The following is a 115,343-nucleotide window of genomic DNA, read 5'->3' as shown; positions in this document are numbered from 1 at the left end:
CCGATGATACTCTGCTCTTCGAGCGCCTTCATTACCTCGCCTGACGAAATGTTATAGGCGCGCATGCGGTCAGGGTTGAGCCAAATACGCATGGCATAACGGCGGCTACCCAGGATCTGCGCCCGGGCAACTCCTTTGATTCGTTGTATCTCCGGGATCATCTTGACGGTGGCGTAGTTGAACAGGAATTTTTCATCCATGCTCTCATTTTTGGAGTAGAGGTTGACGTACATCAGCATACTCGGCTGCACGGGCGTGATCACCACGCCTTCACGCTGCACCAGTTCCGGCAGAAGCGGCATCACCTGGTCCACCCTGGTTTTTACCCGCACCACGGCATCGTTGGGGTCTGTGCCTGGCTCAAAAATGATGCGAAGCGTGGCCTCACCAGCACTGGTGGCATCAGTGGCGATGTAGCGCATGCCCTCCACACCATTGATGGCCTGCTCCAGCGTAATAAGCGTGGAGTTCACCAGCACATCGGCACTGGAGCCCGGATAGGCAATAAAGATGTTGACGGTGGTGGGCGCAATATCCGGGAATTGGGAGATAGGCAGCTTCTTAATGGCAAGCGTACCCACAAAAACAATCATGACCGATATTACAATTGCGAATACGGGCCTGTGTATGAATTTACTAAACATATCTTTTGCTTATTAGTATACCCGGCTACTCTGCATACAAGTCTAATTGCGTGAGCACAGTAGCAGGCGCTAAGAATTGGTATTGGATCTTTTCGTTTTCGCGTACCAAACGCAGCCCTTCCAGCAGTATCTTGTCAGATTCGGCCAATCCTTTCTGCACGACATAAATATGCGGGATTTCGGCCTCTATGGTGATTTCTCTGGACCGTATCACATTGTTCTTATCCACCACATACACATACTTCTTGTCCAGCACTTCGAAAGTAGCCTTCTGGGGGATGAGGAGTACGTTTTTAAAAGGTATCGCCATTCGGATATTGCCTGTCTCGCCGTGCCTTAACAGCCCCTTCGGGTTAGGAAAGGTCGCCCTGAAGGCGATGTTACCGGTTTCATGATTGAAGTCCGCCTGAATGGTTTCAACTTTGCCTGGGTGGCCAAAGAGTTTATTATTGGCCATCAGCAGGCTTACTTCCGCGGCATTGTCTTCTTTCGCCTTGGTCTTAAAATCCAGGTACTCCGCTTCGGGGACGTTGTAATACACCCACATCTTGCTGTTATCCGAGAGGGAAGAAAGCAGTTCCCCCTCTTCCAGAAGGCTTCCTTCTCTTACATGGAAGCGGTCGATGATACCATCGAAAGGCGCTCTGATTTCGGTAAACTGCAGATGCACCTGTGCCAGCGCCACCTCAGCCTTTGCCTTATCCCATCTGGCCTTAGCCATGGCCAGTTCGTTTGGCGATACAATGTTGCCGTCTGCCAGTTTTTTAGTGTTATCGTACTCAATCCGGGTAAAATTGGCCTCGGCCTGTGCTTTCTGCAGCTCCGCTTCGTATAGTCGGGGCATTATTTTGAACAAGAGCTGGCCTTCTTTCACAAACTGTCCCTCGTCTACATAGATCTTCTGCAGGTAGCCTCTTTCCTGAGCCCTCAGTTCTATGTGACGTATAGAGTGAACTTGGCTGACATAATCTTCCGTAATGGTCGTGTCCATTTTTATCGGACTTGTAACCAGGTGCTTCACATGGGGTTCTTTTACTTCTTCTCCTTTGGAGGATGTACAGCTGGCTTGGCACAACAAGGCGCACGATCCCATTAACATGAGAAAGCTCTTCATGATCTTCATGATGATTTTAATTAAATTGAAAAGTAATGACAGATGATAAGTTGAAAAGAAAAGTATAGATGGCATTGCGCCTGCTGCACCTCGTGCGCAACAAACACATGATTTGTTGGTGCTATACCCTTGGGTATAGCCGGCTTTCCTAGAGGGTCTTGCATAATATAGCTTTACAGAGGGCTCACTTACGAGAAGTATAAAGCTGTTGCAAAACCGCCTTTGCTTTATAAAAAATCAACGACGTATCAGGTACCTGCAAAAACACAGGCAAAAAATAATGCTAACAGCTTAACCTGCTGGAATAAGCGCCTCAGAAAAATGAATAAATTGAAGATAAAACACGCCAGGAATGGCATGAAGGGCGCCGCCTATACGCGGAATGAAAGGCAGCCTATTAAAAGAAGGGTACTATAGTCGGAATACGGAGTTCAGCAGGTATACAGCAGGAAGTCTGTCTTTGATCGCTGCTCCGTAGTGCACCAAGAAGTGCTTATTAACAAGTTCAAAGTCTAGTGTGTAAGCATAAAAAAGGCCAGTATCAGACAGCGGAAGCAAAGGAATAAGAGAGTAATCATCTTCCTCAGTTTCTTTGTTAACCTGCAGCAGCTGCACATCATAGGTAGTTTTCTTGAGGATATGCTGTTGCGGATGTTCCGGACTGAGATCTGTTGAAACGATGGAAGAGCTTAATATTGTTGCTGCAATAGCATATCCGCCTGCCAGGTTAAAGCAGGTAAGGCAAATAAGCAAGAGCAACAGAAATCGTTTCATGAATTGCTAAGTACGATCCGCAAAAGTAGGTATAAGAAAATTCCCACGCCAAACATCACGTGCGATTATTTTACTAAAGTATGTTTTTTGTGTAATTACGTCCCTATCGTACCCCTGTACTTCAAAAGACAAAATACTCACCAAATGAGAAAAACTAACTGAGTAACACTTATATTTTAAAGAACTTAAAAATTCAATTTATACTTTTTAAAGCAAGCCTATTGCACACACTGACGACCTACTATTTGAAGCACCAGGATGCAATCTTATATTTACTTTATTGATGTCACTTCTAAATCAACAATGTACAAGATAGCATTCTTGGCAAGTAAGTAGAAATAATGTCGGCGTATCCTGCTTGCGTTGCTCATGCAGAGACCAACTCCCTGTTCTTTTGGCTCTTATACTTCCTGTCAAAATACACCATGGAAAAAGCAGTAAGCAGCAGCCCGATCGCTGAGAGACCTATTACGCTGTTCGAAAAGAATGTCACCCAGTTTAACTGCACCTGAAAGATCTCCTTGCTCAGGAGTACCCCAACGCTGCCCACATAGCCGAACGAGTCAGCCAGGTAAATAAGAAAACCCACATTTCCTGTGTACTGAAAGGTAGAGATCAGCCGGTCGAAGAACACTGCGTTGAAAGGAATGTAAACCATGTACAGGCCAAGCCCGACAAGCATCATCCACCAGATCGGCTCGATAGACTTCGTGGTAAAAAGTAAGGTGGAAACACCGGCGATGGTAAATCCAATCAGGATAAAGGCATGTGCTGTTTGCAGAGCCCTGTAATTATTTTTTATGAGCACCATGCTGCCGATCAGCACCAGTATAATTAAGGTGATGGGTGTTTCGGTTTTAGAAAACAGGGCAGGCTGGTCAAAATACCCCAGTTCCTTCCACATCTCAGCACCAAAATTATCGCGGATGTCCCTGAAAATGGTCGCAAAGCAGTAAATCACCACACAGGCTACTATGCCGGCATAGAATTCTTTTACGAAGGCTTCCCGGTCTGCTTTGGTCATGGCGGAACGTTCTGTCCGGAGTCGGATGTCTTCCTGGCTGGGAGGCGGAATCTTCTCCATCAGGTAAACGAACACCACAAGTGGCAAGGCAAAGACCAGCCCGGTATAAAAGGGCATCCAGAACTCTGAAATACTGAACTGCACCATCAGCCAGGCACCAACCGACTTAACAAATCCGGAGGCGAAGATGAAACTTACCGCCAGTGTAGCTCCAATGAAGTCGGTACTTCGCCTACCCTCCACATAAGAGAAAACAACTCCCCAAAGCATTCCTAAAGGGAAACCGTTTATGAACAGGAAAACAATATTATAGGGAGCCGGCACAAGGGCAAATAGCAGCCAGCTTAGCCAGGCTATTCCTGTCAGCAGGAGAATCACCTTCCCCCTTCCTGTACGTTTAAGTTCTGCAATATACTTGATGCCGTAGAACTTGGCCAGCAGGTAACCTAATACCTGGCTGATGACCAGGAGTGTTTTATAGCTATAGCCGCCTATTGCCATTCCATCGAACGTGGCCACTGTAAAAGACTTTCGATAGCCAAAGATCATAGTATAGGCCAGAAATACCACAACAGCAGCGTAAAGCCCGACCTTAAACGGACTGCTTCTATTTTCCATTTTATTTAACAAGTCCATTTAATTTGATGATCAGAAACTTAATATTAACAATAGCCACAGGAATTTACTAATTTCCTGATAATTAACGCAAAAAACTCCTGTTACCTCAGGATGTCTATCGCCTAAGTGCTGCTCGCTTCTTTGATAGGGCACGTATAACCTCCACACCCTGCTTCAGGCTAGTTGTAAAACAGAGAAGCAGATACTTTCACACTAAGAGCTGCGCAGGATCTTCTCCATCTTGCGCCCCTTCGCCAACTCATCCACTAACTTATCCAGATACCTTACCTGTTGCGTTAGCGGGTTTGCGATTTCCTCCACACGGTAGCCACAGATCACACCGGTAATAAGGTGCGCATTGGGGTTTAATGTGGCGCTCTGAAAGAATTCTTCAAAAGTTACCTTTGCATCAATGAGTTCTTGCAGCCTTACTTCATTATAACCGGTCAGCCACGCAATTACCTGATGCAATTCTTCTTTCGTCCTGCCTTTCTTCTCAACTTTAGAAAGATAATGGGGATATACCGAGGCAAATGTCATTTTTGCCATACGTTCATCGTGCTTCTTTGCATCGTTCATAATAATGGTATCTTAGCCAATTCATTAAATTACTTCAAACTTTTAGATCGTACTTTTCTTACCACTGATTCTAAGGAGCTACGATATAATTCTTCGGTTTCTATAACCGCATCTGAAAGCCAACTGGTTTAAGCTGGCAAATGCTTAAAACCGCAGCGTAGCCACGATGGGCAGGTGGTCTGAGGCATAGCTCTCAGGTACTACTTTATGCGTCAGCACCTTTAAGGGAGAAGCCCGGCTGAAAGCGATGTAGTCGATAGTACGGTTTGGAATATCCTGCGGAAAGGTTGGCTCGCAAACAGACTGGCATGTAAGGGTAAACTCCTTCCCTAGCTCGGCCATCACAAGGCTTTCAGGCAGGTCGTTTAAGTCCCCGGCCAGGATAAAAGGCAGCTGACTGGAAGCAGCGATAGTATTGATCTTCTTTATCTGCTGCAGCCTGTTGGCCGCGCTCATCACATCAAGGTGCGTGCTCCCAAAGTAAATCACCCTTCCATCAGGTAATGTGATACTGGCTCTTGCCAACACCCGGTCTTCCGCTTCAGGATCTGCTTCTTCAGGTAAGGGTATTGCTTGGCTATCTAAAATTGGGTAACGCGACAGGATAGCCACACCATATTCCCCACCATCAAAGTCAATGGCTTTGGCAAAAAAGTAATGCATGCCCAGCATCTTGGCAAGCACCTTGGCCTGGTTCACCTTCCCGGACCGCACCGTATTCACATCTACCTCCTGCAGCGCCACTAGGTCTGGGTTTTCGCTTCGGATCACCCGCACAATGGCCTCCATGTCTATCACACCCTTTTTAGAAGGTGGATTGGCGTGCCGTATGTTATAGCTCATGATCCGAAGTTCTTGTGGCTCGGCAGTCGCAGAAGCAGTTAAATTACCTGTAGCAGACTTGCCGGCACAACCCGCCAGCATAGAGATGACGAACAACAGCAAGATACATGGTAAAGGCACCTTCTTTATATAAAGCATAGTATCAGGGCAAATAGTACAGGTATGACAAAACTTACAGCTACAACAAGATAGCGACAATTGTATATTTAGTGCAAGTCTAGAGGTAGGTTTTGGCTATGGCTGTTATCGCAACACTTCTTCATCTTCAACATGATACCGAAGACTGTGTTACAGGTGCTAGACCGCAACTTGGTGAAGATGAAGAGAACTACCTGGTGAGTTGAACGATACCAGGCAGTACGCTCTGTTTAAGGCATCGTTCAGGCACTTTTGAATAGTAACTTGAATATGACCTAATAAATAAAAAAGGCCTCTATATGGTATAGAGGCCTTTTTCTATGGGAATTGCAGAGAGCAAGGGATTCGAACCCTTGATACCCTTTTGAGGTATACACACTTTCCAGGCGTGCTCCTTCGACCACTCGGACAGCTCTCTTTTTGTAGTGCAAATATAGTCTAAAGTATAGCACATCTGCAAACCTAAAGGCGCTTTATACTTGTTGCGGATTACAAAGTAATTTCACCACGCAGGTTTTCGCAGAGCAGCATTCTTGATTCTTCGTGGCTGAGCTCCTGCCCCAGTACAAACATCAGTTTAGTGATAGCAGCCTCTGTCGTAATGTCGGCACCACCAATAACCCCCATACTTAGTAAATGGGTACTCGTTTCATACTGCCCTTGTATCACGCGGCCCTCATCGCACTGCGATACGTTCAGGATATGTACTCCGCTATCAAGTGCATTGTGAATTAACTCAAGAAACCAGGGAGCAGAGGGAGCATTTCCAGAGCCAAAAGTTTCAAGCACAACGCCTCTTAGTCCATCTGCCTGCAATATGGCTTTTACAGTAAGTGGCGTAATACCCGGAAAAAGCTTCAGAATTGCTACCTGGCTGCTTAACTGATGATGCACGCGCAGGTTCTGTTCCGGGTGCTGAAGTATATTATCTGTACTGTACTCAATGTCTATGCCTGTTTCAGCCAACGGTGGGTAGTTATCAGACTTAAAGGCATCGAAATGACTGCTTTCCACTTTTTTAGCGCGGTTGCCACGCAGCAGCAGGTCTCGGAAATAAATACATACTTCTGGCACCAGGCTTCTGCCGTTTTGCTTTGTTCCGGCTATTTGTAGTGCAGTAATCAGGTTTTCACGAGCATCCGTTCGGATGCGCCCTATAGGAACTTGGGCTCCTGTAAAAATAACCGGCTTTTGCAGGTTCTCTAGCAGGTAACTTAAAGCAGAGGCGCTGTACGCCATCGTATCTGTACCGTGCAATACTACAAAGCCGTCATACTTATCATAGTTTTCTTCGATCAGTCGGGCCAGCATCAGCCAATCGTCAATTGTTACATTAGACGAATCAATGGCTGGCTCAATGCTCATGACTGTAAGCAGGTAGTTAAACTGGCGCAGCTCTGGCACATGATCCAGTATCTGCGAAAAGTTAAACGGCACCAAATGCTGCTCTACCTTATCGTATACCATGCCTACTGTACCACCTGTATAAATAATAAGGATAGATGCTTCCGGGTGCTGCGGAGTGGCAGTATCTATATGAACTTGTACTACCTCCATGGCTACAGCTTGAACAAGTTTAAGGCATTGGCAGTTGTTTTCTCCGCCACCTCATCCAGCTCTTTGTTCATCAGTTCGGCTACACGTTTTGCCACCAGTGTTAAATATACCGGCTCGTTTCGCTTGCCACGGTGCGGCACCGGTGCCAGGTAAGGGCAATCAGTTTCGAGCACCAGTTGGTCCAACTCCACATGCGGCAGCACCTTATCCAGGCCACCATTTTTAAAAGTAGCCACGCCCCCGATACCCATTAAAAAGCCAAGTTCTTTTACCTTCTCAGCCTCCTCTACTGTACCCGAAAAGCAATGAAAAATACCTTTTAAGGAGCCGTCCTGGGCTGCGGCAATTATCTCATAGGTTTCGTTAAAAGAATCGCGGGTGTGCAACACGATGGGTAATTTATACTTTTTGGCTAGCGCTACTTGTACTTTAAGCGCCTCCTGCTGCTGTGGCAGAAAAGTTTTATCCCAGTACAGGTCGATGCCGCACTCTCCTACTGCTGCAAAAGAACGCTTGCTCAGCCAGTCTTCCACTAAATATAACTCACGCTCAAAATTCTTGTCTACAGAGGTTGGGTGCAGGCCCATCATCGGGATACATTGACTCGGAAATTGCGCTTCCGTCTCCAGCATCACATCAATGGAAGTATGGTCGATGTTGGGCATGTAGATCCTGCCTACTCCTTCTTCTGCTGCTCTTCTTACAGCTTCTGCCCTATCATCTTTAAACTGCTCTGCGTAAATGTGCGCGTGCGAATCAACTAAATTCATGTAATCTTTTATGTTTGACATTGGGCCATTGCCAATGTAGTGCTACAAAGTTTGCGGGTGCAAGTTAGGCATTAAAGTTAAGCTGTGCGAGGCAAGACACCCTTTGCGTATTTAGCGTCACCTTTGCATTCTTAGCGGTTCAGAAAATTTACCGCAAGGGCACAAAGAGAGCGCAAGGGGCGTAAAACACAAAGCCTCACCTATTTAAAAATAAGCTTCTTAATACTCCCGGCCCTTCCAAATAGTCTTTACTGGCAGGTAGTAAAACACCAGCAGAACGATAGAGGTTATCACAAGGTAAATCTCAAAGATAAAGTACTCCCACCAGGCTGCGGAACGACCAAGCCGGCGAAGGCATACGTGCAGGTATAAGCTCTGCATAAGCAATTTAACGATAAACACAGCGAACACTACCCCCGCCGAAGTATGGAAACCAAATGGCAGCAACACCGGGTAGTAAGCCGAGTGCAGTATCAGGATGATAACCATGTACACAGGTAGGTGCATAGAACCTTTCATCCAACGTTTGCGCTGGTGTATGAACTGGTTAAAGCCTATTGCCGGTGTAGAAAGTGCGAGAACTTCGCTGCTGTACACATTCCGGTAACTCCAACCTTTCTCCAATATTTTGTTAAAAATGGCGATATCTTCAGTGATCGAAAACGCTATACTTTCAAAACCTCCCACATCGTCGTAAGCTTTACGGCGCAGTAGCATGTTATTACCCATGGCGGTAACGGGCAGGTTCAGGTCCGATACCACCTGCATCAGCCCCAGCGCATACAGCCAGTCCAGGGCCTGCAGCCTTGCAAACAAGTTGTGTTCCTGCGTGGTGGTGATGCCTGTCACTACGCCCACACCCTCTTTTAAAGCACTCAGCATGCCCTTTAACCAAGTAGGCGGCACAGCAATGTCGGCATCGGTGTAAAAAAAGAAATCGCTTGTTGCCATTCTGGATAGCTGTGCCAGCACGTTCTGTTTGCCCTTTAGCTGACCAATAGTTTCGGTAATGGTAATGCAAGTATAGTTTGGCTTATCGTGTATGAAAGCCTCTATTGCTTCCAGCGTCCTGTCGGTGCTGCCGTCGTTTCCTATTAGTACTTCAATTTTATCTTTTGGATAATTGAGGGCGTTAATGGCGGTAAGGCAGCGGGTAATGGTGTGTTCCTCGTTTCGGGCAGCGATAAGTATGCTGATGTGGGGCAGTTGTTTGGGCTCGAAAGTATAGCGTTTACGGTTGATCAGCAGAAGAACCAACAGCGCCAGGAAAAGGGTAAAAAAAAGTATAAAATAGGCTACAGATACGATCATAGGGTTTTGAAGGTGTAGCCTAGCCTGGTAAAGTGCTCCAGGTACCGTGGCAGGGCATACACCATGTTTCGTTTTGCTTTCAGGCTGTCGTGGAATACGATGATACTGCCGTTTTGGGTGCTTTGGATTGATTTACGCAGGCACTTTTCCGGGGAAAGGCTGTTGTCGTAGTCGTTGGTAAGCACATCCCACATGATGATCTCATACTTACTCAGCAGCTGCTTAGCCTGGTTCTGGGTAATACGGCCATAAGGTGGCCTGTAAAGCGGCTTTGCGCTGCTCCCTGAAGTATACTTTTCCAGTTCCTGCTGGCACAGCGCCACATTCTCTAAGTATGGCTGCAACTCAGCGCGCCAACCGTTCAGATGGTTAAAAGTATGGTTTGCCAGCACATGCCCTTGCCGCAGTATCTGTGCTGCTATTTCCGGATACTTCTGCACATTATCGCCCACACAAAAGAAAGTAGCTTTGGCATTAAACTGCTGCAATTGCTCCAGCACCCAAGGCGTTGCCTCCGGTATTGGCCCATCATCAAATGTAAGGTATAAGATTTTATCCTGCACAACCTCTCGCTGCCAAGTATACTTAGGCAACAGCTTTTTAAGTAAGACAGGAGTCTTGTAAAGGCGGATCAAAACTTGATTGTTGGTCTTTAATTGTTAATTGCTAGACCTGCAAAGATAGTACACTTATGTACATTCACTTCAACAATGCAGCTATTAACAATCAGCAATTAAACTTACTTAAACCTGCACGAAAGCAACGTAATATCGTCGTTCAGGGCAGCTTCTTCGTTGTAGAGGTTTATTTCACGGAGCAGCTGCAGGTGCAGCATTTTGGAGCTCAGGAAGCGGTTGCGCTGCATAAATTCGATACAGCCCTCCACACCAAACTCTGCCTCGTCCTCGTCAAAAACTTCTGTAAGGCCGTCGGTATAGCAAAGCAGAACGGCATTACGAGGGATAGTAGTACGCGTTACATTCATAAAAGGCAACACATCAAATACTCCCAACATAGTACAGCCTTCATTTAACAAGCGGTGTGTATTGTCTTCGTATAGCAAGATTGGGGAATTATGACCGGCGTTAACGTAGCACATCTCCCTGGTTTTGCGGTTGTACAAGGCCAGGAACATGGTCACAAATTTCTCGGCAATAGCATTGCGGTAGATCAGGTTGTTCAGTTCGGCTACTACAGTATTCAGGTCTGAGGTTTGCCGAAGTATGGTTCGCAGGCCAGCTTGGAAATTAGACATCAGCAGTGACGCCGGCACGCCTTTACCCGACACATCGGCTACACAGAACACAAAGTTATCAGGATCTATTTCGATGAAATCGTAGTAATCGCCGCCAATGGAGGAATGCGGAATATAGCTGGCATAAATGGCTACGTCCTTATCGTTGGGCAGCGACTTCGGGAAAAGCATCGATTGTACTTCGCGGGCAATCTCTATCTCGCGGCGAATGGATTCCTGGGCCAAACGCTGGCGCGCCATTTTGTGATTCTCTATCGCCACCAGCATAATGTTGGAAACCGTCTGCACAAAGTTTAGCGCCTCCATATTGGTATGGTAAGGTTGCGTTTTACCGATCATCACAAAGGCCAGTACCTTTCCGTTGTGGAAGATAGGTATCACGATCTCAAAGGCACGCCACTTTTTCTCTACGCTTAGTTTAGAGGTACGCGTGATTTCTTTGATGTCTAATATGGCCTCCGGTATTTCCTGCTTTGTAAAGTCCTGCTCAGTACCAAAACATACTTTGCACTCCCATTTGTCGTCGTGCACGAACAGCACTAAGCGGCTGATTTGCAGCTGGGCAAGCAGCGTGAAACGGTAAATTTTATAGAGTGCCGGCTCTGGCAGGTTATCGTTAATGGCCTGCGTTATTTCAAGCAAAGCCGATAATTCCAGCTTCTTCAGGTTAAGTTCCTGCTGTATACTTGGTAAGGTTGCTTCAGCCATTTTAATTATCTGTAAATTAGATTAGTTGCGTTGACGGTACGTTGTTTAACAGGTGAAAGCCCGTGCCAGCAGACTAATGCTTATACTTGGTAAAATTAATAAAAAAAGAGCAGCCATTGCGCCAATCAGCCGAAAACCTTTGTCCCCTCATACCTTACCACAGTGCTGTTGGTTACAAGTTTGCACATTAAAACCATCTGCTGCAAACCTGGCTATTGCGGTAACACTGAACACCCTGAAATGTTTAGCAGCAGGAGCCAGAAAAAACTCTTCCCACCTAGTATTTCCAGCATATTTGCTATACTTCCTGAGAAATCAAACAGAGTTATGCACCACCAGACCGGCCTTTGTGGCCAGGTAAAAGTAATCGTGGCAGTGGCGCCCGAAAGATGCTTCGTCATACTCGTGCTCTGTGTCCTGGTCAGGGTACAGAATCTTTACATATCCCTTCTTAATAAGTGTCTGCAACGCAGCACATATCTCGCTATCAGTTAAGGACAAAGTTCTTTTAAGGTCAGGGTAAGAAACCACAAAGTATAGCTCGTCCAGTATATCGAATTCGTGTTCGCTCATGAGTTTCGGATTGATCGTCCTTTCCAACGGTACCTGCCAAACAGGCCGCCTATGCCGGTAAGCACCACGTAGGGTACATACACAAGTTGCAGGGGCAGCATATGCCAGATGTATCCACGTTTGTTCAGGAAACCTAGTATACGTTCTAAAAATAAGAAATCTATTACAAACTTGATAAAATATGCAGCTGCAAATACAAGCAGTGGCAAATGCCCGAAAAGCAGCAACGGGATGCTCAGGAAGAGCAAGAAATTAACTACAAAAACAGTCAAAGCCACTAGCTGCACATTTATACTCTGGTAGGCGCGCCACTTACTTGCCCACCTAACCCGCTGCGACAAAAAGGAAATTAGCGTTTTACGCACATCTGTATAAACTATAGCTTTAGTATTTTTTAGAAAGATGGCTTTACCCGGATACTGCTGATGAATCTTGTGCAGCAGGAATTCGTCGTCGCCGCTTGCTATGCCATCGTTACCGGCAAACCCTCCTACCTGCTCAAAAATAAACTTAGGATACGCCAGATTAGCGCCATTACACATATTTGGCCTGTTTAATGCAAGAGAGCCCCCTCCTATTCCTATCAAACTGGCAAACTCTACCAACTGCATCTTATCAAACATTGTGTGCGTATGCTGGAAAGAAACAGGCCCGCTGATAAAGTATGGCTGCTTTGTTTCATAAGTATAAGCATACTGTTTCAGCCATTCCGGGCCTACGCGGCAGTCACCGTCGGTTAGCACCAGCAACTCGCCTCCTGCCTGTTCCACGCCATACTTTACTGCCCCTTTCTTCATACTTATACCTGCCACCCTATCAAGCTCCAACACATTTAAACTCATTGTGGAACCTAACTTGTATTGATGTATTAGTTGAAGTGTCTCGTCGGTAGAATGATCATCAATTACCAACACCTCATATAGCTCTTTAGAATACGTTTGCGCCTCCAGGTCTTGTAGTAAGGCTACAATGTTGGCCGCCTCGTTGCGCACCGGCACAATAACTGATATAGCGGTTACAGGAGTATAGTTTTCGGGAACAGCAGTAGCAGCCATTCGTACCCAGGCCACCAGCCGGCGCAGCACCACCCAGGCATAGGCAAGCAGCGAAAGTGACAGTAGCCAGATCATGCGGGTACTCCTTTCCGGGCAAGGCGCAGGCGCAGCACAAAGTATAAACCCACCGCACTTGGCACCGCTATGTTTAGCAGCCATAAGCTAAGGCTGGCACTAAGCACATGCAGCCTCCCCTCCCCTAGCAGCCCAAACAGGTACATAGCCGATAGCTCCCGCACCCCCAGGTCAGAGAGCAGGCTAACTGAAGGCACCACCGACTTCAGAAAGAAAGTACCAGCCACGCCACTTACATACTCCAGCGGGTTTAGCCGCACGCCAAAAAGTATAAGCAAAAGTATAAACTGCATTAAAAACGCAAAGTACCTGCCCAGCGATAGCAGCAACAGCCGGGTAATCTCCGCAGAAGTATACTCCCCCATCACCGACACATACTGCACGAAGCGGCGCAACGGTTTAATGGCTGCCACCACGGCCACCATAGCTTTGGCATGGTACAGCAGCACCAGCATAGCGGTGCTAATGGCCAATAGCAGGAAAACAACGCTTAGCGACACTCCCGGATACTGTACCCAGTAAAACCGAAGTATAAAGTATAGCAGCCCCAGCGAGCCTACCAGCACCGTTGCCACCAGTTGGCAAAATCGGCCAATAAAAATTGCTCCGATGGCCTCTAACCTCTGCTTGCTTTTTAGCTCCAGCACACGGCCAGCATAATCGCCAAGGCGGTTGGGAGTGATAAAACCTAGCGTAAGCCCCACCATGACCGAACGGTAAGCCCGGGTGTAAGAGATCGGCTCAAGTTTACAGCCTAGCAGTTGCCACTTCTTTGCTTCAAAGCCCCAATTGATTGGTATTAGTATAGCCACTAGTATAAGCAAGCCGGTAAGCGAACTATTAATGGCTGTTTGCAGGATTTGCCTCCAGCTAAGAAAAGTATCGGGGGCGGTAAAAATAGTTTGGTATAGCAGAAAGAGCGTGAGCAGCAGCACCAGTATTTTACCGGTGAGCAAAAGGAACCTTCTGTTTGGATTAATGTTCAAGATATTATCTTAATTTTGTAGCCTTATGGTTTACTCTTCTGCACTTCCTCCTAATAAACTTATACTTGGCATCGACCCCGGCACGCAGGTGATGGGCTACGGCCTTATAGAAGTTACTGGTTCTAAAGTACAAGTGGTGCAGTACGGCGTAATTCACCTGAAAAGCTACAGCAACCACGCCATCAAGTTAAAGAAAATTTTTGACCGCATGATACAGCTCATCGACGAGTACCTGCCCGACGAGCTGGCCATCGAGTCGCCTTTCTTTGGAGTAAACGTGCAAAGTATGCTAAAGCTGGGGCGTGCCCAAGGGGTAGCCATTGCCGCTGCTCTCTCCCGCGACATCCCTTACGTGGAGTATGCGCCTAAAAAAGTAAAGCAATCGGTAACTGGCAACGGTAACGCCTCTAAAGAACAGGTGGCCAGCATGCTGGTGCAGATCCTGAAGATACAACCCGACCCTAAGATGTTTGATGCCACTGATGCCTTGAGTGTTGCCCTTTGCCACCATTACCAGAAAGGCAACAATGCCAAACAAGGCGGCAAATCCTGGAAAGTATTCCTAACAGACAACCCTGACAGGGTAGCTGGCCTGTAAAATTACCTAGCCATTGGCAAAAAGAAAGTCTTTGCTATAATAGCATTACACAACAACTTCATTTCTTGCAACTTCTGTAAGACAGCTTTCCTTTATAAAAACAAACTGATGTTTCAACAAGCATAAGCTTCTGAAAATATTTCGCTGTTTTGTAAAAATTCCTACCTTTCTTTCGTAAGGCTTAAGCAAGCCCTGTAAAATCTAGTCCGGCTTGTTAAAAAATAAAAGTACTTTTGTCTTTGTTCTTGTTAACACAAAAGCACGAATGGGCTCTAAATAGTATAAATGGATTTAGACGATAATAAAACGGGAAGTGTCCGTACCCGACGCAAATTCGTTACCACCCGCAGGCTCGACAAAATATTTGTAGAGCTGGCAAAGGTATACCGTTTCAATGCGCGGTTCTTCAAAGAAGTATGGTTCCCTCCTTACGAATTTAAAGAAATTATTAAGCAATGTTATGAAATTGGTGTGCGCTCGCTGCCACTTATCTCCTTAACAGGCTTTATTATTGGTATTGTATTTACAAACCAGTCGCGCCCCTCTCTTGCCGGCTTTGGTGCCACCTCTTTACTGCCTGCGCTTATTTCTGTAGCTATTATCAGGGCAATTGGGCCGCTGGTAACGGCACTTATCGCTGCAGGCAGGGTTGGTTCTGCCATTGGCGCCGAGTTGGGCTCTATGCGTGTTACCGAGCAGATTGACGCCATGGAGGTTTCGGCCACTAACCCATTTAAGTTTTTGGTGGTAAGCAGGGTGCTGGCATCCACGCTGATGATTCCGGCGTTAACCATGTACACTACACTTGTTTCGTTGCTAGGCGGTTACCTTAACGTGCACCAAAACGAGCTTACAACCCTTACCACTTTCTTTTACCAGGTGTTCGACGCCATTACCTTCCTGGATATTATTGCCTCCTCAGTAAAGTCGGTGATATTCGGTTTTACCATTGGTATGGTTGGCTGCTACAAAGGGTATCATTCGTCTAAGGGTACAGAGGGTGTGGGTAAGGCAGCTAACTCGTCGGTGGTAACGGCTATGTTCCTGATCTTTATCGAAGAACTGCTCATAATGCAGGTTGTTAACGCGATAAGAGCATTTTAATGGAGGCAAAAGAAGTAAATCCGAATATAGATAGAAACGAAAAAGTGATTTCTATCCGGGGCCTCAAAAAAGCATTCGACGATTTTGAGGTACTCAAAGGCGTGGACCTGGACCTGTTTAAAGGTGAGAACCTGGTGGTGTTAGGACGTTCAGGCACAGGCAAATCCGTATTAATAAAAATAATATCCGGACTGCTGCAAGCCGACGAGGGAACAGTAAACGTTTTAGGCCGGGAGGTGGGCAAACTTACCCCTAAGGAGCTGGACGCACTACGGCTTAAGATCGGGTTCTCTTTCCAGAACAGTGCCCTTTACGATAGTATGACGGTGCGGGAAAACCTGGAGTTTCCGTTGGTAAGGCATGCTAAAGAGATGACAGAAGCGGACCGCGACCGGATTATACGCTTTGTGCTGGAGGCAGTGGGGCTGTCGCAGGCTATTAACCAGATGCCGTCGGAGCTTTCTGGTGGTCAGCGTAAACGCATAGGCATTGCCCGTACCCTTATCCTGAAGCCGGATATTATGCTCTATGATGAGCCGACAGCCGGCCTTGACCCGATTACAAGTATAGAAATCAACAAGCTGATAAACGAAGTTCAGCGTAGGTTTAATACATCCTCCATCATCATCACCCACGACCTTACCTGTGCACGTGCCGTAGGAGACAGAGTAGTGATGCTACTAGATGGCCAGTTTCAGCGCCAGGGTACGTTTGAGGATGTGTTTGATACAAACGATGAACGCGTACAAGCTTTTTATAACTACAACTTTATAGACTAGATGAGTTCTGCAAATAATAAACGTACTGTTATAGTAGGCATTTTCACTTTTCTGGCGATCGTGATTCTGATAGCCGGCATTTTTACGCTGGCCGGTCAGCAGAAGCGCTTGATCAGCACCATAGCTGTTACTGCCATATTTGATGATGTAGCCGGTTTAAGAACTGGAAACAATGTGTGGTTTTCGGGTGTAAAGATTGGTACCATTAAATCCATTAACCTATATGGCGACTCCCAGGTAGAAGTTACCATGAGCATTGAGGAGAAAGTGCAGGAGTACATCCGGAAGAACGCCGTTGCCCGCATCAGCTCCGAAAGTTTTATCGGCAACAAAAACATTGTAATTGACGGCGGCACACAGTCAGCTGCCCCTATACAGGATGGCGACCGAATTACAGCCGTAAGCCCACTAAACACCGATGACTTGATGGAGAAACTGCAGCAGAACAACGAGAACCTGGTAGCCATCACCAGCGATTTTAAGCAGATCACATCCAGATTAGTACGCGGAGAAGGCACTATAGGCGCTATACTTACCGACTCAGTAATGGCTGACAACCTCCGTGCCATGGTAGCTAACCTGCAACAAACCTCCAGAAGAACCGTGGCCGCCTCTAACGAGTTATCAAGGTTTACTTCCAAGCTTAACAGTAAAGATGGACTAGCTAACCAAATTGCTACCGATACGGTGGTGTATAGCAGGCTCCGTTCTTCTATGGCTGAGCTGAATGAGGCAACTACTGCCGCAGCGGCCATGATGGAGACTTTAGAGAGCACAAGCAAGCAGCTAAATAACCAGAACAATGCGGTTGGGGTATTACTATCAGACCAGCAGTTTGCTCGCCAACTACAACGCACGATGCAAAACCTTGAAACCAGTTCACAGAAGTTTGACCAGAACATGGAGGCCCTGCAAAGCAATATCCTTTTTAGAGGCTTTTTCAGAAGGCAGGCAAAAGAGGAGGAGAAGTTAAAAGAGCAACAGCAGCAAGCACAACCTGATACTTTAAACCAGCAGTAAGTTCACAGTCTTACATTATTGTTGATAAGCAGCAATGGTAGGGATGCAGCATTTTTAGACTTACAATGCTATAATAACTCATATTGCAAACCTGATACTGAATTAGGTTAAACCAAGGCTAAGACGAATTATTAAAAGCTATAAAAAAGAGGCGGGGCAGATTACTTATCTGCCCCGCCTCTTTTTTATACTTAATGGGTAGCACTAAATGTGGTACTCTGCTCGAATTTTTTCGGCTACTTCTTCCATTTCTTCTTTACTGAACTCCTTCTTGTTGGCAAAGTTCATGTCTTGCATGCTGTTTAGCGGGATAAGGTGCACATGAGCGTGCGGAACCTCTAACCCTACAACAGCCACGCCTACCCTATTGCAGGGCACTGCTCTTTTCAAGGCCTTGGCCACTTCTTTAGAGAATGCCATTAGGCCAAGGTAAAGGTCATCGTTCAGGTCAAAAATATAGTCGATTTGCTCCTTCGGTATTACTAAAGTATGGCCTTTGGCTGTCGGAAAAACATCCAGAAAGGCAAGGAAACGCTCATTCTCTGCTATTTTATAAGCAGGAATCTCACCTTTCACAATTTTAGTAAATATCGAAGGTTCCATAGTTATCGGCTAATTTCTAAAATCTCAAACTCAATTTTACCGGCAGGAATTGTAATCTCGGCAACATCGCCAACTGATTTACCAAGCAAGCCCTTACCAATCGGTGACTTAACAGATAATTTGCCTGCTGCCAGGTCTGCTTCCTCCTCTGCCACTAAAGTATAGTCTACTACCATATTGTTCTTAAGGTTCTTTATTTTAACCTTAGAAAGTATAAGTGCCTTACTGGCATCCAGGTTAGACTCGTCTATCAGACGGGCATTGCCTACGATCTCCTCCATTTTGGCGATCTTGAGTTCCAGGTGGCCCTGGGCATCTTTAGCAGCGTCGTATTCTGCGTTCTCGCTAAGGTCACCTTTGTCGCGTGCCTCAGCCAGTTGGCGCGCAACCTCAGAGCGGCCTTTTGTCTTGAGCTCAGCCAGTTCGTCTTTCAGTTTCTGCAAACCTTCTGCTGTGTAATAAGAAATGTTGCTCATAGTTATGTTATCACGTTTAAAACACAAAAGCAAAAAGAACGGTTATGGCGTGCATAACCGTTCTTTTTGCCAAATATGTAAATTTATTTAATTCTTTTCCAGTGTGGCGGCAGGTATCGTTAAACCGGCTGCCAAAGTTTTTGCATAAGCACCAACTTCTGTTCTACATAAGGGCCACGAGCTACTCTCCTTGGCCTCGACTTAGGCAAATATACAAATTTTAATACACAAGAAACAATAGCTAGTATATGTATCTTTTTACGGTTTAAGTTAAACTATAGCCATAAATTATTGCAGAATTTATACTTGCTGCCGCAACAACAAGGTAGGCTGCGGATAGGCCTGCTGGCACCATTCCCACTTTTGAATTATCTCTTCAGGCACTTGATCAACACTAGCCACAGCAGCAAAGCCACGGGCAATATAAAAGCTTTGCAGGTGGGCAAATGGCAGGCAGTAAATTGTTTTGTTTTCTGTTTGCCGCAGTAAGTATAAAACCAGTTGTTTGGCTAGCCCCAGCCCTCTGTAGCCATCACTTACATACATTCCGCCTAACTCCAGGTTATCTTTATTTATAGTTACCAAACGGCCTACACCTGCACGTGCACCCTCTACTTCTGCTATCGCAATAACCTCCCGCTCATATACAGAGTGTTTAAACTGTATTTTATCGTATTGCTCGTTTACCCAAGTCAGTTCTTCTGGGGCTGCATTTCTGATGAGGATGTTCATAAGATTAGAGAAGCCAAAGTATAAACTTGTTACTACAAAGGTTGCGCTAACGTTTAGTTATACTTTCAGCAGACTTCTGATCTTCTCCACCAGCACCTCATTTATTTTTATATAAGATTCATGCGTCCAGCCTGCGATGTGTGGGGTTAGAATTACATTGCTGGCTTGAGCAAGATACTGGAAATTCTGTAGCTGCTTTTCTGTTAAAGTATTGAGTTTCTCGTTTTCCAGTACATCCAGGGCTGCACCTTTTATACTTTTAGCTTTTAGATGCTCTACTACGGCTGCCAGATCTGCCACATCGCCGCGCGAAGTGTTCAGAAACCAGATCGGCTTCTGGAAACCGGCAAAAAAGGCATCATCAGCGAAATTCAGGTTTTCGTGAATGTATGGGATATGCAGGCTTACGACATCGGCCTTCTGCTGTAGTTCCTCCAGCATTACAGCCTCAGCCGGTGCAGCAACCTTTTCTGGTGCATACCGATCGTAGGCAAGAATGCGGCAGCCAAAACTACTTAGCACTTTGGCAAAGCTTTGCCCCATGTTTCCGTAGCCGATAATGCCCACTGTTTTGCCGCTTAGCTCTTCCCCCCTGTTTTCTTCACGCAGCCATACTTTATTACGTACTTCTATATCGCCACGCACAACATTGCGCATTAGGGATATAAGCAATCCTAATGCAAACTCCCCTACTGCCTGTCGGTTTCCTTCGTTGGCCCCGATCAAGGCTATATTTCTCTCCTGCAGTGCATCTGCATCAATGTTATCAACGCCGGCACCAGCCCGGGCCACAAATTTAAGTTTATCAGCATGCTTCAGTGTATCAGCCGTGATTCGCATCTTGCTACGCACTATTAAGCCATCAAAACTTGCCAGTGCCTCACATACATCAGCAGGGGTAATTTTTGGTCTGTAATCAGCCTCCATCCCTATACTTTCCAGCATCGGAAATATACTAGGGTGAATCTCGTCGATGATAAGAATACGCATGCTTAATCAAACTTAGCTTTATGAATTGTCAGGAAACTGTTGAACGAGCATTTTTAAAGTAAACTTTCATGTTTACTCCATGGTCCATAAGCTCATTAAGAACAGTTTTTAGGGCATTTTGATGTTGCTCCGACTCAATGTAAAAGGGAAATTCATATGCTTTACCTCTCTGCCTAAATCGAACATGATTGTTCACTCCTCTCACTGTAGAAACTGTGTAAGCAGTTACCTTTTTCTCTCCGTCATAGTCTCTAACCTCTATGAGCAAGTCCTCTATCTCTCTAAAAGGATATTCTCTTCCGCAAACTAAAATACTGTCGGTTTTTATAATCAGATATCTTCCTAAATATCCATTAAGCTCTTGCCTACCACTATCGTAATAATACCTTTGAAAATTAAATAATGCTGCGGAAGCCAAAAGAAATGGGATTGAGTACCACTCATCTGTATTAAGTAGATATACTATCAAACCACATAAAAGTAATATTAGGCTGTAACCGGATAGGTCAGGCTTTCCACGCCTAGCTACATACACTCTCGTTTGAAAAAGAGCATTTGCCATTTTCTACAAACTATACAGCAAATGTGCTACACCAAAGTAGATAGTTAAGCCCAGTAAATCGTTGGCTGTGGTGATAAAAGGACCAGCGGCCACGGCGGGGTTTATTCCAAATTTATCAAGAACCATAGGAGTGATGGTGCCCATTAGTGATGCTAGCATAACTACAGAGAAAAGCGCCACCGAAACCACTATAGACAAAGTGAAGTCGTTTCTGAAGAGGTAAGTAAAGCTGAACACCAGTATCGAAATGATCAGGGCGTTGAGCAGGGCTACCAGCACCATCTTAAAAATACGCTGGGCAAAGTTCTCGAACATCACCGCATTAGATGATAATGTCTGGATGATGATGGATGAAGACTGTATACCAACGTTACCGCCTGTTGCCGTGATAAGCGGTACAAAAAGCGCCAGGGCCGGAAGTATGGCAATGTCTTTTTCGAAGAAGCCCATAAATTGTGCAGCCAGCAAACCTCCCACCATACCAATGATCAGCCAGGGCAAACGTGAACGGGAGATACGGAACACGCTATCGTCCTCTTCCACATTTTCGGAGATACCCGTCATCAACTGGCGGCTCAACTCGGCTTGTTCCTGCATTACGTCTACCACGTCGTCGATGGTGATGCGGCCCAGCAGCCTGCCCTGTATGTTTACCACGGGTATAGCCTCCAGGTCATACTTCTGCATCACGCTTACCACTTCGTTCTCATCCCTGAACGATTCGATAGAAATTACATCTTCGCTGTAAATATCTTTTACCAGCTTATCGTCTTTAGAAAGAAGTAACGCTTTCACACTCACGCGGCCTACCAGTATATCGCGGTTATCCACCACATACACAGTATAAATGCGTGATACGTCTTCAGCCTGTCTCCTGATCTCCTCAATACACTGCCTTACGCGCCAGTTCAGGTTTACTTTGATAAGCTCTTTTGCCATCAGACCACCTGCACAGTCTTCTTCGTAGTGCAGCAGGTCCAGGATGTCTTTGGCCTTCTCCTCGTTCTCAATTAAAGCGATTACCTCCTCCCGTGTCTGCACCGATTGCTCGTTCAGAATATCCACGGCATCATCCGAGTGCATCAAGTTGATGTAGCGGGCAATTTCAGCACTTGTAAAATAATCGAGGAAGTCTTCGCGGATGTCATAATCTAAGTCGCTAAGTATCTCAGCTCCCACCTCCGGCGGCAGCAGGTCCATCACATACTTCGACTCGTTGGCATCCAGTTCGTAGAGCACCGTGGTAATATCGGCCGGGTGCATGTCGCTCATTGTACTTAGGATAAAGTCATTATCCTTACGTTCAATGGCCTCCTCTACCTGCTCAATAAAATCACGTGTAATCTCTAGCTGCTGCATACTATGGCTGTATATTCTGCTCTATTAGTTGGGTCAATTGTACAAAGTCCTGCACCGAAAGCTGCTCGGCGCGTTTGTCGAAAACGGGCTGTACCGTTACTTCTGGCGGCAAGTTATAACTTCGGAGTGAGTTACGAAGCGTTTTGCGTCTTGTTCCGAAACTTAATTTAACTACCTGAAAAAACAGTTTCTCGTTACAAGCCAGCTTTTCTACCTCGTTTCGCACCAGGCTAATTACAGCAGACTTTACCTTAGGCGGCGGGTTAAACACCTTCTCTCCTACGGTAAACTTATAATCTATCTTATAAAATGCCTGCAGCAATACGCTAAGTATACCATAGGTTTTAGAACCCGGAGGCGCGGCTATGCGCTCTGCTACTTCCTTCTGTATCATACACACTACCTCCGGCACAACATCGCGCTGCTCCAGCACTTTAAAAAATATCTGGCTCGAGATGTTATAAGGGAAGTTACCGATAATGGCAAAAGGACCGGGAAAAAGCGTGCTCAGATCGGTCTTCAGAAAGTCGGCAGAGATGATGCGGTCCCCCAATGTCGTAAAATGCTCCTGCAGGTACGCAATGGATTCCCTGTCGATGTCTACCACGGTAGTTCTGTACTCCGGGTGTTTAATAAGGTACTGCGTGAGCACCCCCATGCCCGGGCCTATTTCCAATACATCCTTCACGCCGCGGTGCAGGGTAAGCTGCTCCACAATTTTTATGGCGATGTTCTGGTCTACCAGAAAGTGCTGGCCCAAGTGCTTTTTTGGTCTTACGTTACCCACGTTATACTATTTAGGAGCCTGAATCTCAAAAAGTATACTTTTTGGCTCAATCTCGTTATACCTTACATTGTAAAGCCAGCAAAGCTTTAGCAGCATTGCCTGGCTTTTCGCATTACGTATTATACTTACTATATTGCGCACTCAAAGATACGAACGACAAATGCCAACACAACTTAAATACGACACAAGCTTAGCTAAAAATACCGACCTGGCTATAATAATAGCCAAAGATGCGGTTAGCCAGGTGCAGGAATTGCAGCCGGAAGAGCAAAACTATGTGCAGCAGCAGGTAGACCAGGACGCAAAGTTCATAAACCTGAACCGCTACTCGCACCGCGTATACGTGCTGGTAACACCAGAGGCTAAAACCGAAAACCTGAAAAAAGAAGCATTGCGCCAGGCAGGCCATGCATTGTTAAAGCAACTCAAAACTGACAAGGCAGCTCAGGTAACCATACTTGATAAGACCAACTCGCAGGCAAGTTTATACTTGGCCGAGGGTCTATACTTAAGCAACTATCAGCACCTGAAGTATAAAACCAAAGACCCTAAACCGAGCACCTTGCAAACCATCACCATTGCCGACGAAAGTATAAACGCTGAGCAGGTACAGGAACTGGCCAATGTGCTGGAGGCAGTCTATAAAGTACGCGACCTGATAAACGAACCGCACAGCCACCAATCGGCACCGCAGTTTAGCGAGCAGTTGGAGGAAGTGGCAAAGGAAGGCGGCTTTGATATTGAGATACTTGATGAGCTTAGAATACAAAGCCTGAAGATGGGAGGCTTACTGGCTGTAAACCAAGGCAGCGAAGAACCGGCCACCTTTAATATATTAGAGTGGAAACCTGAGAACGCCAAAAACTCAAAGCCCTACGTGCTGGTGGGTAAAGGCGTGGTATACGATACAGGTGGCCTAAGCTTAAAGCCAACGCCGCAGTCAATGGACTACATGAAATCTGATATGGCCGGAGCTGCTGCTGTAACAGGCGTGATCTATGCCGCTGCTAAAAACAAACTGCCTTTACATATTATAGCCTTGATTCCGGCAACAGACAACCGCCCTGGCGGACAGGCAGTAGCTCCAGGCGATGTGATCACGATGCACAACGGCATGACCGTGGAAGTACTCAACACCGATGCCGAAGGCCGTCTTATACTTGCCGATGCTCTTAGCTTTGCCAAAAAGTATAACCCGGAACTAGTAATTGATATGGCTACCCTGACAGGCTCTGCCATGCGCGCCGTGGGTAAAGAGGGCCTGGTAGTAATGGGTACTGCCGGCGAAGAAGTAATGGCTGGACTTAAAGCAGCCGGTGACAATGTGCACGAACGCACCGTGGAATTTCCGTTATGGGATGAGTACAGAAAGCAGCTTGATTCTGACATTGCCGACCTGAAGAACTTAGGTGGCGCAGACGCAGGCCATATCACAGCAGGCAAGTTTTTAGAAGAATTTACAGATTACCCTTGGGTGCACTTTGATATTGCCGGTACGGCCTACCTGCACGCCGAAGACTCTTACAGAGGCAAATTAGCAACAGGCTCAGGCGTACGCTTGGTTTACAATTACCTAAGCGCCCAGGCACGATAAGTATAAAATGGATACAAAGTATAAAGTAAGATTAGGCATTAGTATTGGCGACACCAACGGCATTGGCCCTGAGGTGATCGTGAAGACCCTTAGCGACCAGCGAGTACTTAATTACTGCACGCCGGTTATTTATGCAGCGCCTGGCGTGCTTAACAGAATAAGAAAGGTGCTTAGCGCAGAGCACTTCTTTTATCAGCCGGTTAACTCTGCCGATGCGCTGGTGCCTCGCAAAATAAACCTGGTAACCTGCTGGGATGGAGAGCTGGAAGTTACACCTGGCACGCCAACACCGGAATCTGGCAAGGCGTCCCTTGATTCATTGCTAGCCGCCAGCCGCGACCTGAAAGCCGGAAAGCTGGATGGTTTGGTTACCGCACCTATTAATAAAGACAACATACAGGCAGAGGAGTTTAATTTCCCGGGCCATACCGAGTTCCTTACCTCTTACTTCGACGCACCGGAAAGCCTGATGCTTTTAGTAAGCGGAGATTTAAGAGTGGCTACAGTTACAGGGCACATGCCTGTTAAAGATGTAGCTTCTAAACTGACGCCAGAGTTGCTTATCCGTAAGATGACCATACTGCTGGAATCGCTGCGAAAGGACTTTGGCATACTGAAGCCACGTATTGCCGTGCTGGGCCTTAATCCGCATGCTGGCGAAGAAGGTTTGCTGGGTACTGAGGAAATGGAGATCATACGCCCGGCCATCATGCAAATGAAAGAGCGAGGCCACCTGGTGTTTGGTCCCTTCCCGGCAGATGGCTTTTTTGGCATGCAGCAGTACAAGCATGTAGATGCCGTATTGGCCATGTACCATGACCAGGGATTGATTCCTTTTAAAACTTTGGCCTTTGAGAGCGGGGTGAATTATACGGCGGGCTTGCCTATCGTGCGCACCTCACCAGACCATGGCACTGCCTATGATATTGCAGCTAAGCACATTGCAAATGAAACCTCTTTCCGGGAAGCGTTGTTCTTGGCCTGCGACATTATAAAAATGCGTAAGGAAGAACAAATGCCTGCTGTTTAATAGCGTCAGGTATTTTTTTTCTCAGATATATATCCTAATTTTGCGTCTTGCAATAAAAAGTCGGTTGTGAAAAAGTTAAAAGATTATGAAATCGGCATTGCCAAACTCAGCAACAAGGTGCATACCTATGAGTTTGAGATGGATGATTCTTTCTTTGACCTTTTTGGGAAGGAAATAATTTCAGGAGGAAAACTACTGGCTAACGTGGAGCTCGATAAAACAGAGTCGTTGCTTACGTTTAAAATTGACATAAAAGGGCATGTGCGCCTTACCTGCGACAGAAGCCTGGATGAATTTGATCATCCGGTAGATGTACAGGACGTTTTCAGAGTGAAGTATGGCGATGAAAACATGGAGTTGGCCGATGACCTGTGGCAGATCACAAGCGGTACACAGGCTATCAACATTGCGCAGCACCTGTATGATTACATCAGCCTGTCATTGCCTATGAAAAAGCTGCATCCGCGGTTTATAGAGGAGATAGACGAGGAGGATGAAGAAAGTGAGGAGGATATCCTGATTTATTCTTCGCGCGGCGAAAGCGACAGCGAAGATGAGGACGACGATGACGAGGACACTGATCCGCGTTGGGACGCTCTCAAAAACCTTAACTAAAAGAGTTTCAGAAGTATAAAAAGTATAAACTAGTAAGTAATTTCAACTAAAAAATGGCACATCCTAAACGTAAGATTTCGAAGACCAGAAGAGATAAGAGAAGAACTCATTATAAACTTTCTGAGAAAGCCATCGCAACTTGCCCTACTACAGATACGCCTCACCTTTTCCACCACGCTTATGTGGTTGATGGTGACCTGTTCCACAAAGGCAAGCTGGCTATCAAAAATTATACAGCTAACGCACAGTAAGCACTAACCCTGCTTTAGTTTTAGTTCTGTATAATTAACAACATCCATCATACATGAGGATCGCCTTAGACGCTATGGGCGGCGACTATGCACCAGAGGCTGTCGTTAAAGGTGCTATACTTGCCGCAGAGCAACTGGAAAAAGATGATGCTATTTTGCTGATTGGCAAAGAAGACGTTATCAAACCGCTGCTTGAGGAATACAATTACGCTGGGAACAACATAAAAATTGTTCATGCTAGCCAGGTTATCGAAATGGGCGAGCACCCTACAAAGGCGCTTTCCCAGAAAACCGACTCTAGCATAGCCGTAGGTTATGGCCTGCTTAAAATGCAGAAAGCAGATGCTTTTTGTAGTGCAGGCAATACCGGCGCTATGCTGGTAGGTGCTATGTTTAGTGTAAAAGCGGTAGAAGGTATTTTAAGGCCCTCTATTGGAGGATTAGTTCCGAAGCTTAACGGTGGCTTCGGCATCATGCTCGACGTAGGCGCTAATGCCGACTGCAAACCGGAAGTACTGGAGCAGTTTGGCGAGATTGGTTCTATTTACGCCAAGTATGTGCTGGAGATTCCAAACCCTAAAGTTGGTTTAATGAACCTGGGTGAGGAAGAAGGCAAAGGCACCGTTGTTACACAGGCAGCTCACCAGCGCCTAAAAGCAAACAGCAATATCAACTTTATCGGCAACATAGAAGGTCGCGACCTTTTTAACGATAAGGCAGATGTGATTGTATGCGACGGTTATACCGGTAATATCATTCTTAAGATGGCGGAGAATATCTACGACATCCTGAATGAAAAGAACATGCACGATCCGTTCTTCGATAAGTTTAATTACGAAGCAGTTGGCGGAAGTCCTATTCTGGGTATTAATGGTAACGCAGTAATCGGCCATGGCGTGTCTAGTCCTAAAGCTATATGCAACATGGTGCTGCAGGCCCAGAAAATGGTTTCATCTAAACTATCGGATCGGTTTCAGAAAAAATACAGCATTTAACCGGTTTCCCCTTAGGGGTAACTGATTAATATCTAATTGGCTTAATCTGCTCCAGCAATTCTTTTTACAGAATCTGGCAGGTTATGCCAATTTTTTTTTAGTAACTTGCCCCACTTACTTAATTCTAACCGAAATATCATTACCATGAGTAAAATCACTGCCGCTATAACAGGTGTAAGTGGCTATGTTCCAGAATACGTGCTCACAAACAAAGAACTTGAGACACTGGTTGAGACCAATGACGAATGGATAACATCGCGCACGGGTATCAAAGAGAGGCGTATTCTGAAAGGTGAAGGCCTTGGCACGTCGCACATTGCAGTGCCTGCGGTTAGAGAGTTGCTTAAAAAAACAAATACAAAGCCGGAAGAAGTAGACCTGCTTATATGCGCCACTACTACCCCTGACATGGTTTTTCCGGCAACAGCCAACCTGATAACAGCAGAGGTAGGAGCCGTTAATGCATTTGGTTATGACCTACAGGCAGCCTGCTCAGGTTTTCTTTATGCTTTGGTAACAGGTTCTAAATTCATAGAGTCTGGTCAGTATAAAAAAGTAGTTGTGGTGGGTGCAGATAAAATGTCATCAATCATTGACTATACAGATAGAGCTACCTGCATTATTTTTGGCGACGGAGGCGGTGCCGTAATGCTTGAGCCAAACACAGAAGGATATGGCATTATTGATTCTGTATTAAAATCAGACGGTACTGGTGCTCAGTACCTGCACATGAAAGCGGGTGGAAGCCGCAAACCAGCAACTATCGAAACGGTTCAAGCCAGGGAGCATTATGCATTCCAGGAGGGTCAGCAGGTCTTTAAGTTTGCTGTTAAAGGTATGGCCGACGTATCTGCTGAGGTTATGGAGCGTAATCAATTGTCTGGCGATGATGTTGCCTGGCTAGTACCGCACCAGGCAAACAAACGCATTATCGAGGCTACAGCAAACCGCATGGGCCTTAGCAACGAAAAAGTAATGCTCAACATCCATAAGTATGGTAACACCACCAGCGGCACCATTCCGCTTTGCCTGTGGGAGTATGAAAGTCAACTAAAGAAAGGCGATAACCTGGTACTGGCTGCCTTTGGAGGTGGTTTTACATGGGGAGCTATTTACCTGAAGTGGGCTTATGACCCCCAATAATATAATGTAATCATTTAAAAGCGGCTGATGGCCGCTTTTTTTATTGTATACCTACAAAGCCTTTTCTTTACAGGGTTTAAATTTCGAAAATACTGGCGCTGTTACCTATATTTACCTTGGCAAACAATGTTGCCTTCAGAAGAATGCTTTTGTGTAAGTAATAAAAGGTTATACAATTTATTAGAGATGAAGAAACTCTTCTATAAGCCAAATCTGTGGCTGTATTATATACTTTTTGCCAGCTTGGTGTTGTTAATTGGCGAGGTTGTAAATGACCGCTTTACAATGCACGACCTGGAAGTATACCATCGCACTGCAGAACGAATGCTACAAACCAAGCAACTTTACCGTATTGCCTCCGACGGGCATTATGTATACAAATACTCCCCTACTGCTGCGCTGTACTTTGTTCCTTTTGCCTTACTACCCTTTGGAGTTGCAAAAATTATGTTCTGGGCATTACTTACCATCCTCACTATTGTTGTGCTCAAGGTGCTATATAAGCAAACCGCCATCGAATCAGAAGTAGTAAAAGAACGAAACCAAAACATCCTTCTGCTAGCTTTCCTGGCAGTGGGTGCTCATGTACACAGAGAGTGGCACCTGGGGCAGGTTAATTTCGTGTTGCTAATGCTGTACGTTTTTGTGCTAACAGCACTCTCCAACAAGAAACAGCTTTTAGCAGGTATTCTGTTGGCAATAAGTCTGTTCTTAAAACCTTTCGGATTAATTTTCTACCCTTACCTCCTGATTAAAGGAAAATATAAAGCCGTTCTTGCCTCCTTCGCAGGTTTACTAGTAATGGGTATACTACCTATGCTGTTTTACCCTTCCTGGGACCAGTTTATGCAGCTAAACAGAAGTTGGATATCAGAACTTACCATAGAATTAAGTGCGAAGCAGGACCTGTTGGCAGATGCCAATCACACTATTTTTTCCGTACTAGCCAGATACACTCCTTTGCAATATCTTGTAAATACGGGCGTAGCATCTAAAATTTATCAATTGCTGTTACTTTTAGTTATTGGGGTTAGCTTCTTATACTTTATATGGATGGGCCGAAAAAGGCAGAGGAGCATGATGGCAGAAGGGGCCTTTCTTATAACCTTAATTCCGTTATTTGCCTTTACAAGCCAAAATGCTTTCTTATTTACACTTCCTGCAATTATAGTAGTACTGTATAATTATACTGCCCTAAATGCAACAGGCAAGGTAATGGCAGTGTCAGCTTGTATTCTAATTGGAGCAAACATCAGGGATTTGATGGGATCAAGGTTTTACAACATCTTTGAGAATGCATCTGTTTATACTTTCGGAGCAGTACTGTTGCTGGCTCTTCTTTTCATGATCAGAAGCAAATATAACAGTCAAATAACTAGCGTTAAACACGCTGAAAAAAGTATTATGCGTGCATAACATCTTGAATAAATGGAAGAAAAGCAACTTAAATTCTTACCTTTTTCGGGACAAATGCGGCAGATTAGCTAACTTTGCTTGCAATAGATAGTTTTGCGCTATACTTTTAACGTTTCAATTAAGTACAACACGATTCAGAAAATAACATGGCAACCACAGCTGATATCAAAAACGGCGTTGTGATTGAGTACAACAACGACCTTTACCAGGTAATCGACTTCCAGCACGTAAAGCCAGGCAAAGGTCCTGCGTTTGTTAGAACGAAGCTGAGAAATATCAGATCTGGTAAAGTATTGGACAATACCTTCTCAGCTGGTCACAAGATCGTTACTGCCCGTGTAGAGCAGCGCCCTCACCAGTTTATCTACAAAGATGACATGGGCTATAATTTTATGGACATGAATAACTTTGAACAGGTAACACTGAACGAGGCTATGGTGCCATTTGCAGATTTAATGAAAGAAGGCCAGGAAGTAACTATACTTTTCCATGCTGAAACGGAGACTCCGCTAACGTGCGAAATCCCTCCTTTTGTGGAACTGACTATCACTTATACTGAGCCTGGCATCAAAGGCGATACCGCCACAAACGCCTCTAAACCAGCTATCGTAGAGACAGGTGCCACTATACAGGTGCCACTTTTCATCGGGCAGGACGAAAAAATAAAAGTAGACACTCGTACTTATTCATACGCAGAAAGAGTTAAATAACACATGAAAGCTAAAGAAATCCAGGACCTTATCGACTTTATTGCCAAATCTGGCCTGAATAAAGTTAACATCGAGACAGAAGAATTCAAGATTGCTGTACAGCGTGAGCCAAACCAAAAGGTGAAGTATGTAAGCGAGCCGGCACCGGTTGCTGCTCCTGCACCACATATGGCACCTGTTCAGGCAGCTGCTCCAGCTACACCGGCACCAGCTGCCGCCCCTGCTCCAGCAGCCGCTTCTGACGATAGCAAGTACATTGCCATTAAAGCTCCAATGATTGGTACTTTCTACCGTTCTGCAAGCCCAGAAAAGCCTGCTTTTGTTAACGTAGGCGACGAGGTAAAAAAAGGACAGGTAATTTGTATTATTGAGGCTATGAAGCTGTTCAACGAGATTGAGTCTGAAGTATCAGGTAAAATCGTGAAAGTGTTGGTAGACAACTCTTCTCCAGTTGAGTATGATCAGCCACTGTTCCTGGTAGATCCAAGCTAATTTTTCAAATTTGAAAATTTGAAAATGAGAAAATTTAAAATGGAGATGGTGTGATAAACGTCTCCATTTTCATTGTCTACAGTTCTCAAGCCTACAAATCTTCAAATCCCCTAATTTGATTATATGTTTAAGAAAATACTAATTGCTAACCGTGGCGAGATTGCACTCCGCATCATCCGTACCTGCAAAGAGATGGGTGTTAAAACGGTAGCCGTATACTCTACTGCCGACAAGGAAAGCCTTCACGTGCGTTTTGCCGACGAAGCTGTATGTATCGGCCCTGCACCAAGTGCACAATCTTACCTGAACATACCAAACATTATCGCAGCTGCCGAAATCACCAATGCCGATGCCATTCATCCAGGCTATGGTTTCTTGTCTGAGAATGCTGAGTTCTCTCGCATCTGTGCTGAAAATAACATTAAATTTATTGGTGCCTCTCCAGAGATGATCAACCAAATGGGTGATAAAGCCTCTGCAAAAGATACCATGAAAAAAGCAGGTGTTCCTACTATTCCGGGATCCGAAGGTCTACTGAAAAACCTGGAAGAAGGTATAAAGCTTGCTAAAAAGATAAAGTACCCTGTAATTATCAAAGCAACTGCCGGTGGTGGTGGCCGTGGTATGCGTATTATTAAGCGTGAGGAGGATTTTGAAAAAGCATGGAATGATGCTCGCACAGAGTCTAAGGCTGCTTTCGGTAATGATGGCATTTATCTGGAGAAATTTGTGGAGGAGCCACGCCATATCGAAATCCAGTTGATAGGCGATCAGCATGGCCAGGTAGCGCACCTTTCAGAGCGTGACTGCTCTATCCAGCGCCGTCACCAGAAACTGGTAGAGGAAACTCCGTCTCCATTCATTACAGACGATCTTCGTGAGCGTATGGGCCAGGCTGCCATTGCCGGTGCCAAAGCCATCAACTACGAAGGTGTTGGTACAATTGAGTTCCTGGTAGACAAGAACCGTGACTTCTACTTCATGGAGATGAACACACGTATCCAGGTGGAGCACCCTATTACAGAAGAGGTAATTGATTACGATCTGATTAAAGAGCAAATAAAGGTAGCCGCCGGTGAGAAAATTACAGGCAAGAACTATTACCCTAAAATGCATGCAATCGAGTGTCGTATCAATGCTGAAGACCCTAAGAACGGTTTCCGTCCTAGCCCAGGCAAGATCACTACACTACATACACCAGGTGGACACGGCGTGCGTGTAGATTCTCATGTTTACTCTGGCTATACTATTCCTCCTAACTACGACTCTATGATCGCAAAACTGATCGTGAGTGCGCAGACACGTGAAGAAGCACTTGTGAAGATGAAGCGTGCTCTGAGTGAGTTTGTGATTGAAGGTATTAATACAACAGTTCCTTTCCACCTGAAACTAATGGATGACCCTGGTTTTAAAGAAGGTAACTTTACTACTGCGTATCTAGATAATTTCGATTTCAGCAGCATTTAATTGCTACCACTATACTTTAAAAACCTCGGCTAAACAAGCCGAGGTTTTTTTGTAGGTATATGCAACCCGCAAACAAATTCTATACTCCAACAGGTATGAACTTCTTCAGTAAACTTTCAGCCTACTGCCTGGTCCTCCTGATGCTGCAAAGCTGCACATCCATACTTTACATCAACACTACACTGCCTCCGGAAGTAGCAGTAGCCAACGAGCAATGGAAGGTAGTAGCCATTAACAGGTTTAACCCGGAGCTGTTACCTATTAACCGCGACAAAAAGATTGAGGTGTTTAAGGTTGGTGCCAGTGAAGCATTTTACAGCGCCACTGATGCTATTGTAGCAGACGAAACATTTAGCTTGGCGGCCATTGATACAACTGCACAGTATAGGCAGGCTACCCCTAACCAACGGCTAACTGCAGAGCAGGTGCAAAGTATTTATCGGCAGCACCCACACCACCTGATCCTGGCACTAGAAAATTTTGAGGCTTTTCTTGACCAGGAGACTGTACGCGAGAAAGACAGTGAAGGATCTGTTTCTAAAACTGCTCATTATACTTTGTTTACCCGCACCACTTGGGTACTTTATGACAGTACCGGAACTGTTCTGGATAGTGAAAAACTCTCCAGAAACGAGTTATATGACTCTAGGGGTGTACTAAGTGGCTTGCTTGCTATTGGTCCATCTATGGCAAACGCCGGACCTGTTGTAAATAAGCTTGCCTGGCAAACCGGGCAGGATTACTGGCAGCGCCTGCACCCCAAGCATGTTAACTACGAACGCATATACTACTCCAATAAAGAGTTTACGCCTGCCGCCTATAGTATGGCCGCCAGTGACTGGGATAAGGCTACAGCCTTGCTTGCACCCATAGCCGCAGGCAGGAAACGTAAAGATGCCGCCAGAGCAGCTTATAATTTGGCCGTTATACATGAAGCAAAAGGAGATATTGCCGAAGCTAAAAGATGGGCCAAGCAGGCAGCGGACAAGGGAAACAAGCTGGCTTTGCTATTACTCCCAGATCTAGAAAAGTATGCGGAGAGATAACCACCATTTTGAGTAAAGTATAAAAAGCGAGGCCCGGTTGTATTGTACAACCGGGCCTCGCTTTTTATACTTTATACTTAAGCTATGCTTTCTGCTCTTCTTCCTGCATTATTTGCTCCAGTTCGCTGTACCAACCTTCGCCATACTTACGAATAAGCGGCTCTTTCAGAAACTGGTATACCCGCACGCCAAGGTCTTGGCCGAAGCTGCAGGCCGCGCTACAGATGCCCCAACGGTCATAGTTCAAGGCTTCAAAATCGTCATACTTTGTAATACGGATTGGGTACAGATGACAGGAGATCGGTTTTTTCCAGCTGATTTTGCCATCGTAGTAGGCTTGCTCTATCGCACACTTAAGGGTATTATTTTCGTCATAAATAGCGTAGGCACATTCTCTGTTATCAATGGTTGGCGTAGAGTAATCACCCTCCCAATCCTCAATGTAAAGCCCTTGATCCTCAACTGCCTGTTTGCCAGCACCGGTCATATAGGGTTTTATATGCTCATAGTTCTCCTGCAGTATGGCCAGTTCATCCTTATCTAAAGGCGCACCCAAGTCGCCTTCAACGCAGCAGGCACCTTTGCACTTCTCTAGGTTACACACAAAAAACTGATCACGTATGTCGTCGCTAATGACGGTATTCTGAAGAACTATCATGAGTGGTAATTTATTAGGAAGACAAAGGTAAGCAGAAATTAGTTTACTTATCTGATGCTGGCTACGGGTTGAAGTATAGTCTTACCTCTGTTATCTATCGAGCTACAGTTACTTCTCCGCCTTATTAGCTTAAAGTTTCACCTCTGGCTTTGGTAACCTTCCAGTTCGGGAGGCTTCGTCCTCATGTCTCGCGCGTCCTCGCATTGCTCGTCATCGACACCTCTCGAAACCTTCTTTATCGAGGGTACTTCCCCCCGATTGACACTTCTTCATTACGGTTTCATCAATTGGCAAAATCTCCTCCTCGGAGGGGCCTGGGTGGGTTGACACCTTCGCGAGGACAAGTTTGAACCTGAGTCAGAAACAGCAAAGCCAAATAATTAAGCTTCCCCCTGCACCTTCTCCCAGAAATCTTCATCCAGGTCTTCAATGTAATCTACGTCCGAAAGCTCGGGCAGTACCTTGTGCGTTAGGTGCAGGCGTTCTATATCGTGAATTGTATCTGGAAAAACATGTTCGGTACTCCAGCGCTTGTTCTGGAACAGCTCGTGGTGCATTTGGTTCATGCCGAGCAGGTAATAGCCTCCATCCAATGCAGGACCTATCACAATTTCATACTTTTTAAGCTCCTCAAAAGCTTTTTGGATGATGGCTGGTGTAAGCTGGTGGCAATCGCTGCCGATGATTACAACAGAAGTATACCCCTGGGCAAAAGCACTTTTAAAGGCTGACTGCATTTTAGCTCCCAAATCACCGGAGGGTTGCACCTGCTTCTTATACTTGTCGTTTGGCCACAGGTCGTGCTCGTCTATCTCGTTGGAGTAGTGTACCATCTTATCCATAGGTAAATGCTCTGTGATTTGCTTCGTGTGCTGCAGCAAGTGCATATAAATAGCAAGTGCTTCTTCTGGACCAACAGAGGCTGCCAACCGGGTTTTAACTTTACCCAATTCTGGGTTGCGCACAAACAGCATCAGCAGGTTCTTATCACTCATATACTTTTTCTCCTTTTGCTAACCACACTCCCCATGCTGGAGAGTATGCATGCACTTTGCTTGTAATGCCTTTGGCATCATAAACGGTAAATCCTTTATTTACCCATTCAAAAATGCCACCATACAGGTTGTATACGTTTCGGTAGCCTGCATTCTTTAACTTCTCACCTATTTTTTCGCTGCGGTAGCCAACAGAGCAGTAAACAACTATAGAAGCATCTTTAGGCAGATCCTGAATTTGCTCGATGCTGAATGAATCATAATCTACAAACCGGGATCCTTTCAGATGGCTTACTTCAAACTCTATTTTGGTTCTAGTATCCAGGAGTACAACACCAGCCTTTTGTTTACTTAGCTTTTGATGCAAAGCCTCTGCAGCTATTACAGGCACAGCATCTGTATAAAGCCCTTTGAGCATTACATGGTATGCACCTTCTCGTGTTTGCGCAAAAGAGCTTACCACCAACAGGCAGGCAAGAGCAATAAGTATAGATAGTTTAGGGAACATGCAAAATTCTATTTTATAGTTTCGCCGCCGCAGCTAGAGCCGGCACCGGCAGTACAGCCGTAGCAATGCTGGTTAAGAATAATGTTACGCTCATCTAATACCTGTAAGTTAAAGTCCCGGATGTGCTGTGGTGCAGTTTGAGCAACTTTAAGGTCGAGCATCTGGTTAAAGTCGCAGTCGTAGAGGTAGCCGTCCCAGCCTATCGAAATAGTGTTGCGGCACATTACTCCGCCAGCTGCTTCCGGATTAAAATTATCTACTAGTTTCTGCATATAGCCTTCGTAGTTACCGCTCTGCACCAGGTAGTCCAGATAACGGCTGATGGGTAGGTTTGTGATACAGAACAGGCTGTTAAATTCAATGTTATAGCTGCTCTTGAGTCTGCGCTTGAACTCTGCTTCCATGGCCTTCTGGCCACTTGGCAGAAATGCTCCTGACGGGTTATAAACCAAGTCGAGAAGCAAATTGCTACCTTCCTTTCCATACCCTACCGCATTTAGCATTTGTAATGCTTTAACTGATTTTTCAAATACGCCGTCGCCGCGTTGCGCATCGGTGCGGGAGGCCATAAAGTATGGTAAAGACGAAACAACATGCACCTGGTGTTGCCTGAAAAACTCTGGCAGGTCGTTATACTTTTTGTTAGCAAGTATGATAGTAAGGTTGCAACGCACTAATACCTGCCGTCCCAACCTGGAAAGCTCCTCTACAAACCATCTAAAATCAGGATTCATTTCGGGAGCACCTCCGGTTAAGTCTATTGTGGCAATTTGAGGTGCGTGCTGCAGTGCGTCCAGGCAAAGCTGTATGGTTTCGCGGGTCATTATCTCTTTGCGATCGGGGCCGGCATCTACGTGGCAATGGCGGCAAGTTTGGTTGCACATTTTACCTACGTTTATTTGCAGGATGGTTGTGCCTGTAGGTTTAAGCGGAAACAGCCCATGCTCGCGCAGCCTGGCAGTAAAAGCAGGGAATTGCTCTCCGTGGCTACCAGCCTGCTGCAATACATTTAGCTGATAAAACGGATCAGAGAAGTTGTGGTGTTGACTTTTTAAAGACTTTGTGGTAGAACCCATTCCTTACATGCTCACTTCTTTCACTTTATTCATCATCTGCACACCGTGTACCAAGGCAGCTCCACCTTTTATCGCAGCGGCTACATGCAGGGCCTCCATCATCTGCGCCTCATCTACACCTTTCTGCAGGCAATCAGTACTGTAGGCATCAATGCAGTAAGGGCATTGCACGGCATGAGCCACTGCCAGCGCAATCAAAGATTTTTCACGCTCTGTTAAGGCGCCTTCTTTAAACACCTCACCGTAATAGTCAAAAAACTTACGGCCCAACTCAGGTTGCCACTCACTAATGTTTCCGAATTTAGATAAATCGGCGGGGTTGTAATAGGTCTTTTCCATGGTTTTAGGATTTAGATTTGAGTTAGAATGTTAATATACGACAATTGTTAAACTCTCAGATTCCTTTATGCTTAAAAGCACAAGACTCAGTTAAACTTAATTGCAAAGCTAAAACCCAAGTCTTAGAACCTATAACTCAAATCTGATAGAACTGTTTAGATAAACTAGGAACCACTTACAGATACTGATAAAAAAACCATTACAGCACAAAACTGTATATTTACATCACAAGCATACTACACAAAACTATGGCCATACAAAGTATAAATCCTGCTACCGGAGAGGTTATCAAAACATACGAAGCCGACAATCCGGAAGAAGTAAACAGAAAGATAGAAGCCGCAGAAAAAGCTTTTGAGAGCTGGCGTGAAGTTAGTTTCAAAGAGCGTGCAAAATACATGCACAGGCAAGCTGACATCTTGGAGCAGGAGGCAGAAAAGTATGGCAAGATTATCACACTGGAGATGGGTAAGCCTCTGAAAGATGCCATCGCTGAAGTTAAGAAGTGTGCTAAAGCCTGCCGCTACTATGCCGATAACGCTGCTGATTTCCTGAAAGATGAAATCATTGAAACAGATGCCTCTAAAAGTATGATCGCTTATGAACCACTGGGCGTGGTGTTGGCTGTAATGCCTTGGAATTTTCCTTTTTGGCAAGCATACCGCTTTCTGGCTCCTGCCCTGATGGCTGGTAATATTGGCTTACTTAAACATGCTTCTAACGTACCGCAATGCGCATTGGCAATCGAGGAAATAGTTCGAAACTCCGGCTTCCCAGATAATGTATTCCAGACGCTGCTGATTAGCTCTAAAGACGTAGAGGCAGTGATAAAAAATCCGGTGGTTAAGGCTGTAACTTTAACAGGCAGTGAGGGAGCTGGCGCACAGGTAGCGGAGATTGCCGGCCGCGAAATAAAGAAAACTGTGCTGGAACTGGGCGGCAGCGATGCCTTTATTGTATTGGATGACGCTGACTTAGACAAAGCAGCAGAGGTAGCTGTAAAATCAAGAATGGTGAACACTGGGCAGAGTTGTATTGCCGCCAAGCGTTTTATTGTAGTAGAAAGTATAGCCGATGCTTTTATAGAGAAGATGAAAGCAAAAATGGCTAACCTTATAACCGGTAACCCTTTAACAGACGAAACAGATTATGGCCCGCTGGCTCGCAAAGACCTAGCCGAGGACCTGGAAAAACAGGTGAAGGCATCAGTAGAAAAAGGGGCAGAAGTAGTATTGGACGGTGGCCGTAACGGTAACGATAATGCCTATTTTAATCCGATGATTCTGAAAAATGTGAAGCCCGGAATGCCAGCCTACGAAGAAGAAATGTTTGGCCCCGTGGCAGCAGTTATGGTAGCAAAAGACGAAAACGAAGCAGTTAAAATTGCAAACGACTCCCGCTTCGGACTTGGCGGCGCCGTCTGGACCCAAGACAAGGAAAGAGGGTTGCGTGTAGCCCGTAAGGTAGAAACTGGTGCTATGTTCGTTAACGCTTTAGTGGCCTCTACTCCCGAAATGCCTTTTGGTGGCGTTAAGAAATCAGGCTACGGTCGTGAATTGTCTTACTTAGGAATAAGAGAGTTTGTGAACCAGAAGAGTATCTGGGTAGCCTAAAAAATTTATAGAAGCACCATCTAAATCACTGGTCTAGCAATATCCCAGCAGCTTGTAAACAATAAAGCCTGTAATTTCGTGAATCAGTAGATGCCAGCGGCTAAAAACATCTGCGCTAGGTATAAATAGCTCATCAGGTGTAAAGCGGCGCTCACTGCTATAAAAGTCAGTAGCAAAGCCATCTGCGTTTACACCTGCTTTTTCGAAGCAGCCTGCTGCCCGGCGCATGTGAAATGCTGAAGTGACCAGCAATATGTTTTTATACTGTGTTTGCTGCATTAAATAGTCTGCTGTATTAATAGCGTTTTCGCGGGTGTTGCGGCTGTTGCTTTCCGTTAAAATGTCTTCTTCGGCTACGCCTGCCATTAACAGTATTTTCTCAATCTGCTCTGCCTCCGGTATCCCCTCCTTTAACACAAAACCACTGCCGCCTGTAATCAAAAACTTATCTATTTTATCCATCCGGTAAAGCTGCAGGGGGTGCAGAAAACGGTCAGCTCCCTTTGTCGTGTGGATGCGGTCCGGAATATTCTCCCGGAACGACGTAACACCTGTAAGTATAACGGCTATATCATACTGCCCAACATCTTTAACTGGCGTTGCCTCCACTTCCCATGCTCGCCAGGCTTCGCTTGCTATAAATGGATTTGAAAATAAAAGCAGCAGACCAAGAGCACCAAGAAGCGTAATGCGCCTCCATTTTATAGATTTAAGAAATACTGCCAGTAATAACAATACAATAACCCAAATGATGGGCATCAGCAGAAAGTGAAGGGTTTTAGAAAGTATAAAAAACATGCAGTATAGTAATGATCACACCTTTTGCAGCTACAAAATGCAGCTGATAATGCAAGAGTGCCAAATATACTTAAAAGTGTAATTACTGCCTTAGAAGAATTTCCGGATAACCCACAATAGCAACGACAGCAGTATACTTAACAGGATCATACTTGTAATAGGTGCGTAAAATCGCATGTTCTTTCGTTCTACCCGAATATCTCCAGGCAAATTACCAAACCAACTGAACTTATCTCCGGCCAGCCACACAACAAGGCCAATAACAATAATTACTGCCCCAACAATTACAAGTATTTTTCCTGCCTGCATATGCTGTATTTAGATGAACACGCTAAGGTAGTAAATGTATACTACGGTACCTCCCCTAGTTATACTTTATACTTCAAGATACGATTTCGGTCGGTTAAGAACCGCTAAAAGCTCACCTTCCACAAGTATAAATCCTTCGGAAATGCCGTCAAAAAAGGTTAAATTTGACTTCTGTTTACGTCACTATAATTCCTAATAGCTTGAAAGTTTGCATTGCTGAGAAACCAAGTGTAGCCCGTGAAATTGCCATGGTAATTGGTGCCAAGACCAAGAAAGACGGTTACTTTGAGGGCAACGGCTATCAGGTTACCTGGACATTCGGGCACTTTTGTACCCTGCGCGAGCCCGACGATTACCGCCCTGAGTGGAAACGCTGGAGCCTCTACGATTTGCCAATGCTGCCAGAGCGTTACGGCATAAAACTGATGAATGATGCAGGGGTAAAGAAACAATTTAACATAATAAAACAACTTTTAGAAAAAGCAGAGGAAGTTATAAATTGTGGTGACGCCGGACAGGAAGGTGAAGTAATTCAACGGTGGGTGTTAACGGAGGCAAAGTATAGAAAACCATTCAAACGGCTTTGGATATCATCCCTAACTGAAGATGCCATACGTCAAGGGTTCTCACAGCTAAAGCCGGGTTCAGATTTCGACTCGCTTTACCAGGCAGGCAAGAGCCGCGCCATCGGCGATTGGTTGCTGGGCCTGAACGCTACACGCCTATTTACTTTAAAGTATGCCAACGGCAGCCGCCAGACACTCTCTATTGGCAGGGTGCAAACTCCTACCCTGGCCATGATCGTGAACCGCCACCACGAAATTGCCAATTTTGTGCCGCAACCTTTTTGGGAGCTAAAAACCCTCTACCGCGAAACTATCTTCTCAAGCACCAACGGCCGCTTCCAAAAGGAAGAAGACGCCCAAAAGATAATGGAGGCAATAAAGGAGGCGGAGCTGACCATTACAGATGTTGAGACAAAAAAGGGTACTGAATCTGCGCCAAAGCTATTTGACCTTACTTCGCTGCAGATTGAGTGCAACAACAAGCACGGCATGTCTGCAGACGAGACCCTGAAAACAGTGCAGAGCCTGTACGAAAAGAAGGTAGTTTCCTACCCCCGCGTAGACACTACCTTTCTACCGGATGATATTTACCCCAAGATAGCAGGTATACTTAAGGGGCTAAACAACTATAAGAATGAAGTGGAGCCGCTGCTGCAGAGTAAGATCCGGAAAACGAAGAAAGTCTTTAACAACAACAAAGTAACCGACCACCACGCTATCATACCTACAGGAGCATCGGCAGGTAACCTGTATGGACGCGAGGCAGATGTATATGATATTATTACCCGCCGCTTTATAGCTGCTTTTTACCCGGATTGTATTGTAAGCAATACTACTATTATGGCAGAATCGGCTGGTTATACTTTTAGAGTAAAGGGTAAACAGATACTGGAACCGGGATGGCGTGTGATCTATGGTGCAGAAGATGTAAAATCATCAGATGCGGCTACCAGTAAGGATGGAAAGGATGAGGAGGAAGCAGCTGGTGTACTGCCTCATTTCGAAAAGGGTGAGCATGGCCCACATGAGCCAATGCTGGACAAGAAGATGACCAACCCGCCTAAAGAGTTTACCGAGGCTACCTTACTCCGTGCCATGGAAACAGCAGGAAAGCAGGTTGATAACGACGAGCTAAAAGAAGCGTTGAAAGAAAACGGCATCGGAAGGCCTTCTACCAGAGCCGCCATCATCGAAACGCTTTTTAAACGCCAGTACATCCGCAAAGACAAAAAGAAAATCATTCCTACCCAGATGGGCATCGACCTGATCGGCGTGATCCGTAACCAGACGCTAAAATCTGCGGAGATGACAGGGCAATGGGAACGCAAGCTGCGCCAGATAGAAGGCGGCGAGTTTAAAGCAGAGGATTTTCTTAAAGAACTGCAGGACTTTGTGATAAGCCTGGTACAGGAAGTAAAGTATGACAAAGCTACTGTAACGCTGGAGCCGGTACAGGAAGAAGCAAAACCGGCAGCTGCCAAGAAAAAAACAGCGACAAGCACTGCTAAAAAAGAGCAGGCGCCGGTAAAAGGCCTCGGCTCATGCCCAGCCTGTAAAGAAGGACATATTTTAAAAGGCTCAAAAGCCTATGGTTGCATCCGATTTAAAGAAGGTTGCCGCTTCCTGATTTCGATAGAGCAGCAGGGTAAGGAATTAACTGAGAAGCAAGTACAGGCACTGTTGGGCAAGGGAAAAACTCCTGTCATCAAAGGTTTCAAAAATGAGCAAGGCGAAAGCTATGATGCTATACTTAAGTTGGATGCGAATAAGCAGCTGGTTATGGAGAGGGCAGAGAAGGCACCAGAGGCTGATCCATTTGCGCAATGCCCTAGATGTAAGCAAGGCCAATTACTTAAAGGAAAGGCAGCTTATGGGTGCAGCAGGTTTAGAGAAGGCTGCCAGTTAATAGTACCTTTCGAGAAGGGTGGCAAACAACTAAGCGAAAAGCAGATTGGAGCACTATTGTTAAAAGGCAAGACCCCAAAGATAAAGGGCTTTATATCAGAAAAAACTGGCGAGCCGTTTGATGCCGCCCTGAGCTTTAATGAGCACTGGCAGGTAGTATATCAGTTCTAAAGTATAAATTAACATCAAAACAGAAGAGGGACACTTGGCAGTGTCCCTCTTCTGTTCCATCTATAAACTGATTTACTTTAAAGTAAAGTTAATCTCCTTTTGTTCCAGGTTAGTACGTTTGTCAGTAGCTAAAACCTGTAATTTATACTCGCCCGGAGAAATACCATTCAAAGCAACGGTAGTATCAAACGAAACCACGTTTCTTGCAGGAAACTTTTTAAACTTGACAATATTTGTTTCTGCATTTACAGCCTTAACTATAAACTCCAGATCTTTAACCTCATCTTTATCTACTACAGTCACATTCAGGCGCAGGCCTTGAGCGGCTGTTACCGATTGATTTTTAGTAGGATTATTAATGGTAAGGCTAGGCTTAGAACCATCTGGTTGCATACTTCCATCTTCAAAAAGGTCTTCACAAGCCGTAAGCAAACTAACGGCTAACACAGAAGCAAGCATTGTTTTCAACTTCATGGGTAATTGGGCTAAAAGTCGTTTCCTTTGGCGGTAGCATAAGCTGCGTATCTCAGCTAATTTCACTACCTGGCAATAAGCTACTATTGCTCGGGTAAACTTACAATAAAATTATCGATTACAAAAAACTCATGCTGTCAATCCTTCCATTTCAGCATATAAGCTAATCAAAAAAAGTACAACAAAAGTTCACTCAATTTTCCTTAAGCATAGTAAATAAACCGAACCTCCCTTAGCGCAAGTATATATCAGTCATATTAATCAGTGCGAAACACTTTTTAATCATACTACTAAAAGCCACAGCTACAGGCTCCACTTCATTTTGCATCTTCTTCTAAAATAGGCTAAGGCAGCTTTTGTTATACCTTCTTTCTGGCAGATACTCTGATACTTTGATAACTAAACAGCATTACCTCCGTAAAAAAACACGACTCACCAAGAAAATTTTCCCTTGTTGGGTCGGATTGATTTTTCACATTAAACCATAAAGTAACAACTATGAGAAGCTATGAGAACTCGGGTTACAACCCGTACAACGACAATTACAGATCTGAAAGCAGAAGAGCAGGCAGTAGCTATTCTTCAAGCGACTTAGGAAGTTCTTCACGTAACCGATCCTATGGTAATTCAGACTACAGAACTGGTGAGTTAGGATCTGGAAGAGATGTTTACTCAAACTCAGGCTATGGTAACACTTCAAACTATGGCCGCTCTGCAGGCTCATCTAACTACGGTTCGGGTTACGGATCATCTTCAGGCGGATACGGTTCTTCATCATCTTACGATAGAGATCGTTCTTCCGGACGCGATACTTGGGATCGTGCCGGTGATGAAGTAAAATCATGGTTCGGAGACGACGATGCAGAACGCAGAAGAAGAAGAGACGACATGAGAGATCGTGACAACGACCGCAGCTATGGCTCATCCAACCGTAATTATGGAAGCGGCTCTTCTAACTACGGATCCTCTGGCTCAAGCTATGGTTCTGGCTACGGCTCTGGTTCAAGATACGGATCATCTGGCTATGGCAGTTCAGGTGTAGGCTACGGAAACTCAGGATCTGGTTCAAGATATGGTTCATCCTCTAACTACGGTTCGGGTTACGGATCATCTTCAGGCGGATACGGTTCTTCATCAAACTACGGTTCATCTGGATACGGATCTTCTGGTTACGGCTCTTCATCGTCTTACGATAGAGACCGCTACAGCTCAGACTATGACAGAGATAGAGACAGAGACGATCGTGGATTCTTTGACAGAGCCGGCGACGAAATAAAATCATGGTTCGGTGATGATGAAGCCGAGCGCAGAAGAAGAAGGGACGAAATGCGCGATCGTGAGCATGACAACGATTATAACAGATATGGGAGAAGCTCCTCTTCGTACGGAAACACCTATAGCGGACCTCCCTACTCTTACGGATCATCTTCGAGAAGAGACTATGAATGGTAGAAACACCAATAGGAAGCCGGTTTCGTACGGTTACCGATGGTAATTCTAACCAAGTAAAGTGGATGTAACTCCACAGAGAAACCCCGCTGCAAAAGCAGCGGGGTTTTTTATGTATAAATTATTCTGAACCGGTCAGCTTTTTTTACATTTGTACTTTAACAAATCCCTAAAAGCTATTAAACCCGTTTATGAAGAAACTATTATTCTTAGTTGCTTTCGCATTAGTAAGCTACACTGGCTTTGGCCAGCAGCTTGGTGTGAAGGCAGGCGCCACTTACGCTACTTTTAAAGGCGAAGATGCAAAGAACTACGACTACAGATTAGGCTATACAGCAGGTGTGATGCTGCAGCAGCATATCACTGATCTGGTTGGTGTACAGGTAGAGGCACTTTATACTTCTAAAGGCGCAAAGATCGAGAGCAAAGCTGGAAACACAGAAATAAACAGCATTTACAGACTTAATTATGTAGATGTGCCGGTAATGCTGCACATCTCAGCTGGCGGTATGTTTATCGACCTTGGCCCGCAGGCTTCTTTTATTGCAAAAGCGAAACGCATTAGCGAGACAAATACCAGCAGCACTACCACAACCGTAGAAACCGACATAACAGATCATCCTTACACAGTGGATTTCAGTTATGTGGCAGGTATTGGTTTCAGGGCGGCCAACAACATTGGCATTGAATTGCGCTATAACGGCGGCTTCAAAAAAATTGATGATGAGGGCCCTCTGGTAAATGCACAGCGTCGCAATTCTTCGTTTAATTTAATGCTGAGCTACCTTTTCTGGTAAACGAAGCACATATCACAATTAAAAAAAGCCCCTGCAAGCAGGGGCTTTTTTAGTAAATAGCTCTAATAAAATGTAATCTTTATACAGTTGCGTCTTCGGTTCGTAAACTATAAATATGCTCGTACCGGTTCAGCATCTTAGTATCTACCTGCAGGTCTTTTAGCAAGCCTTCACTTAAATCGTAAACCAAGCCGTATAGTTTAGGAGGATTATCTGATGCCATGGCATTCTGTATAATAGAGGTCTTAGACAAGTTTCTAACCTGCTCTATTATATTCAGTTCCACCAAACGGCGCAGGCGCTGCTCTTCATCCTCTATTGCTCCCAGCTCGTCGTCATGCAGGCGAATTACATCTTTTATATTGCGCAGCCAATTATCGATAAGTCCATACTGGTTGTTGCCGGCAGCTGCTGCCACACCTCCACATCCATAGTGGCCACATACAATAATGTCTTTCACTTTAAGCACCTCCACTGCGTACTGCAGAACTGATAACAGGTTCATATCGGTATGCACTACCATATTGGCAATGTTGCGGTGTACGAATATTTCACCTGGCCCTGTACCAGTTACTTCGTTTACAGGAATACGACTGTCTGAGCAACCAATGTACAGGTAACGCGGGGTCTGCCCCATGGCCAGTTTCTTAAAGTAGTTACTGTCCTCAGCCAGTTTATCAGCTACCCATTTTCTGTTATTCTCAAATATCTTCTCCATTTAGCTGTGCGCCTTAAGGTATTAATTAGTTTTATTTTGAATAGATTATAAGGTGTACCTCAAATTATGTACACCATAAAACCTTAATGCATATCCATTACAGATACTTCAGGCACGTTTAGCACCTCTACTGTGATGTTTCTTTCGTGTGCCGTTTTCTTAAACGCCTGTATAGCTTCCAGCACATCATAGTCAATGTACTCAGAGTTTTCGCCATCGATAATCACATGACTGTTTTTAGGCATATGGTCCAACGTTAGTACAATGCTAGCCTTGTTCAGGAAAGATACGTGCTCACTTAGTTTAATGCGGATAACCTCTCTGTCTTGCTTCTCTTCTTTATGATAAAAGTATGGAGATTTATAATTCGCTTTTAAGATATAGAATACACCAACAGCCAGACCAATACAGATACCTATTAAAAGGTCGGTGAAAAGGATAGCCAATATTGTTACAATAAAAGGAATAAACTGCTCAGAACCAATCTTTAGCTGCGACTTGTACAGGCTTGGCTTCGTTAACTTAAAGCCTACTACCAACAGCACAGCAGCTAGTGCAGAAAGCGGGATCAGGTTAAGGAAGTTTGCAAGGAACAGCACCGATAACAACAGGAAAATACCATGTATAAAAGCCGACATTTTGGTTGCACCACCTGCGGCAATGTTTGCAGAACTGCGCACAATAACAGCCGTCATTGGCAAGCCACCTATCATACCACTTAAAATGTTACCTACACCCTGTGCCTTTAGCTCACGGTTGTTTGGCGTGCGGCGCTTATGAGGGTCAAGCTTATCAACAGCCTCTACGCTAAGCAGTGTTTCAAGGCTGGCTACAATGGCAATGGTAATAGCTACTACATACACTTGAGGGTTGGTAAGCATGCCAAAATCAGGCAAACGAAGTTCGTTGCTCAACTCGGTAATGCTGCCGATTACAGGTAGAGAAACAAGGTGCGATGCTGAAATTGCCAAACCAGGTGCCATGCTCTTGAACATCTCATTCATGGCAATAGACAATACTACTACAATTAGAGCGCCTGGTACCAACTTGAAAAACTTATAGCGCTTAAGCCAGGCTGTATCCCATACAATAAGTATAGTTAATGAAACTATGCCTATGATCAACGCACCTAGATTGATTGCCGTGAAAGCATGAAGCAACTCAGAGAAAGTAGTTCTGCCATCCGGCTGGAAGAAGGACATCTCACCAAAGAAGTCATCGTCAGCGCCCATAAAGTGCGGTATCTGCTTCAAGATAAGTATAAGACCAATTGCGGCCAGCATGCCTTTGATAACAGATGACGGAAAGTATAAACCAATAACACCTGCCTTAATAAAACCCAGGACAAGTTGCAAAACACCAGCTAGCACGACCGCCAAAAGGAAACCCTCAAAGGATTGCAGTGTTTCGATACCGTTTAATACAATAACAGTTAAGCCAGCAGCAGGACCACTAACACTTAACTGAGAGCCGCTTAGAAGGGATACCACGACACCGCCAACTATACCTGTTAAAATACCTGAGAAAAGCGGAGCTCCCGAAGCCAGGGAAATACCCAAGCAAAGAGGCAAAGCCACCAGGAAAACTACAAGACCTGCCGGAAAATCTTTACCCAGCGTGGCCATGTAGTTTGTAGAATTTTCTGATTTCATACGCTAATTTTTGTGCGAATTTTAAAGTAAAGTGCTCTTGCAGATCAGCAAGAGCACACCTTGATTAAATTAAGCACAAAGTTAGCTTGGTAAGATTAAGGGGGTATTAAAATGATATTAAAATCTGATTAAAATCAGGATTTAACAGGAATGAAATGATACGCCTGAGGTAATTTAATGGCTACTTTTGTACCTTTGTTAATAACAGAATCAACAGTGATGCTGCCTTTGTGCAGCCTTAAGATGCGATCAGCTAATGGAAGGCCTATGCCATGGCCTGTAATGTTGCGGACATTCTCTGCCCTAAAAAAGGGAACGAATACATGTTTTAAATCCTCTTTATGAATGCCGAGGCCTTGATCGGTAACTTCCAGCATTACTTCACTATCGCGCACATCTATAACCGCTAAAACAGTTTGTCCCGTAGGTGTAAACTTAACAGCATTTTCCATCACGTTTACCATCGCAATAAGCAGCAGTGGTTCACTTCCTTTTACCATCAATCGATCTTCATCATCCGGAAAATTGCCGAAATCTATACTAAGATGGGCATTTGGCAGGCGCTTTAGTACCTGATCGTAAGCCGTCCATACTAACTCATCGAACCTGAAGTAGGAGAATTTAATTTTTGAAGGATCAATGCTGGCCTGCGCTATCTGGAGGAGGCCATTAGAGAGCTCTGTAAGCAAGCGGGCATCTTCCAGGATGGATTGTAGTACACGCTCATACTCTTCGGATTCGCGTGGCTTCATAAGCGCAACTTCCAGTTCTCCGATCATGGCCGTAAGGGGAGTTCGCAGTTCGTGGGAGGCACTTGATACAAAAGTGCTCTGCATCTCAAAAGAAAGCTCCAGCCTGTCCAGCATTTTATTGAACGTTTGCGCAAGGTGTGATATTTCGTCTTTGCCATCGGCATCGCTCAGGCGAAGGTGCAGGTCGTTTGCGCTGATTTTCTCTACCTCGCTAACTACTTTTGTGATAGGCTTTAGTGCTTCTTTCGAAAAAACCCAACCAGCAATAATTACCACAACCATAGACCCCAGAAAGCCAACGATCAGGATAATTTTAAGGTGCTGCAGCTTACGCAGGCTATACGCATCCACAGAAGAGGCTAAAATATAATAGTCGCCTTTTGGGCCTTGATAGTATATGCCTACTACCTGCCTTACTCCTTTTTCATATTGTACTACCTGTTGCTGCCTGATGGTGGTCAGTATGGCTTCGTTTATACCTAACTCCCCTTCCCCATCAGCAAAGTATAAGCTACCTTTGTTGTCATACACACGAACTGCTTCGTAAGGTAACTCACGGTAATAGTTTATTTCGTTCTGTCGCCTTTGTGCAGGCCCTGTACTATTTGCCTCCAGCACATACTTTGCGGTACTTTTGGCCCGGTTGTAAATACGCTTGTAAAAATCGTCCTGCCGGTAAATAGAAGTAAAATAATAGACAACCAGCGAAAAGAACAGCAGTATCAGGGCAAAAATGCTGGTAAACTGTAATGTAAGCTTATACCTGATTTTCATGTGTTACTCCTGCTCCTTTAGCACATACCCCATACCCACCAGCGTATGTATCAATTTGTTTTCGTAGCCTTTATCTATCTTTTTACGCAAAAAGTTAATGTATACATCTATCACATTGCTACCCGTATCAAATGATGTTTCCCATACCTGCTCGGTTATATCTACCCTCGATACTACTTTGCCCTGGTTGCGCAACAGGTAATAAAGTAAAGAAAACTCACGAGCCGTAAGGTTGATAGGTTTGCCACCACGTGTTACGGTTCGCTTGGCAACATCCATCTCAAGATCAGACACAGACAGTTTTTCACCGGTACTGTTTTCAGTTCCACGGCGGGTAAGTGCCCTAATACGCGCCATCAGCTCCTTAAACTCGAATGGTTTAGTCAGATAATCATCGGCACCGGCATCCAGTCCGATAATTTTATCATCCGTGCTGCCCAATGCGGTGAGCATAAGTATGGCCACTGTTCTGTTGTGCTTTCTTATTTCACGGCAAACATCTATCCCGTTCATGTGGGGCAATATAATGTCCAGCAAAATAACGTCATACTCATTCTGAAGCGCCAGCTTAACCCCGAAAACGCCATCATAGGCCTGGTCTACCTCATAAGATTGCTCTTCGAGTCCTTTTTTGATGAAGGAAGCAACCTTTGGTTCATCTTCAATGAGCAGAATTTTCATAAAATGTTATTTAGAGCGGCAGTACATAGTTAACTTTAGGTGCAACGCCATAGTTGCTGTGGCAAATTACACAGCAGTTGGTAAAACCTGAACAATATTGAGCATCGAAAGTGTACGAAGGTATCAAAAATATGCTAGAACCGTTTTAATTATACAATGGCACATTCTCATAACAATGACCACGGACACAGTCATGGGCACCACCACCACACCAGCGACAACATAAAGGTTGCTTTTTTCCTGAACCTGGGTTTTACCCTAATAGAGCTGATAGGTGGTATTTGGATTAACAGTGTAGCCATACTTTCGGATGCCCTGCACGATTTAGGTGACTCGCTCTCGCTGGGTCTTGCCTGGTATTTCGAGAAAGTGGCTAAGAGGCAGCGCGATGCTAAGTTTACGTTTGGTTACAAGCGCTTCTCATTATTGGGTGCTGTTGTAAATTCTGTTATACTGCTGGTTGGATCTATCATCATTCTTTCGGAGGCAATTCCACGTATATGGAACCCTGAGCCAGTAAATGCCGCCGGCATGATTGGTTTTGCTATACTTGGGGTGCTTGTAAACGGTGCCGCGGTGCTCCGCTTAAAGGGCGGTGAGTCTTTAAACGAAAAGGTTGTGCGCCTGCACCTGTTAGAGGATGTGTTGGGTTGGTTGGCAGTACTGGTAGGCGGTATTATACTTTTCTTTTTTGATTGGCCTGTAATTGACCCTTTGTTATCGCTGGGCATTACAGTGTTTGTACTCTACAATGTAGTACGCAATCTGCGCCAAAGCTTAAAGATACTGCTACAAGGAACGCCCGCACATATAAATACCAATGATGTAAAAGCAAGCCTGGAAGCACTACCACAGGTAGCATCTGTACACGACCTCCACATCTGGACAATGGATGGCACCTACAACATTATGAGTTTGCATGCCGTTCTGCCAGATGGTTTTGTAACCTCCCAAAGCAGTGAGGTAAAGCAAACCATCCGGGAGCTGATGGCTGAGTTCGGTATCAGCCATGTTACCATAGAACTGGAAGCTCCTGGGGAAGTGTGTACGTTTAAAAACTGTTAGCCCTTAATTAATTTTGGTTAAGGTAAACTGCCTCGCGCACCAGCTCCGCAAAATAGTTCTCGTCTATGTCTTCTATTGATCTTATTTTGATGTGAGGATTTTGGCCGTTGCGGCTAACTAACCTACGGTGTGGGTCTGTAAGTTCTTTGCCACGGAAAAAACCAAAGTGGATACCACTGCGGGATGAGGCAAAATAGCAAACAGGGCCGTAAAAGAAATAGCAGGCGCAGTCCCAGCGCACGCACTCTTCTAAGTGCGCCACCGAATTATGGATAATGCGGCGGACTTCGTTTGCCAATAATTGTTTTTCTGGAGTCAGGTTATCGAGATACTCGTCTACTTGGTTAGTTGTTGTTTTGCTTCTCATATTAGTTTAGCTCATATCAGAACAAAGGAGCTCTTGTTCTTAAATATACGAACATAAGAATATTTTGGCAATCAGATATCCCTAAAATAAATGAAAGTATGTTCATTTATTTTAGCTACGTTAACCGTAGCACCAAGTATAATGGAATATAACCTGTTGGTTTACAATAAAGAGAGGTGTTATTTTTAGTGACCTCTTTATTGCGACTAAAATTTACCCGTTAGCATGTTCCATTACTGTCAGCAGCCGTTGTTCCAGCTCATTTATGTCTAAATACCCCCTGGAGATTTGCTCGCTGCCATGGTTGGTTAACAAAAACAGGCTCGGAAATGTATCGGCGCCAATGTCATCTACATACCCGAACTCGTCCTCCATCTGCTGCATAATCTCTTCCGACTCAAACAGTGTCAGAAACAGGTTTTCGGAAATACCAAACATACCAACTATTCGGGCAAGCACCATCGGGTTCCGGAGATCGAGGCCATCTGCATAAAAAGCTGAGTGCATAGCCCGAAGTACTTCTAAAGTTAGTACCGGACGCAACAGTCGAACGCAAAGCATAGCCCTGCAGGCAGGTTCGGTATTATATACAAACTCTTGTTCTTTAAAGAAACGGTAATCGAAAGGCAGGTAGGTACGTTCCTGCACCAGGTGCCAGCTTAAGGCTAATTGGTCTTTTTCTTCCCTTGTTAATGGTGTGGTAGTATGAGCGTTTAAATCGCCAAACAATACTTTTACTTTTATCCTGCCCTGCCACAGTGCCCTCAGGCGGCGCACCACTGCCGTAAACCCATAGCACCAGGCGCACATGGGGTTTGTTACATAGATCAGTCGCGGACTATCAGAAGCTCTTACCATAGGCTATACTTTTTGCCTATGTATTTACCTGTTTAAAGCTGGAAGGGTTTTCTTAGAGAATTGATAATTAGGAAGTATGATTTGAAAGTGACAATAACCGAGACTTGGAGTAGTCTTGTATACTTTCAAATCATACTTACAGGAGCAGATTAACCTAGCCACTTATAATGAAAGACTTCTAATTCTTTCCCCGAATCTATTTATAGATCATTTTAACCGTCATGCCTCCGTCTATGGTTATACTTTGGCCGGTAACAAAACCTGCTTTATCAGAGCAAAGAAACAACGCTGCTTCGGCTATATCTTCCGGAGTGCCCACACGGCCAACAGGGTGCTGTTCCTTATTTTCTTTGCTATGCTTTGGTTTATACCTTTGGCTTTCTTTTTGCCACTCCCCTGTTTCTATCCAACCTGGAGCTATAGCATTTACCCTGATATTGTATTCAGCCAAACTAATAGCCAGCGAATGGGTAAGTGCCTCCAGGCCACCTTTCGAGGCAGAATAGGCAAAGGTATTAGGTTCTGACATAAAGGCGCGAGTGCTGCTGATGTTTAGTATAGCAGGCTGTGCAGCCTGTTTTAAAAGCGGTAAACCATACTTGCAGCACAATACTGGCCCACGTAGGTTTACGGCCAAGATTCTGTCAAACTCCGACATTAGCATCTTTTGCAGATCACCCATAAACGGATCGGCTATACCAGCATTGTTGATCAGTGCATGCAACTGGCCATACTTCTCCCCTACCTGCTCCATTAATGCGGCCACTTCATGCTCCTGGCTAACATCACAAAGTATAAACGTTGCTTTTAATTTCTCCTGCTGCAGCCTTTGTACTGCCTCCATGCCGGCCTCTTCGTCGGCATCGGTAAGTATAACATTGGCACCCTCCCGGGCAAATACCTGAGCCATACCTAACCCGATACCTTGTGCACCTCCTGTAATCACTACTGTTTTATCTTTATAATATAGGTCTGCCATACTTTAAAGGTTTTTAAAAGTGGTAAGTATAACTGTTGGCCAACAAAAGGGTTACAGACTTTTGTAACATAAAAAAATATCAAATATTTTAATCCGCTATACTTGACATTACGTAAAGCCTTATTAACTTTGAAACTCAAAGTACTTTAACATGAATCAACAGCAAGACCAGTTAGCTACCCTGCACGAGATCCGTAACATTATGGATCGTTCTTCACGGTTTATTTCGCTTAGCGGGCTTTCTGGCATTGCAGCGGGAGTGTCTGCTCTTATAGGTGCGGCAGTTGTTAAGTGGCATTTAGTTAAAAATGGCATAGACTATAGTAAAACCATAGGCAGCAGCCTTACAAATGATGACCTGTTGTTTCTGGTTTCGGTAGCGGTGTTTGTATTTATACTTGCTCTTTGCTCGGCAACTTACTTTACGGCACGAAACGCCAAGAAGAAAAACCATCGTGTATGGGATAGTAAAACCGAGCGCATGTTAATTAACCTGTTTATTCCATTGGCAGCAGGAGGAGTTTTTTGTGCGATTTTGATGTACCACGAAGTGCTGTACCTGGTAGCTCCTGCCATGCTTATTTTTTATGGTTGTGCTTTATTAAATGCCAGTAAGTATACCCTCAGCGACATCCGGTACTTAGGCCTGATTGAGATTATACTGGGTTTAGTAGCCAGCTTTTTTGTAGGGTATGGGTTGTTAGCCTGGACGGTGGGTTTTGGAGTACTGCACGTTGTGTATGGCACTCTGATGTATTTTAAATACGAACGCTAGCAGGCACGTGAAAGATTATCTCGAAAATATAAATAAGGCCTTTGAGAGCAGGGCACGCTTAGGCATTATGTCTGTGCTGATGGTGGAAGACAAAGTTGATTTTAACACCCTGAAAGAAACTTTGCAACTTACAGATGGTAACCTGGCCAGCCACCTGCGTGCACTGGAAGAAGCAGAATACCTGCGCGTAGAAAAACAGTTTGTAGGCCGAAAGCCCAACACAACATATCATGCTACCGAGGCAGGCCGCGAAGCTTTTAATAACCATTTGGATGCACTGGAACAGCTTATTTTAAACAACAGAAAAGACGGTTAATATTTTTTTAAACTTATACTTTGAGATTCAAAGTACTTTAAAGCAAAAGCAAACATTATAGCATAGTAATTCCATGACTGAACAAAACCAACTCCAAAAGCCGGCACCACTTGGCCAAAATGCCTTATTGGGAGCTAGCCTGGTCTTCGCACTGGTTGCTATCTGCTTGTTATTTGGCGGAGGACCAACCTCTGATGCCTCAACGTTTTGGTGGTTGCTGCCGCTTTTACTTGTTACACTGGCCGGTGCGCTGGGTGGTACATTCTATTATTTGCTGGCAAGGCTTACATACAAGGGCGGCTGGAGCACAGCCTTCCCTAATATTCTGAGTGCACTTGTTTATATTTTACTCTTGGCCATAAGTTTTGCACTAGGCATGAGCGGGCCAAACTAACAGATGCAAAATCAGGCAAATGTTTACGGATCATCAAATCACATCTAATAAGCTTATAAAATATCTGTGTCATGACTCAAAGAAATCAATATCAAAATCAACCTATTCATACAGCATCAGTGGGTAAACGAATGCTGCAGGGCGCAGGTATAGGCCTGGTTCTTATTTCGTTTTTTCTCTTCGGAGCCGGAGAACCTGACCCGGAATGGCCAAAGTTTTGGATGATAAAACCGCTGCTTGTAGTTCCGGCTGCAGGTGCCTTGGGTGGTCTATTCTATTTTAATATGGACCACCTGCGTTGCGAGGGCGGCTGGAGACGGACAATTGCTAATCTCTTAAGCCTGTTTGTACTCTTTGTTGTGTTGTGGCTGGGTACTGTACTAGGACTAAACGGCACCATGTGGGATTAATCTGATCATCATATAAATTCTGACTACTCACTTTCTAAAACCATAACATCATGACTATCAAAAAGAACATTGAAGGAGAAGTAGCCCCAAACGACGGAGCTATTGCTTTAACTATCATTAGCTGGCTGTTCGGAGCAGTTGCTTTTGCGATTGGTATAGTAAACACATTCTGGGGAAATGACCCGGGGTTCGGCGTGTTTATACTTCTCCTCTCATTTGTTTACTTCCTGCCGGTTAACGCCATTCTCCAAAAAACTGTTGGCTTCTCAATCTCTAAAATGTGGTTAATAAAGATCCTGCTGGGCATCTTTATTATCTGGGCAGCCATGGGCGTAGGTGAATTATTCGATAAGATCGAGCTTATGATGAACAGCTTTTAAGCATCTATAAATTAAATAAACCAACACATCAACTTTAAAAACTCAATAGTATGATTACGCAAAACAAAAGACTTACCGGCATTGTGCTCACAGTAGCATTTATACTTTCTATTCCGATGGTAGCAATGCAGTTTACAAATGAAGTGAACTGGAACCTTGACGACTTTATCATTATGGGTATCCTGCTGCTCAGCACTGGGTTACTTTGTGAGCTTGTAATGCGAAAAGTAACGAACTGGAATTACCGTATCGGGATTATTGCAGTTATACTTTTTGCTCTCTTCCTGATATGGGCTGAACTGGCAGTTGGAATATTTGGAACGCCTTTCGCCGGCAGTTAAACTTTTAAAAGTATGAAAGACAATCTTCTAGCGCTGCAAATAGGCAGCTGGCTTTTTGGTATAGTTGTTTTGGTGGTGGGTGTACTGAATATCGTTTTAGTACACCCGGTACCTGGAACAGTGTACCTTCTTCTTTCACTGGTTTACTTTCCGCCGGCAAATACCTACTTCAGGCAAAAGCTTGGTTTCTCCATTCCACTTCTTGTAAAGATCATCCTCGGTATAATACTAATTATGTTTACCCTCGGAGTAAGCGACCTTGGCGATATGATTGATAAACTATGAAACGTAGATGAGGGCATCATAACCTCATACAAACAAATCACTTAACCAATAGATAATTATCGCTATACTTTTAAAATGTACGGTAGGCAGCTATGAAAGACCAAATACTAAACCACCTAAACAACCCCAGCCAACTTGAAAAGCTGTATCGCAGCAACAGGGCTACTTTCAAAAGGGAGTTTAGCACGATTTATCCGGATCTTAAGGGGAATATGCTCGCTGATTTCTGGAACGAAAGGTTGAATTACGAAAACGATGAAATTAACTGGGGCACCGGCAGAGAGTTATTATTTGTGATTATTGCCGGCCTTGTAGCAGGGTTTATTGCCAAAATACCGGCCATGTTTCAAGTACAGGAAGAGTTTTTTTACCCCAGAAATATAAGCTTTATTTTTCTGCCCCTCCTGGCGGCCTACTTTGCATGGAAGAACAACCTGCAACCAAAACTTATTGCGGCAATCTGCGGTGTGATTTTGGTTTCGCTTGTATACATTAACCTCCTGCCAGTATCCAATACAAGCGATACCCTTATATTAGCCTGTATCCATTTGCCTTTGCTGATATGGGCAACGTTAGGCTCTGCGTTTGTGGGCAATAACCTGTATGACTACAGCAAACGGCTCGACTTTTTAAGGTATAACGGTGACTTAATCGTGATGACAACTCTTATTTTAATTGCCGGCGGCATTATGACTGGTCTTACTATCGGACTTTTCGCGCTTATTGGGTTTCAAATTGAAGAGTTATACTTTGAGTACGTTGGCATCTTCGGGTTGGCAGCAGCGCCTATAGTTGGCACCTACTTAACCCAAACAAATCCCCAGCTGGTGAGCAAAGTGTCGCCGGTTATTGCTAAAATATTCAGTCCGTTGGTTTTGGGTATGCTTGTTATATACCTTTCTGCCATTTTATACTCTGGCAAAGACCCTTACAACGACCGTGAGTTCCTCATTATTTTTAACTTACTCCTGATTGGGGTCATGGCTATTATCTTCTTTTCGGTGGCAGAGAGCTCCAGGAACAACAACAGTACATCTTCTAACTGGATTCTGCTGCTGCTATCCATTGTAACCATTCTAGTAAACGGTATCGCTCTTTCGGCCATCTTGTTCCGAATTGCAGAATGGGGCATAACACCAAACAGGCTGGCCGTGCTAGGTGGCAACCTGCTTATTTTGGCAAATTTACTGTTGGTTGCGGTTAACCTGTTCAGAGTAGTGCAAAGAAAAGTTGGTACAGAGCGTGTAGGAAGATCAATTGCCGTATACTTACCTGTCTATCTTGGTTGGATTATTATTGTGGTATTCCTGTTTCCGCTGCTGTTTGGGTTTAAGTAAATCAATAAAAGTATAAAGGGCGCTACCGAAGCAGCGCCCTTTATGTTTTTGCCAACGTTAGCTTATTTTTTCTGCAGCTGGCGCGTAAGTTTATCCTCTACATTGTCTAGCAGCTGGTACCAGTTATCGCCTTCGTCCTGGGCAAAAACATCGTTGCCCGGCACGCCTACGCGCATACGCACGCTCTTCGTGTTTGTAGATTGGTTTGCCTCCTCTTTAAAGTATACATCCACGGAGTCTATCTTTTTTGCGTGGCGTTTTAGCTTCGATATTTTTTTGCGGATGTTATCTTGTATAGCATCCGAAATCTCGATATCCACAGCTTGCACATCTAACTTTATACCTTCAAAATTCTCTGTATAGTTCATATGTTTTCATTTTAATATTAGACTAAGCAGGACTCTCTCCTACTTTAGTGTTAGGGTAATAACGTAAGGCTCTCCGATTTGTTAAACAACAAAACTGCCCTTAGCCTATAATTTTAGTACAGTAAAGTGGTACTGCAGGAGATAATATACTCTCTGCAGCATAAAAAGAACTGTCGTAACAAACCCCAATCTGCTTACTTATCGTTTAAAACAAAAACGTTAACCTATAAAGTTGAAGGCCTATGAACACCCTACCCATCAACTGGCTGACCGAAGGATTGATAGATTTCGAGTATAAAAAGTATATGCTGTTGGCTTACTTACAGGCAGCCAAAGCTGAGTTTGGGAAGCACCGACTTTATCCCGTATTTTCAGATCTGATCATGCACTACCGTAACCTGTTACAGGTAAAAGAACACAAAAAGCTAGTATACGAATCGTTTCCGCAACGCATTAGCCGCGCCGATTTTGAGAAGCTGGAACTTGTGTATGAGAAAATTGTGGATGATGACGAGACGATGCAGCAGATAGAGGAAATCGTACAGTATGCGGCTCCACTTTTTGGCGAAGCCGTAGAGTCTGGCAAAGAATTATACGATTTTGTGGAGCGCCACCTCGAGATAAGCCCGGTAGGCATCACTCCCATTTACCATAACGAAGGCTACTTTTTCCTGGAAGCTTTTCCGGGCAAAGAAACCCAGGTATACCTCTACCGCATAACAGTTTTTGAAAACACCTACGAAAAATACAGGGGCATAAATACACAACACCTGCAAACGGTGAGGCGTGGCCTGGCACTAACACACGAAAGTCTGAAAGTACAGTTGCTGCGCGAGCGCCAGGAGCTGCCAAACCCTGCTACTTTTGCGGTCATATCTAAAGTACCAGTACCGCTTGAGAATTCGCTTCTGCCCATTGCCAAGCGTTCGCTGGTAAAGTATGTGGCCAAACTAGCGGCTTAGCCCACCAGTTCTAAAGTATAGCTTATATCGGAGGTCTTGTAAATGACCATGGCCACCGAGCAGTACTTCTCCAGCGATAGTTTGATGGCTTTGTGTACTTTCTCCTCGTCTAAAGGGCCGCCTAGTTTAAAGTGGATGTTAATATTACGAAACTCCGTGTACTCGTCTACTTTTTCTCTGTCTGCGGTTACTTTCATGTCGATTGAGCCGATCTGCTGGCGCTGCTTCTTTAGTATCTGGATCAGGTCGATAGCGCTGCAGCCGCCAAGGCCCATCAGCAGCATTTCCATAGGGCGGGCACCTTGGTTGTGTCCGCCAATTTCAGGGTTACCATCCATGTGCACGGCAACACCAGCTGTACCGGTAGCCGCAAAATGAAAATCCTGATCTAAGCGTGTTAAGTTAACTTCCATCTGTTGTCTTTTTTGCGAAAGTATAAAGTATAAGCGTAGGCTCAAAATGCCATCTGTTTATTCATTGTTGGTTAATATGCTCACCCTTCTATCAATTAGCTATTAAAAACCAACAACAGGTACCCTCTCCCAACCGACCAAAGCCCCTAATCTACCTACCAACTGCTTATCGGTTATTAAAGCCTATTTATATAGAATTGCTATGTATTGGTATATTCTGTTTTAGCAGCTCAAAAATGCAAGTTTACTTTGTATCAGGAGGCAGTAAAAAACTGCTAAAAATCACTTAACAAGCCTATACAAACAATATACAAAAGCTTTTCCAGTAAGACTATGAAGAAAAATGTACTACTACTATTGCTCGGCCTAAGCACAGTTCCTGCCTTTGCTCAGGCACCAGCTGGCCAGCAGGCACGCCCGGCACAGCAGCAAACCGCAGCTATGCCAGGTGCAACAGCACCAAAAGGCAACGCCAAAATTAGCGGCGTTATCCTGGATGCCGACACCAAACAACCAATCGAGTTTGCTACAGTGGCATTGATCAGTGTGGCTACAGGCAAGCCAATAGACGGTACTATGGCCGACGATAAAGGCCGATTTACCATTACCAAGGTAGCAGCCGGAAAGTATAAACTGAACGTGTCGTTTTTGGGTTATCAGCTACAAACTATGGAGAATGTAACTGTAGCCTCTGATAACGCCGATGTGAACGTGGGTTCAGTGTCGTTGGCATCTGATACTAAGAAACTGAGCGAAGTGGTGATTACCGGTGAAAAGCCACTGGTGGAGGAGAAAATAGATCGCACCGTTTACAACGCTGATAAAGACATTACCAATGCAGGCGGCAACGCAGCCGATGTGCTACAGAAGGTACCGTCGCTATCACTGGATACGGATGGTAACGTGCAGCTGCGCGGTAGCTCTAATGTGCGCGTGCTGATCAACAACAAGCCTTCTGCCATCATGGCCGGTAACATTGCCGATGCCCTTAAGCAGATTCCTGCCGACCAAATCAAATCTGTGGAGGTGATTACAAGCCCATCTGCCAAGTATGACGCAGAAGGTACAGCTGGTATTATTAACATTATTACCAAGCGCGACGGTGGCCTGCAAGGTGTAACTGGCTCGGTGGCGCTGGCAGCAGGCACACGTGGCAGCAACGGTAACGCTAGCCTGAATGTGCGCCGCGGCAAATTGGGCATTAACGGAAACTTTGGTGGCAACATGTTCTATAACCACGGCGACATGACCAACACCATTATCATCCCATCCACCCAAAGCAACTCTTTCCAGTCTGGTAAAACAGATATTAATGGTAGGTTTATGAACGGCCAACTGGGTTTTGAATATGATATAACACCAAAGAACAGCCTAACTGGTGGCATACGTATGAACGGTGGTAAGTTTAACATGCAGAACGACCAGGAAAGTACTGACAGAAAGAACGGAGAGATTACAAACAACTTCTTTAACGACATCCGTAACCGCAACCAGCGCCAGGGAATCGATTATAACCTGGACTTTACGCACTACTTTAAAAAGCCGCAGCAGGAGTTAGCCATACTTTCGCAGCTTAGCACCACTGATACCGAAACACGCAACTTCCAGGACAGGTTTACCTCTGGCGAAGCGCCTTTTTACCTGCAGCGCAACGTAAACGACGGTGGCAATGATGAATTAACGTTTCAAGTAGATTATACCCATCCGTTTAGCAACAAAACTATGCTGGAGATCGGTGCCAAGACCATTTTCAGGGATGTGACCAGCGATGGTTTGTATGATGTAACCGATAGAGGCGATGAACGTGAAAGAACAGAGTCTTTCCTTTACGAGCAGGATGTAAAAGCTGCTTACCTGACATACGGGTTCACGCTGAAGAAACTGCTTAATATCAAACTAGGTGGCCGCTTTGAGCAAACCGACATAGACGGCAATTTTAAATCTGGTAGCGAAACCAAATTTATCAAAGATGATTACGAACACTTTATACCTAGTGTAGCATTGTCTTATACCTTAAAGCAAAAGCATACTTTTAAGGCAAACTTTACACAGCGTATCCAGCGTCCGTCGTTGTTTTACCTGAACCCTTTCCGTCAGGAACAAACATCCAACACGCAAATTAAAGGCTCCATCGACCTGGATCCGGAACTGACTAATTTGTACGAGGCAGGCTATAGCACCTACTTTAAAACAACTTCGGTTAATGCCAGCCTGTACATGCGCGAAACAGACAATGCCATTGAAACAGTAGTAGAGGTTGATCCGGAGACAAACATTACCACCCTCTCTTTCAGAAACATTGCTCAGAATAAAACTTATGGCATGAGTTTGTTCGGCAACACGAAGCCTACAAATAACTGGACCATCGGCGGTAGCTCCAACATCTATTTTGTAGACCTGAAGAGCCAGTATACTAGCAACAGTGGCTGGATGTATAACATCAATGCAAACAGCTCATACAGCTTTGGCAAAGGCATTAGTGCTCAGTTTAACGGTGGCTTTAATTCACGCCGTGTGCAGCTGCTGGGTAAATTTAACTCCTTCTCTTTCCATAGCCTGGCCTTTAAGAAAGAGCTCTTCGATAAGAAAGGTGGCATTACGCTTAGCCTGGACAACCCGTTCAGAAGAAGCTTGAGAATGGCAAACGATGTGGAAGTAAATGAGCCAACTGCCATCAACCCGGTACCTTACGAGCAGCGCATTCGCATTAACAATTATAACCGTGGTGTTCGTGTTAGCTTTAACTACAGCTTCGGCAAAATGGACCAGCAGAAACCACCGCGCCGTAAAAAATCTATCCGTAACGACGATGCCAAACAAGGCGACGGAAACGGTGTAGGTTAATAAATTAACTACTACCTATCTACTATCTAAAAAAGCGCCTCTCCGGTTTAGGAGAGGCGCTTTAATTTTTATCGTTATACTTTGCTGAGTGCTATACCCACTTCTTAAGCACAGAAACCAGATCTTTGCTGGTGAATGGCTTGCAAAGGTGATCATTCATACCTGCTTTCAGGCTTTTAGCGATATCATCTTTATAGGCGTTGGCTGAGAAAGCGATAATAGGGCTGATAACATTTGACCTCCGGAGCTTGGTAGCTGCTTCCAATCCGTCCATTACCGGCATCTGAATATCCATAAAAATTAGGTCGTAGGTGTTGAGCATAGCCATTTTAACGGCTTCTTCGCCATTCTGGGCAACTGCTACCTGGGCACCGAAGTTTTCGAGTACGTCCTGCATCAGCAACACATTAATGGCGTTATCATCCACTACCAAAATACTAGTACCGTCATCCAGTTTGTAGGATAATTCTGCTTCATCTGCTTCGGGTTGTACGGCATTGTTTGCTGCCACATACTTTAGCTTTACGCTAAACCAAAACGAAGCACCATTCTGCTGTCCGGCTGGCGGACTCGTTACGCCCATATCTCCCTGCATTAAATTAACCAGCTTTTTACTTATAGCTAACCCTAAGCCAAAGCCGCCATACTTACGCGTAGTAGAAAGATCTGATTGCGTAAACGAATCAAAGATAACAGCCTGCTTATCTGCCGGAATACCGATACCGGTATCAGTAACTGTAAAGCGAAGTATAACAGTACTCTCTGCTTCAGAGATTTCGTTTAGCTGGCAATGCACACTTATACTTCCTGCCTCCGTAAATTTAACAGAGTTACTTATCAGGTTTATAAGCACCTGACTGATACGTGTAGGGTCGCCGATTACAACTTGAGGCACTTCATCAGCTATGGTATAGGAGAAGGAAATGCTTCTGTCTTCAGCCAGGTATTTGTACGGCTCCAGGTGCGAGGCTACAGTCTGTCTGATATCAAACGGTATAGCTTCTATGGCTATTCGGTCTTGTTCTATGCGATGGAAATCAAGTATATCATTCAGTAGCTTAGACAGATTAGAGCCCGATGTTTTAATTAGGTTTACATACTGCGCCTGTGTTGGGTTAAGCTGCGTGTCCTGCAACAGGTAAGAAAAACCAAGTATGCCATTTAACGGCGTGCGTATCTCATGGCTCATGCTGGACAGGAAATGGCTTTTAGCCTCGTTAGCAGCTTCAGCTCTCTGTTTTGCCTCCTGCAACTCTTTCTCCTTTAGCTTTTGCTCTGTAATATCCTTGGCTATAATCAGAATTCCGTCTTTTTCCTTTTTGTTGTTCGTCAGGTAAGACAGCGAGCAGGATGTAGAGATTGACTGGCCTTGGTTTGTGTGCAGCAACAGTTCCAGGTTAAGGCACTTACCTTCTTGCTCCAGCTTAACCAATCCTGTGTTAAGGTCATAGTTATCCTCTAGCTTAAATACATCAGTCAGGTGCTTTCCAACCAGATCAGACTCTTTGTAGCCAGTGGCCTCCTCAAAAGCCTCATTTACATTCCGGATAGTGCAGTCGGTGTTAAGTACAAGCAGCATATCTACCACACCCTGGTAGATGCTTTGCATAAAATCTCTTGATACTGTTGAGTTCTTAAGCTCCTGCCCCAGCATACTAACACCGGCAATAACTGCATCCATCTCATCGCCGGTTTCCGAAACCTCTAACTGATAGTCAAAGTTACCGTTGGCTACTTCGGCAATCAAGGTTATGATTTCTTCTATTCTCTCTTTAAGAACTTTCACTTGTATAAATTATATTCTGATTTGTTTGGCCAAAGCCTTATTCCTTCTCTACTGCAAAAGTAGCACCGATCATTTCCATTGCAAAGTTGTCTTTTGCCTGATAATATCCAACTTTGGGATATGGTGTCGCGCCAACTTTTTTCTTCTCTAGAGTGGCGGATATTCCAAAGTTCACTTTTTTGCAGTTTAAGGCATTTGCTCGCTTAATTACCTGGTAAAGGGTTTGCCTGTAAATATTATACTCCAGCAGGTATTCATAGTTCATTCCTACCAGCATAAAACTGTATACATTGTCAAAATTTTTGTGGCAAAAACCCACCGACACAGGCTTTCTGTTTATAGAGTACTCCTCTTTAATATACAGCACTACAAATTCCCATGAATCGTTTTCGTTTAGCGCATAAAAAAGCTTATCCGGGAACAGAAAGTTATTAATAGCAAAATTGTTGCCTTTTACATTTTTAAACAATGTTATTGCTTGTTGCAACTCATCGTCGGAGAGGCGGCTCTTCACCTGTACATCAAAATAATGCTCATATCGCTTTATCTTTTGCACAAAGTTTTCACGGCCTTTCTTTGTGAGCGTTTTTCTAAATTCTTCTTCCGTTTTCCAGTTAAGGTTTTCTACGACACAAGACTCCGGCAAATCCAACCTTACAAAATCCTGCTCTACCATAAACTCGTCCATTTTGGGGTCGTTGGCATCCAGGTCTCTTAACAAAATACTGCTTGCGTTCTCCTTATCCTGGTCTTTGTATAGTTCCGCCATCAGCGCTTTAAGTGCATTTTTCCAGTATGGGCTCTCTCTGTCAAGGTATAGGTGGTTGCCCTCGGTAAAAAGACTCCCCATTAAAATACCTGTTGATGTAAGGTAATAAGGGTTTGCCAGCCTTTCTCGTTCAATTGCTTTCGAGATAGATGCCTGCGAGAACATATCTTCTTTTAAAAGCGCTACTACCGCAAACGTTAACAGTATAATCCTACCTTCCGCATCTTCTACAGCATAATACCTAAAGCCCCAGTTATTCTCCTTTTCTGTGTTGTCGCTAAAAGACTCTTCCAGAAGTTTCAAACCATCCCAATCGAACATGCCCCGCTTACCCAGGTACTTGTTCCAGATTTGAGGATTTATTGCTTGTATGGTAGTATAACGTTTAACTGCCAGGCTATTGCCTACAACAGGTACTGAAGCAGCTTGAGCTAAGGTTAGTGCCGGCATTTTAAATGCTTTCCGGATGTTATCCTTCGTTTGGTTGGTTGCTACCAGCGCCTCTTTAAAGTGTACTCTCAGCTTGCTCACCAGCTCTTCGATATCCTCAAAAGAGTTACTTAAAGAAATAGTTATTCTAACTCCTATGTTTTTGGCCGGAACTGCCGGAAATGTAGCCAGGTTTACATAAATACCATCATTGAGCAGGGCCTGCACTAGGTGATTTCCCATATCCATGGTACCGGTGCCGATATAGAAAATCGGGCTTTCGCATTCGTGCACCAGCGGCAGTTCTGTTTCTTTCAGCAACTTATTAAAATATGCTATTTTCTTCTGTAACTCTTCCTGGTAACCATAGATCTCGTTGCTCAGGTGTATTTTGGCAGAGGCAATAGCTGCACCCAAAGTCGCAGGCTCTATCTGCACCGAAAAGGTAAGCGGCCCTCCAAAATTATTCACTTTGTTATACCATTCCTCGGTCGGGAACAGCGACAAACCACCACAGGCACCGAAGGCTTTACCCAGGTTTGCCGTCAGGATCATTTTATGGTACAGCCCTTCCGGCATTTGGCTCATGGCATAGCCAGAGCCGTTTTTTCCGGCCCAGCTCATACCGTGCGCATCGTCTACATACAAGTATAGTTGCTCATACTTTTCAGCCAACGCTATCATATCCTTAATTGGGGCAAAGTCGCCATACATGGAGTATACACTGTCAGCCATGTACCAGATGCGCTCATACTTACTACGTTGCTTTTTAATGCGATCTTCGAGCATCTCCAGGTTGTTATGGCGTATCATTTCAACGGTAACACCCTGGCTTAGCAGCTTCTTAACAGCCTCCTGCACACTGGCATGTACCTGGTGATCCAATATTACCAGATCAGACTGGCGAATTATACTTGGTATGGTAGTCAGGTGGGCAAGCGTGCAATTTTTCGATATTACTGCCGGCACATTGTACATCTGCTTAATCAGGCTTTCCAGCTCACTATAGAGCGGGTTGGAAATATACGTGCGCGACATCGGAAATTGAGTACCAAAACGCTCTATTGCTTCAATGGCACCGCGTTTTACTTCCGGGTGGTGCTCCAGGGCAAGATAGCCGCAGGTACCAAAATGCAATACTTTTGTTCCGTTTAATGTTAAATGCTGTCCGCTAAGTGTTTGGTCTTCTGCGTGCAGATGGATGATTCCCTTCTTTTTAGAAACTGAGAGGACCGAATCCACCGTATCTAAAATATTATTGTGCCTTATTTTTGCCACGTATTTTAATTATAATTGCATTAGTAATGTGCTTAACAAGCGATCTATAAAATCTATTCAAATTGAATGGCAAATTCTGAAAAAAATACAAGAACTAAGTTAACAGAGTATTTAGAGCTGTTCATGGAGGATGGAATTTTATACTGTATCTACAAAGACGTAGAATTAGTTGATCTTGCTATCGCTAAGAAATGCGTACAGGATCGCTTAAATTTTATCGGCCAGGAAACTTACCCTAGCTTTTTTGATATCACCAGAATAAAACAATCTACTAAGGATGCCCGCGATTATCTTGCCAATGAGGGAAACGATCTTGTGTCCGCTAGTGCAATTTTGGTAGGTTCGCCTATGCTTAAAATGTCTGCCAATTTTTTTATCATGGTTAATAAGCCACAGAACCCTACCCGCTTGTTTACCGATAGGAAAAGTGCCTTGGAGTGGTTGGAAAAGTATAAAAAGTAAATTGCACATTCTCTTCTCCCCTGATAAAATAATCCTTTATTACCTGTAAATAAATACTGCTTGGCTCCCTACAGAACCGATCCTGTTAAGCCATTTGCTTATTACAACCTATACTCTTACCATTCTCTGATAAAGCCATACTTATTAATGCTGCAAGCTTTGGCAGGTTAACGGCCTACATTCTGAGTGAAATTCTCCTTTTTGTTTGCTTAGGTAAGCGTGCTAAAAAATTGTTATTCTGTAGCCGAAGAAGCCTGCTACTGCAATAGTATACTTCTCGATCCACCAGCTTAGCATATCTTTGATTATCACTTATCACATATTTATAGCAAACCACCACCCTTAAAACCTGAGCTATGAAAAAGAAGAAAACTAATAAAACAAGTATGCCGCCTCTTGCAGCTTACCTGCTTACTTTTCTGGCACTTACTGCCTGTAGCGAGCAACGCGGCGTAGTGGTTAAAGAAGCAAAAGGGCAACAGGTGCAGCAGGAAACCGGTGATATGGGCAAACAACCTTGGATGCTGGATATAGAAGAAGCCACTATAGCCAATCCACATTACCGCAATACCCAATGGACAGGAGAGCACCTGCAACTGGTGCTTATGTCGCTTAAGCCTAACGAAGAAATTGACCTGGAAGTACACAGAAACATAGACCAGTTCATCAGGATAGAACAAGGCGAGGCCCTGGTACGCATGGGCAAATCAGAAAAAGAGCTGAGTTTTGAGAGAACAGTATCCGACGACTGGGTTATACTTATACCGGCAGGTTATTACCACCACATCCGGAACACAGGCAACACAGAGCTAAAACTATACTCTATTTATACGCCTGCTGAGCATCCAGCCGGTACAGTACACAGAACCTATGAAAAAGCCCGCCAGCACCTCGATGAACATAACTAGCCCGACTTTTTAAAACAGCACATAACTCTAAAAACAAAGTATAAATCTGGAGCCTAAGTCAATGGTTTGCATGACTAAATATCTCAGATTTCATGAGACTTTTATACTTACTAATTGAAGTAGCATAGTGGCAACAGCCAATAATTTAATCTTAGCTTTATACTTCACAATCTAAGCAACTATTCATTATACCTCCTGTTTTATGACAAGGATCATTTGGATTAATAACCCTAGTGCATACCTTTGCTTTTGAAATGAGGCGAATAATTGCAGTCATATTGTTACTTCTGATAACCCTGCAGGTATCCTACAAGGGGATCGTGTTCTCGTCTTATTTTGCCAATAAGGCTTACATTGCGGCGGTGCTTTGCGAGAACAAAGACAAGCCTCAGCTTAACTGCGAAGGTAAGTGTTACCTTAAAAAACAACTTAATAAAACCGAAGCGCCTGAAACTGATACCTCCGGCCTTACACTTAAGCTGCATATTAGTCCTTTTACGGCACCCGCTCCTGCCTCTGATAATGCGCTTGCGGCTATTACAGCAGTTGCGGCACACGCTGTATTTCAGGAGAGCTCTTACCGTTACTCCTTCCATCCTGCCTGCTTCCACCCGCCACAGGTATAACACTTTTTTATATTAGCATACCAAAACAAGCTGCTACAAACGTGCAGCCTGATTTCCTATATGCTTCAGGCTTTAGTTACTGTGCATTTACAGGCACAGAAGGCTATCCGCATGAGTATAAAATCCTGCGTTAAAAGTTTATACCTAATTATTAGCCCTTACTTTAAAGGCTTAAAAAAAAGAGTACCCATGAAAAAGAATATATGGCTCACACTATGGGCCCTTTCCTTAATAACATTATTTACAACTGGCTGCAATTCCGATGACGAAACGCCAACCCCAACCATTGCTTACCAGAAAATAGCTGAAGGCACTGCCGACGGAACCGACATAAAAGTAGAAGTGTACAGCACTGAAGAATTAACAACAGGCTATAACCCAATTTACATCGCCCTTTTCGACGCCACCGGCAAGCGCATAGAGCAAGCAACTGTTAGTTTTAAGCCACTTATGGACATGGGCACAATGAAGCATGCCTCACCAATCGAAAACCCGACTTCTAACCAAGCCCAAGACGGTTATTTTCCGGGTGCGGTAGTGTTCACGATGCCCTCCGGTGATATGGGCTCTTGGATACTAGATGTGCAAGTGCAAGCAAATGGAAAAACCGGTACCTTAACCGCTCCTGTTACTATTAAAGAGCCAGCAACCAGCCGTTTAAAGTCACTGGTTTCTGCAACAGACGGTACACGCTATTATATAGCCCTATTGCAGCCACAAAAGCCCAAAATAGGCATAAACGACATGGAGGTAGCTATGTATAAGAGAAACTCGATGATGGATTTCCCTGCTGTAACAAACCTGACAATAGCACTGGAGCCCGAAATGCCAACTATGGGCCATGGCTCGCCTAATAACGTGAACCCTACGCACAGCGGCAATGGCCACTACAAAGGCAAGGTAAACTTTACCATGACGGGCCTTTGGTACCTGAACCTGACACTCAACGACGCTACCGGAGAAGCTGGTAAACTCTACTTCGAAGTCAACTTCTAATTTAATGTTGTTGGCGCTCAACTGTACCTGAGTGCCAGCAGCTTTCTCAAAATTATAAAAGGTGAAGGAAATGAAAACACCTCTCCTACTCGGTGCCATTGCGCTGTCAGTACTGCCTGCCTATGCCCAACAAAATTCCATATCTCCTGACTCTGTGCGGACCATTATGTTGCAGGAGGTTGCCATAAAAACTAAGGCCCATAGTCACCAGAAACACTTGCAGGAGTTTTACTATGCCAACAAGGCTGCAACTACCGAAGAGTTGATGTCACGGATGCCGGAAGTATCGTTTATTAGGCGCGGCAGCTATGGCATGGAGCCCACTATACGGGCTTTTAGTGCAGGTCAGGTAAGTGTTACTTTGGATGGAATGAGGATACAAGGTGCCTGTACTGATAAAATGGATCCGGCCACTATCTACATCGAGCCACTAAACCTACAAAGTATAGAAGTACACACGGCAGGCGGCAGTGCGATGCAGGGAGCAGCCATTGGAGGCAGCCTTAACATGAAACTGGCCGAGGCCGACCTTTCTGACGAGCGCAGGCTATCTGGATCGGTAAGCAGTGGCTTTCAATCGGCGGCCAATGCCATGCTGGGTAGTTTGCGGCTGAACTACGCTACTCCAACCTGGGGACTTCGGGCCTCTGGCACTTACCGCAAAAGCCAGAACTATCGCAACGGCAACGGCGAAAAGGTGCTGTATTCGCAATACGAGAAAGCCAACTATGCCCTCAATGGTAAATTGCTATTGCAGCCAGATCTTGTTCTGAAAGCCGACCTGATCTTTGACGATGGCTGGAACATTGGCTTTCCGGCACTGCCAATGGATGTGGGCCTAGCCAAGGCAAGAATAGGAGCCATAAGCCTGGTGCGGGAGAATAATAAGAAACGCTGGAGACGCCTGGAAACGCGCCTATACGCTAACCAAGTTGCCCACTACATGGACGATAGCGCCCGCCCCGACTTACCCATTCGAATGGATATGCCTGGGCTGAGCCAAACAGCAGGCATGTTTGCAGAAGGCACTACCTCAACCAGATCCAATCAACAACTAACGCTACGTGCAGATGCTTCAGCCAGCTACTTAAGCGCCTCCATGACCATGTACCAAGACGGGCAATCGCCGATGTATATGCTTACCTGGCCCGACAACCGCCAGTTGCAGTCGGGAATAGCAGCGCAATATAACTTGCAGGCCGGAGAAAAAACCCAGCTCCAACTGAATAGTCGTGTAAATGTGTCTGATTATGCCGTAACAACCCGTGAGGGACGTGATCAGTTGTCTGTGTTTGGCTACACCGGCACGCAGCGCCAGTTCGTTATTCCGTCGGTATCGCTGCAGGCCAGCCATACGGTTTATAAAAAACTGAAAGCCTTAGTATCTGCCGGTTTTAACGGACGGACACCTACTGCCAGCGAACTTTACGGTTTTTACCTCTTTAGTCAGTTCGATGGCTTTGATTACCTAGGCAATACAAATCTAAAACCCGAGCAAAGTATACAAAGCGAGTTTACACTTTCGTGGCAGGAGCCGCGTGTGCGGGTTCAGGCCACAGCCTATACTTCGCGGGTGCAGAACTACATTGTAGGTACATTCGATCCAAGCCTAAGCGCTATGACGGCAGGTGCCCATGGCGTAAAAGTATACGAGAACACGCCGTATGCTTTACTTGCCGGTGCAGAAGCAAGCGTCGTATACAACATTACTGGCTATACCCAGTTGGTAAGCATACTAAAGTATAACTACGGCCGCAACACAAACGGCGAACCATTGCCCATGATGCCGCCGCTGCGCAACGTAACCTCCCTTAGGAAGTACTTTGGCGATAACTTATGGGTACAGGGCGAAACTGAAATCACAGCAGCACAGAACCGAAACAGTGAGCGTTTCAGAGAACAACCTACCGAAGGCTTTATGCTCTGGCACCTGCGCGCCGGTTATCAACAGGAAACAGAGAAGAAAGTATGGCAGCTGAATACGGGTATCGAAAATATCTTTGACGTACTGTACCGGGAGCATCTCGATTGGGGCCAAATAGCACGCCCCGGCAGAAATATGTTTTTACAGGTAAGTATGGGGTTTTAGGATATGGCAAGTTAGGCTGGTATGTGAGAGGTGAAGTATAATAGGCTGGATTAATGTCACCTCAACTTTAACCACACTATTGCGGTAATACCCTTTAACACTGAAGGAAATAGTTTACCAACCCTCAGCATCTTAGTCTAAACAAATTGGTTGCTAAGCTATTTCCTAAAGTACAAATGATAGCACATCCTCCTATACTATGAAAAATATAAAAACACTGGCCATACTAAACACCCTGTTTTTCCTGCTGCACCTGGTACCTTCGCAGCTCACGCAGCTGGAGGTTTTTAATAACCAGACTATTGGCGATGTGTCAGCTAAGTACCCGGCACTTTTCACCCCTGCAGGCATTACATTTTCTATCTGGGGGCTTATTTACCTGGGGCTTTTGGCCTTTTGCATCTTTCATTTAATTAAAGCTTTTAAGGAGCCTGTAAGCCATGAGACCAATGTAGACCTGCAGCGATTAGGATTCCTGTTCATGGCAAACAACCTGGCAACCGGCGCCTGGACCATCGCCTGGGTAAATGAGTGGCTGGTTATCTCAGCGGTACTTATCCTTATTCAGCTGGCAACGCTGCTGGCAATGCACCTGCGGCTGAACATCTTTGACACTAGCCGCTCTGCCGCGTCCCGCTGGCTTACACAAGTGCCGCTTAGTTTATACTTTGGCTGGATCATCATCGCCACTGTCGCCAACATCAGTTCTGCTTTGGTTGGTTTAGGATGGGATGGCTTTGGCTTAAGTGAGGGGCTTTGGACTACTCTTATGATTATAGCAGCAACTTTAATCGTGATGTTTGTAGTCTTCAGCAGGTCTAACCCTTTTATTGGATTGGTTGGAATTTGGGCACTTTACGGCATTATTTTAAAACACCGTGAGATTAGAGTGGAAGAAAGTCCTCAAATTATAACGACTGCATGGGTAGGCTTGGCAGTGCTGGCTTTGGTGGTGGTGCTTGTATTTATCAGGTATGGAAAAAGTGTGCGACAACATACTTAGGTTTTTGTAGCCATCACCTTAAGCATTTCAGATAACTACATAGGGCATATTTAAACTGTTTCTAGCTACATATTCATCCATAACAAAAAAGCACTTACAAGTTTTACCTCGTAAGTGCTTGATTTTCTGTGGGCCCACCTGGAATCGAACCAGGCACCTACTGATTATGAGTCAGTTGCTCTAACCGAATGAGCTATAGGCCCGTTCCCTTTAAGGAGGTGCGCTTTAGAAGTGCTTCCTTTGAATTGGGAGTGCAATTTTACATATTTGCATTCAATATATCAAATACTAAACAAACATTTTTTTCGTGGAGCTTACAAATATTAAAAATATCATCTTCGACCTGGGCGGAGTAATCATAAACATAGACTACCATAAAAGTATAAAAGAGCTGCAGAAACTGTGCAAAGACGACTGTACAGTAGAGTATAGCCAGAAACAGCAGTCGCATTTGTTTGACCTGTTTGAGACCGGCAACAGCTCGCCGGAGGAGTTCAGAAAAGATCTGCGCGAAACCTACCAGATGCGCGACGTTACCGACGAACAGATAGATGCCGCCTGGAACGCCATGCTACTGGATATACCGCAGGAGCGTATCGACCTGCTACAGGAACTGGGCAAGAAGTACCGCATTTTCCTGCTTAGCAATACCAACGCCATTCACCTGGAGGCTTTTAATAAAATAGTAGAAGATAGCTTCTCTATCCCAAGCCTAGACTCGTTGTTTGAGGAAGCGTACTACTCGCACTTGGTGGGCAAGCGCAAGCCCGATGAAGCTATTTTTAACCTGATACTCGATAGCCACAACCTGGCCAAAAAAGAAACCTTGTTTATAGACGACAGCATACAGCATATTGAAAGTGCGCGTGCCATAGGCATCAATACTCTACATCTGCAGCCTCCGCTTACCATTAATGAGTTTTTTGCGAATGAGGCAGTTTAGCAAGCGGCAGACATACGGGCTGCACCTGCTACTTTTCTGCATCACGCTGGTAACAACTACCCTTGCCGGTACCGAGTGGACCTTTGGTAAGCTGTTTTTTGTAGGCAGAGAGGGCTTTACCTGGACAGGAAGTATAACCTGGGCAGAGTTCCTGCGTGGTTTATACTTTTCGCTGCCATTCCTGGGCGTGCTGACGGTGCATGAGTTTGGCCACTACTTTACGGCAAAATATTATCGCACTAAAGTTACCCTGCCCTACTACATACCGCTTTGGTTTGGCATCACCTCTTCTATTGGTACCATGGGGGCCTTTATTCGCATCAAAAGCAGGATACTGTCGCGGCAGCAGTTTTTTGATATTGGCATTGCCGGTCCGTTGGCTGGTTTTGTAGTGGCCATACCGCTGTTGTTCTATGCTTTTACAAACCTGCCAGACCCGGAGTATATTTTCACGATACACCCTGAGTACAGACAGTTTGGGCAGGATTATGCGCAGCAGGTGTACCAGAACGGTTTTGGGAATCTGGCCCTTGGCAAGAACCTGCTGTTTGTACTTTTCGAGCAGTATGTGGCAGACCCGGCACTGGTGCCTAACCAGTACGAGATGATGCACTACCCTTTGCTGTTTGCAGGCTACCTTGCCCTGTTCTTTACAGCCCTTAACCTGCTACCGATCGGCCAGCTGGATGGCGGGCACGTGCTTTATGGGCTTATCGGGTATGAGCGTTTTAATCGCCTTTCCCCTGTCTTCTTCAGCCTGTTTATACTTTATGCCGGCCTGGGGGTAATATCGCCTTATAACGAGCCGCTGTGGTCCGAGGATTTGCTGATCATCTTTACGCCTTTTGCCTACTGGGCTTTTTTAAAGTTACTGGAAGACCGCAAATTTGCACTTGGGGCCACCTTTGGCTTGTTCCTGCTGCAGTATAGTTTATCGGGCTTGTTTCCGGCTTTTGAGGCGCATATCTGGATGTGGCCTTACTATTTGCTTTACTTGGTGTTTGTACTGCAGCCGGCTACTCCTAAGCTGACGTATAGCCTGTACCTGGCTGGTGTTATACTTGCTGCACAGGTGCTTATCGTATTATTTTACCCACAAGCCGACGGCTATAGCGGCTGGATGGTCTTCGGTTTGCTGCTGTCGAGGGTAATGGGGCTGTTCCACCCGTCCAGCATCATCGAAACATCTATCACACCTGCCCGGCGCGTGCTGGCGATTTTGGCTTTTGCTATACTTATACTTTGCTTCAGCCCCTCTCCTTTTATACTGGAGTAAGATACTCTAAAGTATAAAACACAGCCTGCCGAAAAAAAGAAAAGGGGTAGAAGCATCTGTTGTGCCTCTACCCCTTTTTTATAGATTAACTGGCTTATGCTTAGCCGTTGTATGCCGTAATTCCGCCTAACAAGTTACGCACATTGTTAAAGCCCTGCTGCTGCATAAAGGCCTTTGCCGTGGCAGATCTTGCGCCTGACTTGCAATGCACGATTACTTCCTGGTCTTTCAACTCTTCCAGGTCTTCCAGCTGCTGCGGAAGCGCTCCTAAAGGTATGTTTTTTGCTCCTGCTATGTTGGTTTCCTGGTGCTCCCAGTCTTCTCTTACGTCTATGATTACAGGTGTTTCTCCTTTGGCAAGGCGTTCTTTCAGTTCTTCAACTGTGATGTCGGATGATGCGATCATGGTTTAGTTTAAGATTATTTTTTTCGTGATAATAGCTTTTCTTGTTTGTATACGCAAAGTATAAAATCCGGGACTCAGTTTACTCAGGTCCATCGGTTTACTGCCAGCATAGGTTTGCCTGTACACTTCCTGGCCGCTAACGGTATAGATACGAAGATTTTCATACTCCCCCTCAATAAATACCTGCCCGTTGGCTGATGGGTTCGGGAATACTTTTATCCTGGCTGCCTCTAAATCTTCTTCTAAACCTAAGGCCTCTCCTACCAGTACAGGGCGCAGCATCAGGGCACCCTCAGCTTGTGTATCGGCTGCCCAGTTGGTAAAGCTGGTAAACAAAAAACGACCTGCAGCAGACTCATTCCTATCGAAGCCTACATTTACGAATAAGTTACCTGACTGCTGCCAGCCGATGTAAAAATTATCTCTTACCGGTACAGGTTTATTTAACTGTACTTCATAGAATTCGTTCAGGGTGTCGCTGTACTGTATCTGGAAGCTCTGCTGGTGCAGCACATCGCCAGGCACACCGTTGTTGTCGCTCCACACCCTGAACACCAGCGAGGTACCGGCTAGGTTTGTTCTTACCCTCGGAAAGTATATCCTGAAGGCCAGTATCTGGTCGGGCTGGTTGAGGGTAAAGCGCTGTGCTACCTGTGTGCTGCCGGTGCCGGGAAAGCTGAAGCCTGCTTCTGCTGTGCCATCGTCGTGGGAGTAGTAGTTGGCAAAAACTGTTTTACGTTGGGTAGTATCGTTGGCACGTTCTAGCGGGTTAGCCTCACTTGTTATAAGCCGGAAACCATGCTCCAGTGTAAAGCCATTTTTGTCCAGGTCCAGGTTATCTATGCGGGGCACACCGGTTATAGCATATTGCCGGGCATTAGACGGCACCAACGCCTGGTCGCGCAGAAAGGTATCGGCGGCAGTCTCGTTTATTTTTTTGATATAGCCCCGCCAGCTGATCGCGCCGGGTAGCCCGCCAAGGTTATTAAGTGTAGCAGTTACCTCCGGGGCCAACTCTTCCTGTTTGTTCTGCAAAAACTGCACGGCTGGCATGGCAGTATAATTCTTCAGCAGCCTGCTTACACTCTGGCTGATGGCAATATCGCGGGTAGTGTTCTGTCCTTTGCGGCGGTTGCGGTCCAGTTGCACGTAATCCAGGTTCCAGACATCGGCTACACCATTGCGCTGCCCCACACTCTTAAACCTGAACTGAAAAGCGTCGTGGAAGTATCTTGCTTCTTTTAACCCGACAAAAACCTGCGCAAAGTCTGTTACCTCTCCCAAACCATTCTGCCGCCATACTTCCCGCCAGTTGCCATCAGCACCTTTAAATTCTAGTGCAAAGTAAACCAAGTTCGATCTGTCGGGGATATCGCCTAAGCCACCGGATTGCCAGTAAAAACTCAGGTACACCGAATCGGCGGGAGTAAGATTGGCCAAAAGTACTGGCTGTGAGGTAAGCGAATCGGATGCTCCTGCTCCTATAGAACCCGGCGCATAAGGCAGGCCATTTATATTCAGGCCATCAAAAGAAGCCACGTTTATAGTAATCGGGTGGCGGGCATAGCGGTTGTTAATGTACACGCCCCCGTTTATCCAGCGGTTTGGGTCGGGTACAACGGCTACTGTAGCAAAATCATCAAATAAAGGAAGCGTCTGTGGTACTGCTGCCTGGCGTAAGGCTACAGGTATACTTTTGGATGCACGCTGCTCCTGTTGCAATGGCATTAGCACCACCTGCGCCCTAGTGGTTATACTACCAGCAAGTATAAAAAGTACAAAGCACAGCGCTTTTCTCATAATCCGGGTTTAGAGTCGGGTTTGTGGTATCGCGATTAAAACGTTAAAATAAGCAAAGCACCCGACATTTAGGCACTTTAGTATACTTTGTTATGAAGAGAATGTCTTTCTACTACGGGCTAAAGCTTTTGTATAACGTAAATCTGTGGTAGCGTAGTATTGAGTTCAGGCCCCTTTACTATTTTTGAAGAGGCAGGAATGGCGGGATATTATGTTACAAAAATGCCAGACGCTCGCAGGAGCTGCGTACGCTGCGAGGTCTAAAACAGAAAGCGCCTGAACAAAACTGCCCAGGCGCTCTTCTTATAGCAATAATGATCTTTATTCTATTCCTTGCAGTGGTTCAGAACCAGCCACCCACAAGTCAACCAGTTCGCCTACTCTTATCTTGGCTCCTACTTCCGAAAACGGACGCTGCTTTACAACAGTACCATCGGCTTCCTCGCTGCCTGGCACGTAGATAATGTTGCCTATCTGAAGTCCCTGCCCTACCAGCAGAACCGAAGCTTCATCTACAGGCATACCTACTACACTTGGCATCTCAAACTCAGAATTACCCAAACCGTCACCCACATGTAGGTCTATCACAGAGCCTTTCGGAATCATATCGCCTGGTTTAACTTCTTTTCCGTTCACAAATTGCTTTAGAATGGCGCCCTGTTGCAGGTCCGGCACATAGGTAAGCTTACCTTTTTTCAGGTCGTAGCTTTTAAGTATAAGCTCTGCATTCTTCACCGATCCATCAATCAGCTTTGGCATCTTAATCATCGGTGGGTTCTTCATGTTTACCGAGATGTAGATCTTGCGGTCTTCCTTTACCTTGGCACCCGGGGCAGGGTCTTGCGTCAGGATCTGGAACGGCTTCAGGTCTGCCTTGTAAGAAGAATCATTAATATAATAGCGCAGATTTTGTTCTTCTAGCAGTTGCTCTACATCTCCGAGCTGCATTCCCTCAATTCTTGGCACAGAAATGCTCTCGCCGTGGTTTGTAGTTGATGGCAGGTAAACGTAAAAGAAGCCGATAACCAGCACCACTACGATAACTGCCATAATAGCCAGATGCTTCAGAACATCTACAAATGAATTCGTTTTAAACATTTATTTAATTGTTGAATATTGGACTGTTAAATTGTTGATTCAGGTTAAGTACAAGACGCAAAGTACTGTGTCTCTACATACTTACCCCTCTAACCTTTTAACTTTCTACCTCTTTAACTCAATTATACTTCTGCTTTCATTTTAGTGCGCTCCATGCCGTACTGCAGAATGCGATCTATAAAATCGTATGGCTTGTAACCATTAATGGCTGTCTGGTGGAAGATACAAGTGGCTGGTGTCATGCCAGGAAGTGAGTTCACTTCGATGATGATCGTCTCTACCTCGTCGTTTTCCAGCACACGCACAAAAGCGTCTATCCTAGCGTAGCCTTCTATGTTCAGGATCTGGGCTACTTTTCGCAGGTCTTCTTTTACCTTGTCAGATATTTTCTGGCGACGCTCCGGGTCAGCAGCATAACGAGCAGGTGTGATATTTTGTCCTTCGCCGGCCAGAAATTTTTCTTCCAAAGATAAAACTTCACCTTCTGCCAATGCCTCCGATGCCTCGAACACCTCGTAACTTACCGTACCATCAGGGGCATACTTTGTAAGCAAACCACCGGTGATCTCCAGGAAGTGCTTAGCGCCCTCTCTGGAGATAAGTGTTTCTACCAGGAAGCCGGCTTTGTTCGGGAATTCCTCTTTAAAGCCAAGCTGTAAGGTTAATGCACAGTCAGAATCCAGTTCCTCCATCTCCCGGAAGATCAGTTTGGCAAAAGCCTCCAGTTCCTGTCGGTTCTTTATCTTTTTCACCGCAGAGCTGCAACCATCGTCGGCTGGCTTTGCAATGAACGGGTACTTAAACTCACTTTCTATACTTTGGAAGAAAGCCTCGCTGTCTTTTTGCCAATCCTCTTTAAGCGCCATAGCATGCTTGGCCACCGGCACACCGTGCTGAGCCAGTATCTCGTTGGTTTCGTATTTGTTAATCGTAATGCGCGACGAACGGATACCGGAACCATTGTAAGGGATGTACAGTTTCTCCAGCTCCATCTGCAAAGCTCCGTCTTCGCCAGGTCTGCCGTGCAGAGCAATAAATACCGCATCTACCAGATTTTTAAGCTGGCTGTAGGTAATGCGCTGCGGCTCCTCCAGGCTGCGGCCTGTATACTTTCTGGTTATACTTTCTGCTTCTTTGGCTATTTCGGCGAGAACCGGGTGTGGTTTGCCTCCCTGCTCAAAGTAGTGTACTTTCTCTTTAATGTCGTCTGCGTTATCCTTCAGCATGATGTTGATCGGGATTGTGTACAAACGGTGGGCCTCGTTGCTGCCCGTCAGGAATATCGGTAGCGGCTCATACTTTGTAGACGAAGAAAGCTTTTCGTAGATGTTACGGCCACTCTCCACCGAAATATGACGCTCCGAAGAATAACCTCCCATGATCACACCTACACGTACTTTCTCAGCACGGTGCGCCTGCTCTTCCCTGATCGCTTTGTCCAGCTTAGCAAGTAGCCTTGTCAGCTTCACGGTATCCTTGCCGGTTTTAAGGCGCTCAGCAATAGAGGTTCGGATAATATAGGTCAGGAACTGCGACGGGTTAAGGCCAATTTCAGCTGCCTGATGGAAGAAGAACGACGACGGCAACATACCTGATGTCGTGTTCGGGTCGTTCAGGAATATCTCGCCACTCTCCGTAATAAAGCCATCCAGACGCGCATACACGTTAAAGCCGAAGTCTTTAAACAGTTTGCTTGTAGCTTTGCGTATCTGCTGAATCTGCTCAGTTGGTAGGTTTATAGGGGTAATTTTACGGCTCAGTCCCGGCAGGTACTTGGAACGGTAGTCGAATACCTCGCTGCCCTTCACGATCTCGGTTGGCGGTAAAGCGATTGGCTCACCTGCCTCGTTCTGCACTACAATACAAGAGAACTCTCTGCCCTGTATAAAGGCCTCAACCAACACCTGCTGCTCGTGCTCAATGTTGGTAAGCGTAAGGCTATCGGTAGCCGTTGTGTTGAAAGTCTGGTTTATCTTGTTCAGCAGCTCTTCCGGATGATACACAATGGTGCCATCTTCCAGCATCACCGGCATCCCGATACCCTCCCGGATATCCACCAGTTGCTTCATGGTAACCAGCTGCTTCTCCTCTCCTAAGACCAGCCACTGACTCTTGTAGATGGTTTTGGTAAAGAAACTGCGCTCTACGGCTGCCTCAAATGCTGCAAAGTTATTTTCTTTGATAATCGATACCCCGATGGAAGAGCCTTGATGCGGCGCTTTTAACACCAACGGCAAGCCAAGTGCTTCAACCAAAGTATGGAATATCTGCTCGCGCTGCTCCTGCTTTGCCCAATCGGCATACTGTATGGTTCTGTAGTCCGGCGTCAGGAAGTTGTTTTGCTTTAAAAGATCTTTCTGAGCGGCTTTATCGATACCGATTGCAGAAGGAAGTATACCTGAGCCAGAATACGGGATATGGTACCACTCCAGCAGGCCCTGTATAGCGCCATCTTCGCCGTAAGGTCCGTGCAGCGCCAGGAAAGCAAATTCAAAATGCTCCTTAAACTCGTTTGGCTGCAAACGTTTACCGGCTTTGGCAATTATCTCGTCCTGCTCAGCTATACTTAACTCACCCAAAGATTCAAGGTAAATCTGCAAGCCATGCTCTGTCTCGGGCAGCGCATCTACTGGTGGGTAAAAGTCGCGGATAGTGCCTTTGTAAATAAACTGCCAGTTAAGGAGTATAAAGTTACCCAGGCTGTCTACAAACACCGGAACCGGCTCAAAAAGAGCTTTATCTAAATTATCGTATACCGTACGGCCACCTGCAAAAGAGATTTCGCGCTCACGTGATGGTCCGCCGAAAATTATTCCTACTTTCATTAATGCAAAGGTAATAAATAGAGGTGCATTATACTTACTAATTTATAAGCTGCTATTCTAGTTCAATTTTAGGTTTTATCAAAGTATAGAAGTGATTTATAGTTTGATTGTTGACCACAGATTAAGGAGATTAGATTGATTTATATGATTTCCTGTAGTTCCGGGTCCAACCACCCCTGCCCCTCCTTAGCCAAGGCGGGGAGTTCTGACATTACTTTAGCAAGAGTATAGGCTCTGGAGCTTCTGCTTTATCTTTTTTCTACCATGATTTTCCCATAATTAAAAAGAAGAAGGAAATAACTATTGTGATGGCAGTTAGTGCAGTAAGTAAAACTCCCCGCCTTGGCTAAGGAGGGGTTAGGGGTGGTTGGGTCCGAGGTTGAAGAAAAACAACCAGCAATCAACCATCTTCAAGTATAAGCATTTCACTATATTTGTTTCACCGAAGATTTATGGCAACAAAATCTGGTGGATAACGAACAACGAGTAACAAAACCTTAATCACCTCATGAAAACCGTAGACCAGTATAACTTTGCCGGCAAAAAGGCATTGGTGCGTGTCGATTTTAACGTGCCGCTTGATGAAAAATACAATATCACAGACGATACCCGTATTCGTGCGGCTGTGCCCACCATTCGTAAGATTATGAACGACGGTGGCGCTATTATCCTGATGTCGCACCTGGGCAGGCCAAAAGCTGGCCCTGAGGAAAAGTTCTCGCTGCGCCACCTGGTTGATAGGCTTGCTGATGAATTTGATACAGTTGTGCGTTTTTCTCCGGATGCTATCGGACCAGAGGCTGAGCAAATGGCCGCTGAACTAAAGCCGCGTGAGATTCTGCTACTAGAAAACCTGCGCTTCCATAAAGCTGAAGAGAAAGGCGATCCTGCCTTTGCGGAGCAACTGGCAAAACTAGGCGATGTATATGTGAATGATGCCTTTGGTACTGCTCACCGCGAGCACGCCTCTACTGCCGTTATTGCACGCTACTTCCCTAAAGATAAAGTGATGGGTTATGTAATGCAGGCTGAGCTCGACAATGCACGCCGTGTGTTGGATAAAGTGGAACGCCCTTATACAGCCATTATGGGTGGAGCCAAAATTTCTGACAAGATACAGATTATCGAACGCCTGATGGACAAAGTGGATAACCTGATAATTGGCGGCGGTATGTCTTATACTTTTGTAAAAGCCGACGGTGGCGATATTGGCTCATCGCTGCTGGAAGCAGATAAAGTTGACCTGGCGAAGCGCCTGATTGCCATGGCTCGTGAAAAAGGAGTAAACCTAATGATACCGGTCGACTCTGTGATTGCCGACGAGTTCAGCAACGATGCCAACGTAGATACATGTCTGAGCCACCACATTAAACCAATGTGGATGGGACTTGACATTGGACCTGAGGCACGTACACAGTATGCAGCGGTGATCCAGAACTCAAAAACTATACTTTGGAACGGCCCGATGGGTGTGTTCGAGATGTCTAATTTCTCAGTAGGCACAGAGGCTGTAGCTGAGGCCGTGGTAGAGGCAACACGCCGTGGCGCTTACTCCCTGATTGGTGGCGGCGACTCTGCTGCTGCGGTTAACCAGCTGGGCTACGCTGACCGTGTGTCGTATGTATCTACAGGCGGCGGTGCATTACTCGAGTACATGGAAGGTCGTACTCTACCAGGTGTAGCCGCTATTGAGCGTGACGATTACTAATAAGTTTATACTTTAAAAGTATAATTAAAAGATCCCCTGCTGCTGTAAAGTGGCGGGGGATCTTTCTTTTAAAGTACAATATTTAAGGGACAGGTTCACTTTTAAATCGAAATGTATAAGTGTTCTAAAGCCAACTTACTTACAACCAGAACATTAAGCCATAAGTACGTGTTTTTATCCGCATATATCCGGTTATAAACGTATAATACCCGAATAAATACGGTTACAAGTAGCATTTTCGACCTTAATTCTCTCCTGCGATATTTGCTTAGTGCTATTTGCACCAAGTAGGCGACCCTCTAAAACATAAGCCTCACACGAAATAGCAATTTTTAAGACTTTTAATCCCAGCAAATTAGTTTTTCTACGCCTTTTCATAAAAAGCTCGTTTATCTTTAATATATTGTATTAGCTATTTAAAAACGTGGATGGGCACATTATTCGGTAAAAAAGCGGCTGCTTACATTTATTTAAGGGACAAAACCGCCTTCGCACATAGTGCAGATAGTAGGAGTAGGTACTCCTGCTAGCCAATAGTTAGCGCTTATACAATTAGGATTTCAAAGCAATATATAAAAGAAAGAATGGGGCTTTTCTTCAGACCTTCAGCAAAAGAATTGCTTGAAGGTAGAAATAGAATAGTTCTTGAATGCGGGATTCCAATGTTGGAGAAAAAAGGCTTTAAGAAATCACCCCTCTCAACTTCATGGTTTGGTAGGGACAGCCTTCAAGGTTACACCTATGAATTATGCCGCCTAAATCCTGATTCAACATTACAAATTATTGAGATACAGATAAACCGACAGGACAAATGGATAAAGTTTATTCTGAATATCTTTAAACTAAATCCTAACCCTGAATCTATCAACCAACTGAATGGTGTGGATGGACTTCAATATAAGCTTCCGCCTAATAGCATTACAGAAATGCGTTTGGGGATTGATGATATTAAAGGACCTCCAATACTTAACTATGACTTCATGTTTAGAAAGCATAAAATTGGAAGCTATTATTCAAAGTATGGCTTTAGCAAAAGTGTAAAGCAACTAAAGAGAATCATCGAAACGGATTTGAATAATATTGAATACTTTGTTCAACGATGGTATGAAATACACAAGTATCCTATCATAACAACATGGGAAGGACACCAGATTGAGGAAGTATAGTAGAATTCAACAACTAAATTAAATAGAAGCACATGCGCTAACCACACCCATAAGCCAGCTGCGCCGCCTTATGGCCAAGTCCGTTGTGCCTCATACTAACTAAAAATAAGAAGCTGCAAGCATTAGACTAAATTCATAAACCATAAAATTCATAAGCCTTTTCCCATGCTCCTGTCCCATTTAATGAAAACATTCAAACTGCTCTTGTACCTATTTTTATTTCTAGCTTATACCTCGGCAGCCTCACAAAACCTGACCTTAATAGGAGAGATTGTTGATAGATTTAAAAACACCTCCATTCCTTACGCCACTATAGGAGTGAAAGGCAAAAGCTTTGGTACGGTTGCCGATGAAAATGGGAGGTTTAGCTTTACTATTCCCGCTACTGCTGTTTCTGATGAGGAGCAGGTGATTGTTTCCTGCGTTGGCTATAAAAGTGTTGAAACTACAGTCTCAGCTTTAAAGCAAGGGCATCAGCTAATTAGCCTGCCATCAGCTCAGATAAACTTAAACGAAGTAACGGTGAAGGCACGCAAGGTGAAGACAAAGAGCTTTGGCAGAACAGGGAACTCCACGATGATGGTGTCCAACATGTATACAGAAAACAACCTCGTTTCCGATGAACTTGCCAAAGAGCAAGGCACCATTATAAAGCTGGATGAGGAGGTTCTCCTTAAGGATTTCAACATGTATGTTGTGTTCAACAGGTTCAAGTACGTCAAGTTCCGCTTGAATATTTATAGCGTAAAAGACGGTTTGCCCGACAAGTCCTTATTGAAGGAAGATATACGGTTCGATGTCACGGAGAAGAAGGGCTGGGTAAAGGTGGATCTTAGTAATTACCATATTTTTCTGGAAGGTCAGGACAAAGTGGCGGTCACCATTCAATGGCTGAAAAGTGAGGCTATAGAAGGCAATAGAAAATCTTTTGCTATTTCTGCTGTTCCTGTTCCCTCTCGTTCCGTATTCTTCCGCGACAAAAGCCAAGACCAGTGGAAAGAGGTGAGCCCCAGCTACCTTAGTTTTTATCTCACGGCTGATTCCTACAAAGGGAAAAATATAAACGCCCCATCAGAAACTCCCCAAACAGAGGCCTACGTGCTGCCTGACAGCCTGAAGTATCTCAGGTTTCTTGCCATGCAGACGCCTATTAATCTGCAAAGCAAACATCGCTATGGAGATAGTTTAGAGGTCGGGAACTATGTAAATGTGAACAGTGCGAAACTATACTATGAGATGTATGGCCAGGGAGAGCCGCTCCTGCTGCTCCACGGCAACGGTCAATCTATTTCTGCTTTTTCTCAGCAGATAGCCTCTCTGTCAAAGCACTTCAGAGTCATTGCCGTTGATACCCGTGCTCACGGGAAGAGTTTAGATGATGTTAAAGTAAAGCTTACCTATGACTTGTTTGCATCGGACATGAAGCTGTTGTTGGATTCACTGAACATGAAGCAGGTAAACATACTTGGGTGGAGTGACGGCGGCAACACAGCTCTAAAGATGGCTTTAAACCATCCTGAATACGTGAAGAACATAGCCATTATGGGAGCCAATCTTTTTCCAGATAATACAGCATTAGAAAGCGGGCTTTTGGAACTGTTCAACAAACAACTCGAGGAATTGGAGGGGAAGAAGGAGGAGCAATCGCTAAACCGGGCAAGGCTTCTGAGGCTGCTACTAAATGAACCCCAGATGAGTTATAAAGATATGAGTGCCATCCGTGTTCCAGTGTTGGTTATGGCAGGGGAGCATGATGTGATTCTGGAGTCACACACTAAGGCGATAGCTGATAGTATTAAAGGGGCAAAACTAATTATCTTTAGAGATGCCTCACATTATGCTCCGCAGGAAATACCAATTGAGTTCAACAAAGCTGCCTTACAGTTTTTTGCCCCTCAAAGTAGCAACTTGTAGAGATAACCTTTGAAATCAGAGTAGCTGAATTAACGAGTTGTAACTCTCGGTCAAAATAAAAAGCACGAAAGCACAACAAAGTGCAGCCTTAACCCTTGCTATGCTTCGGGCTTCGGCTGCACAAGTCCGTAGCAACAACGCCCTTCTATATAACCCAACAAATGTTCCCAAACAACAAGGAAACAGTTAACAATCCTACCAATAAGCTTCTCCACGGCAAACATCCACTGAGATAAAAGTGAGTGCTGCAGTTTCATTTGGGTGTAAAATATTTTGTAATTAACTGTATCAAATCGAACAGTCAAGTGTCTGAAATCGAACAGGCTTTGAAAAATAGTTGTAATAAACCGACACCTAAACACTGATTATCAATTAGTTGCATTTGGCACTAGCTTTGCCAATAGAACTTGGAGGGATTTCTCTCACTATCTGCCTCTTTTTCCTTAAAAATCGACACTTTACGTCATGATAAAGAACAATCTTAAAATCGCCATACGGATACTCTGGAAAAACAAACTTTTTTCATTAGTCAATATACTGAGCTTATCACTGAGTATGGCGGTTGGTGTTGTTCTTTTTACAGGCCTGAAAGCCAATCACGATACAGACCATTTTCATCCAAACCTAAATCAACTAGTGCGGATACTCACGCAGGAAACAAATGAGGTGGAACAAACCAAATGGGCAACAGCTCCATTGCCCTTGGCGCCGCAAATGGAAAGTATCTCCTTTATTGAAAAAACGGTAAAAGTGCGTCTGGCAGGAAAACATAACTTGCAAACCGACGGAGGCGATGTGCCTATTGACATAAAATTTTCGGAGCCTTCTTTTTTTGATGTTTTTGGCTTTAAACTGCTCTCAGGTAATGCACAAACCCTTACAGATAATCCAACTTCGCTTTTTTTAACCCAAAAAACAGCAGAAAAGATATTTGGCAACGCTAATGCTTTAGGGCAAACGGTTCGATTTGAAAAGTTAGGTGCTTATACCGTTGCCGGAATTATCCAGGACCCACCTTTAGAAACACACCTACCCATTGAGGCCATGCTTTCTATGAATGCTGCCGAAGTGCTTGAAAAAAAAGGAGCACTGAGTATTAGTGCACAAAATTGGGGAGACTTCAAGAGTGCAGCAATTTACGCGCGTTTAAAGTCTGAAGAAGATTTAACCCAACTCAATACAACGCTCCAAAACTATACTCGGAAATTGGATAAGAGCAGTCTCCAATTTTTGGCACAACCCATAGAGGCTATTACCCCTCGAAACAATGACATTAAAAATGACCGCGATGCGGGCACCGATTGGACGGGCATAAAAATACAGCTGTTTTTAATTCTAGCCTTAACTCTTTTATCTGCTTTCAACTATATCAGTTTGACATTGGCGCGTGCCTTCTCCCGAGCGCGAGAAGTAGGTATTCGCAAAACGATAGGCGCCACAAGAAGACAAATTATTGGTCAATTTTTAATAGAATCGACTCTTGTTTCCCTATTTGCTTTGATGTTTACAATGCCATGTGTTGAAATTTTAACGCACTATATACCCGAAATGGATGTGGCGTTTTCTTATGATATAATCTTGTTTTTAGGTTTGTTGACTTACGCAGGTATCACAGGTTTAGTCGCAGGGGCACTTCCGTCATGGTTGTTGTCAGCGTTTAAGCCTATACAGGTTTTGCGTAAAATGAAGAATATTAAGCTGTTCCAGAGTATTGCTGTTTACAAAGCTTTGATTGTCGTACAGTTTTCAGTGACCATTATGCTGATGATAGTGGTTGTCATATTAGCCGATTATGAAATAAAAAATCATGCAATCATTAACTCAACCGTGTCACCTAATATTTTGACACTTGATTTAAGAGGTGAAAAATATGGAAACCTACAAAACGAAATAAGCCAGTTAAGCCAGGTAGAAACGACTTTGGCGACTAACTGGTACTATAAACCGATGAAAAAGGGCAAATCTTCTGTGCAGTTCAATGATAAAATTTTGGAAATGTATTACGTAAGTATTGACCCAAAAACAATTGAAACAGAAGGCATCAGCTTAAAATCGGGACAAAATTTCCCTAAAAACATGCCCCAAAATACTGAGCAATATGTGTTGGTGAATGAAGCTGCGGCAAAAGTAATAGAATCTGAATCGGAGACTTTAGTTGGTCAAACGCTATTGCTGGATTCTGCCTATGTACAAGTCATTGGCATCATGCCCAATGAAATTATTGGCGAAACAGCTCCTTTACTATATAGGTATTTGCCAAATGAAATTGCCACCTTGACCATAAAAATAAATCCAAATACAGAATTGGAAGCAACCAAAGCTATTCAATCCATATGGGAAAACCATTTTCCTGAAAAAACAGCAAATCTTCAGAATTTAAAAGATGGTTATTCAAGCATTGGAGATAGAATAGGTTTTTTTGGAGGCTTAGCCCTTATCGTTATGATAATAGCTGGTCTGGGCATTTTAGGCATAGCCAGTTACTCCGTGGAAACACGCGTTAAGGAACTGGGTATAAGAAAAGTATTGGGAGCAAGCAACAAAGAATTGGTGTGGATAGTTACCAAAAGTTTTGGCATTCTTATCCTGATTGCCGGACTTATTGGTGTTCCGGCTGGCTTGTTTGGCGGTGATTTAATTAGACAAGATTTAGGCAGCAGCCTTGTTGATTTAAGTTTTATAAATGTAAGCATAGGCTTTGGTTTAGTTGCCATAGTCGGGCTACTGACGGTCCTGTCCCAAACCATTAGAGCGGCACATGTTGAACCTGTAAAAATTTTAAAAGCAGAGTAAAAAGGTAAAGCATTCATTGGCAGGTTATGACGGTGGCGAGACAATCAATTCTATTCCGCGACACCATGACGACAATGTATTGACCGACTACAAGTTGATGACAACATGTTTCAGCAATGGTGCGGTGAGGTGTATGCTGTAAGTTTTTTATCTTCGTTCTACGTTTTGTTTCCAGGGAAAAGACGCGGCTTTTGAAGCGCACCATTGCATAAGCACAAACGTTTACTCCTACCTCTCAATTCCCATTTCATTTTCAACATGTTGTATAGTTATACTTCTCACCCAGATTTACTATCTTGTTATCTGAAGCTCAAAAAGTATAACTATGACGAACACGCCGAAAGAAGTTCTGCGCCAATGGTTAAATGCCTTTAATAAAGCAGATGCAGCAGCGTTGGCGGCGCTATATCACGAAAGTGCCGTAAACCACCAAGTTGCCAATACACCTGTAGAGGGCAAAGAGGCGATCCGTGAAATGTTTGAAGCAGAGTTTGCCACCGCAGAAATGGTGTGCATCGTGGAGAACATATTTGAGGATGGCGAGTGGGCCATACTGGAATGGAAAGATCCGCTCGGGCTTAGAGGTTGTGGCTTCTTTCATGTTGTGGACGGCAAAATCATACTTCAGCGCGGTTACTGGGATAAGCTCTCTTTCCTGAGAGCCCACCATTTACCTGTACCTCAAAGCTGATTTTAAAGTATAACTCTTGAGCTCTTACATAGAACTTCTAAACTTACTGACCCTATGAAAAAGTACCTCTTTATGGCCTTACTGGCCTTTAGTTGCTTAAAAGCCACTGCCCAGGATAACAACTGGACCTGGGGCGGCCCTGTAAACCCGGCGCAGGCAGCTTATGATGTAAAGCATTATACTTTGAACCTGGCTGTAAACCCGGAAGCTAAGTCTATTGCAGGCTGGGCTGAAGCAACTGTGGCCATTGTGTCTCCCATAGATCACATTCGGCTAGATCTGATTGACCGGTATAAGGTGAGCGAGGTACGGGTAGATGGCAAGAAAGCTGATTTTACAAGATCTAAGGATGCCCTGGATGTGCAGCTAAAGAAAAAGTATGTGCCGGGGCAGCGCGTAAATGTTAGAGTTAACTATTCCGGCGTTACCCCTGAGGCAGTTAACCCACCTTGGCAGGGTGGCTTTACGTTTAAGAAAGATGCCAATGGCAACCATTGGGTAGGTATGTCGTCGCAGAACGAGGGTGCCAAGATCTTTATGCCCTGCAAAGACCACCCATCCGACGAGCCGGAAGAAGGCGTAGACCAGCATATTGCAGTACCTGCACCATATAAAGTGGCGGCTAACGGCGTGTTAGTATCGGAGAAAGAAAGCAAAGGCCAGATCACCTACCACTGGAAAACCAATTACAGCATCAACAACTACAATATAAATTTTACGGTTGGCGACTTTGTGCAGTCGCAGGAAAACTATACTACTGTAAATGGCAATACAATACCGATGGTAATTTATCTGCTTCGCCAGAACGAGGCTAAACTGCCCGAGTTGATGGATGTATTGGAGAACAGTGTACGCACCCAGGAAAAATACTTTGGCGAATACCCTTACTGGAAAGAGAAAGTCGGTATTGTGGAAACGCCTTACCTGGGCATGGAGCACCAGACCATAAACGCCTACGGCAACAACTACAGGTTTACCAAAGTAGGCGACACTACCCACGACTGGCTATTGTACCACGAGTTGGGCCACGAGTGGTGGGGTAATAAAGTAAGCGTTAAAGACTGGGCAGATTTCTGGATTCAGGAGGGCCTCTGCACCTACGGCGATTGGTTATTTATAGAGGCGCACGGTGGCCACGAAGCATACCTGAATCATGTGAAGCAAATTGGCCGTGGAATCCGCAATCAGAAACCTATAATCGTAAAAGAGTTTGCCACTTCCGACGAAGCCTACCATGGCGAAATCTACACCAAAGGCGCTTATGTAATGCATACGGTGCGCTATATTCTCGGCGATGATGTCTTCTTTAAAACAATCAAAGGTTTTGCAACAGATTCTGCGTACACGCACGGCAACCAGGTAAAAACGTTTGATCTGCAGAACTACATTAACACAAATACAGACCATAACGTTACGGCGCTGTTTGATATGCTGCTGCGCACAACACAGGTACCGGAGGTACTTGTAAAACAGACAGGAGACAATACTTATACTTTGCAGATCACCAATATTAACTTCTCGCTGCCTATGGAAGTTAAAACCGACAAAGGCACACAGCGTATGGAGCTTTCATCTAAACCAGTAACGGTAACCACTAAACAGGCACCTGTGGTAGATGAAAATGGCTGGTATCTGAAAAAGGTAACAACTGAGAAAAGGAGTAGCTAAAAGTATAAAGACCCGAACCATGATCACCTCCGCTACACCCTCAGACTTTGAAGAGCTTGTACACGTATGGGAAGCATCAGTGCGTGCCACTCATGATTTCCTTTCTGAAGAAGACATACAATACTATAAACCACTTATTCTGAACGAGTACTTGTATGCGGTGGAACTGGCTTGTATGCGCGATGCTGAAAATGCCATACTAGGTTTTGCAGGTGTTGCAGATGGCAAAGTAGAAATGCTGTTTGTGCACCCCAACTATCGTGGGAAAGGTGTAGGTAAAAAATTGCTGACTTATGCTGTGGTGCAGCTTAATGCCACCATGGTTGATGTGAACGAGCAGAACCAGCAAGCAGTAGGATTTTACGAGTACATGGGCTTTACTACCGTTGGCAGATCAGAGCTCGACCCATCAGGCAAGCCCTACCCTATCCTACACATGGAACTGCGACGGCACTAAAAAGTATAAAATGAAAGAAGCCGCTGATATTCCCAGCGGCTTCTTTCATTTTATACTTTTAACTACTCCTCAACACTCACCACCACTTTGCCATTTGTCTTCCGGGTTTCTACCTGCTCATGAGCCTTGGGCAGATCTTTAAACGGAAACACATGCGATACATGTGGCCGCAGGTGCCCCTGCCGCATCAGGTCTGCAATCTTTTCCATGTCTTCGGCGCTGGAGTGCACCAGATAGTTTTTGGCTGTAATATTTCGTTTCTTCGCCTCTTCCTGCACCGCTTCTTTTGCGCCGCCAAGTATAGATACGATAGTACCACCTTCACGCAGAGCAGCCAGCGAGTTGCGTGTATTCTCCTCTCCAAGCGAGTCCAGCACAATGTCTGCATCCATCACTACATCTGCCACCTTATACTTGTGGTAATCTATCTGTTCGTCGGCACCCAGGTTCCGGATAAAATCGTGGTTCTCAGGTGAGGCTGTGCCTAATACCGTGGCCTGAAAGTATTTGGCGATCTGCACTGCAAAGTGACCTACTCCACCAGCTGCCGCATGTATCAGCACCTTTTGCCCGGCTTTTAGATTAGCCTCATGCACCAGCACCTGCCAGGCAGTGAGCGCTGCAAGCGTGGCCGCTGCTGCTTCGTGGTGCGGTACGTTTTCCGGTTTATGCGCCAGGTGTGCCTCAGGGGCTGCCACATACTCGGCGTAGGCTCTGCCATGCCCCGGAAAATTTACCATTCCAAACACCTCGTCACCTGCCTTAAATACTTTTACATCGTCGCCTACAGCCTCTACCACTCCAGAAATATCCCAGCCAATAATTACCGGCGGCTGCTCTGCCAGCGAGTTGTAAAGCGCCTTGCCTTCGCGTGTTTTAGTATCCACGGGGTTTACACTAATGGCTATTACCTTTACCAGCACCTCCCCTGCCCTGGGAGTAGGTTTATCGATTTCCTGTAGCTGTAGTTTATCTACGCTTCCGGGCTCGTTTACTACAAATGCTTTCATAGTTGATGCTCTCTTGTTTCTAACTTAGTTACATAAACCCCTGCAGCAGTAAAAGGTTGTTAAGTTATTGGCCGGATGATGCAGCACCCAGATTAAACCTGCAACTGCTTTGGTAGAGCAACTGCCGGAAGTATATGTGATGCATTGCATAGCCTTAACAAGTAAACACACTTTTCATCTGTCTAAAAATTACCGACCTTTGCACCATCAACACAGGACATACTTTTACTACAGATGAAATTTAACTTCTTCAAAAAATTATTGCTGATCGGGTTGATGGTATACTTACCATCTCAGGCAATGGCGTGGGGCATGCTGGGCCACCGTATTGTAGGCGAAATTGCAGACAGAAACCTGACCAAAAAGGCACGCAAAAACATCCAGAAAATACTGGGCAACGAAACGGTAGCCATGGCCAGTAACTGGGCCGATTTTATCAAGTCTGACCCATCATATGATTACCTGGGCCCGTGGCACTACATCAACGTAAAGCAGGGCGTAACACTAGATGAGTTTACAAGATTTGTGATGCAGGATACCTCTACCAATGTGTACACAAAGCTGAACATGATGGTAAGCGAACTAAAGAACAATAAAAATCTGCCACAGGATAAAAAGGAAATGTACCTGCGCCTGATCATCCACATGGTAGGCGATATACACCAGCCCATGCACGCTGGCCGACCAGAAGACCTGGGTGGCAACAGGGTAAGATTAACATGGTTTAACACACCCACCAACCTGCACAGAGTATGGGACGAGCAACTGATAGAGTACCAGCAACTAAGCTATACCGAATATGCTACCGTACTAAACCATGCTAGCAAAACGCAGCGCAATACCTGGCAGCAGGCCCCGGTTAGTAACTGGATATATGAGTCTTACCTGATTGCAGATAAACTGTATGAAGGTGTAAAACCGGAAGATAAGCTTAGCTACCGCTACAATTTTGAACACGTAAACACGCTGAACGACCAGCTGCTGAAAGGCGGCGTTCGACTGGCCGGACTCCTGAACGAGATCTTCGGGTAAGATTATACTTTATAGAAGCAGAAAAGCCTCCGCAAAATATAATAGCGGGGGCTTTTCTGCTTCTATAAACTTATACTTCAGAAATTTGAATACTTACTTTTACGCAAAGTTAACCCGCAACAGCAGCTGCTCTCACAGTAAAACACAGTATAAATCTCTTCCGCTCCACTAGTCCATTTAAAAGAATCTTCTTTATATTCGTAGTTCATACTTTATAGCCAAAGCCGGGAACAAACATGTACTTAAGCCTTTTTGATATCATTATTTTGTTTGGTGCACTGCAGGGGCTTATACTTGGTTTAGTACTGCTTTTCTCGAAGCCGGAAGAGCGAATTGCCGGTAAAAAGAATTACCTGGCGCTGCTGGTGCTCATTCTGGTTTATAACGGCCTCGAAACCCTCAGCTGGAGCTCCAACATCATCACGTTCAACTACTTTTTCAGTCTTTTCCCGAATGTGCTGATCTTTGGTCTGGGGCCTTGTTTGTATTTATACATCAGGTCTTTCTCACACCCGGAAGGTTTCTCACCTAAAACGCTGCTTCAGCATTTTGGCTTGGTTGGAGTACAACTTGCGCTCCGCCTGTTTATACTTTTAATTGCTACCCTAAACCAGCGCGGCACTGTGCTTGGCCTTTGGAGTGCTGACCTAGATAACTGGCACAACATCATATCAGATAAACTGGCTATTGTAGTATTTATGTTTTACCTGGCACTAGCTGGCCGTGAGATTTGGCTGCAGAAAAAAGACTCTCAGGAGCAAACACCAATTAAATGGCTGCGCATACTTTACTTGTTTACCTTACTTTGGGGTATAGCCTGGGCTGTAACCACAGTTTATCCGGTTATCTTCCGAACAGATAAAACAGGATACTACTACCCTATTGAGGTGCTGCAGGTACTGTTTATTTACTGGTTAGGCATTACCGGGTTTTACCGTATTAAAGTGGTACAGGTAGAAGCGCAGAAAAAAGCAAACGCCTACTTCGAAGGAATTGACAATGAGGTAATCGAAAAGTGCGAGAAAGCACTGGCCAGGGCCATGGAAACCGATAAGTTATACTTAGATACTGAGCTCACTGTAGGTAAACTGGCCGACCATGTTAACATCAGCTCCAAAACAATATCCGCGGTATTAAACCAGCACCTGCAGAAAGGATTTAGCGAGTATGTGAACGACTACCGGGTAGCCGAGGTAAAGCGGCGACTTGCAACCCACGAGACCAAAACCATGACTATCGCAGGCATTGCCCTGGATTCTGGTTTTAACTCAATGGCTACGTTTCAGCGTGTGTTTAAGGCATCCGAGAACATGACACCTAAAGAGTATGTGGCGCTGGTATCAGAAAATAAATCGCAAGAGGCTCGTTAACTTATAATGATTCAGGCAGATTTTATACTTGCATATATTTCTGCGGCCTTAAATTCCTAACTTGCCCATAAATTCAAAACAAATCATCCCCATGAAAGACTATAAGAAATACTATGTTATTCCGGCAACTCCTGAAGAAGTATATGCAGCTTTAACCAACCCAAACACCATACAACTTTGGTCTGGCGAAAATGCAGTAATGTCTACGGAGCCAGGTTCTGAGTTTGATTTGTTTGAGGGCAGCATTGTGGGCAAAAACCTGGAGTTTGAGGAAGGCAAAAAAATTGTGCAGCAGTGGTATTTTGGAGATCAGGAAGAACCCTCTATTGTAACCATAAAACTGCACCCACACAAGTATGGCACCTCCGCAGAACTACGCCACAGCAACATCCCCGACGAAGCTTTTGATGATATTGCCGAAGGTTGGGACGAGGCGTATTTTGGTTCTATTATAGATTTTTACGAGGAAGATTAAGCATTGTATTTTTCTACTTGCAGAAGCAACCAGCAATCCTAAAGTTTTCCGGTGTCTCTACGGTTCAGATAACGAAGCACCTCCTCTACTTTAGCCAGATCGCCTATGTTGCCATACTTGTGTATGCGCTCCATTTCACCGGCAATTAACTGAGCACGTGTGCCTTTTACCTTACCCTGAGAATGCACCACCTCTTCGCACCACGACAGGTTTCTGCCAGGGTAGCTGTATACTTCTAGCTTTGGATAATGCTCTTGCACTGCTGTAACTGCCGTCATCAAAGCACGTGGCTGTTGAAAGGGAGAGGCTGTTGTAACTATACTTTTAAAGCCAACCTTTTTGGCATGTTTTATAGCATTTTGTGCCTCTATGCGTGTGTTCAAGCTAGAAGTATCAGGCGCTACAGGCACAGGTTCTATCTCGTCGGGTTTTACTCCTAGCTTTTGTAGTTCCTGTTTCCATACTTCAAATCCGGGGTAGCCGCTCAGTGGTTCTGTTTGCAGAAACATGACCTTATTTGCCAGCTTATTACTTAACAAGTATACTGCTGAGGCAAAAACAGATTGTTGGTTATCTTCTGTCTGACCAAACAAGAAAACGGCGTCAGCAGGTGCCGGTGGCAGGGTATCGCAGAGGGTGCGGATGATTAATTCTTCAAGCATAGGTGGAATATACGAAGCAATAGCAATTTTGTAACACGCTTAAAAGTATAAAACGATTTGTTGCGGATGTAGTAACTTGCAGCACCAAGATAGCAGCATACATATGAATCAAATCATACTTTCAGTCCTACTTTTACTTTTAACCATGACAGCTTACAGCCAGCAGCACTCAGGCAACGAGGCTCTTTTAGCACCGGTTAAGCAACAACTGGAAGCCTACAACAACCGCGACATCGAAAAATTTGCCAGCGCCTTCAGCGAGGATGTGAAAGTATACCGCCAGCCGGGAGTACTTACGTATCAGGGCCGTGATGAACTAAAAAAACGTTACGGTGCCATGTTTGCCGCTACTCCTGATTTGCATTGCGAACTTGTAAACCGTATTGTTGCCGGCGAGGTAGTAATAGACCAGGAGAAAGTACAGCGCACCAAGGGCCAATCCCGCACCGATGCCATTGCCGTATACCGCATTAAGGATGGACTGATTGTGGAGGTGACATTTATACCTCCTGTTAGTAACTAAGCTGGCACATCTAAATTTTAGTTACTACTTTATATTTTTGTAACCTATGGCAGAAGCACAGAAAAACAACCCGCTGCACGGCAAAACGCTACAAATGATCCTGGAGCACCTGGTAGACTACTACGGCTGGGAACACCTAAGTACCAAAATCAACATCAATTGCTTTAAGAACAACCCAAGTATAAAATCCAGCCTTGCCTTTCTGCGCAAAACCCCATGGGCCCGCGAGAAGGTTGAAAGTTTATACTTATATACTTTGAGGAGGGGCTAAGGATCCTGTTATTTTCTAGGCACCTATTCCCTATTTATACTTTACGGTTCAGTCTACAGTACCTTGGTCTCCCCTCCTATGGGAGAATTGTTCCGTACAATTTTCTGGTTTGGTAGGCACACCGATACAGGTGCAGGATACAATTGCCGAGTTTAAGGTGGTGGGTGTAAATTTCTATTTACTGCAGTGCAGCCCCCAACTCAAGGAGATGGAGCGCTTTTCAGATTCAATAATTAAATTGTATGCTTTAGCGGCTACTGTTTAACATAACAATAGCACTTTAAAACAAATTAACTAATCTTATCTGAATCCCCTATTAATATTAGCGTCAGGGAATTTCCCATATAAAAACATCCACTAATTTAAACCAGTTTTAGCAGGAAAGTAGCTGCTGCCTTTGTTGCAATTTCTTTACATTTATACTTCAGAAACATAGAACTATGAAACGTAATTACATTTGCCTCCTCATGGCGCTGCTCTTAAGCTTGAGTGCAGGTGCCCAAAACGCAACCACATTACAGCAGCAACTTAAACAGCACTTTAACAACAAAGTATACCCTGGTATTCTTATCGGCTACTCGAAAGGCATGTATAACCTGTCGCAGGCTTATGGCTACAGCAATGTTGCCACAAAAAGATATCTAAATCCAAGCCAAGTGATGATGGGCGGCAGCACCGGGAAAATAGTGGTAGCCGCAGCAGTTCTAAAACTGGTACAGGAAAATAAGCTGGAATTGGATGCACCTATAAGTAAGTACTTGAAAGGTGAGTGGGCCGAGGCTATTCCTAATTATACTTGCCTTACCGTAAGGCAACTGATGCAGCACCGCACTGGCCTGGCTCGTTATATTTTCACAGATTTTAAAGAAGACGTGAAGCAGAATCCTGATAAAGTATGGCAACCACTGGAGCAGGTTAAATACATAGCTACCATCGCACCTAAATTTGACTGTGGCCAGGATTTTGCCTACTCCGATACAAACTACCTTATACTTGGTGCCATCATAGAGCAGATTTCAGGTCAGGACTTTTATACTTACGCCGAAGAAAGCATCCTGAAGCCAAACCACATTAAAATGTTCATCCCTACCAACACGCGCACTATACCGGGTTTAGCCAACGGTTATGCAGGAGAAAATGATCCGCTTGGTTTTACTGGCGCCGCATTGGATAAAGAAGGAAAGTCACGCTATAATATGCAATTTGAGTGGACAGGCGGAGGATATGCATATAATCCTTCGATGATGGCTAAACTAATGGTAGCTATTTTCGAGGGTAAGGTTTTCGGCACAGAGCTACTAAAGGAGTATACAGCCACATTACCAGCTGCCGAAGTTCGGGCAGAGTATGGCTTGGGCATTATGAAGTATAACCTGAACGGCAAAATATTTTACGGCCACAGCGGCTTTTTTCCGGGTTACCTTTCGCAGGTATATTATGATCCGGAGACTAAAGAGGCTTTTGCTTTTCAGATAAACACTACTGAAACTGCTGGTGTGCAGGATCTTTATAAAAGTATAAATGCTTTTTTCTCGCAGAGGCAATCACCGGGTTTAGCTAAATAAAACGATAAACAACTTCAAATGAAAAGCCATCAGAATCAAAAGTTTTGATGGCTTTTCATTTGTAAAATAGTAGTTAAGACTTACCTTTTAATCACTTTCCCAGAGCCTGAAATATTCTGAGTAACTGTAGGATTGCCTTGGAAGTATACGTTTCCGCTTCCTGAGATATCTACTGCCAAAGTAGTAGAGGCACTTACCTCTGCCACACCTGACCCAGTAAGATTAACTGTTACGTTCTGAGCCTGTAAATCAAATGCTTTTGCTCTGCCAGAACCGGAAATATTTATGTTGTGCTGCACAGCCTCACCAGATAATACTATGTCTCCGGAGCCGGTTACTCTGGTTATCACCTGATCAGCAGTCAGGTTTAGCTCTATTTTGCCAGAGCCGTTAACAGTAACAGGAATGTCTGTAGAGGTGGTAATGGCATTTTGCCCTATAATACGCCCAGACCCGTTTAAATCCAGCTCTTCTACAACAGGTATGGTAATGTACACTTCTACCGCCTCACTTCTGCGTACACACTCTCTGTTCTCTATTTTCCAGGTGTTATTGCTTACGCTGGTTCTGAGTTGATCCAAGATGTTAGGCTCGCCTTTAACTTCAACGGACTGTGCTGCGCCTTGTGTAAGGTATACTTTAAAGTCTCCGTTGGCTGCAATTCTTGTAAAGGGATCAATATTAAGCGTTCGTGTTTCAATCGCTCCCTCGCCTCTTATACAATCTGTGTCATCGCAGGCACTGAGTAATAAGGGTAAAATCAAAAGAAAGGGCACCTGCACACATCTTCTCCACGCCATAAAATAATTTTTCATAGTTTTTGATTAGGTAAAATGATACTGATAAGCTAATGATTCTGTTAATGCTGCTTTGGTTGCATCAGGACACACCTATTTAGCATAAAAAAAGAGGGCCTTTACCTAAGAGCCCTCTTTTAAATTATTAATCTATTCTGATTTCTACTTTCCGGTATGCTGCTCCAAGTTCATCAAGCACGGTGTGGTCGCTTAAGATCCAGAAATTTTTGTGCGCCAGTTTATGCTTAATGTACCATTCTACATAGGCTGCCCTTTTACGGCTTACCTCCTGCTTTACAGACTTTACTCCTTTTCCGTCTGAGTAACCTGTAATGTAGATACGGGCCTTATCCTGCTGGTTCTCCAAAAAAGCGTCTAACTCCTTTACAGCTGCTTCATCCAGGTACAGGCTGTTAAAACCATACAGCAACTGCAGGTCGGCCTTGCGGCTTTTCACCTCTGAGGCAGTTGCTTTCATTTCTGCTACAGTTCCCGGATACTGCGATGTCGATACTGCGTCCTCAAAAGAGTAATTGTCTCCAAATGCGCTTCCGTAGGTTTCCTCCTCTGCACCTGTGGTATAGGCTGTGTAACCGCCCTCGTTATCTGCCGTGATCCAAAGCTCCTGCTCCCCCTGCTTTTTGTAATAAGCGTTAAAGGCATTTTCCTGGTTTATGTTGCCAGCCAGCTTTACAGGCTCCTGCTCTACCACAGTACCTGCCTTAAAAGGCACAGCATATACATAAGCCGCTTCACCGTCTTTTCTGGAGAAGTAAAGCGAATCATTAGCCAGAAACGGGGCAAACTCCGGCTGACGCGTATTCACTTGTTTGCCAAGGTTCTTTGGTTTGCTCCAGCGGTTACCGCTCCATTTGCTCAGGTAAATATCGTCGTAGCCTTTTGTCTTGCCCAGCTCTGCGGCAATAAGCAAATCGTTCTTATCTGGTGTCAGGAACAAACCGAGGTTATAAGACTGGTTCTTTAGCCTCGGCAGTTGGCGCTCTCCTACTTTTGTAAAGGCACCATCAGCATACGTATAAAAGGCAATCACCTCATCTTTACGCCCTCGCCTGTGGTATACGAAAAACTCGTTGTTCTCTTTGTTGCTGCCCACTACTGTATTTACTGACCCCAGATTCAGCGCCGGTTCTTTTGTAGCTGTGCCTGTGGCCCCTAACTGCTCTGTGTACAGAAACTGACCGTCCTTCTCCTTTTTGGTGTAAATCAGTAGCTCTTTGTTTAGCAGCGTAACATCAGCCACCTCTTCGCGGGTCTCCTTGATAGGCGTTTGTGCCTGGGCGGAAAAGGCAATCGTTATAAAAAATGCTGCGGAGTATATTATTCTCTTCATGTTGTCTTAGTTTACCAGATATTCACAGTTTTGCTATACTTCGGATACTTTACCGGAAGCAGGTTAAAGGTCAGCATGATTTCGTTTGTGCTTCTGCCTATGGCTTTGGCGTCGTTTGTAGGTGCCTCGTACACATATCCTATCTTCAGCTGGTCAAGCCTCACGCCTGCATTTAAAGTATAAGCCAGGTCTTTGCGGTAACCGCCGCCTACCCAAAACGTGTTCTGGTATACGCCTTTTGCCTGCACTTCCACCGTTTCCTTCAGCTTATCGTCATATTGATAGATGCCGTTCAGAACTACACCAACCTGATCTGTGACTGCAGTACGATAACCAGCCTGCGCAATGTGCTTGCGGGTATACATCCCTTTCAAATAATCGTCGCCCATTGTCACGAGTCCTTCTTCGCCAACATCCTGCATGGCATAGCCTACATAATATTTATCGGCAGTAAGCATCAGGCCAAAGTTCAGGTCCAGTTTGCCCAGGCGGTTGTTCTGCCCCAGTGCATCCTGGTACTGCGGATCGTTTTCCTGGTCTATGGTCAGTTTGTTGCCATCCAGACGCTGTGTGCTCAACGCCACGGCAGTACCCCAGCGCAGGCTAATTTTCTCGCTCAGCTGCACACGCGCCCCATAGCTCAGGAAAAGTTGGTTCTCTGTTAATGCACCAAACTGGTCATTTAACAAAGCCAATCCAAAAGCGTGCTTTGCCCCGATCTGTCGGTTATAGCCGTCTTCCTGCTGTGTCTTCAGCAGGTTGTTCTGTTTCCAGGCTCCCAGGTCGGCCAGATCCAGCTCGGCAGAGGCGAAGATTGTTTTGGGTGCATTTTCAAAACCGGTCCATTGGTTGCGGTAAAATGTTTTCAGCATAGACCCTTCGTAGCCAGTTAGGGCTGGGTTATAATACTGCTGGAACAACGAGAAATTGGCTATGTGTTTTCTGCTTTGGGCCTGAACACCCAAAGCAGAAAGTATAGCTGCTATAGCTATGATATACTTTTTCATTTTGATTACTTCTTAAGAATTGTCACGACACCTTTCTTCACCATGTTGATATCCTTCACCTGAACGATGTAGAAGTAGGTTCCTTTGCGTACTTGCCCGTTGGCGTCCTTGCCATTCCAGCCCTCTTCAGGGTTTGTAGTATAGAACAATCTCATACCAGAGCGGTCAAACACCTCGATCTCCACGTTGTTGTAGAACCTCAGCTCAGGTATGAACCAGGTGTCGTTGATGCCGTCACCGTCCGGAGAGAAGGCGTTCACGATCTTCAGCTGGTCTTCCGGCTTGGCATAAAGCTCTTTGCTTAGCGTAAAGTTCTTCTCGATGGTGTTGCTGTAAGGATCGGTGCTGCGAACTCTGATGGAAAGCTGCGTGATACCAGACAAACCTTTGTTAGACTTCAGGTACAGCTTATCACCCCTTAGCTCAAACAGCTCATTGTCTTTGCTGCCATCTCCGCTTACCAATGTATAGACAAACTGGTTGTCGTCTGGGTCAGTGGTTGTTAATGTACCAATCACATCATTTGCAGTAGCCTCCGGCTTAAAGGTAGTCGTGTTGAAGGCAAGCGCTGTCGGCACTTTGTTCGGCTGTACCTCCACTGTTACTTTGGCAACATGCTGTGTCAGGTTGGTCGTCATCGGGGCAAGTATAAGCTCACCTGTCAGTTCGTAGGAACCAGCAACGAATCCATTGTAGTTGCCCTGGCTCCAGGTAACATTTAGCTGCTCCTTGGCGCCTGTAGAATAAGTAACCTCTACTTTAGCTGGCATCGGCACGTTGGCATATGTTGTCCTGATTGGTACTTTGATTACCTGCGGCACGGTTACCGCCACGATGTCGCGTGTAATCTTGATCACTTCTGCCGTAGCGTTTGCGCCTTTGTTGCCAGCTGCGTCTAGTAAGTATAAAGTGGCTGTTAGGGTACCATCGTTCAAGCTGGACAGGTCGAGTGTGTTCAGATCAAAACCAGACTGCTGTACCTGGGTTGTGCCTGTAACTTCAGTTCCGCCATTGTTGCTGATGATGGTATAGAAGTAAGTAGTACCAACCTCAGCATCTGTTATGCTTAAGCTGATATTGCTCACGTTCGTCACATCCACACGGTTAGTGTTGAAGGCAATTGCGTACCCAGTTGGTGCTGTGGCATCGTAAAGTCTGCGTAGTTCAGCAGAGGCTTCGCTTGGGTTTGTTGCCTTGTCGCTCGCTACGCCGGCAGCAAGTGCTACCGTTACATGACCGTCAGAGGCAGGTGTAACAAGCGCTGTGTAGGTCTGGCCGTCAATTTTTGTGAACGCTGAAGCTGCACCGTTGGTTACTGTGATATCTCCTAACTCAAAAACGAATACTTCCTCACTGAAGATGTAAGTAACTGTAAACGGTGCGTTGGTTGGATCAGCAGCCGTGGTGGCAAGTGTTACCGTTGGTTTGGTTGCATCGTAGGTGCGCGAAAGTATAGCCGAAGCCTCGTTGCCGTTTGTGGCAGCATCAAACGCCACACCGGCAGCAACCGATACAGCTACGTTTCCATCTGTCTGTGGTGTGATAAGTGCCGTGTACTGCTGCTCGCTTACTTTCGTAAAGCTGCTTACAGCTGCATTTGTGACAGAAAGATCTCCCTCTTCAAAACCTGTCACCGGTTCTGTGAAATCAACCATAACCGTAAAGGCCGCATTGGTAACTTGCGGTGCACTAGATGCAAGCGTTACTTCCGGCACCGTTACATCGTATAGACGCTCAATTAGCTCTGATGCACCGTTCATATTTCCGGCCATATCCGTCACTGTTCCCGTTTTCAGCTGGGCAGTTACCTTACCGTCCGTAGTCGGGCTTATTGTTACGGTATAGGTGTTTCCGTTGGCAGATAGTGAAGTGGCTGTAGCATTGGTCAGCGTCAGGTCGCTCAGTTCGAAACCGCTTACTGCTTCACTAAATGTGTATGTTATGTCGAATGGCGCCTTTACTACAGGCGCAGCTGTTGTGGCAGCTATTACCGTAGGTGCCGTAACGTCAACTGTTAAAGTATAAGCCGCACTCAGGCTGCTCACGATGCCACTTACAGATGTTGCCTTTGCAGTTAAAGTATAAACACCCTCCAGTATCGTCGAGGCATAAGTATAAGTCCAGTCGCCATTAGCATCTGCAACTGCTGTACCTATGGCTGTGCCATTGAGCAGAATGCTTACCTCATTTTGCGCCAGAGCCGTACCTGAAATAGTAAGAGTTTGGTCGTTGGTGATGCCGTCTGTGGTGCTCACACCAGTATCCTCGCTTACTGCATCGATAACAGGAGCACTCGGAACAACGTTGTCTACTACGAAGGTAAAGGTTGAACTGGCATCGCTTACATTACCGGCTGCATCTTGTGCGATAGCCGTAGCAGCGTATGTACCGTCTGCCAGCGTAACCGTTGTCAGATCTAGTGTCCACTTGCCGTCTGATGCAGCAATTATTGGGCTGTAAGTATCTGTGCCAATTGTTACAGTTACTTTTGAACCTCCCTCGGCTGTACCATTGATCTGTATGTTTCTGTCAGAGGTAATTGCATCGGTATTACTCAAACCAGTATCCTCAGAGATAGAAGCAATGAGCGGAGCCACTGGTGCTACTCTGTCTATCATCAAGGCGAACGAAGCGCTTACCTGGCTCACATTACCTGCCACGTCTGTTGCTGTCCCTTCAAAAGTGTACGTTCCGTCCGTAAGGGCTAGGTCTGAGAAATCAATTTCCCATGCGCCGGTAGCGGCTAAGGCTTCTTTAGTTTGAGAGGTAGCAGGCAGAGTAACTTTTACGGTTGCACCTAGCTCTGCGCTGCCACTCAGTTTCAGCACATTCCCTTTGGAGAAACCGTTGTTACCGCCTGTAATATTCTCATCTTTAAAAGCAAGTATAAATGGCTTTGCCGGTGCCGTAACATCTACTGTCACCAACAGGGCAGCACTTGCTGCGCTGGAATTACCTAAGGCATCAACTGCTTTGGCTGTAAGGCTATGTGTACCTGTAACTAAGGTAGCAGTCACCTGCCAGTTACCATTAACATCAGACGTTGTGTTTCCCATCTCTTGGGTGCCTGCATAGAAAAGTATGCTGGTTTCAGGTTCTGCAGTACCTTCAAAAGTCAGTGATGTCTTGTTGGTGATGTTGTCGCTATCGCTGCTGCCAGAATCGCTGGTAGCCAATAGATCAGGGGCGGACGGAACGGCAGGAGGTGTTTTGTCTATGGTATACTTCTCAGTGCCATTTACCGGCAGGTTCTGTACTGTAAGTGATAGGCCATCGTCATTGACCAGGTTCAGGGAAATCTGGCCACTGCCTGTGCCTGTATTTACTGTAACAGCGTAGGTGGTGCTGTTTACTGCAGCTACACTTGCTATACTTGCTCCGCTAACTCCAGATGTTGTAAGTGTAAAGTTGCCGGCACTCACTCCGGTCACCGGCTGATCGAATACTATATTGAATCCTACGGTAGCGGCGTTGGTTGGAGAAGTAGCTGTTTTGGTTATAGCAACTACATTGGTAACGGTAGGCTCTAGTATAGTTACCGTTTTTGTTATAGAGCAATTGTTTGTATCCTTAATGGTAAGGGTATAGGTACCAGCAGTTAAACCGGTTGCAGTAGCACCTGTACCCCCTGATGGAGACCAGCTGTACGTATAAGCGCCCGTACCGCCTGTAGCTGTAACTGTAGCCGTTCCGGTATTGCCTCCTACTGTAGTAACAGGGGTAGTAGCAACAGTAGCCGCAAGCTCAGTTGGCTGCGTTATTGTGAAAATTCTGTTTATAGTACAGCCTTTTGCGTCTGTTATGGTTACCATATAGTTACCCGCAGCAAGGCCAGTTGCTGTAGCAGCGTTACCTCCAGATGGAGACCATGCATAAGTATACGGAGCTGTCCCGCCTGTTACAGATACGGTAGCAGAACCGTTACTACTACCAAAGCAGCTTACGTTAGTTTGTGCACCTGTAGTAGCAAGAGCGGTCGGCTGCGTGATGGTTATATCGGCTTTTGCCGTTTGACCGTTTGCATCTGTAACAGTAACCGTGTAGGTACCAGCTGTCAAACCTGAAGCCGTTGCGTCAGTTCCTCCTGACGGTAACCAACTGTATGTAAATGGACCTGTACCCCCAGAGGCCGTTACCGTAGCCGAACCGTTAGCCCCTCCGTTGCAGCTCACGTTCGTGCTGGAAGAGATAGAGGCAAAAACCGGAGGAAAAGGTCTTGTTATGGCAATAGTATAAGTCTTGGCATCTCCGTTCTGCGCTGTAACAATAACAGATACCAACTTTGTGGAACCAGATGCAAGTGCTACCGAAACTGGATTTCCGCTTGCGGCCGCAACGCCATCTACTGTAAGGGTTGCCATAATATCTGCGACGGTAGAAGATAGATCAACTGAAGCAATATTATGGGCAACCGTAGCAGCATAACTTGTTGTACCTGCGTTAAATACTGGAGTCAAACCACCTGAACTCAAGCTGATGTTTGACAGATCGGCATTTGAAGAGGCTGCAGCCCGGATTACAGTTACAGTATAATTTTTAAGAGTACCATCCTGGGCTGTTATTGCTATCGAAATTGTATTAGCTCCTACGTTTAGGTTTATACTCTGCGCGTTTCCGCTAACTGCTGATGCACCATCTACCTTTAGGGCGGCCGTAGCATCAGCAACTGTTGGTGTTACACTTACAGATGTTACTGTATAAGGCACAGAGGCAGCATAGCTTATTGTACCCGCTGAAAAAACAGGGGAAAGTACACCAGTAGATAATGTCAGGTTTGAGAGGTTGGCATTAGAGGAATAGTAGTTGTAAAGTGTACCATGAAAAGCATTGGATGTACTTTCAGTTACTTTCCTTGCAACAGCGTTTGCTGCATTTGTAACATTTTCTTCTATACTATAATAAGCTACAAGACCTGTACTTGATACACTAACAGGATTGCCATAGTTATACAAGATTTCATTCGCGGTACGAGCAGTATTCCAAACGCGCACCTCATCCATTTCACCTAAAAAGTATTCACTATTAACTCCTGTTACAGAGGCTCCAATTTTTAAATCAAGACCTGCAGTTACAGAATTTATTCCATTCGAAGTCGAACCAATCGATGCACCATTTACAAAAAATTCTGTTGTGGAGGTTGTCATCACAGCAGCAATGTGGTACCACTGTCCTTTTGTAAAGGAATAGGACTTAACACTGTAAGGTCCTCCATTATATATACCTATTCCCTGCAGATTGTTTTCCATGTGAATACTATACCGAGTGCCGGTATTTGAGCGCATAGAAATCAGGCAAGGATTTGCTCCTTTTGTATTAGCTGTCCAATCTGGCTTCACCCACATCTCTACCGTTCCAGTCGTGAATTCAAGGGCAGGCTTATTGGGTACTGCTACAAATTGATTTGTTCCGTTAAAACTTAAAGTGTGCAATGGAAGTGTGGGAGCAGGTAAAGTCTTAAATGTTTGTACAGCACCATAGCTTATACCTGCAGAATTGGCTGCATAGGCGCGCACATAGTAAGTAGTGTTACTAGCTAGCCCTGTCACAGCTTTAGAGAAATTACCTGTACCTGTTCCAATCTCAACTTTTGTGTTACTTACAGTTGGGGTAGAATTAACTGTACTGTATACGATGCCTCTTTCCGTAACTAATGCACCACCATCATAAGTAACACTTCCTCCAAGTGTCACTCCGGAATTAGTTATGTTAGATGGCGCAGTAGTAGAAATTATGGCTGGGCTAGCAACAGAATTTACAATAAATGTAATTTTTTGAAGGTCTCCTGCCCCATCCAGACTTGCACCATTTTCCCTCATCACAATTCGATCAATACCAGTTGCATTTACAGTTGTAGTACCTACTGGTCCCCACGGTATTGTTTTGACAATTGTAGCTCCACTATAAAAGTCTAGATATGCTCCCTGAACATTGGTAGACCATGAAAATGCTATTGTGGATATGTCAATCTTTTGACTGATACTGATCGTAGCGGATACTGGGTTAACGGTTGAGAATGAATATGCTCCATAAGCCACTGTCGCGTTCCCGCTTAGACTGAACGTTACTCCCCCTTCAGTTTTAGGTGTTGCATCTAGTGTAACAGTTGTTTGTGCATACACCTGAGGTATGATGATTCCCCACAAAAAAACAAAGCATACTATTAGCCTTCTCAGGTTTGACCTAGAACGGACATAAAGTATGCTTTTAACCTCTCCCCCGGAGGCAAAAGCATTGATTTTCATAAAAGATTGGGTTGGTAGATGTTAGTCTATAATATTTATTTTTTGCCGCAAAAGTAGAGGCATTTTTTGATTAGTCAATAGGATTGGTCAACTAGTTCAATCATTTACAATTGATCATGAAATATTTACAAAAAAGTATTATAACTATTTGTAAATCACTAAAATAACACAGGATATTCGAATAAAATTATAGTAATATAAATTGTACGATAAGACCTTCGAGAGTATATCACTATCTTATTTAGCTTTAATTTTCCCATCAGGCAACTGCACAATTTTCCCATTGTCCAGAGACTCTCTTAAGATCGAAAGAGCCTGCTCCTGATTCTTCGGTTCAAAATGCTGCATCAGCTCCTTCGGTAAGTATGGTTTTACCTTTAGCAGTTCAATTACTTTATTGCGAAGCTGGCTCTCCTCCTGCCCTTCCCGCTCTTTTTTTCGCTGAGCCAGGCAGTAATCGCAGATGCGGCAGCTTTTATCCGTTACCTCACCAAAGTATTCGAGTAAAAGCTGTGTGCGACATCGGTTAGTAGTTTCAACATAAAGCGCCATCTCCTTGGCCTGTACCTGGGCACGCTTTCGCAGTTGGCTTAGTTTAGCAGTGTTAAGTACTAACGTGCTGGCATCCTGACGTGGCTTTGTAAACACCAGCTGTGGGGAGTCATGCTGGGGCTCGTATATCAGCAATTGCAGCTTGTGCATATACTCCAGTTTTTTTCGCAGCTCCTGCTCCGGAATGTTAAGTTGCTTTGCCAGTTTTGGCTCCGATATCTTCACAAAGTTTACAAAAGCCTCGCCGCCGTAAGTTCTAAGTATAGCTTGTATTAACTTATCCATGCCGGGGTTTCCCATCTGGAATTCATAGAGTGCTATGTTCTCTACCGTAAAGTATAGCCTGGAAGGTGTGTAGTAACTTTCGTTTAATTGAATGTAGCCTTCGCTTTCTAGTCGCTTAATGGCATGGTGCACCTGCAAGGCAGGTAATTTATAATTCTTAGAAAAATCAGCCAGATCAAAGTCAAAGCTACTGAGCAGACCACTGCCTACAGCCAACTGGTAATAATTAGCCAGGCACTGGTATACTCTTCGGATAAGCTCAACGGGAGGATGTGCGTCCTCAACTTTCTGTAGCAGTTCCTTGGTATCGTTAGGTCCATAAAGTATGGTGGCGTAGGCATATTTTTCATCGCGCCCGGCACGTCCAGCCTCCTGGTAATAGGCTTCTAAACTTTCAGGCAAATCCAAGTGCACCACCAGCCTTACATCCGGTTTATCGATGCCCATACCAAAAGCATTGGTGGCTAACATTACACGCACTTTGTCTTCTATCCAAAGCTGCTGCACCTGGCTTCGTTCCTCAAACTTTAACCCAGCGTGGTAAGCTGTCGCAGATATACGACGACTAACCAGAAATTTGGCCATCTCTACGGTTTGCCTGCGACTGCGCACATAAACTATACTTTGGCCCTGCATACGCTGCAGTATTTCCAACAAACGGCCAACATTATCCTCGGTATAAAGGCAGGAGTAGGAAAGATTGGAACGGGCAAAACTTTTCTGAAAAACGTTCGGCTTTGGGAAGTTCAGCTTTTCCTGGATATCGGCTTTAACAGGCGCAGTGGCAGTAGCGGTAAGAGCAATAACTGGTACACCGGCAAGTATAGTCCTCAGCTCTGCCAGCTGTAAGTATGGCGGCCTGAAATCGTAGCCCCACTGCGAAATACAATGTGCTTCATCCACAGCTAACAATCCAACTTTCATCTTCTTAACCCGCTCCTGAAACAGCTCTGTAAGCAAACGCTCCGGCGACAAGTATAAAAATTTAACATTGCCATACACGCAGTTATCCAGGGTAATATCGATCTCGCGGCGGTTCATACCAGAGTAAATGGCCACTGCAGATATACCCCTTCGCTTCAGCTGCTCTACCTGGTCTTTCATCAGGGCAATAAGCGGCGTTATTACTAGGCAAAGCCCATCCTTCGCCATAGCCGGCACCTGAAAGCAAATAGATTTACCACCACCTGTCGGTAGCAATGCAAGCGTATCCTGCCCTGCCAGTACAGAACGGATAATATCCTCCTGCAACGGCCTGAACTGCTCATAGCCCCAGTAGGTTTTTAGGATGTGGTGGATGTTTTGCACAAGGATGGATCTATACTTTTGCAAAGGTAAAAAACTTATTCTTTTGCCTGTACTTGCTTAGGTGCACAGTAAAGCATAATCTATACCTTGTACAAAATAAAAGCGGCTCCGATACCTGAATACCGGAGCCGCTTAACAAATGTAAAGGTTATATTAGAAGTTTACAGATACACCGAGCGTGCTATAACCAAATGCACCACGGCCACCTTCTATAAATGAGCCTATTTTATCATTGAATTTATACTTTGCACCCAGCACAGGCCCTACAAAGAAATTGGTTTCGTTTGCATAGTCTTCTAAAAACTCATCGCCGGAAAACGACCTGAATTCAAGGCCCGCCATTAAAGTGCCGTAGAGGTCAATTTTGTTTTCGTTGATGCTCATATCCAGCGTCTCGTTTAAAAGTGAGACAGCATGAAAAGTACCTCGCACACCTACCGATGTAAAGTTCCAGCTGTAGTTGTAACCAGAGCCTTTGTACTTCCAGCTGGCATATCCTACGTATGGGCCGACACTTATATGCTCATGAATGCCTTTTTCAAGCGAGGCAGTCAGGGGTAAAAAGCCTCCGGAACGGCTACCAACGTACCCGTACCCATAGTACCCAAGCGAAACACCAGCATTTAAAATGTAATCTCCTTGCTCATAAGCCTTTTTTTGAGCAAAAGCGGACTGACCTGCAAGCACCAATACGAGTGCTAGCAAAGCAAAAATTGATTTTTTCATAGTTGTGGAAATTAGAACAGTATAATTTTGATAATATTTATCACAAATATATGAATAAAATAAATTCTGCAAATCTATTTTTTTAAAAGTAGATGCTAAAATGAAGTATAAGACTGAAAATTATGGGCAAATAATCTATAACATCCTGTATATTAAGCTAAAAAAAACAATATCTATATATAGCTATCTTAAAGAAGTTTAGGTAGCGCGTTCAACGATTAACGTTTTTAATTTATACTCTCCCACTAAGCTTTACTTGATTAGGAAAATGTGCGACTCCAAAAACTCTTAAAGCAAAAAAAGCCTGTCTTTGCGAGACAGGCTTTTATAAATTCTAGCTTATACTTATTATGCAGCTGCAGACTGACCGTCCTCACGGTCTTCGATTACCTTTTTCAGTTTCTCGATTGCCTGCGCGGCACGCTCTTCATCAAAGCGGTTGATGTTAAGCAGCATCTTGGTTTTCTCCTGACGTGTAATGGTCGGGTTATTCAGCAACCGGATAATCTCTTCTTTCTGCTTGGCAGATGCATAACGCACACTGCCGTTTTGCTCTTCCGCATTCTCAGAAGTTGCAGCAGCTGATTGAGCTGTAGCAGACTTCATTGTCGGCTTTTTCTCTGTTGGAACAGCTGGCTTAGCGGCTGTTTCGTTTCCGCCATAGTCCATTTCCTCTACTGGGGTTGGTTCATAACCGGCAGCGCGGATAATCCAGGCTAAAATATTACGGTAGGCTTTACCAATAGCTCTGGTTTGAGCCATAGAGGCAATGGCAAATTCCTGGTAATACTTTTTACCCTGCTCTTTGTTAGAGCATATCGCAAAACCGGCACCTACCACCTGCTGGCTTCGGAGGTCAAGCAAGTTAACCTTTGCCTGGTACTTTATCTCATCGTCAGTGCTGATATTAACCACATGCTCTACCACAGGTAAAATTCCTAGGCGAGATCCAGCATACTGCCATCCCTCCACGTTTACGTACTCTTTACCTTGTATATTCTGATATAAACGATTTTCTTTGATGAACTTAGCTAAGTCAACAGCTAAGTGAAGCGTCTCATCAGACTTGGCAATATCATAGCTCTCAATCTTGGCTTTTTTCTGCACCTTCGTCTCTTTAACTGGTTGATTCATAATCTTATTAGCTTTCATGTTTTAGTACATATATCAAACACAGCAGCATCCCAAATAGTGCAAAAAATTAAATAAAATATAGATTTTATATCATTGATTATCAATGAGTTATAAATTATTTTTAAGTTAATTATCTACCCTACTATTGCAGCTGAAAAAAGGCTAAAAGTTGAGCAAAGGGTAAAGTATAGGTACGGAGGTGAGGGTGAGAAAGTTAGAGAGGTTACTATTATGCAGGGGCAGGTCGCAACCTGCCCTAATCGTTTGCAGGCAACCATTCAGGGGAAATTGTTTGTATTTTTAAAAGATCCCCTTACCCCTGGAATTCAGAGAATTAGAAAACAAATACAAGTATGTATTGCCGCATCAACCATTTTCGTTTCATCGGTCAGCCTGGCGCGCGGACAGGTCGAGACCTGTTCCTACATCAAAATATCTTTTATATTTCAACTTCAGTAACAATCTGGCCATCTTTCATCACAAGCGTTCTATCTGCCATTCCTGCCAGCTGCTCATTGTGAGTCACGATCACGAAAGTTTGATTGAAATCATTGCGCAGCCTGAAGAAGATATCGTGAAGCTCCTGGGCATTTTTAGAGTCGAGGTTACCGCTTGGTTCGTCGGCAAATATTATTTTAGGAGAGTTAACTAACGCACGTGCTACAGCGGTACGCTGCTGCTCACCACCCGACATCTCGGAGGGTTTGTGGTGCAGGCGGTGCGACAATCCTAACATACCCAGCAACTGCTCTGCCTGCTCGCGCACCTCCTTCTCAGAGCGGCCAGCCAGGAAACCGGGTAAGCAGGCATTCTCCAGGGCAGTAAACTCCGGCAACAAGTTATGAAACTGAAAAATAAAGCCGATGTGCCTGTTGCGGAAGCGTGCCATTTCATTAGCTCCCATTCGGGCAATGTTCTTGTTGTCAAAGATAACCTCACCAGAGTCTGCTGTATCCAGCGTACCCAAGATGTGCAGCAGTGTACTTTTGCCGGCACCAGATGCACCCACAATAGACACAACTTCTCCTGTTCCAATTTCTAGGTCTATCCCCTTCAATACCTGAAGCGAACCATACTTTTTGTGGATATTTTTTACCTGCAGCACTTCTTAAATATCTATTAACCGGATTCCTTGACACTATAATTCTGCCAAATCTACAAAATAATCTTTTAATGTAGTTTAGAGGATTCTATTCAAGCTTAAACCTCCGGTATCTACACAGGCATGCGTTCTATTTTATGCTGAATTTTATATTAAAGCTGCCTATGTGGCTGGTCGTTTTCCAGCACTTCATCAATAAAAAGCTCGTTTATTACAACCATCAGGACCGCAAGTATAGGCGCAGCTAGCAATAAGCCAAGTGCTCCCTCTACTATACCTAACAACACCTGGAAGAAAAGCAGCAGCGCAGGTGGCAGGTCTACTGTTTTCTGGAATATCAGCGGAGTTATAATATAGCTTTCGATCATTTGTATACCGCCGTAAACAAGCATGGCATAAAGTGCCATTTGCGGACTTACTGTTAAGCCTATAAGCAAAGCCGGTAAAGCTGCTATCCAGGGGCCAATATTGGGTATAAAAGCGAACAAAAAAGAAATAAGAGCCAACGCAAACGCCATAGGCAAACCTATTATACTATACCCTATTGCTGTACTTACACCAATCATTGTCATGGCCAGAAGCATGGCCAGTAACCAAAGCTTTAACGTATTATAGCACTTACCCAGCACCTCTTGCACTCTGGTGCGGTGCCTGGGAGGAAACAACTTTGAAAACCCGGTTGTATAAAGTTTAGGGCTGGAAGCGAGAAAGATGGCTGTAACAATCACGATAACTAAATCTGCCAATACGCTTAAAGTAGAAGAGAATATGGAAGATACCTTAGAGAATAGCCCTTGGTTTTTAGGTAGCACCTCCGTTGGATCAGAAGGCATTTTATCTACCAGCTTTTGTCCTATCCCTTTACTTTGCAACCAGTCTTGCACCTTGCTTATAGCTGATGGAAGCGTTTTTTGCATCTCCTGCACCTGATCGCTAACAGTAGGTGCTACTAGTATAAAGGCACCGACTAATACACCAAAAAAGAGCAATATTGAGAGTAAGAGGGATAAGCCATACTTCAGTTTTGTTTTCTTTTGAATCCACTCGGCAAGCCCGCCAAACAGTACTGCCAGCAGTATACCTGCAAACACCAACAAAAAAAAGTAACCATGCCTGCCCAGCATATAAAACGTAGACCCGATCAAAAGTATGATAAACGCTGCGAGCGCTACACGTTTCGCAAAAGTATATATATCTGCCATGCTTGCTTAACTAAAGGTACGTAAGTGCATACTCTCATACTTGTATCTTCAGGGGCGCGTTACAAATTACCTGTAAGGGCAAGGCACGATTTGGTACTGCTGCCCAAATGCTAATATTTTAAAAAAGCTTTACTTGAATTTAAGGGGATAAAGGCGTACTTTCGTGCGTCCATTAAAACTGAAAGCATGAACATACACGAATATCAGGCTAAAGACATTTTAAAAAGCTACGGCGTGCGCATTCAAGAGGGCATCGTGGCCGAAACACCAGACCAGGCGGTAAAAGCCGCCATGAAGCTGACTGAAGAAACAGGCACTGGCTGGCATGTGATCAAAGCACAAATTCATGCGGGTGGCCGTGGTAAAGGCGGTGGTGTGAAATTGGCTAAAAACCTTGATCAGGTGAAAGAAATCGCTGACCAGATCCTAGGCATGACACTGGTAACACACCAGACAGGCCCTGAAGGAAAGCTTGTACAGAAAGTGCTGGTTGCCCAAGATGTATATTACCCAGGCGAGTCTGATCCGAAGGAGTTCTACCTGAGCATCCTGCTGGACCGTGCTAAAGGCCGCAACGTGATCATGGCATCTACTGAAGGTGGTATGGACATCGAGGAGGTAGCTGAGAAAACTCCTGAGAAGATCATCAAAGAGTGGATCGACCCGGCTGTTGGTCTGCGTCCGTTCCAGGCAAACAAGATTGCTTTTGCTTTTGGCTTACAAGGCGAGGCTTTCAAAGAGATGGTGAAATTCATCACTAACCTTTACAGAGCCTACGTTGACACTGACTCTTCTATGTTCGAGATCAACCCTGTTCTGAAAACCTCAGACAACAAGATTTTGGCTGTAGACGCGAAAGTTGACTTAGACGATAACGCATTGTTCCGTCACAAAGACCTAGCTGCCCTGCGTGATACTTCTGAAGAAGATCCGTTGGAGGTTGAGGCAAGCGCCTCTAACCTGAACTATGTGAAGCTTGACGGTAACGTAGGCTGTATGGTAAATGGTGCAGGTCTGGCAATGGCAACGATGGATATCATCAAGCTTTCTGGCGGTGAGCCTGCTAACTTCCTTGATGTAGGGGGTGGAGCAAACGCACAGACAGTAGAGGCTGGTTTCCGTATCATCCTGAAAGACCCGAACGTAAAAGCTATCCTGATCAACATCTTCGGTGGTATCGTGCGTTGCGACAGAGTTGCTAACGGTGTGGTTGAGGCTTACAAAAACATTGGTGATATCCGTGTTCCGATCATCGTTCGTCTGCAAGGTACAAACGCTGAAGAAGGTGCCCGCATCATCGACGAGTCTGGCTTGAAAGTATACTCTGCAGTTGCGCTTAAAGAAGCCGCTGAGAAAGTAAAGCAGGTTTTAGCTGAAGTAGGAGCTTAATTCCTTTAAAGTATAAAAACAGAGAAGGGCCGCTGTAACCAGCGGCCCTTCTCTGTTTTTATACTTTTTGTACTAGTAAAACTAGATTCAATTAATGGTTTCACTACCTAAGTAATTGTATTTATAG

Annotated in this window: 107 protein-coding genes and 2 tRNA genes (1 of these 109 running past the window's edge); 52 read left to right on the top strand and 57 right to left on the bottom strand. The window is 44.8% G+C overall.

Annotated elements, in window-relative coordinates; all coding sequences use genetic code 11:
* The 15 genes from WG943_RS15050 to WG943_RS14980 all read right to left on the bottom strand — a co-directional run.
* On the bottom strand, positions 1 to 644 hold the 5' end (the start) of the coding sequence (locus WG943_RS15050) for an efflux RND transporter permease subunit (protein WP_340410261.1). Its footprint begins 2,533 nt before the window's first position; 644 of the gene's 3,177 nt are visible here — the first part of the coding sequence; it begins with the start codon at positions 642 to 644; the stop codon falls past the left edge of the window.
* A 25-nt stretch (positions 645 to 669) separates the two neighbouring features.
* The gene (locus tag WG943_RS15045) at positions 670 to 1,758 is read right to left on the bottom strand and encodes an efflux RND transporter periplasmic adaptor subunit (RefSeq protein ID WP_340410311.1); all 1,089 of its coding nucleotides are present in this window, start codon (positions 1,756 to 1,758) and stop codon (positions 670 to 672) included.
* Between the two features lie 411 nt (positions 1,759 to 2,169).
* A complete protein-coding gene (locus WG943_RS15040; RefSeq protein ID WP_340410259.1) occupies positions 2,170 to 2,532 on the bottom strand; it encodes a hypothetical protein in 363 nt (120 codons plus the stop codon).
* 367 nt (positions 2,533 to 2,899) lie between these two features.
* A complete protein-coding gene (locus WG943_RS15035; protein WP_340410258.1) occupies positions 2,900 to 4,174 on the bottom strand; it encodes a DUF5690 family protein in 1,275 nt (424 codons plus the stop codon).
* A gap of 213 nt (positions 4,175 to 4,387) precedes the next feature.
* Positions 4,388 to 4,753 carry a DUF2200 domain-containing protein gene (locus tag WG943_RS15030; protein WP_340410256.1) on the bottom strand — a complete coding sequence of 122 codons (366 nt, stop codon included), beginning with the start codon at positions 4,751 to 4,753 and terminating at the stop codon, positions 4,388 to 4,390.
* Positions 4,754 to 4,897: 144 nt separating this feature from the next.
* Entirely contained in the window at positions 4,898 to 5,734 is an 837-nt protein-coding gene (locus tag WG943_RS15025; protein WP_340410255.1) for an endonuclease/exonuclease/phosphatase family protein, read from the bottom strand.
* 330 nt (positions 5,735 to 6,064) lie between these two features.
* Positions 6,065 to 6,152, bottom strand: a tRNA-Ser gene (locus tag WG943_RS15020).
* Between the two features lie 71 nt (positions 6,153 to 6,223).
* Positions 6,224 to 7,291 (bottom strand): asparaginase, encoded by a 1,068-nt coding sequence (locus tag WG943_RS15015; RefSeq protein WP_340410254.1) that lies wholly within the window; start codon positions 7,289 to 7,291, stop codon positions 6,224 to 6,226.
* Positions 7,292 to 7,293: 2 nt separating this feature from the next.
* Positions 7,294 to 8,061, bottom strand: coding sequence for a TatD family hydrolase (locus WG943_RS15010; protein ID WP_340410253.1), 768 nt, complete (start codon positions 8,059 to 8,061; stop codon positions 7,294 to 7,296).
* A gap of 219 nt (positions 8,062 to 8,280) precedes the next feature.
* Positions 8,281 to 9,372: a glycosyltransferase gene (locus WG943_RS15005; protein WP_340410251.1), complete on the bottom strand. Its 1,092-nt coding sequence runs from the start codon at positions 9,370 to 9,372 to the stop codon at positions 8,281 to 8,283.
* Positions 9,369 to 10,007, bottom strand: a complete 639-nt coding sequence (locus WG943_RS15000; RefSeq protein WP_340410250.1) for a polysaccharide deacetylase family protein — start codon at positions 10,005 to 10,007, stop codon at positions 9,369 to 9,371. Before WG943_RS15000 ends, WG943_RS15005 begins: the two co-directional genes overlap by 4 nt.
* Before the next feature lie 104 nt (positions 10,008 to 10,111).
* Positions 10,112 to 11,335 carry a GAF domain-containing SpoIIE family protein phosphatase gene (locus WG943_RS14995; protein ID WP_340410249.1) on the bottom strand — a complete coding sequence of 408 codons (1,224 nt, stop codon included), beginning with the start codon at positions 11,333 to 11,335 and terminating at the stop codon, positions 10,112 to 10,114.
* 315 nt (positions 11,336 to 11,650) lie between these two features.
* A complete protein-coding gene (locus WG943_RS14990) occupies positions 11,651 to 11,908 on the bottom strand; it encodes a hypothetical protein (RefSeq protein WP_340410248.1) in 258 nt (85 codons plus the stop codon).
* Positions 11,905 to 13,122, bottom strand: a complete 1,218-nt coding sequence (locus tag WG943_RS14985; protein WP_340410246.1) for a glycosyltransferase — start codon at positions 13,120 to 13,122, stop codon at positions 11,905 to 11,907. Before WG943_RS14985 ends, WG943_RS14990 begins: the two co-directional genes overlap by 4 nt.
* Positions 13,035 to 14,024, bottom strand: a complete 990-nt coding sequence (locus WG943_RS14980) for a lysylphosphatidylglycerol synthase domain-containing protein (RefSeq protein WP_340410245.1) — start codon at positions 14,022 to 14,024, stop codon at positions 13,035 to 13,037. The genes WG943_RS14985 and WG943_RS14980 overlap by 88 nt, the downstream gene beginning before the upstream one ends.
* 25 nt (positions 14,025 to 14,049) lie before the next feature.
* Between WG943_RS14980 and ruvC the strand changes: the two genes are divergently transcribed.
* From ruvC to WG943_RS14960, 4 genes are all read left to right on the top strand, one after another.
* Entirely contained in the window at positions 14,050 to 14,622 is a 573-nt protein-coding gene (gene ruvC / locus WG943_RS14975) for a crossover junction endodeoxyribonuclease RuvC (RefSeq protein WP_340410243.1), read from the top strand.
* Between the two features lie 285 nt (positions 14,623 to 14,907).
* Positions 14,908 to 15,726: an MlaE family ABC transporter permease gene (locus tag WG943_RS14970; RefSeq protein ID WP_340410241.1), complete on the top strand. Its 819-nt coding sequence runs from the start codon at positions 14,908 to 14,910 to the stop codon at positions 15,724 to 15,726.
* The gene (locus tag WG943_RS14965) at positions 15,726 to 16,505 is read left to right on the top strand and encodes an ABC transporter ATP-binding protein (RefSeq protein WP_340410239.1); all 780 of its coding nucleotides are present in this window, start codon (positions 15,726 to 15,728) and stop codon (positions 16,503 to 16,505) included. Before WG943_RS14970 ends, WG943_RS14965 begins: the two co-directional genes overlap by 1 nt.
* A complete protein-coding gene (locus WG943_RS14960; protein ID WP_340410237.1) occupies positions 16,506 to 17,525 on the top strand; it encodes an MlaD family protein in 1,020 nt (339 codons plus the stop codon).
* Between the two features lie 204 nt (positions 17,526 to 17,729).
* Here WG943_RS14960 and WG943_RS14955 read toward each other — a convergent pair whose 3' ends face one another.
* The 7 genes from WG943_RS14955 to rsmA all read right to left on the bottom strand — a co-directional run bounded on the left by WG943_RS14955 (position 17,730) and on the right by rsmA (position 23,034).
* The gene (locus WG943_RS14955) at positions 17,730 to 18,128 is read right to left on the bottom strand and encodes an HIT family protein (RefSeq protein WP_340410236.1); all 399 of its coding nucleotides are present in this window, start codon (positions 18,126 to 18,128) and stop codon (positions 17,730 to 17,732) included.
* Between the two features lie 2 nt (positions 18,129 to 18,130).
* Positions 18,131 to 18,604 carry a transcription elongation factor GreA gene (gene greA, locus WG943_RS14950; RefSeq protein ID WP_340410234.1) on the bottom strand — a complete coding sequence of 158 codons (474 nt, stop codon included), beginning with the start codon at positions 18,602 to 18,604 and terminating at the stop codon, positions 18,131 to 18,133.
* Positions 18,605 to 18,904: 300 nt separating this feature from the next.
* Positions 18,905 to 19,336: a GNAT family N-acetyltransferase gene (locus WG943_RS14945; protein ID WP_340410232.1), complete on the bottom strand. Its 432-nt coding sequence runs from the start codon at positions 19,334 to 19,336 to the stop codon at positions 18,905 to 18,907.
* A 57-nt stretch (positions 19,337 to 19,393) separates the two neighbouring features.
* Complete coding sequence (locus WG943_RS14940; protein WP_340410230.1) at positions 19,394 to 20,326, bottom strand: NAD(P)-dependent oxidoreductase; 933 nt, start codon at positions 20,324 to 20,326, stop codon at positions 19,394 to 19,396.
* A 28-nt stretch (positions 20,327 to 20,354) separates the two neighbouring features.
* Complete coding sequence (locus tag WG943_RS14935) at positions 20,355 to 20,888, bottom strand: hypothetical protein (protein WP_340410228.1); 534 nt, start codon at positions 20,886 to 20,888, stop codon at positions 20,355 to 20,357.
* Between the two features lie 3 nt (positions 20,889 to 20,891).
* Complete coding sequence (gene mgtE / locus WG943_RS14930; protein ID WP_340410227.1) at positions 20,892 to 22,247, bottom strand: magnesium transporter; 1,356 nt, start codon at positions 22,245 to 22,247, stop codon at positions 20,892 to 20,894.
* A gap of 1 nt (position 22,248) precedes the next feature.
* Positions 22,249 to 23,034 carry a 16S rRNA (adenine(1518)-N(6)/adenine(1519)-N(6))-dimethyltransferase RsmA gene (rsmA, locus tag WG943_RS14925; RefSeq protein WP_340410225.1) on the bottom strand — a complete coding sequence of 262 codons (786 nt, stop codon included), beginning with the start codon at positions 23,032 to 23,034 and terminating at the stop codon, positions 22,249 to 22,251.
* A gap of 160 nt (positions 23,035 to 23,194) precedes the next feature.
* Between rsmA and WG943_RS14920 the strand changes: the two genes are divergently transcribed.
* The 11 genes from WG943_RS14920 (at position 23,195) to WG943_RS14870 (ending at position 33,793) form a co-directional block, all read left to right on the top strand.
* Positions 23,195 to 24,628, top strand: a complete 1,434-nt coding sequence (locus tag WG943_RS14920; RefSeq protein ID WP_340410223.1) for a leucyl aminopeptidase family protein — start codon at positions 23,195 to 23,197, stop codon at positions 24,626 to 24,628.
* Positions 24,629 to 24,635: 7 nt separating this feature from the next.
* Positions 24,636 to 25,658 carry a 4-hydroxythreonine-4-phosphate dehydrogenase PdxA gene (gene pdxA / locus WG943_RS14915; RefSeq protein WP_340410222.1) on the top strand — a complete coding sequence of 341 codons (1,023 nt, stop codon included), beginning with the start codon at positions 24,636 to 24,638 and terminating at the stop codon, positions 25,656 to 25,658.
* Positions 25,659 to 25,724: 66 nt separating this feature from the next.
* Entirely contained in the window at positions 25,725 to 26,273 is a 549-nt protein-coding gene (locus tag WG943_RS14910) for a YceD family protein (protein ID WP_340410221.1), read from the top strand.
* A 53-nt stretch (positions 26,274 to 26,326) separates the two neighbouring features.
* Complete coding sequence (gene rpmF / locus WG943_RS14905; RefSeq protein ID WP_340410219.1) at positions 26,327 to 26,524, top strand: 50S ribosomal protein L32; 198 nt, start codon at positions 26,327 to 26,329, stop codon at positions 26,522 to 26,524.
* A gap of 53 nt (positions 26,525 to 26,577) precedes the next feature.
* Complete coding sequence (gene plsX / locus WG943_RS14900) at positions 26,578 to 27,519, top strand: phosphate acyltransferase PlsX (RefSeq protein ID WP_340410217.1); 942 nt, start codon at positions 26,578 to 26,580, stop codon at positions 27,517 to 27,519.
* Positions 27,520 to 27,663: 144 nt separating this feature from the next.
* Positions 27,664 to 28,662 carry a beta-ketoacyl-ACP synthase III gene (locus tag WG943_RS14895; RefSeq protein ID WP_340410216.1) on the top strand — a complete coding sequence of 333 codons (999 nt, stop codon included), beginning with the start codon at positions 27,664 to 27,666 and terminating at the stop codon, positions 28,660 to 28,662.
* Positions 28,663 to 28,848: 186 nt separating this feature from the next.
* Positions 28,849 to 30,078 carry a glycosyltransferase family 87 protein gene (locus WG943_RS14890; RefSeq protein WP_340410214.1) on the top strand — a complete coding sequence of 410 codons (1,230 nt, stop codon included), beginning with the start codon at positions 28,849 to 28,851 and terminating at the stop codon, positions 30,076 to 30,078.
* Between the two features lie 146 nt (positions 30,079 to 30,224).
* The gene (efp, locus tag WG943_RS14885; RefSeq protein WP_340410213.1) at positions 30,225 to 30,788 is read left to right on the top strand and encodes an elongation factor P; all 564 of its coding nucleotides are present in this window, start codon (positions 30,225 to 30,227) and stop codon (positions 30,786 to 30,788) included.
* Positions 30,789 to 30,791: 3 nt separating this feature from the next.
* Positions 30,792 to 31,280, top strand: coding sequence for an acetyl-CoA carboxylase biotin carboxyl carrier protein (accB, locus tag WG943_RS14880; protein WP_340410212.1), 489 nt, complete (start codon positions 30,792 to 30,794; stop codon positions 31,278 to 31,280).
* A 123-nt stretch (positions 31,281 to 31,403) separates the two neighbouring features.
* Entirely contained in the window at positions 31,404 to 32,747 is a 1,344-nt protein-coding gene (gene accC, locus WG943_RS14875) for an acetyl-CoA carboxylase biotin carboxylase subunit (protein ID WP_340410210.1), read from the top strand.
* Between the two features lie 95 nt (positions 32,748 to 32,842).
* Entirely contained in the window at positions 32,843 to 33,793 is a 951-nt protein-coding gene (locus WG943_RS14870; RefSeq protein ID WP_340410209.1) for a DUF6340 family protein, read from the top strand.
* Positions 33,794 to 33,875: 82 nt separating this feature from the next.
* On the opposite strand, the gene WG943_RS14865 is transcribed toward WG943_RS14870, so the two are convergent.
* The 5 genes from WG943_RS14865 to WG943_RS14845 form a co-directional block, all read right to left on the bottom strand.
* On the bottom strand, positions 33,876 to 34,451 hold the full coding sequence (locus WG943_RS14865) for a DUF3109 family protein (protein WP_340410207.1): 576 nt from the start codon (positions 34,449 to 34,451) through the stop codon (positions 33,876 to 33,878).
* 380 nt (positions 34,452 to 34,831) lie between these two features.
* The gene (locus tag WG943_RS14860) at positions 34,832 to 35,446 is read right to left on the bottom strand and encodes a TIGR04282 family arsenosugar biosynthesis glycosyltransferase (protein WP_340410206.1); all 615 of its coding nucleotides are present in this window, start codon (positions 35,444 to 35,446) and stop codon (positions 34,832 to 34,834) included.
* Positions 35,439 to 35,954 (bottom strand): rhodanese-like domain-containing protein, encoded by a 516-nt coding sequence (locus tag WG943_RS14855; protein WP_340410205.1) that lies wholly within the window; start codon positions 35,952 to 35,954, stop codon positions 35,439 to 35,441. Before WG943_RS14855 ends, WG943_RS14860 begins: the two co-directional genes overlap by 8 nt.
* 8 nt (positions 35,955 to 35,962) lie before the next feature.
* Positions 35,963 to 37,030, bottom strand: a complete 1,068-nt coding sequence (gene arsS / locus WG943_RS14850; protein WP_340410204.1) for an arsenosugar biosynthesis radical SAM (seleno)protein ArsS — start codon at positions 37,028 to 37,030, stop codon at positions 35,963 to 35,965.
* Between the two features lie 3 nt (positions 37,031 to 37,033).
* Positions 37,034 to 37,369, bottom strand: a complete 336-nt coding sequence (locus tag WG943_RS14845) for an arsenosugar biosynthesis-associated peroxidase-like protein (protein ID WP_340410203.1) — start codon at positions 37,367 to 37,369, stop codon at positions 37,034 to 37,036.
* Positions 37,370 to 37,617: 248 nt separating this feature from the next.
* Between WG943_RS14845 and WG943_RS14840 the strand changes: the two genes are divergently transcribed.
* Entirely contained in the window at positions 37,618 to 38,982 is a 1,365-nt protein-coding gene (locus WG943_RS14840) for an NAD-dependent succinate-semialdehyde dehydrogenase (RefSeq protein ID WP_340410201.1), read from the top strand.
* Positions 38,983 to 39,015: 33 nt separating this feature from the next.
* On the opposite strand, the gene WG943_RS14835 is transcribed toward WG943_RS14840, so the two are convergent.
* Positions 39,016 to 39,780: a YdcF family protein gene (locus tag WG943_RS14835; protein WP_340410199.1), complete on the bottom strand. Its 765-nt coding sequence runs from the start codon at positions 39,778 to 39,780 to the stop codon at positions 39,016 to 39,018.
* A gap of 90 nt (positions 39,781 to 39,870) precedes the next feature.
* Complete coding sequence (locus WG943_RS14830; RefSeq protein WP_340410198.1) at positions 39,871 to 40,089, bottom strand: DUF2905 domain-containing protein; 219 nt, start codon at positions 40,087 to 40,089, stop codon at positions 39,871 to 39,873.
* A gap of 200 nt (positions 40,090 to 40,289) precedes the next feature.
* On the opposite strand from WG943_RS14830, the gene WG943_RS14825 reads away from it, so the two are divergent.
* Positions 40,290 to 42,731 carry a type IA DNA topoisomerase gene (locus WG943_RS14825; RefSeq protein ID WP_340410196.1) on the top strand — a complete coding sequence of 814 codons (2,442 nt, stop codon included), beginning with the start codon at positions 40,290 to 40,292 and terminating at the stop codon, positions 42,729 to 42,731.
* Positions 42,732 to 42,803: 72 nt separating this feature from the next.
* Here WG943_RS14825 and WG943_RS14820 read toward each other — a convergent pair whose 3' ends face one another.
* On the bottom strand, positions 42,804 to 43,205 hold the full coding sequence (locus WG943_RS14820; protein WP_340410195.1) for a hypothetical protein: 402 nt from the start codon (positions 43,203 to 43,205) through the stop codon (positions 42,804 to 42,806).
* Between the two features lie 498 nt (positions 43,206 to 43,703).
* Here WG943_RS14820 and WG943_RS14815 point away from each other — a divergent pair, with 498 nt between their 5' ends.
* Both WG943_RS14815 and WG943_RS14810 read left to right on the top strand, forming a co-directional pair.
* The gene (locus WG943_RS14815; RefSeq protein ID WP_340410194.1) at positions 43,704 to 44,657 is read left to right on the top strand and encodes an SWFGD domain-containing protein; all 954 of its coding nucleotides are present in this window, start codon (positions 43,704 to 43,706) and stop codon (positions 44,655 to 44,657) included.
* 188 nt (positions 44,658 to 44,845) lie between these two features.
* Complete coding sequence (locus WG943_RS14810; protein ID WP_340410193.1) at positions 44,846 to 45,451, top strand: porin family protein; 606 nt, start codon at positions 44,846 to 44,848, stop codon at positions 45,449 to 45,451.
* A gap of 79 nt (positions 45,452 to 45,530) precedes the next feature.
* On the opposite strand, the gene WG943_RS14805 is transcribed toward WG943_RS14810, so the two are convergent.
* The 4 genes from WG943_RS14805 to WG943_RS14790 form a co-directional block, all read right to left on the bottom strand.
* Positions 45,531 to 46,169 (bottom strand): carbonic anhydrase, encoded by a 639-nt coding sequence (locus WG943_RS14805; protein WP_340410191.1) that lies wholly within the window; start codon positions 46,167 to 46,169, stop codon positions 45,531 to 45,533.
* 83 nt (positions 46,170 to 46,252) lie between these two features.
* Positions 46,253 to 47,821 carry a SulP family inorganic anion transporter gene (locus WG943_RS14800; protein ID WP_340410190.1) on the bottom strand — a complete coding sequence of 523 codons (1,569 nt, stop codon included), beginning with the start codon at positions 47,819 to 47,821 and terminating at the stop codon, positions 46,253 to 46,255.
* A gap of 134 nt (positions 47,822 to 47,955) precedes the next feature.
* Positions 47,956 to 49,347, bottom strand: coding sequence for a HAMP domain-containing sensor histidine kinase (locus WG943_RS14795; protein ID WP_340410188.1), 1,392 nt, complete (start codon positions 49,345 to 49,347; stop codon positions 47,956 to 47,958).
* Between the two features lie 3 nt (positions 49,348 to 49,350).
* The gene (locus WG943_RS14790; RefSeq protein ID WP_340410187.1) at positions 49,351 to 50,028 is read right to left on the bottom strand and encodes a response regulator transcription factor; all 678 of its coding nucleotides are present in this window, start codon (positions 50,026 to 50,028) and stop codon (positions 49,351 to 49,353) included.
* 156 nt (positions 50,029 to 50,184) lie between these two features.
* Here WG943_RS14790 and WG943_RS14785 point away from each other — a divergent pair, with 156 nt between their 5' ends.
* Positions 50,185 to 51,093, top strand: coding sequence for a cation diffusion facilitator family transporter (locus tag WG943_RS14785; protein WP_340410186.1), 909 nt, complete (start codon positions 50,185 to 50,187; stop codon positions 51,091 to 51,093).
* 7 nt (positions 51,094 to 51,100) lie between these two features.
* Here WG943_RS14785 and WG943_RS14780 read toward each other — a convergent pair whose 3' ends face one another.
* The 3 genes from WG943_RS14780 to WG943_RS14770 form a co-directional block, all read right to left on the bottom strand.
* The gene (locus WG943_RS14780) at positions 51,101 to 51,460 is read right to left on the bottom strand and encodes a DUF1801 domain-containing protein (protein WP_340410184.1); all 360 of its coding nucleotides are present in this window, start codon (positions 51,458 to 51,460) and stop codon (positions 51,101 to 51,103) included.
* Between the two features lie 213 nt (positions 51,461 to 51,673).
* Entirely contained in the window at positions 51,674 to 52,318 is a 645-nt protein-coding gene (locus WG943_RS14775) for a DsbA family protein (protein WP_340410183.1), read from the bottom strand.
* A gap of 196 nt (positions 52,319 to 52,514) precedes the next feature.
* Positions 52,515 to 53,297, bottom strand: coding sequence for an SDR family NAD(P)-dependent oxidoreductase (locus WG943_RS14770; RefSeq protein WP_340410182.1), 783 nt, complete (start codon positions 53,295 to 53,297; stop codon positions 52,515 to 52,517).
* Between the two features lie 151 nt (positions 53,298 to 53,448).
* Between WG943_RS14770 and WG943_RS14765 the strand changes: the two genes are divergently transcribed.
* The 8 genes from WG943_RS14765 to WG943_RS14730 all read left to right on the top strand — a co-directional run bounded on the left by WG943_RS14765 (position 53,449) and on the right by WG943_RS14730 (position 57,535).
* On the top strand, positions 53,449 to 54,072 hold the full coding sequence (locus tag WG943_RS14765) for a hypothetical protein (protein WP_340410181.1): 624 nt from the start codon (positions 53,449 to 53,451) through the stop codon (positions 54,070 to 54,072).
* 7 nt (positions 54,073 to 54,079) lie between these two features.
* A complete protein-coding gene (locus WG943_RS14760; protein ID WP_340410180.1) occupies positions 54,080 to 54,388 on the top strand; it encodes a winged helix-turn-helix domain-containing protein in 309 nt (102 codons plus the stop codon).
* A 73-nt stretch (positions 54,389 to 54,461) separates the two neighbouring features.
* Complete coding sequence (locus WG943_RS14755) at positions 54,462 to 54,782, top strand: potassium transporter KefB (RefSeq protein ID WP_340410179.1); 321 nt, start codon at positions 54,462 to 54,464, stop codon at positions 54,780 to 54,782.
* A gap of 71 nt (positions 54,783 to 54,853) precedes the next feature.
* Positions 54,854 to 55,192: a potassium transporter KefB gene (locus WG943_RS14750; protein WP_340410177.1), complete on the top strand. Its 339-nt coding sequence runs from the start codon at positions 54,854 to 54,856 to the stop codon at positions 55,190 to 55,192.
* A gap of 50 nt (positions 55,193 to 55,242) precedes the next feature.
* Positions 55,243 to 55,572 (top strand): hypothetical protein, encoded by a 330-nt coding sequence (locus WG943_RS14745; protein ID WP_340410176.1) that lies wholly within the window; start codon positions 55,243 to 55,245, stop codon positions 55,570 to 55,572.
* 50 nt (positions 55,573 to 55,622) lie between these two features.
* Entirely contained in the window at positions 55,623 to 55,913 is a 291-nt protein-coding gene (locus WG943_RS14740) for a hypothetical protein (RefSeq protein ID WP_340410175.1), read from the top strand.
* 12 nt (positions 55,914 to 55,925) lie between these two features.
* Positions 55,926 to 56,198, top strand: coding sequence for a hypothetical protein (locus tag WG943_RS14735; protein ID WP_340410174.1), 273 nt, complete (start codon positions 55,926 to 55,928; stop codon positions 56,196 to 56,198).
* 92 nt (positions 56,199 to 56,290) lie between these two features.
* On the top strand, positions 56,291 to 57,535 hold the full coding sequence (locus WG943_RS14730) for a hypothetical protein (RefSeq protein ID WP_340410172.1): 1,245 nt from the start codon (positions 56,291 to 56,293) through the stop codon (positions 57,533 to 57,535).
* 62 nt (positions 57,536 to 57,597) lie between these two features.
* Here the strand turns inward: WG943_RS14730 and hpf are convergent, their stop codons facing one another.
* Complete coding sequence (hpf, locus tag WG943_RS14725) at positions 57,598 to 57,903, bottom strand: ribosome hibernation-promoting factor, HPF/YfiA family (RefSeq protein WP_340410171.1); 306 nt, start codon at positions 57,901 to 57,903, stop codon at positions 57,598 to 57,600.
* A gap of 242 nt (positions 57,904 to 58,145) precedes the next feature.
* Here hpf and WG943_RS14720 point away from each other — a divergent pair, with 242 nt between their 5' ends.
* A complete protein-coding gene (locus tag WG943_RS14720; RefSeq protein ID WP_340410169.1) occupies positions 58,146 to 58,865 on the top strand; it encodes a hypothetical protein in 720 nt (239 codons plus the stop codon).
* Here the strand turns inward: WG943_RS14720 and WG943_RS14715 are convergent.
* Complete coding sequence (locus WG943_RS14715; protein ID WP_340410167.1) at positions 58,862 to 59,323, bottom strand: OsmC family protein; 462 nt, start codon at positions 59,321 to 59,323, stop codon at positions 58,862 to 58,864. The genes WG943_RS14720 and WG943_RS14715 overlap by 4 nt on opposite strands.
* Before the next feature lie 288 nt (positions 59,324 to 59,611).
* Between WG943_RS14715 and WG943_RS14710 the strand changes: the two genes are divergently transcribed.
* The gene (locus WG943_RS14710; protein WP_340410165.1) at positions 59,612 to 62,122 is read left to right on the top strand and encodes a TonB-dependent receptor domain-containing protein; all 2,511 of its coding nucleotides are present in this window, start codon (positions 59,612 to 59,614) and stop codon (positions 62,120 to 62,122) included.
* Between the two features lie 91 nt (positions 62,123 to 62,213).
* Here WG943_RS14710 and WG943_RS14705 read toward each other — a convergent pair whose 3' ends face one another.
* Positions 62,214 to 63,908 carry a PAS domain-containing hybrid sensor histidine kinase/response regulator gene (locus WG943_RS14705; RefSeq protein ID WP_340410164.1) on the bottom strand — a complete coding sequence of 565 codons (1,695 nt, stop codon included), beginning with the start codon at positions 63,906 to 63,908 and terminating at the stop codon, positions 62,214 to 62,216.
* Between the two features lie 37 nt (positions 63,909 to 63,945).
* The gene (locus WG943_RS14700) at positions 63,946 to 66,384 is read right to left on the bottom strand and encodes a GNAT family N-acetyltransferase (protein ID WP_340410163.1); all 2,439 of its coding nucleotides are present in this window, start codon (positions 66,382 to 66,384) and stop codon (positions 63,946 to 63,948) included.
* A gap of 66 nt (positions 66,385 to 66,450) precedes the next feature.
* Here WG943_RS14700 and WG943_RS14695 point away from each other — a divergent pair, with 66 nt between their 5' ends.
* The 6 genes from WG943_RS14695 (at position 66,451) to WG943_RS14670 (ending at position 72,468) form a co-directional block, all read left to right on the top strand.
* Positions 66,451 to 66,846, top strand: a complete 396-nt coding sequence (locus tag WG943_RS14695) for a DUF7793 family protein (protein WP_340410161.1) — start codon at positions 66,451 to 66,453, stop codon at positions 66,844 to 66,846.
* A gap of 356 nt (positions 66,847 to 67,202) precedes the next feature.
* Positions 67,203 to 67,754 carry a cupin domain-containing protein gene (locus WG943_RS14690; RefSeq protein ID WP_340410159.1) on the top strand — a complete coding sequence of 184 codons (552 nt, stop codon included), beginning with the start codon at positions 67,203 to 67,205 and terminating at the stop codon, positions 67,752 to 67,754.
* A 254-nt stretch (positions 67,755 to 68,008) separates the two neighbouring features.
* A complete protein-coding gene (locus WG943_RS14685; protein ID WP_340410158.1) occupies positions 68,009 to 68,380 on the top strand; it encodes a hypothetical protein in 372 nt (123 codons plus the stop codon).
* Positions 68,381 to 68,569: 189 nt separating this feature from the next.
* Positions 68,570 to 69,376, top strand: coding sequence for a FixH family protein (locus tag WG943_RS14680; RefSeq protein ID WP_340410157.1), 807 nt, complete (start codon positions 68,570 to 68,572; stop codon positions 69,374 to 69,376).
* A 70-nt stretch (positions 69,377 to 69,446) separates the two neighbouring features.
* Positions 69,447 to 71,465 (top strand): TonB-dependent receptor plug domain-containing protein, encoded by a 2,019-nt coding sequence (locus WG943_RS14675; RefSeq protein ID WP_340410156.1) that lies wholly within the window; start codon positions 69,447 to 69,449, stop codon positions 71,463 to 71,465.
* 199 nt (positions 71,466 to 71,664) lie between these two features.
* Complete coding sequence (locus WG943_RS14670) at positions 71,665 to 72,468, top strand: hypothetical protein (RefSeq protein WP_340410155.1); 804 nt, start codon at positions 71,665 to 71,667, stop codon at positions 72,466 to 72,468.
* 129 nt (positions 72,469 to 72,597) lie between these two features.
* On the opposite strand, the gene WG943_RS14665 is transcribed toward WG943_RS14670, so the two are convergent.
* Positions 72,598 to 72,671, bottom strand: a tRNA-Ile gene (locus WG943_RS14665).
* Between the two features lie 104 nt (positions 72,672 to 72,775).
* Here WG943_RS14665 and WG943_RS14660 point away from each other — a divergent pair.
* Both WG943_RS14660 and WG943_RS14655 read left to right on the top strand, forming a co-directional pair.
* The gene (locus WG943_RS14660) at positions 72,776 to 73,411 is read left to right on the top strand and encodes an HAD family hydrolase (RefSeq protein WP_340410153.1); all 636 of its coding nucleotides are present in this window, start codon (positions 72,776 to 72,778) and stop codon (positions 73,409 to 73,411) included.
* Entirely contained in the window at positions 73,398 to 74,687 is a 1,290-nt protein-coding gene (locus tag WG943_RS14655) for a site-2 protease family protein (RefSeq protein WP_340410152.1), read from the top strand. Before WG943_RS14660 ends, WG943_RS14655 begins: the two co-directional genes overlap by 14 nt.
* Before the next feature lie 100 nt (positions 74,688 to 74,787).
* Here WG943_RS14655 and WG943_RS14650 read toward each other — a convergent pair whose 3' ends face one another.
* The 4 genes from WG943_RS14650 to WG943_RS14635 form a co-directional block, all read right to left on the bottom strand.
* Positions 74,788 to 75,093 (bottom strand): rhodanese-like domain-containing protein, encoded by a 306-nt coding sequence (locus tag WG943_RS14650; RefSeq protein WP_340410150.1) that lies wholly within the window; start codon positions 75,091 to 75,093, stop codon positions 74,788 to 74,790.
* Positions 75,094 to 75,096: 3 nt separating this feature from the next.
* Positions 75,097 to 76,893 carry a T9SS type A sorting domain-containing protein gene (locus tag WG943_RS14645; RefSeq protein ID WP_340410148.1) on the bottom strand — a complete coding sequence of 599 codons (1,797 nt, stop codon included), beginning with the start codon at positions 76,891 to 76,893 and terminating at the stop codon, positions 75,097 to 75,099.
* 321 nt (positions 76,894 to 77,214) lie between these two features.
* Positions 77,215 to 77,991 (bottom strand): PASTA domain-containing protein, encoded by a 777-nt coding sequence (locus tag WG943_RS14640; RefSeq protein WP_340410147.1) that lies wholly within the window; start codon positions 77,989 to 77,991, stop codon positions 77,215 to 77,217.
* Between the two features lie 122 nt (positions 77,992 to 78,113).
* Entirely contained in the window at positions 78,114 to 80,816 is a 2,703-nt protein-coding gene (locus tag WG943_RS14635; RefSeq protein ID WP_340410146.1) for a D-alanine--D-alanine ligase family protein, read from the bottom strand.
* Positions 80,817 to 81,324: 508 nt separating this feature from the next.
* Between WG943_RS14635 and WG943_RS14630 the strand changes: the two genes are divergently transcribed.
* From WG943_RS14630 to WG943_RS14600, 7 genes are all read left to right on the top strand, one after another.
* A complete protein-coding gene (locus WG943_RS14630; protein ID WP_340410144.1) occupies positions 81,325 to 82,524 on the top strand; it encodes a phosphoglycerate kinase in 1,200 nt (399 codons plus the stop codon).
* A 584-nt stretch (positions 82,525 to 83,108) separates the two neighbouring features.
* The gene (locus tag WG943_RS14625; RefSeq protein WP_340410142.1) at positions 83,109 to 83,690 is read left to right on the top strand and encodes a hypothetical protein; all 582 of its coding nucleotides are present in this window, start codon (positions 83,109 to 83,111) and stop codon (positions 83,688 to 83,690) included.
* A 183-nt stretch (positions 83,691 to 83,873) separates the two neighbouring features.
* Positions 83,874 to 85,604 (top strand): alpha/beta fold hydrolase, encoded by a 1,731-nt coding sequence (locus tag WG943_RS14620; protein WP_340410140.1) that lies wholly within the window; start codon positions 83,874 to 83,876, stop codon positions 85,602 to 85,604.
* A gap of 465 nt (positions 85,605 to 86,069) precedes the next feature.
* Complete coding sequence (locus WG943_RS14615) at positions 86,070 to 88,397, top strand: ABC transporter permease (protein WP_340410139.1); 2,328 nt, start codon at positions 86,070 to 86,072, stop codon at positions 88,395 to 88,397.
* 325 nt (positions 88,398 to 88,722) lie between these two features.
* Positions 88,723 to 89,088 carry a nuclear transport factor 2 family protein gene (locus WG943_RS14610; RefSeq protein WP_340410137.1) on the top strand — a complete coding sequence of 122 codons (366 nt, stop codon included), beginning with the start codon at positions 88,723 to 88,725 and terminating at the stop codon, positions 89,086 to 89,088.
* Between the two features lie 54 nt (positions 89,089 to 89,142).
* Entirely contained in the window at positions 89,143 to 90,756 is a 1,614-nt protein-coding gene (locus WG943_RS14605) for a M1 family metallopeptidase (RefSeq protein WP_340410135.1), read from the top strand.
* A 19-nt stretch (positions 90,757 to 90,775) separates the two neighbouring features.
* Positions 90,776 to 91,213 carry an acetyltransferase gene (locus WG943_RS14600; RefSeq protein ID WP_340410133.1) on the top strand — a complete coding sequence of 146 codons (438 nt, stop codon included), beginning with the start codon at positions 90,776 to 90,778 and terminating at the stop codon, positions 91,211 to 91,213.
* A 62-nt stretch (positions 91,214 to 91,275) separates the two neighbouring features.
* Here WG943_RS14600 and WG943_RS14595 read toward each other — a convergent pair whose 3' ends face one another.
* Positions 91,276 to 92,223, bottom strand: a complete 948-nt coding sequence (locus WG943_RS14595) for an NADP-dependent oxidoreductase (protein WP_340410132.1) — start codon at positions 92,221 to 92,223, stop codon at positions 91,276 to 91,278.
* 234 nt (positions 92,224 to 92,457) lie between these two features.
* Between WG943_RS14595 and WG943_RS14590 the strand changes: the two genes are divergently transcribed.
* The 3 genes from WG943_RS14590 (at position 92,458) to WG943_RS14580 (ending at position 95,100) form a co-directional block, all read left to right on the top strand.
* On the top strand, positions 92,458 to 93,255 hold the full coding sequence (locus tag WG943_RS14590; RefSeq protein WP_340410131.1) for a S1/P1 nuclease: 798 nt from the start codon (positions 92,458 to 92,460) through the stop codon (positions 93,253 to 93,255).
* A gap of 236 nt (positions 93,256 to 93,491) precedes the next feature.
* Positions 93,492 to 94,625: a helix-turn-helix domain-containing protein gene (locus tag WG943_RS14585; protein ID WP_340410129.1), complete on the top strand. Its 1,134-nt coding sequence runs from the start codon at positions 93,492 to 93,494 to the stop codon at positions 94,623 to 94,625.
* Between the two features lie 91 nt (positions 94,626 to 94,716).
* Complete coding sequence (locus WG943_RS14580) at positions 94,717 to 95,100, top strand: SRPBCC family protein (protein WP_340410127.1); 384 nt, start codon at positions 94,717 to 94,719, stop codon at positions 95,098 to 95,100.
* Positions 95,101 to 95,138: 38 nt separating this feature from the next.
* Here the strand turns inward: WG943_RS14580 and WG943_RS14575 are convergent, their stop codons facing one another.
* Positions 95,139 to 95,762, bottom strand: coding sequence for a YdcF family protein (locus WG943_RS14575; RefSeq protein WP_340410126.1), 624 nt, complete (start codon positions 95,760 to 95,762; stop codon positions 95,139 to 95,141).
* Between the two features lie 145 nt (positions 95,763 to 95,907).
* Between WG943_RS14575 and WG943_RS14570 the strand changes: the two genes are divergently transcribed.
* The 3 genes from WG943_RS14570 (at position 95,908) to WG943_RS14560 (ending at position 98,121) form a co-directional block, all read left to right on the top strand.
* Positions 95,908 to 96,285 (top strand): nuclear transport factor 2 family protein, encoded by a 378-nt coding sequence (locus tag WG943_RS14570; protein ID WP_340410124.1) that lies wholly within the window; start codon positions 95,908 to 95,910, stop codon positions 96,283 to 96,285.
* Positions 96,286 to 96,331: 46 nt separating this feature from the next.
* On the top strand, positions 96,332 to 96,556 hold the full coding sequence (locus WG943_RS14565) for a VF530 family protein (RefSeq protein WP_340410123.1): 225 nt from the start codon (positions 96,332 to 96,334) through the stop codon (positions 96,554 to 96,556).
* Between the two features lie 440 nt (positions 96,557 to 96,996).
* A complete protein-coding gene (locus WG943_RS14560; protein ID WP_340410122.1) occupies positions 96,997 to 98,121 on the top strand; it encodes a serine hydrolase domain-containing protein in 1,125 nt (374 codons plus the stop codon).
* Between the two features lie 80 nt (positions 98,122 to 98,201).
* On the opposite strand, the gene WG943_RS14555 is transcribed toward WG943_RS14560, so the two are convergent.
* The 9 genes from WG943_RS14555 to WG943_RS14515 form a co-directional block, all read right to left on the bottom strand.
* Positions 98,202 to 98,936, bottom strand: coding sequence for a head GIN domain-containing protein (locus tag WG943_RS14555; protein WP_340410121.1), 735 nt, complete (start codon positions 98,934 to 98,936; stop codon positions 98,202 to 98,204).
* Between the two features lie 127 nt (positions 98,937 to 99,063).
* Entirely contained in the window at positions 99,064 to 100,269 is a 1,206-nt protein-coding gene (locus tag WG943_RS14550; protein WP_340410120.1) for an OmpA family protein, read from the bottom strand.
* 11 nt (positions 100,270 to 100,280) lie between these two features.
* Complete coding sequence (locus tag WG943_RS14545) at positions 100,281 to 101,276, bottom strand: PorP/SprF family type IX secretion system membrane protein (RefSeq protein WP_340410119.1); 996 nt, start codon at positions 101,274 to 101,276, stop codon at positions 100,281 to 100,283.
* A gap of 5 nt (positions 101,277 to 101,281) precedes the next feature.
* Positions 101,282 to 107,518, bottom strand: coding sequence for an Ig-like domain-containing protein (locus WG943_RS14540; RefSeq protein ID WP_340410118.1), 6,237 nt, complete (start codon positions 107,516 to 107,518; stop codon positions 101,282 to 101,284).
* A 237-nt stretch (positions 107,519 to 107,755) separates the two neighbouring features.
* The gene (locus WG943_RS14535; protein WP_340410116.1) at positions 107,756 to 109,687 is read right to left on the bottom strand and encodes a RecQ family ATP-dependent DNA helicase; all 1,932 of its coding nucleotides are present in this window, start codon (positions 109,685 to 109,687) and stop codon (positions 107,756 to 107,758) included.
* A 129-nt stretch (positions 109,688 to 109,816) separates the two neighbouring features.
* The gene (locus WG943_RS14530; protein WP_340410114.1) at positions 109,817 to 110,389 is read right to left on the bottom strand and encodes a hypothetical protein; all 573 of its coding nucleotides are present in this window, start codon (positions 110,387 to 110,389) and stop codon (positions 109,817 to 109,819) included.
* A gap of 348 nt (positions 110,390 to 110,737) precedes the next feature.
* Positions 110,738 to 111,541, bottom strand: coding sequence for a hypothetical protein (locus tag WG943_RS14525; protein WP_340410113.1), 804 nt, complete (start codon positions 111,539 to 111,541; stop codon positions 110,738 to 110,740).
* 421 nt (positions 111,542 to 111,962) lie between these two features.
* Entirely contained in the window at positions 111,963 to 112,628 is a 666-nt protein-coding gene (locus WG943_RS14520) for an ABC transporter ATP-binding protein (RefSeq protein WP_340410111.1), read from the bottom strand.
* A gap of 149 nt (positions 112,629 to 112,777) precedes the next feature.
* The gene (locus WG943_RS14515) at positions 112,778 to 113,827 is read right to left on the bottom strand and encodes an AI-2E family transporter (RefSeq protein WP_340410109.1); all 1,050 of its coding nucleotides are present in this window, start codon (positions 113,825 to 113,827) and stop codon (positions 112,778 to 112,780) included.
* Between the two features lie 186 nt (positions 113,828 to 114,013).
* On the opposite strand from WG943_RS14515, the gene sucC reads away from it, so the two are divergent.
* A complete protein-coding gene (sucC, locus tag WG943_RS14510; RefSeq protein WP_340410108.1) occupies positions 114,014 to 115,216 on the top strand; it encodes an ADP-forming succinate--CoA ligase subunit beta in 1,203 nt (400 codons plus the stop codon).
* Positions 115,217 to 115,343: the final 127 nt, after the last annotated feature.

The sequence above is a fragment of the Pontibacter sp. H249 genome (assembly GCF_037892465.1).
Classification (GTDB): domain Bacteria; phylum Bacteroidota; class Bacteroidia; order Cytophagales; family Hymenobacteraceae; genus Pontibacter.
The sequence above is the reverse complement of the archived record's forward strand: the minus strand, read 5'-3'. Positions and strand labels throughout refer to the sequence as shown.

Coding starts and splice junctions, on each gene's coding strand:
- WG943_RS15045 (WP_340410311.1), bottom strand. CDS start 1,758: ATGAAGAGCTTTCTCATGTTAATGGGATCGTGCGCCTTGTTGTGCCAA.
- WG943_RS15040 (WP_340410259.1), bottom strand. CDS start 2,532: ATGAAACGATTTCTGTTGCTCTTGCTTATTTGCCTTACCTGCTTTAAC.
- WG943_RS15035 (WP_340410258.1), bottom strand. CDS start 4,174: ATGGAAAATAGAAGCAGTCCGTTTAAGGTCGGGCTTTACGCTGCTGTT.
- WG943_RS15030 (WP_340410256.1), bottom strand. CDS start 4,753: ATGAACGATGCAAAGAAGCACGATGAACGTATGGCAAAAATGACATTT.
- WG943_RS15025 (WP_340410255.1), bottom strand. CDS start 5,734: ATGCTTTATATAAAGAAGGTGCCTTTACCATGTATCTTGCTGTTGTTC.
- WG943_RS15015 (WP_340410254.1), bottom strand. CDS start 7,291: ATGGAGGTAGTACAAGTTCATATAGATACTGCCACTCCGCAGCACCCG.
- WG943_RS15010 (WP_340410253.1), bottom strand. CDS start 8,061: ATGAATTTAGTTGATTCGCACGCGCACATTTACGCAGAGCAGTTTAAA.
- WG943_RS15005 (WP_340410251.1), bottom strand. CDS start 9,372: ATGATCGTATCTGTAGCCTATTTTATACTTTTTTTTACCCTTTTCCTG.
- WG943_RS14995 (WP_340410249.1), bottom strand. CDS start 11,335: ATGGCTGAAGCAACCTTACCAAGTATACAGCAGGAACTTAACCTGAAG.
- WG943_RS14990 (WP_340410248.1), bottom strand. CDS start 11,908: ATGAGCGAACACGAATTCGATATACTGGACGAGCTATACTTTGTGGTT.
- WG943_RS14985 (WP_340410246.1), bottom strand. CDS start 13,122: ATGGCTGCTAAACATAGCGGTGCCAAGTGCGGTGGGTTTATACTTTGT.
- ruvC (WP_340410243.1), top strand. CDS start 14,050: ATGGTTTACTCTTCTGCACTTCCTCCTAATAAACTTATACTTGGCATC.
- WG943_RS14970 (WP_340410241.1), top strand. CDS start 14,908: ATGGATTTAGACGATAATAAAACGGGAAGTGTCCGTACCCGACGCAAA.
- WG943_RS14965 (WP_340410239.1), top strand. CDS start 15,726: ATGGAGGCAAAAGAAGTAAATCCGAATATAGATAGAAACGAAAAAGTG.
- WG943_RS14960 (WP_340410237.1), top strand. CDS start 16,506: ATGAGTTCTGCAAATAATAAACGTACTGTTATAGTAGGCATTTTCACT.
- WG943_RS14955 (WP_340410236.1), bottom strand. CDS start 18,128: ATGGAACCTTCGATATTTACTAAAATTGTGAAAGGTGAGATTCCTGCT.
- greA (WP_340410234.1), bottom strand. CDS start 18,604: ATGAGCAACATTTCTTATTACACAGCAGAAGGTTTGCAGAAACTGAAA.
- WG943_RS14945 (WP_340410232.1), bottom strand. CDS start 19,336: ATGAACATCCTCATCAGAAATGCAGCCCCAGAAGAACTGACTTGGGTA.
- WG943_RS14940 (WP_340410230.1), bottom strand. CDS start 20,326: ATGCGTATTCTTATCATCGACGAGATTCACCCTAGTATATTTCCGATG.
- WG943_RS14935 (WP_340410228.1), bottom strand. CDS start 20,888: ATGGCAAATGCTCTTTTTCAAACGAGAGTGTATGTAGCTAGGCGTGGA.
- mgtE (WP_340410227.1), bottom strand. CDS start 22,247: ATGCAGCAGCTAGAGATTACACGTGATTTTATTGAGCAGGTAGAGGAG.
- WG943_RS14920 (WP_340410223.1), top strand. CDS start 23,195: ATGCCAACACAACTTAAATACGACACAAGCTTAGCTAAAAATACCGAC.
- pdxA (WP_340410222.1), top strand. CDS start 24,636: ATGGATACAAAGTATAAAGTAAGATTAGGCATTAGTATTGGCGACACC.
- rpmF (WP_340410219.1), top strand. CDS start 26,327: ATGGCACATCCTAAACGTAAGATTTCGAAGACCAGAAGAGATAAGAGA.
- plsX (WP_340410217.1), top strand. CDS start 26,578: ATGAGGATCGCCTTAGACGCTATGGGCGGCGACTATGCACCAGAGGCT.
- WG943_RS14895 (WP_340410216.1), top strand. CDS start 27,664: ATGAGTAAAATCACTGCCGCTATAACAGGTGTAAGTGGCTATGTTCCA.
- WG943_RS14890 (WP_340410214.1), top strand. CDS start 28,849: ATGAAGAAACTCTTCTATAAGCCAAATCTGTGGCTGTATTATATACTT.
- efp (WP_340410213.1), top strand. CDS start 30,225: ATGGCAACCACAGCTGATATCAAAAACGGCGTTGTGATTGAGTACAAC.
- accB (WP_340410212.1), top strand. CDS start 30,792: ATGAAAGCTAAAGAAATCCAGGACCTTATCGACTTTATTGCCAAATCT.
- accC (WP_340410210.1), top strand. CDS start 31,404: ATGTTTAAGAAAATACTAATTGCTAACCGTGGCGAGATTGCACTCCGC.
- WG943_RS14870 (WP_340410209.1), top strand. CDS start 32,843: ATGAACTTCTTCAGTAAACTTTCAGCCTACTGCCTGGTCCTCCTGATG.
- WG943_RS14865 (WP_340410207.1), bottom strand. CDS start 34,451: ATGATAGTTCTTCAGAATACCGTCATTAGCGACGACATACGTGATCAG.
- WG943_RS14860 (WP_340410206.1), bottom strand. CDS start 35,446: ATGAGTGATAAGAACCTGCTGATGCTGTTTGTGCGCAACCCAGAATTG.
- WG943_RS14855 (WP_340410205.1), bottom strand. CDS start 35,954: ATGTTCCCTAAACTATCTATACTTATTGCTCTTGCCTGCCTGTTGGTG.
- arsS (WP_340410204.1), bottom strand. CDS start 37,030: ATGGGTTCTACCACAAAGTCTTTAAAAAGTCAACACCACAACTTCTCT.
- WG943_RS14845 (WP_340410203.1), bottom strand. CDS start 37,369: ATGGAAAAGACCTATTACAACCCCGCCGATTTATCTAAATTCGGAAAC.
- WG943_RS14840 (WP_340410201.1), top strand. CDS start 37,618: ATGGCCATACAAAGTATAAATCCTGCTACCGGAGAGGTTATCAAAACA.
- WG943_RS14835 (WP_340410199.1), bottom strand. CDS start 39,780: ATGTTTTTTATACTTTCTAAAACCCTTCACTTTCTGCTGATGCCCATC.
- WG943_RS14830 (WP_340410198.1), bottom strand. CDS start 40,089: ATGCAGGCAGGAAAAATACTTGTAATTGTTGGGGCAGTAATTATTGTT.
- WG943_RS14820 (WP_340410195.1), bottom strand. CDS start 43,205: ATGAAGTTGAAAACAATGCTTGCTTCTGTGTTAGCCGTTAGTTTGCTT.
- WG943_RS14815 (WP_340410194.1), top strand. CDS start 43,704: ATGAGAAGCTATGAGAACTCGGGTTACAACCCGTACAACGACAATTAC.
- WG943_RS14810 (WP_340410193.1), top strand. CDS start 44,846: ATGAAGAAACTATTATTCTTAGTTGCTTTCGCATTAGTAAGCTACACT.
- WG943_RS14805 (WP_340410191.1), bottom strand. CDS start 46,169: ATGGAGAAGATATTTGAGAATAACAGAAAATGGGTAGCTGATAAACTG.
- WG943_RS14800 (WP_340410190.1), bottom strand. CDS start 47,821: ATGAAATCAGAAAATTCTACAAACTACATGGCCACGCTGGGTAAAGAT.
- WG943_RS14795 (WP_340410188.1), bottom strand. CDS start 49,347: ATGAAAATCAGGTATAAGCTTACATTACAGTTTACCAGCATTTTTGCC.
- WG943_RS14790 (WP_340410187.1), bottom strand. CDS start 50,028: ATGAAAATTCTGCTCATTGAAGATGAACCAAAGGTTGCTTCCTTCATC.
- WG943_RS14785 (WP_340410186.1), top strand. CDS start 50,185: ATGGCACATTCTCATAACAATGACCACGGACACAGTCATGGGCACCAC.
- WG943_RS14780 (WP_340410184.1), bottom strand. CDS start 51,460: ATGAGAAGCAAAACAACAACTAACCAAGTAGACGAGTATCTCGATAAC.
- WG943_RS14775 (WP_340410183.1), bottom strand. CDS start 52,318: ATGGTAAGAGCTTCTGATAGTCCGCGACTGATCTATGTAACAAACCCC.
- WG943_RS14770 (WP_340410182.1), bottom strand. CDS start 53,297: ATGGCAGACCTATATTATAAAGATAAAACAGTAGTGATTACAGGAGGT.
- WG943_RS14765 (WP_340410181.1), top strand. CDS start 53,449: ATGAATCAACAGCAAGACCAGTTAGCTACCCTGCACGAGATCCGTAAC.
- WG943_RS14755 (WP_340410179.1), top strand. CDS start 54,462: ATGACTGAACAAAACCAACTCCAAAAGCCGGCACCACTTGGCCAAAAT.
- WG943_RS14750 (WP_340410177.1), top strand. CDS start 54,854: ATGACTCAAAGAAATCAATATCAAAATCAACCTATTCATACAGCATCA.
- WG943_RS14745 (WP_340410176.1), top strand. CDS start 55,243: ATGACTATCAAAAAGAACATTGAAGGAGAAGTAGCCCCAAACGACGGA.
- WG943_RS14740 (WP_340410175.1), top strand. CDS start 55,623: ATGATTACGCAAAACAAAAGACTTACCGGCATTGTGCTCACAGTAGCA.
- WG943_RS14735 (WP_340410174.1), top strand. CDS start 55,926: ATGAAAGACAATCTTCTAGCGCTGCAAATAGGCAGCTGGCTTTTTGGT.
- WG943_RS14730 (WP_340410172.1), top strand. CDS start 56,291: ATGAAAGACCAAATACTAAACCACCTAAACAACCCCAGCCAACTTGAA.
- hpf (WP_340410171.1), bottom strand. CDS start 57,903: ATGAACTATACAGAGAATTTTGAAGGTATAAAGTTAGATGTGCAAGCT.
- WG943_RS14720 (WP_340410169.1), top strand. CDS start 58,146: ATGAACACCCTACCCATCAACTGGCTGACCGAAGGATTGATAGATTTC.
- WG943_RS14710 (WP_340410165.1), top strand. CDS start 59,612: ATGAAGAAAAATGTACTACTACTATTGCTCGGCCTAAGCACAGTTCCT.
- WG943_RS14695 (WP_340410161.1), top strand. CDS start 66,451: ATGGCAAATTCTGAAAAAAATACAAGAACTAAGTTAACAGAGTATTTA.
- WG943_RS14690 (WP_340410159.1), top strand. CDS start 67,203: ATGAAAAAGAAGAAAACTAATAAAACAAGTATGCCGCCTCTTGCAGCT.
- WG943_RS14685 (WP_340410158.1), top strand. CDS start 68,009: ATGAGGCGAATAATTGCAGTCATATTGTTACTTCTGATAACCCTGCAG.
- WG943_RS14680 (WP_340410157.1), top strand. CDS start 68,570: ATGAAAAAGAATATATGGCTCACACTATGGGCCCTTTCCTTAATAACA.
- WG943_RS14675 (WP_340410156.1), top strand. CDS start 69,447: ATGAAAACACCTCTCCTACTCGGTGCCATTGCGCTGTCAGTACTGCCT.
- WG943_RS14670 (WP_340410155.1), top strand. CDS start 71,665: ATGAAAAATATAAAAACACTGGCCATACTAAACACCCTGTTTTTCCTG.
- WG943_RS14655 (WP_340410152.1), top strand. CDS start 73,398: ATGAGGCAGTTTAGCAAGCGGCAGACATACGGGCTGCACCTGCTACTT.
- WG943_RS14650 (WP_340410150.1), bottom strand. CDS start 75,093: ATGATCGCATCATCCGACATCACAGTTGAAGAACTGAAAGAACGCCTT.
- WG943_RS14645 (WP_340410148.1), bottom strand. CDS start 76,893: ATGAGAAAAGCGCTGTGCTTTGTACTTTTTATACTTGCTGGTAGTATA.
- WG943_RS14640 (WP_340410147.1), bottom strand. CDS start 77,991: ATGTTTAAAACGAATTCATTTGTAGATGTTCTGAAGCATCTGGCTATT.
- WG943_RS14635 (WP_340410146.1), bottom strand. CDS start 80,816: ATGAAAGTAGGAATAATTTTCGGCGGACCATCACGTGAGCGCGAAATC.
- WG943_RS14630 (WP_340410144.1), top strand. CDS start 81,325: ATGAAAACCGTAGACCAGTATAACTTTGCCGGCAAAAAGGCATTGGTG.
- WG943_RS14625 (WP_340410142.1), top strand. CDS start 83,109: ATGGGGCTTTTCTTCAGACCTTCAGCAAAAGAATTGCTTGAAGGTAGA.
- WG943_RS14620 (WP_340410140.1), top strand. CDS start 83,874: ATGAAAACATTCAAACTGCTCTTGTACCTATTTTTATTTCTAGCTTAT.
- WG943_RS14615 (WP_340410139.1), top strand. CDS start 86,070: ATGATAAAGAACAATCTTAAAATCGCCATACGGATACTCTGGAAAAAC.
- WG943_RS14610 (WP_340410137.1), top strand. CDS start 88,723: ATGACGAACACGCCGAAAGAAGTTCTGCGCCAATGGTTAAATGCCTTT.
- WG943_RS14605 (WP_340410135.1), top strand. CDS start 89,143: ATGAAAAAGTACCTCTTTATGGCCTTACTGGCCTTTAGTTGCTTAAAA.
- WG943_RS14600 (WP_340410133.1), top strand. CDS start 90,776: ATGATCACCTCCGCTACACCCTCAGACTTTGAAGAGCTTGTACACGTA.
- WG943_RS14595 (WP_340410132.1), bottom strand. CDS start 92,223: ATGAAAGCATTTGTAGTAAACGAGCCCGGAAGCGTAGATAAACTACAG.
- WG943_RS14590 (WP_340410131.1), top strand. CDS start 92,458: ATGAAATTTAACTTCTTCAAAAAATTATTGCTGATCGGGTTGATGGTA.
- WG943_RS14585 (WP_340410129.1), top strand. CDS start 93,492: ATGTACTTAAGCCTTTTTGATATCATTATTTTGTTTGGTGCACTGCAG.
- WG943_RS14580 (WP_340410127.1), top strand. CDS start 94,717: ATGAAAGACTATAAGAAATACTATGTTATTCCGGCAACTCCTGAAGAA.
- WG943_RS14575 (WP_340410126.1), bottom strand. CDS start 95,762: ATGCTTGAAGAATTAATCATCCGCACCCTCTGCGATACCCTGCCACCG.
- WG943_RS14570 (WP_340410124.1), top strand. CDS start 95,908: ATGACAGCTTACAGCCAGCAGCACTCAGGCAACGAGGCTCTTTTAGCA.
- WG943_RS14565 (WP_340410123.1), top strand. CDS start 96,332: ATGGCAGAAGCACAGAAAAACAACCCGCTGCACGGCAAAACGCTACAA.
- WG943_RS14560 (WP_340410122.1), top strand. CDS start 96,997: ATGAAACGTAATTACATTTGCCTCCTCATGGCGCTGCTCTTAAGCTTG.
- WG943_RS14555 (WP_340410121.1), bottom strand. CDS start 98,936: ATGAAAAATTATTTTATGGCGTGGAGAAGATGTGTGCAGGTGCCCTTT.
- WG943_RS14550 (WP_340410120.1), bottom strand. CDS start 100,269: ATGAAGAGAATAATATACTCCGCAGCATTTTTTATAACGATTGCCTTT.
- WG943_RS14545 (WP_340410119.1), bottom strand. CDS start 101,276: ATGAAAAAGTATATCATAGCTATAGCAGCTATACTTTCTGCTTTGGGT.
- WG943_RS14540 (WP_340410118.1), bottom strand. CDS start 107,518: ATGAAAATCAATGCTTTTGCCTCCGGGGGAGAGGTTAAAAGCATACTT.
- WG943_RS14530 (WP_340410114.1), bottom strand. CDS start 110,389: ATGAAAAAATCAATTTTTGCTTTGCTAGCACTCGTATTGGTGCTTGCA.
- WG943_RS14525 (WP_340410113.1), bottom strand. CDS start 111,541: ATGAAAGCTAATAAGATTATGAATCAACCAGTTAAAGAGACGAAGGTG.
- WG943_RS14515 (WP_340410109.1), bottom strand. CDS start 113,827: ATGGCAGATATATATACTTTTGCGAAACGTGTAGCGCTCGCAGCGTTT.
- sucC (WP_340410108.1), top strand. CDS start 114,014: ATGAACATACACGAATATCAGGCTAAAGACATTTTAAAAAGCTACGGC.